The organism is Ensifer sp. CCNWLY38, assembly GCF_037120565.1.
GTDB classification, from domain to species: domain Bacteria; phylum Pseudomonadota; class Alphaproteobacteria; order Rhizobiales; family Rhizobiaceae; genus Ensifer; species Ensifer adhaerens_H.
Genome location: NZ_JBBBBO010000007.1, coordinates 165,605 through 279,696, shown reverse-complemented (window position 1 = coordinate 279,696; position 114,092 = coordinate 165,605). Strand labels below are relative to the sequence as shown.

Below are 114,092 nucleotides of genomic sequence, written 5' to 3'. Positions count from 1 at the left end.
ACCGAGAACCCGAAGAACATCACCTTCGCCGAGCTTGATGCCGCCCAGCTGCCGCGCTCGCTGCAGGATGTCGATGCGGCCGTCATCAACACCAACTACGCGATGGAAGCCGGCCTGCATCCGAAGAAGGACGCGATCGCGATCGAAGGCGAGAAGTCGCCCTATGCCAACGTCATTGCCGTGCGCAAGGCCGACAAGGATGCGCCGTGGGTGAAGACGCTGGTCGAATCCTACCATGATGAAAAGGTGAAGACCTTCATCAACGACACCTTCAAGGGCGCGCTGATCCCGAGCTGGTAAGCTTCTCTGTCTGATCGAAACAGCAACCGCGCGCTGCAATCCCGGCGCGCGGTTTTTCTTTGACCGCAAGTTTCGCCCGGTTATCCTCCTGACGCTTTGAGGAGGGCGCGACATGAGTGTGATGAAAGGCGGCTGCCTCTGCGGCGCAATCCGCTACGAGGCGAAGGGGCAACCCCTCTATTCCGGCTTCTGCCATTGCCGCGACTGCCAGCGCACCACCGGAACCGGCCATTGCTGCTACATGATCTTCGATCGCGCGAACGTGGTGATGTCAGGCACTTGCCGCGGCTACGAGACACGCGCCGAAAACGGCAATGCCTCGATCCGTAATTTCTGCGAAACCTGCGGCAGCCAGGTCTTCGGCTCCGGACCGCCGGACGATTGGCGCTGGTCGATCTACGCCGGCACGCTCGACGATCCCTCAGTGTTCCAGCCGACCGATGCGATCTTCACCCGCAGCCGCCATGAATGGGACCGCAGCGCGTTGGCGCTGGATGAATGCGAGGCGTTGCCGGGGTAGCTGCTGCGACAGCGGATTTGCCCCTCTCCTGGGGTTAAACCCGAGGACTAACCCTCTCCCCGCAGGCGGGGCGAGGGGACGTGCCCAAAGCAGCCGGCGTTGCCGAACGGGGCTGCAGTCGACCGAATATCTGGGGTGCTTATTATTGAGCCGAGCGGGTGCCACTTGTCTCCTTCGCCCCGCTTGCGGGGAGAAGGTGCCGGCAGGCGGATGAGGGGGCCCCACCGCGCGAATGAGGGGCCTCCTTCACTGCGCCGAGGGGGTGCGAACCCGAAGTCTCAGCTACCGAGGTGGCGCTCGCCGCGCTTCTTCGCAAGCTCAATCTGCTTCTGGCGCTGGCGGTAGCGTTCCCGGTCCTCGTCGGTGCGGACCTCGTGGCAATGAATGCAGGAAACGCCGTCCTCGTGGTGCGGCGAGAGGAGATCGGCCTTGGTCAGCGGCTGGCGGCAGGCGTGGCAGAGCGTGTGCTCGCCTTCTTCAAGGCCATGGGTGACGGAGACGCGATCGTCGAAGACGAAGCAGGCGCCCTCCCACAAGCTTTCTTCCTGCGGCACTTCTTCAAGGTATTTCAGGATGCCGCCCTTGAGGTGGTAGACCTCGTCGAAACCCTGCTCCTTCATGAAGGCGGTCGCCTTCTCGCAGCGGATGCCGCCGGTGCAGTACATGGCGATCTTCGGTTTGTTGTGCAGGCCGGTGTGGTTGCGCACCCAATCCGGAAATTCGCGGAAGGTCTTGGTCTGCGGATCGACCGCGCCCTTGAAGATGCCGATTGCCGTCTCGTAGTCGTTTCGCGTGTCGATGACGATCGTCTCGGGATCGGAGATCAGCGCGTTCCAGTCTTTCGGATCGACGTAGGTACCAACGATCTTGTTGGGGTCGATGTTCTCGACACCCATCGTGACGATTTCCTTTTTCAGCCGCACCTTCATGCGCAGAAATGGCATCGAGGACGCCCGGCTTTCCTTGTGCTCCAACGCTCCAAGCTCCGGCTGCGCGCGCAGGAAGGAAAGCACGGCGGCGATGCCGGCATCGGTGCCGGCGATCGTGCCGTTGATGCCCTCATGGGCGATGAGCAGCGTGCCCTTGACGCCGTTCTCGTCGCAGACGGCCTGCAGCGGTTCGCGGAATTCGGCGAAGCGCGGGAAGCTTGCGAAATGATAGAGCGCGGCTACCAGAAACTGGCCGTGGGTCTCACCATGGGTCTCAGGGCGCGGGGTGGTGGAAATGTCGGTCATGGCCGGTGCAAATACAGCTTTCGCGCCGCAAGCGCAATCGCGGCAGGCGAGAGGGGCACTCTGTCGCTGCAGGTCACGATGAAATGAGTTGAATGAACCGGCGGGAAACCGCAGACGCGATCGCATCGCGTCTTGGTTCCGCATCATGTTCAAGAAACAATTGGATGCTAATATTCACCTAAAAAGGGTGGAGGCGCGATTTCGGAATTGCGCGAGCGCCGCAGCTGTTTGCGAGATCAATGCGTGAGAGATCGGGACCGCCAGCTGGGAGGAGACGCAGATCACTTGGGGCCCTATGAGCCATGCAAACCTAAGGTGCGTAACAATGAAGACTCCTGCGCGAGGGTGCACGCAGGCAAATCCCCCGATCCTATCCGAATGCAGCTGGCATGGACCTGAGCGCCGTCCTTAGCACGCTCTATGCGTGGTTAGCCGAAGACTTTCGCTTGGTCCGTCTGCTTTTCTCGGTCGTCGGAGTGGGACTTGCGTTGGATATCGCATGGAAGCTGCGGCGTGACGCGCTGCTTCGGCGTCGTGGAACATCGACCAAGGGACGGATCGTCCAAGTGTCGAGCGGGGAGGACTACGACACCGCCATCATTCGGTTCACAGACGGGGCGGGACGCACACACGAATTCGACTCCGAGCTTCCTCATTCAGGCGAGCCCGTCGGGACAAGCGTCGACGTACGCTATGACCCTCAGACCCCAGGGCGTGCCCATCTCGCCGGCAGACCCCTAAGGCGCATGTTGCTGTACGTGGTGTCTCTGATCGTCGCCGCGGGTTTTGTCTTCCTGGCGGTGGTGCTCGACGCCTGAATACAGCGGGGAGCCAGCTAGCGCGCGGCGTCGAGCCAGAGCAGACGGATCGTCCGGCTCTCTTCGGCGGGCTGCTCCTGGAAGACCGTAGCTGCCAGTGTCAACGCGTCGTCTCGCAAGGTTTCCTGCCGGGCAATGACGGCGGCGATGAGATGGGCCTGGTCCTGGCTGTTGCCGGCCAGCGCCGGATCTTCGTTGATCAACTGGACCATGACGGAGAGATCGTTGAGGTGGCCGAGCGTGTCGACCAGCATCTTGGCCTCGTTGCGCTTGGCCTGGATGGCAGACGGCCAGGTGTCGCGCATAAGTCCCAGATGCATGCGATAGTCCTGCGCCCGCTTGCGCAACTCGTGGAAGGCGTCGGCTTCGGTGCTCGAGCCGCAGGCTTCCTTGGCGTGGGCGGCGCGCTTGAGCGTCTGCTGCCAGCCTTTCGTCAGCCGGGCGGCGGTTCTGCGGCGACGATCGTCAAAAGAGACATGGGCCAGTGCCTGCCGGGCGTGTTCACAAGTGACGATGGTTGCGGCAACGCGGTCCTCGATGTCGGTCTCGCAGGCAGCGATGCGGTCGCGACGTTTCTCCAGCCGCTTGCAAATGTGGGTGAGAGCCTTCTCCTGTTCGACGCTGGCAGCCGATGCCCTCAGGTATTGAGCGTTTTCCACCAGCGCTGCCGCATCGCGGACGGTTGAGAGATTGCGGGCCATGTCGCGAATGCGCGCGTTTTCGTGCTTCTGGAATTGCGGCGCGTCGGCGGCGACGAGCCGATAGAGCGAACGCAGGCGCTTGAAGTTCTTGCGGGCCTCATGGATGGCCTCGTGGAGGCCATCAGGGCGGTCTTCGAGGGTCATGACCGCCTGCGTGAGTTGTTCGGCGGCAATGGCGCGGAAATCGTTGGTGAACGGCCGTCCGGGCCGGAAGGCGTAGGTCATGATTGGGGTTCCATCAGCCCCTCTGTGGCAAGTGCCTGGTTGGAGTAGCGGCGGTCGCCGGTGACTTCGCGGCCGATCCAATTGGGCAGTGCCGGCACATCGGTCTCGCGCTTCATCTCCACTTCGGCGACGACCAGGCCCCTGAGCGCGCCTTCGTAGACATCCACTTCCCAGACGAAGCCCTTGTGCGGCACGCGATATCGTCGTTTCTCGATGACGATGCCGACCGCCTGCGTCAGCATCTCGCGGGCGTCGTCGAGTGGCAGATCGTATTCATACTCGTTTCTGACGAGCGCCGACTTACCGATTTTTATGGTGAGGCGCGCCCACTTGCTGCCGTGGATGCGCACGCGCAGCGAGCGGTCGTCCATGGTGACGACATAGGCTTGCCTGAGGTCGATGCCCTTGTCCGCATGCTCTCGCCACGCGTCGGACGCGACCAGAAACTTGCGTTCTATTTCCTTCGCCATGGATAATCCGCCATTTCGATAGGCTCGCCGTCATCAAACTATCGCTTTCGTGCGAAGGCTCAAGTCATCTCTTTGTTGTAGGTAATATTTTATCTTCAGCTTACATGAGAATGCCGCACACTTGCGCCCTTGGGTCTCGACAACCGGTGGCCGGCGGAGTATGCGGAGGGCATATTCAATCGTTTTAAAAAGGACGATCGGCATGAGCGCGAAAACCGACAGGCTTCTTTCCATCCTCAAATTGCAGCCGGTCGTTCCGGTCCTGGTGATCGACGACGTCGCGACCGCCGTGCCGCTGGCGCGCGCTCTGGTTGCCGGCGGGTTGAGGGCGATCGAGATCACGCTGCGCACGCCGGCAGCGCTCGAAGCGATCAGCGCGGTTGCAAACGAAGTGGAAGGCGCGGTTGCCGGCGCCGGCACGATCCTCAATGCCGCGCAATTCGAAGCGGCTGTCGAAGCCGGCTCGAAGTTCATCGTCAGCCCCGGCACGACGCAGGAACTGATCGATGTCGCGAACGACCACGAAGTGCCGCTGCTGCCGGGTGCCGCGACGGCGAGCGAAGTCATGGGCCTGCGCGAGGAAGGCTACGACGTCATGAAGTTCTTCCCGGCGGAACAGGCCGGTGGTGCCGCCTATCTCAAGTCGCTGTCTTCGCCGCTGGCCGGCACGATGTTCTGCCCGACCGGCGGGATCTCGCTTTCCAACGCGCGCGACTATCTGACGCTGCCGAACGTCGTCTGCGTCGGCGGCTCCTGGGTCGCACCGAAGGATCTGGTCGCCAAGGGCGATTGGGCCGGCATCACCAAGCTTGCGGCCGAAGCCTTCGCCCTCAAGGGCTGAGCGGGAAGCACTGTTTCTACATTTGAAGGCCGGGCGTAAGCCCGGCTTTTTTCGTCGGTCACCCCGCTCCTTGTTGGCCACACGCCTCTGGCGCGAATTTGTATTTCCCCTGCAACGTTCCTATGTCTCAATCCATTCGACGGCGCGAGCGCGGGCGGCGCGCCGTTTCGTTTGATCTCAACCGCCCGGAACCGACAATCCAACCGACAAGGAGCGAAACCCGATGTTCGACGCGAAGAAATTGCTGGATCAGTTTCTGGGATCGCAGGTGCCCGGTGCCGGCGGCACGGTGCGTGATCGCGCGACCCAGGCAACGCAGCTTGCCAAGGACAATCCGCTGGCGACGGGCGCCATCGCCGCGGTCCTGCTCGGCACCAAGTCTGGTCGCCAGCTGGCCGGCAATGCCGCCGTGCTCGGCGGCCTCGCGGCCATCGCGGGTCTCGGTTACCAGGCCTACAAGAACTATCAGGCCGGCAACACGCCGGGAGGCGCAACCGTTGCCAAGGGGGAACCGGAACTCCTGCCGCCGCCGGCCGATTCCGGCTTCGCGTCTGCGGAGGCCGTCAGTCACGACTTCGCGCTGACGCTGGTGCGGGCGATGATCGCAGCCTCGCGCGCTGACGGGCACATCGACGAGGCCGAGCGTCAGCACATCATGGACAAACTGTCGGTCTCCGGCCTTTCAGCCGATGCCGCCGCCTTCCTCGAAAGCGAGCTTGCCAACCCTGTCGATATCGACGCGATCGTCGGCGCAGCAAGGACGGAAGAAGAGCGCGTCGAGGTCTATACCGCATCGCGCCTGACGATCGAGCCGGAGACGCGTGCGGAGCGTGGCTATCTCGACCTGCTGGCCGGCCGCCTCGGTCTTCCGGATGCGCTGGTCGATCACATCGAAGCGACCGTTTCGGCCGCCAAGGTGCCGGCGAGGGCCTAGCATTCTGGGCTGACCCGCATGGGTGCATCACCAGTTTGAACAGGGTTCATAACCGGTTTGAACAGGGTTCATCACCAGTTTGAATTTGTATCGGTCGCCACTCTGTCCTATTGCGAAGGGCAAGGGGTAACGGAGGAGCGGCCGATGCGTGATCTGAAGAACTGGAAAGGATGCCCGGCACCGAAGGGCGTCGCGCTCGAAGGGCGCTTTGTCAAGCTCGAGCCCTATGAGCGCGACCGGCATCTGCAGGACCTCTGGGACGGTCTCGGCGGCATGGCGATCAATCCGCTGCTCAAGTATTTCACGCAGCCGGATTTCAGGGACATCGAGGGTTTCGACGCCTGGCTGACGGCGGCGCAGGAGAAATCCGGCTGGGTCACCGAGGTCTTCCGTGACAAGGCGACGGGTATCGTCGTCGGCATGGCCAATTACATGCGCGCCGATCCCGCCAACGGCGTCGTCGAAGTCGGCTCTGTCGCCCATGGTGCCGCCATGGCGCGCTCACCGCTCTCGACCGAAGTCCATTATCTGATGGCGAAACACGTCTTCGAGGATCTCGGCTATCGCCGCTACGAATGGAAATGCCACAGCGAAAACATGGCAAGCCGCAACACGGCGGCGCGCCTCGGCTTTACGTTCGAGGGCATCTTCCGCCAGCACATGATCTCCAAGGGCGAAAACCGCGACACGGCATGGTTCTCGATGATCGACAGCGAATGGCCGCTGCTCAATGCCGCATTCGAAACCTGGCTCGCAGCTGATAACTTCGACGAGGATGGTCGCCAGAAGCGGCGGCTTGAAGATATACGTGCGGACTTGGAGCGGAAGGCGTCCAAGTAAGCGCCTGACGCTCGGTCGCACCAGACAACAGCAGGGAAGTCATGCAGAACAAGGAAAAGTCACCGGCGATCGCCGCTGCGATCATTCTCGTCGTTGCCGGCCTCGGCTTCTTCGTGCTGCCGTCGATCATGCTGAAGCTTGGCGACATCTCGCCCTGGCTTGCCACCGCCTTCGGCGTGATCTTCGTGCTGGCCTTCTTCCTGGTGTTCTGGCTCCGAGCCCGCTACCAGCGCAAGCGCGGGCTGTGAGTTAGCCTCAAGAAGTCGCGAGAGCGGGAGTTGCCTCAGATTTGCTCGCGCCCGGTTCGCTCAAACGCGCTTTTTTTGGTTGGCACACGTGTGAAACCGGCTTGTTCGGGCGTTGACTCCGGGCAATCTTCGAGCAAGTAGCCGAACGAATACCATGCGTCATAGTCATTCCGCGCTCCGGAGGGCCGCGTCCAGTCGTCATCGACGACCCAGAACGAGTAGCCACCGTTAACGTCGCTTGCTCCAATTCCATGTTTCTCGGAAAGCCAGAACTGGAAGGCGGCGGATTCCCCGGACCATATGTACTTAATGGCCCAACCGTCCTTTCTGAGCTTCGCGGCTATTTCCTCGAACTCAAGCGTATCGAAATGCCTCTGTGGTGCCCGTCGGGTAGGTGATTCACCCCTGCAGCGCAGCGCCCAACAAAACGAGCCCCAGGATCAGAACCAGTGCCGCCCCGGCGATCTCGATGCCGTTGGAGATGCGGGCTGCTGACGTGGTGCTCGACGCGTAGCGCAGCGCAACGCCCTTGGCCGTGACGGCCATGGTCGCGAGGATCGAGACGGTGATCGCGGTGCCGATCGACATGGCGAAGACCGAGAGCACGCCGCCGAGATAGAGCCCGTTCAGGAGCGCGAAGGACAGCACGATGAGCGCGCCGGAGCAGGGACGCAGGCCGACGGCGATAACGGCCGACCAGGCTTCCCGCAGCGCGAAACGATCGCCCTTCAGCATCGACGGATCGGGGGCGTGCGCATGCCCGCAGCTCGCGCAGACTTCGCCAGGGCCATGGCTGTGCCCATGGTGCCCGCCGTGTTCGTGATGATGGTGATCGTGATGATCATGATCGTGCGCGAGATGGATATGCCCGCCGCCGGCGACTGAGGCCACGGCGACCGGACGCAGCATCGACCGCAGTTTGCGCAGAAGCAGCCATCCGCCGAAAGCGGCAATCAGCGCGTAGCTGGCGATTTCCAGCCACCGCGTTGCCGTGGTCATGTTGATCGACGAACCGCGCAGCAGCAGATAGACGGCGCCGATCAAAAGGATCGCGACGACGCCTTGCAGGATCGAGGAGAGAAAGGAGAGCAACACGCCGCGCTTCAGCTCGGTCTCGTTGGCGATCATGTAGGAGGAGATCACCGCCTTGCCGTGGCCGGGGCCGGCGGCATGAAGGACACCATAGGTGAAGGAGAGCCCGACCAGCGACCAGAGCTGCCAGGGGTTTTCCCGCATGCCCTTCAGCGCGTTGGTCATCAGCCGGTAGAAGCCTTGCTGCTCCACGTTCACCCAGGCGAAGAAACCGCCGAGGAAACCGGTCGTCTTGAATGCAGGCTCGGCCGTGCCGATGCCGAGCGGCGACTGGGCCGCTGCAAGCGTTGCGGAGAGCGCCGTGACGATGAGCGCTGCCGTGACCAGACGTCCGATCCTGCGGGTGTTCAGCATGTGATCTCTATCCTGGTTGCAAAGAGCTTCGACATGTCCGTGCCGGTCGGATCACTCCAGAAGGCATCGGTCAACGTGTCCTTGTTCTCGGCGAGAACCTCGTCGGGATCAGGGCGGACGACCTTGTGCTCGCAGGCGTTGATCTTGTCGCCGACGACGGTCAGGTCGTTGTCGGTCGCGAAATCCATCGCCGTATACATGGTCGGATCGTAGACGCCGAAGGAAAGCTTGCCCTTGAGCGGCATCGGCTCGGCCGGCTTGACGGCAAACATCATCAGCAACTGCCCGTCCTTGTAGTCGACGGTGATGCTGTCCGGCTTGTTGACCTTGATGGTTTTGCCGTTGTCGAGGATCGTCGTGTAGTAATTGTACTCAGACAGCGACTCCAGCACGGTCTGGCCGACTTCCGCCAGTTCGTCCGGATCGAGCATCGCATTCGAGTTCTTGTCGAAATCGAGCACCACGCTCGACGAAAACAGCTCGTCGAAACGCCAGACGTTTCGCAGTTCGCTGACTTCGGCCTTGTCGTCGGAGACCACCTCGAGGCGCGCTTCCGCGAAGATGTGCGGATGGGCAAGGGCCAGCGACGGCGCAAGCAGGGTGGCAAGGCCGGCCATGATGAGGCATTTGGTTCTCATGAAACGGCAATCCTTTCGGCGGGGCGATCTCCCGCGATTCGTTTCCGGGAATGTACCGGAAATGGGACGGAATTGGGACTTGGCCGATCACATGCGCCGGCGGCAGCTTCGGTGGTGCACAGGCGGTCAGCGTGGCTTGCGGAACCAGGCATGCAGGAAATCGACCAGCGTCCTGACCTTGGCCGGCAGATAGCGGCGATGCGGATAGATCGCATAGATGCCGCGGTCGCGCGGCAGGAAATCGTCAAACAGCGTCACGAGTTCGCCGGTCGCGATCTTCGGCCGGGCGATGAAATCGGGAATGACCGCGACGCCCATGCCGGAGACGGCGGCCCTCAGAGCGGCAAGCGGGCTGTTGACCTCGATCGGGCCGCTGACCGGAACGGTGAAGGCCGAACCGTCGGGCTCGACGAAGCGCCAGTTGGAATAGGAGCGGCCATTGGTGTCGAGAATGCAGGGGAGCTTGGAAAGATCGGCCGGGTGTCCGATCGGGCCGGATTTCACAAGGAACTCCGGCGCGGCGCAGATCAGCACCTGGAAATCGTCGAGCTTGCGGGCAATGAGCGTCGAATCTTCCAGTCGCGTTATGCGGATGGCAGCGTCGAAGCCTTCCTCGACGAGATCGACGAAGCGGTCGTCCGAGACGATCTCCAGCGAGAGCTCAGGATGCTGCTTGCCGAAGTCGATGAGCGACTGGCCGATCTCGGCATCGACGAAAGTGCGCGGCGCCGTGATGCGCAGCCGTCCCTTCAGGTCGGAGTTGCTGGCGCGCACGAGATCGGCGAGGTTGTCGATCTCCTTCAGGATTTCCGAGGCGGTGCGGTAATAGGTATGGCCGGCTTCGGTCAGCGAGAATTGCCGGGTGGTGCGGTTGAGCAGCAGCGCACCGAGCTCGTCCTCGAGTTCGCGCACATATTTCGAAAGTAGCGCCTTCGACTTGCCGACGCGCCTGGCGGCGGCCGAGAACCCCTCGGCGTCCACGACGTCGATGAAGGCGCGGATGCGGGTGAGTGTGTCCATGGCGATCTTTCTTTCGTGCTCTCAATCGCGTTGCGCCGATTCGATGCGAACGCCTCTTTTCGCGCCGATGATGCCGACGGCAGGTTGTCCGTCGCTTGCGCCTGTCGCGCCGGTTTCGGCGGATGCCGGCGCATTCTGAAAATAATCACGCCTTTTCAATAACTTACACCAGTGACCGATCCGGCGCAGATCGTTCAATGTTTGTGAACACCGCCAGTTTTGCCCGCCTGGAAAAAAATTCAACTGCCAGTGCGAAAAAACTCTTGATTGCGACAGGCTTTTTTCTTACCTACGCCCTTGCCCAAAGTCGCACGTGCCTGTGGGTGTCCGCCGACCCTCGATTAGGTGAGGGTATCGGTAAGGTACCTGGAACTAACCCCTCCAGTCGCTATTCCGGCCAACCGGGAAATGCGAGGACATCTTGAAGCAACGACGGTGCGGGCCTTTCTGGTGTCTGCCGGCTTTCCAACAGCCGGGGTTACTGAAGAGGCACACCTTCATTGCCGGAAGTGCGGTTGGGTTATCCCCTCCAATCCATGGCAGACAAAGCCGAATTGAAGCCTAGGCGGGCTTTGATTCACCGTTCGCGCATCGAGCGCATGCATGGTTCCGGGGTCTCCACCGGCTGGTTCCAGCGCATGTGCGCGTATGCCCTTTGTCCTCCGCGCAAGCGGAGCATTTTGGATCAGGGGAATATGGCCATGACCACGGCACGCATCATCGACTTCATCAACACCCGACGACCCGAAGGTCCTTGCCTCGTTGTCGACCTCGACGTCGTGCGCGACAATTTCAAGGCCTTCCGTCACGCGCTGCCCGACAGCTCGATCTATTACGCCGTCAAGGCCAACCCGGCGCCGGAAATCCTGCGCCTTCTCGCCGGTCTCGGTTCCTCGTTCGATTGCGCGTCCGTCGCTGAAATCGAAATGGCGCTCGATGCCGGTGCGACCCCGAGCCGCATTTCCTATGGCAACACCATCAAGAAGGAGCGCGACATTGCCCGCGCCCACGCGCTTGGGGTCAATCTGTTCGCGGTCGACAGCCACGAGGAAGTCGAGAAGATCGCCCGTGCGGCGCCCGGCGCCCGCGTGTTCTGCCGCGTGCTGACCAATGGCGAAGGCGCCGAATGGCCGCTGTCGCGCAAGTTCGGTTGCGTCCCGCAGATGGCCGTCGACGTGCTTGTCTATGCCCATCAGCACGGCCTCGTCTCCTACGGCGTCTCGTTCCATGTCGGTTCGCAGATGACGAAGCTCGATGCCTGGGATGCGGCTCTCTCGGATGCCAAGCGCGTCTTCGTGCAGCTTGCCAAGCGCGGCATCGAGCTGAAGATGGTCAACATGGGTGGTGGCTTCCCGACGAAGTACCTGAAGGACGTCCCGACGGCGGAAGCCTACGGCCAGGCGATCTTCGGTGCCCTGAAGAAGCACTTCGGCAACAACATCCCGGAGACCATCATCGAGCCCGGTCGCGGCATGGTCGGCAATGCCGGCGTGATCAAGGCGGAAGTCGTTCTGGTGTCGAAGAAGTCGGACAACGACGCCCATCGCTGGGTGTTCCTCGACATCGGCAAGTTCGGCGGTCTCGCCGAAACCATGGACGAGGCGATCCGCTACCCGATCCGCACGGCGCGCGATGCCGACGAAATGGAGCCTTGCGTTCTCGCCGGCCCGACCTGCGATTCGGCCGACGTGCTCTATGAGAAGAACATGTACCCGCTGCCGATCACGCTTTCGATCGGTGACGAAGTTCTGATCGAAGGCACCGGTGCCTACACGACGACCTACTCGGCCGTCGCTTTCAACGGCTTCGAGCCGCTGAAGGCCTACGTGATCTGATCCGGCCTGCTCCCGTCTTCGGGCGGGAGCGCCATTTCACAATTTTCGTTCGGTCCGCCTGAAGCGGTTTTGATGACGGGAGGCCCCGATGGCCGCTGTTGTTGACGCCCTGCGCGCATTCTTTGCGCCCACTACATTTGTAATCGATGCCGAAAATCCGGGCGACGTCGTCGCGCGCGAGAACCTGCTCGACCGTGCCATGGGGCCGGAGCGGCGCCGCAAGTCGTCGGAAAAGCTGCGCAGTGGCCGGCTGCCGGCCGAGGGCCTTGCCTTCGTCGCGCGTGATATCGACGGTCATGTGATCGGCACCGTACGTCTCTGGAACGTCGAAGCCGGTGTCAACCGCGAAGGCCATGCCCTGCCGGCATTGCTGCTCGGTCCGCTCGCGGTCGATCCTGATCATGAGGGCAAGGGCATCGGCGCCATGCTGATGCGGGCGGCGATCGAAGAGGCCAAGAACCGCGGCCATGGCGCGATCCTGCTCGTGGGCGACGCCGCCTATTACGAGCGCTTCGGCTTCTTCGCGAGCCGCACCCAGCACCTCGTCATGCCCGGCCCGTTTGAGCGCAACCGGTTCCTGGCGCTCGAGCTTCGGGACAACTGGCTTGAAGGTGCTGCCGGCCTGATCGTCGCCAGCGGCCGTAAGCTGACGATGCCGCCGGTCCGCCGCGCGGCTTGATACCCCTTTCCGCCTCCAACCCTGCGGAGGCGGATTTTTCGCTGCTCCCTCGCTGGTCCGATGCGACCGGTGAGGGGGCAGGTGCCCCATGGGCCGGGCGCGCTCTCCCGATGATTTCCTGATCTCCCTTGACAACGCGGCGTCGCTGACCTGTCCTTGCGGACAAGGCCTCGTTGCAAGTGCATGGAAATCTCCCGCATGGATCCGTTCATTCTCGGGGCAGCGACCCTGCTGCCCTTTCTGCTGACATCCTTCATCATCGAATTGACGCCCGGGCCGAACATGGCCTACCTCGCCATGGTTGCGGCCTCGGAGGGGCGTCGGCCCGGCATGGCGACCGTTGCCGGCGTGGCGCTCGGCCTGGCACTCGTGGGCTTCGCCGCCTCCTTCGGGGTTGCCGAGTTCGTCGGTCAGTCGGAAATGCTCTACGGCGCACTTCGCTGGGCTGGGGTCGGCTTCCTGCTCTATCTTGCCTTCGACGCCTGGAACGGCGACGGCGAGGAGGCCGGTCCGAGCGGCAAGCCCGCATCCTTCTATTTTCGACGCGGCCTGATCACCAATCTGCTCAATCCGAAAGCGGCCCTGTTCTTCGTCACCGTCCTGCCGACCTTCGTTGACGACGCGCGGCCGCTGTTGCCGCAGAACCTGACGCTTGCTGCGACCTATGTAGGCGTCGCGACTGCGGTGCATGCCGCGATCGTGCTTCTGGCAGGCGCTTTGGAGCCGGTCCTCAACTCACCGTCACGCGAACGCCTGGTGCGACGCGTGCTCGCACTGATGCTTGCGGCCGTGGCGATCTGGTTCGGCTGGTCGACGCGACGCTAGGCGCCCGGCAAAAGGACCGACTAGGCGGCGTCTTTCTTCGTGCGAGCGTCGTAGCAGACGAAGGCAAGTTTGTTGCCGTCCGGGTCGCGCACATAGGCTGCGTAGAAGCCTTCTCCGTATTGCGGGCGAAAGCCTGGCTTTCCCTCTTCGCTGCCGCCGCGCTCCATTGCGGTTTCGAACAGGCGGTCGATGAGGTTGGCGCTTTCCACCAGGAAGGCCGTCATGGCGCCGTTGCCGACCGAGGCGGGACGCGTGTCGAAGGGGTAGCAGGCGAAGAAGCGCGGCGCCTTGTCGTCGTCCTTTCGGCCCCATGAGGAAACCTGCTCGTCGCAATAGCAGCGTTCCTGGCCGATCAGCGTCATCAGCGGATCATAGAAACGCTCTGCGCGTTTCAGGTCCGTCGTCCCGACCATGGTGTAGCCGATCATGTCTGTCTCCTCGCCTTGCCCGTCTCGGCGGCAAGTCGTCTCACACCGGCTGCAGGCACGCAACAGTGGCAATCGGGATTAGAAAGAGCCGCCGATACGCGTAACGATAGTGTTCGCGCTGTGTTGCCGTGGATCGCATGTGCCTCAAGACGAGAAGCGGATGGTGTCCTCGGCGCCGCCCGCTTTTTTTGCGCGCGCTATTGCCTCTTGAGAAAGGCGCGGCCGCGTTCGGACAGGCGATAGCCGACGGTTAGGCTTTCGGTGAGGCCGAGTTCCTTCAGTTTGCGGATGCGCGTTTTGAGTTTCAGTTTTTCCATGCCGATGGCGGCGCTCAATTCCGTGGCGGTGGTTCCGTCGCGCGCAGCGATCAGCGTGAGCGCCGGTATCGTCCAGGCCATGCCCGCGCTGCGGTCGAAGTCATCGAGCTTGCGGCCGATCTCTGCCCGTTCTTCGCTGCCGAAGTCGGACATTTCCCGCAGCGTGATGCGCGGATCGTCGCCGGCTCGGTGGAAGGCGATGCGGTAGCAGCGGCCGTCGCGGCGAGCGGCAAGCTCTTTCAAGAGAGCGCCGAGGTCGGCAAAGCCAGCCTTGCGCGCGTCGCCGTCGGTGATTGCGAATTCCTCGATCTCGTCGACGGCATCGATGGCGAGAACACCGACTGCGGTGCGCAGCGTACCACCGGCCCTGACGGTCGGCTTCGTCCAGCGTCGGAAGGCCAAGGTCACCTCGCCGCCGGCGATGGCTGCGAGCACGTGCTGACGAAACAGCATTTCAGGCGGTGGCGCGGCGATAGAGGGCGAGCGAGCCGGCGAGCGCCAGGAGCGCGCCGCCACAGAGCCGATCGAGCCAGACGGCGCCCGAGTGCTTGAGGAAGGCCGCGGCCTGTGCACCGAGCAGCGCGTAACCGAACATCACGGCAAGATCGACCGAGGCGAAGACGAGCGCCAGGATGGCATATTGTGGTGCTTGCGGCGCGGCGGCGTCGATGAACTGCGGCAGGAAGGCGGTGAAGAACAGGTAGCCCTTGGGGTTGGTGACGGCGACGAGGAAGCTCTTGAGGAAGATGGCGACAGCGGAAACGGGATGACCGGAGCCGCTTGCCTCGGTTGCGACCTGGATCGTCCCTTTCGACCGCAACAGCATGATGCCGAGAAAGGCGAGGTAGGCGGCGCCCAGCCATTTGACGACGGTAAACCAGAATTCGGAGGCGGCGAGCAGGGCGCCGAGACCGAGTGCGACGGCGCCGATCAGCACGAAATCGGAGAGTACGGCGCCGAGCATGCCGGCGATTGCGCGCTTCACGCCGTAACGCGAGCCGTTGGTGAGCGCGAGCAGAACTGTCGGGCCTGGTGTCGCGATGCCGATGAAGGCAACCAGCGCGAATGCGAGTATCGTCATGTCGGTCATGATATCCTCCCTCGTCGTCTCCCATACTGCATGTCTCCTTAAATCGCCCTCGATTTAAGGACAAAGACATGCAGCAACTCAAAGTGCTACAGCGACCTTTGCGCGTCTGATAAGACGCGCGGCGCTGTAGTCGTCCCACAGCTCTTGCGCCTGTGCAATCATCTTTCGTGCGGGCGTGAAGGCCGCATTTCCAGGCGAGGTTTGACAGTCGAGACGGCATCCCCTATGGAAACGGCAGGGTGAAGGTCCCTGCCGTCCGCGAGCGTCATGCTTTGGTGAAGTCCTTCTTCGAGACACGGTCAGCCGAAACGGCATGCGAACCGGTGGTAATGCGGGCTCCCATCTCCAAGGAATGCATGCCGCTGCAGGAGACCCTCTCATGACGCGCGGAACAACCACGCTTCCCTCACTCGATGCCCTAAAAGATCAGGCCAGGCGCTTGCGTACCCGCCTTGCTGCCGAAGGCGAAACCATCGGCCATTCCCGTTCGCTCGAATTGATCGCCGCGCAATACTGCTATCGCGACTGGAACACGCTGCACGCCGCCGCCGGCAACCGGCCGCCCTTCAATCCCTGGATGCTGGGCTCGCGGGTGAAGGGGCGCTATCTCGGCCAGGCTTTCGAAGGCGAGATCCTGTCGGTGCAGGCGCTGACGGCGCAGCCGGGGCGCTATCGCCTGACGATGAAATTCGACGAACCGGTCGACGTCGTGACCTTCGAGAGCTTCTCGGCCTTCCGTCAACGGGTCACTGCGACGGTGGATGAGACGGGTCGGACGATCGAAAAAACCTCGAACGGGCTTCCGCAACTCGAACTCGATTGGTGAGACTGCGCCCGTCGCGCTTTGCCATGCGGATGAGCCCGCTTCCGGTCCGTGCAACGGCTTCCGATCAACGTCCCCGACGCGCGTGCTTTCCGGGGACGTTTCGTTCCAGGGCCAATGGCAGGTGCGGCGTTAAGCGATCGGTCCCGTAGGCCCCTGCGGAAGATCGCTCGATTTGCAAGTTAATTGCGAATGAGTTGCATTTGCATTATTGATGTAGCTGCAAATGATTTGCAAAAGCATCTGCGCGTTGCTGACCTATGCCGATCGCAGCGTGGCGGGCGGGTTATCCAATCGAGAGAGGGGCCGAAAATGGACAAGCCGACGAGACCAGACCTGCTCCGAAGGCGGAGCCTTCTGATGGGCGGGCTGGCGGCGGCGGGCGGGACCGCGATCTGCACGAGCGCCGCCTCGGGGCAGCAGCAGGCGAGCCATGCCGGTCATGCTGCGCCGGCGGGGGCGGGCGCACAGGACCCGATGCCCGCCATGGGGCATGGCGCGATGATGACAGTCGGCGATGTCGACAGCGCCGCCAACGGCTTCGATCCGACCGACATGCTGACCGACTGGGATACGGGAACGGTGTCGACGCTGCCGGACGGGCGGACGCTGCGCACCTTCGAGGTGAGGGCGGAGGATCGCGAGATCGAGATCGCGCCCGGCATCAAGTTTCCCGCCTGGACCTATAACGGCCGTGTTCCGGGGCCGGCATTGAGGGCGAAGGAGGGTGAGCGGCTGAGAATCGTCTTTCGCAACTATGCCTCGCATCCGCACTCGATCCATTTCCACGGCATCCATGCCGCGCGCATGGATGGCGTGCCGGGTGCCGGCATGGTCGATCCGGGCGACGAGTTCATTTACGAGTTCGACGCCAAGCCGTTTGGCTGCCACCTCTATCATTGCCATGCGATGCCGCTGCGCCGGCATATTCACAAGGGCATGTATGGTGCCTTCGTCATCGACCCCGATCCCGAGCGCCGGCCGGAACACGTGGACGTCGCCCGCTCCAGACTGCTCGGCACGCCGGAGAATGCCGGCTGGCAGGAACTGGTGATGGTGATGAACGCCTTCGACACCAATTTCGATGCGGAAAACGAGTTCTACGCGGTCAACACCGTCGCTCACGCCTACATGAAGCGGCCGATCCGGATCGTGAAGGGCAAACCGGTGCGCATCTACTTGGTCAACGTCATCGAGTTCGACCCGATCAACTCGTTTCACCTGCACGCCAATTTCTTCGACTATTACGATCAGGGCACGACGTTGACGCCAACATTGAAAACCGTCGATCTCATCACCCAGTGCCAGGCACAGCGCGGCATTCTCGAATTCACCTTCGCCGAGCATGAGCCTGGGCTTTACATGTTCCACCCGCATCAGACCGAGTTTACCGAACTCGGCTGGGTCGGCATGTTCGATGTGGTGGAGGCGCTGGCATGAACGAGACCCTGCCGAGAGCTGCTATCCGCGCGGCAAAGACCAACCTGGTGTGGCTGGCGCTGCCTCTCATCGCCTTTGCCATTGCTATTGCCTGGATTCTATCGACCGATCCGTTGTCAGGATTCCGCAACGGTGCGCCGCCTGTCGAAAACGTGACCTTCGAAAGGACCGTGCTCGACGATAACGGCCTTCGTCTCCTTGTTCGCGCCGGTGGATCGGAACCGATGACAGTGGCTCAGGTTCAGGTGGACGACGCCTATTGGCAATTCACCCAGGATCCGCCGGGGCCGATCGCGCGGGGCAGGGCAGCGTGGCTGAACCTGCCATTCCCATGGATGTTGGGCGAGGCGCATGCCGTGAAGGTGGTGACCAACACGGGGGCCACGTTTGCGCATGACATTGCCGTCGCCGTGCCGACACCGCAGGCAACGACAGGCCAACTGCGACTGCAGGCGCTGGTCGGCCTTATCGTCGGTATCGTGCCGGTGGCCGTCGGCCTGATGTTCTACCCGGTGCTGCGTGGCGTCGGCCGCGACGGCATGGCCTTCCTGCTGTCGTTGACGATCGGCCTGCTCGGCTTCCTGCTTGTCGATGCGAGTGCAGAAGCGCTCGAACTTGCCGGCGAGGCGGCCGCGATCTTCCAGGGACCCGTCATGGTGGTGTTGGCGGCCTTGAGCAGTTTCCTCCTGTTGATGGCGATCGGGCGGCGAAGCGGTGCGCCGGCCGGGCTTGCGCTTTCCACTTACATCGCGCTCGGCATCGGCCTGCACAATCTTGGCGAGGGGCTGGCGATTGGTGCCGCCTTTGCTGCGGGGTCGGCTGGGCTCGGTACCTTCCTGGTGCTGGGCTTTGCGCTCCACAACGTCACCGAAGGCATCGGCATTGCCGCTCCGATCCTGAAAAAGAGGCCATCCGCCTGGGTGTTCGTCGGGCTGACGCTGCTTGCCGGCGGACCGGCTGTCATCGGCATGTGGCTCGGAAGCCTTGCGACCTCGGCACAGTGGTCGGCGCTGGCGCTGGCGGTTGGGGCCGGGGCGATCCTGCAGGTGATCATCGAAGTCGGCGCCTACCTGATGCGGCAAAGCGAGCGCGGGTGCGACGTGTTCCTGACGCCGCCTGTTCTGGCCGGTCTCGCGACCGGCGCCGCCTTCATGTATCTGACCGCCGCGCTGGTGAAGATCTGAAGCGGGAGCGGGTCTGACGCGGGCGCAGATGGATCAGACGATCGTCTGGTCCATCTCTGCCGCCGGCACCTCGTCGACGCGGTGAATGCGCACGACGGTCGCCGGCACGCCCGCGACCGTCGTGCGCGGCGGCACGGGTTTCAGGACGACGCTGCCGGCCGCGACCTTGCTGTAGGCTCCGACCTCGATATTGCCGAGGATCTTGGCGCCGGCGCCGATCATGACGCCTTGGCGAATTTTTGGATGCCGATCGCCGGTTTCCTTGCCGGTGCCACCGAGCGTGACGTTCTGAAGGATCGAAACCTGGTCTTCGATCACGGAGGTCTCGCCGATGACGATGCCGGATCCATGGTCGAGCATCACCGCCTTGCCGATGCAGGCGGCCGGGTGGATATCGGGACCGAAGACAAGCGAGGCGAGGTTCGAGAGCCAGTTGGCGATGTCCTCGCGGCCATCGATCCACAGCCGATGGGCGGCACGATAGGTCTGCAGAGCCTGGAAGCCCTTGAGATTGAGGAGGACATGCAGCAGTCCCGGGCAGGCGGGGTCACGTTCCATCACCGCCTGGAGGTCCGCCTCGGTGGCGCGCAGAGCTTCTGCATCGGCGTCGAAGACGTCCGAAAGCAGCTGCGCCAGCGATCGTTCGTCGACGCGGGCGACGGAAAGATGGGAAGCGAGAACACCTGCGAGCACCGCCGCATCCGACCGCGCCTCGGTGATCAGGCGCAGGGTCTGCTCCATCACTGGTTCGCGCATGGCGAGCGCCCGGGCTTCCGCACGGATGCGGTTCCAGACTTCGCCGTCCGCCAGAGGCACAACGGCCGAGCCAGCATAGAGTGGAGCTTCTGCGCCTGCGGTCATTGTTCGCCCGTTATCCCGCGATGTCGACGACGCCGCAATCACCCTCGGCCGAGCCGAAGGCCAGCTGTTTGCCGTCCTTGTTCCAGGCCATGGCGGTGACGGCGCCCTTGCCGGGGCGGCGCAGCAGCACTTCCTTGCTGTCGGCAAAACGTGCAGCGAGGATCATGCCGTCCTGATAGCCGATGGCGACGATGTCTTCGGCCGGATGGCAGCAGACGGAGGTCACCATGATGTCGGCGCGCGTGCCGAGTTCGAGTGGCGCCTTGCCCATTGGCCCGTCCTTGCCCTGGAAAGGCCAGACGATGGCGGCCGGCGCGCCCGATGAGGCGAGCCACTTGCCCTTGGCCGACCAGGAGACCGACTTCACCTTGGCGGGATAGCCGGTCATGCGCATGTGGCGGGCTTCAGCGCCGGGCTTGGCGTCGAGTTTCCAGCCGTGCAGCGCGTTTTCCTGCATTGTCGTGACGAGGAAGCGGCCGTCAGGCGAGAAGGTGACGCCGGTGTGGGCACCCTTCCATTCGAGATCGATCGGCTGGCCGGACGTGCCCACCCAATGCAGCGACACGCCGTTGTAGCGGGCCGCGGCAACACGAAGGCCTTTCGGCGCAAAGGCGAGGCCCTCGACGGTGCGTTCCTCGGTAAATTCCTTCGTCGTACCGTCGGCGAGGCGCACATGGGTGGTCTTGCCATAGGCATAACCAACCGACCCTTGAGGTCCGGCGGCGACCTGAGCGATCCACTTACGCGGCGCTTCGGCGACCAGCGATGTTGTGCCATCAGCGGCCGTGCGCATGATCTTGCCGTCTTCGCCGCCGGTCAAAAGCGTGTTGTTCGCTTCGTCCACGACGAGCGACAGCAGGCCCTCGTGGACCTCCGTCGTCTTGTGGCCGAGGTCGAGGCGATGGATCGCACCAGTGGCTTCGGCGAAGAAGGGGATGCCTTTAAGAAAGGCCACGCCGACGACGTGACCTTCGAGATCGAGGGGAGCGACAGTCGGCATCAGTTCGGCTGCGCCTCGCAGGCCTTGAAGGTGCGCTCGAGCTTTTCACGATCGAGATCACGGCCGATGAAGACGAGGCGGCTCTCGCGCTTCTCGCCATCCTTCCAGGCGCGCTGGTGATCGCCTTCGATGATCATGTGTACGCCCTGGACGACGTAACGCTCGGCATCGCCGGCAAAGGCGATGATGCCTTTGAGGCGCAGGATGTTCGGACCATCCGTCTGGGTGATCTTCTGGATCCAGGGGAAGAAGCGGTCCGGGTTCATTTCGCCGCCGCGCAGCGAGATCGACTGCACCGTCACGTCATGGATCGGCGAGGGCGCGTGATCGTGGTGATGATGGTGGTCGTGATCGTGGTCATGATCGTGGTGATCATGATCATGATCATGATGGTGATGGTCGTGATCGCAGTCCGGGCCGCAGACGTGATCGTGGTCATGATCGTCCTGGTCGAGGAAGTGCGGATCGTTTTCCAGCGCCCTTTCCAGGTTGAAGGCGCCCTGGTCGAGGACCTTGGCGAGATCGATGTCGGAGCGCTGGGTGCGGTAGATGCGGGCCGACGGATTGATGACGCGCACGGTCGCTTCGATGCGCTCCAGTTCCTCAGGGGTGACGAGGTCGGTCTTGTTGAGCAGCACGACATCGGCAAAGGCGATCTGGTCTTCGGCCTCGCGGCTGTCCTTCAGCCGCAGCGGCAGATGCTTGGCGTCGACGAGCGCGACGACGGCATCGAGCTCGGTCTTGGCGCGCACGTCATCGTCCATGAAGAAGGTCTGGGCGACCGGCACCGGATCGGCAAGGCCGGTGGTCTCGACGATGATCGCGTCGAAACGGCCGGGACGGCGCATGAGGCCCTCGACGACGCGGATCAGGTCGCCGCGCACGGTGCAGCAGACGCAGCCGTTGTTCATCTCGTAGATTTCCTCGTCGGATTCCACGATCAGGTCGTTGTCGATGCCGATCTCGCCGAACTCGTTGACGATGACCGCGTATTTGCGGCCATGGTTCTCGCTGAGGATGCGGTTCAACAGCGTCGTCTTGCCGGCGCCGAGATAGCCGGTGAGCACGGTGACGGGGATCGGCTTCTGCGGGGATGTTTCGGTCATGGGAACCTCTGGGATTTCCGGATGCGGCGGGCAGGCATCCAAGTTGGGTTTCATATAGGAGATGCGGCGGCGATGCGCAAATGGCGCGGGCGATTTTGCCCGACTGCGGCGATGATCGCCGCCGCATCCGATAACCCTCCTTTCATCAAAATCGGAGAGAGTGCGCGGCACATCGAAGGGGTGTGCAGGTGAAGACGATTTCCATCAACGGCCGGTTTCTGACCCAGCCGCTTACCGGCGTGCAGCGCTTTGCCCGTGAGATGACCCGGGCGCTGGATGCGCGCATCGCCTCCGGGCAGGTGCCGCATGCGCTGAAGGACGCGCGTTGGCGGTTGCTGGCGCCGGGCAAGGCTGTCGACGATCTAGGCCTCAAGGCGATTTCGGTCGAGCGCTTCGGCTCGGGGCCGGGCCATGTCTGGGAGCAGGGTGCGCTCTATTGGCGCGCACGCCGCGACACGCTGATCGGCTTCGGCGGCAGCGGCCCGGTGCTGCACGGCGACCAGGTGGTGGTGATCCACGACGTCACCCTGTTTCGCCATCCGGCCTCGTTCGGGCGCGGCTACCGGCTGTTTCATGGGGCGCTCGGTTTCATCCTCGCAAGGCGGGCAAAGATCGGCACCGTCTCGAACTTCTCGCGCCAGGAGCTTGCCGATGTCTTCCGCGTGCCGGCGGTCGGCATCGACGTGATCTACAACGCGACGGATCACTTCGCGCGACTTCAGCCGGACGAGGGCGTCATCCAGCGGCTCGGGCTTGCCGATACGCCCTTCTTCCTGCTGGTCGGCACGCTGAAGCCCAACAAGAATGTCGAGTTTGCAGTGCGCGCCTTCGAGGCACTCGGTGCCGGCGACCACAAGCTCGTCGTCGTGGGTGGTACCGACCCGACCGTGTTCCGCGATATCGCGCCCACATCGAAGGGCAACCTGATCTTTCCGGGCCGGCTGAGCGACGCGGAGATCGCCGGGCTGCAGCGCCGCGCAGTCGCCTTTGTCTTCCCGAGCCTCTACGAAGGCTTCGGCATTCCGCCACTGGAAGCGATGACGCAGGGGTGCCCGGTGCTCGCCGCCGATATTCCGCCGGTGCGCGAGGCCTGTAGTGATGCGGTCCGCTACTTCGATCCCTTGAAGACGGAGGCCCTGGTCGATGCGATGCGGACCATCGCCGCCGACGAGACCCTGCGCCGGGAGCTGGCGCGTTCCGGCTTCGACAACGCCAGGCGTTTTTCCTGGGACGGAAGTGCTGTCGTAATGCTCAACATGCTCGCGGCGCAACAGGCCTGAAACCGGCCTTACTTCTCGTCAGAGGTCGAGGACGCGCCTGGGGTCCAGGCGACCCCGGACGAAATCGCCAAAGGCGATCAGATTGCCTTTCAGCCGACCGCGGCGGTCGACGAGCCCTTGCGGCTTGAGGCTGCCGAGAATGTTGGCAGCGATGTTGCCGCCCATCAGGCGCAGCGCCCATTTCAGGCCGACCGTGCCCTTGTTGCGCAGGTAGAGCGGGTTGGCGATCTGCGAATAGCCAAATCGCAGGCCCGAGGTGCGTCCGCGCTTGTTGCCGAGATGAACACCGCGCAGCGCCGGTGATTTCATGATCCGGCCCCGTGGCGCCAGACGCCGGCAGAAATCGACATCTTCCTGCCAGCCATAGAGCGGCAGCCGCTCGTCGAACCGGGTGCATTCGGCGGCAATGGCGGAAACGCGAAAGACCATGTTGCAGCCATAGGCATTGAAGGCGGGTTCAGCGACCTCATCGGGGCGAGCACCGGCATCGGCGGCGAGGATCGCTTGAGCATCGGCGATCGAGATGCCCGGACCGTGAATGCCGTCAGCCAGAACCAGGCCGGTCGCGACGACGATGTCTGCCGAGCGTGTGAACAGCCGTTCGGTCTCGGCAAGGAAATCGTGGCGCGGCAGGAAGTCGTCATCGAAGAAGACGATGAGGTCGGCTGTTGCCGCGTGGTCGAGGATCGCGTTGCGCTGCGCGCTGGAGCCCTTGTTGCCCTCAACGATGCGGATGTCCAGGGGAAGCTCGCCGGCCTTTGCTTCGTCGATATCCTCGGCCGTACTCGGGCAGATCAAGATCGCATCGGGCTTTCGCGCCTGCTGCGTCAGATGCAGCAGGGTTTCAGAGAGCACCGCGCGGCGGCCCGCGGTCGCAATGCCGACGACGATGTTCATGACGCGCTCTCCGCTGTTTCGGCGCGATCTAACCGGAAATTGGTGCAGTTTTTCTTAGCGCTTACGCAGTGCTCGCTTTCGCGGCCTGCATCATCAATCGCAGCTGGTTGAGCGCAAGCAGGCAGAGAAAACCGCCGACGAGGATGCCGGCGCCGATCGTGACGTAGCTGGTTTCACCGGACAAGGCGAAGGCGAGGGCGGCGGCGCAAAGGCCCGCGGCGGCCAACAGCACCGGCGGCCAGGAAAATTCGAAGGCGAGCGAGGACATCAGGCGCAGGCCGACCAGGGAGGCGAGGATCGCGCCGATGGCGCTGCCCCAGGCAAGGGCCGCATCGTCTGCTCCGACCGCTGCCAGAGCGGCCAACGCTCCAAGGCTCAGAAGCACGCAGTCGGCAACAGCGAGCAGCAGGATCAGCGAAAGACGCTGCTTGAGATGCAACGGCGTCGGCAACATGATCTGCGTCAGCGTGCGCACGAGCGAGAGGATGATGATGGCGGGCGCGGTTGCGAGGAAACCTTGCTGCAGGTCCGGGCTGATGACGAGCCAGGCCGCCGGCAGAAGGACTGCGAAGATGCCCGCTGCCATCATCAACGCGAAGCTCGTCAGCAGCGCGTAGTATTGGCCGAGTTGGCGGGGAAGAGCGGCGCGATCGCCGGTCCGGTCATGTGCGGCAACGATCTCCGGATATTGGATCGCCTGAAGGGCCGAAACGATGAGCACGAACGGGCGTTGCAGCAGATCGAGCGCAAGCAGGGCGCCGGCGGCGCCCGTCGCGCCGAGCGACGAAGTGAAGATCGCCTTCAGTGCCAGGGGCGCGAACATGGCGGCAGTGGCGGCCCCGGCCGACACGCTGCCATAGAGGAGATGTTTGCGGATACGGGCACTGTCGAGCGCGGCGGCTGGGCGCGTGTCGGCGCGGCGGGAAAGAACGAATGCAAGCAGGCCATAGGCAATGTAACCGGCGAGCAGGCCCGTGACGGTCGACAAGAAGCTTGGCGAGATGAGCGCGCCGAGGAGCGTGCCCACGGCGAGAATGGTGGCGCGGGAGCCTTGCAGCACTGAGAAGGCGCGAAAATCCTGGCGAAAACGCAGCATGGTCAGGTGCAGATCGCTGCCACCTTGCGCGATCGAGACCAGGCCGCCGACAAGCGCCACGACCGGCGGCACGCTAAAGAGCAGGGACACACCCGCCGCGATCAGGCACAGCATGGCGCAAGCGAGGGCTTCGGTCAGGATCGCCCGTGACTCCGCCGCTTCACTCTCCGCATCCGCCCCCGGGTAGAAACGCATGCAGGCGAAACGCACCCATTCGAAGGCGGCGATCGCTGCAAACTGGCAGATGGAAATGAACAGCGAGTAGCTGGCATAGTCGGCCGGCGCCAGCCAGTGGGCGACGACGATCAGCAGGCCGAAGGCGATGACGGCCTGGTAGAAATAGGCGCCGAGCGCAATGATCTTCGCCATGGTTTCTCTGCCCTACGCCGCGCATTTGGGCATCTGATAGCGCAAAAGCACAAAGAAAGTGTTTGCCGGCGCGGCCTCAAGCCAGTTCGTCGGGGTCGAAATCCCTGACATCTTCAAGGAGTTCGACAAACCCTCGGACGGCATGGGCGATCAAAATCTCACCCCGTGCCGCCGTGGCAACCGAGGCATCGCCGGCGACACCTTCGCCATTCAGGTCGTGCATCTTCCAGCCGAAGGCGTGGGGACCGTAAGCGCGCAGATGCTTGAAGCGTTCAGAAAATTCGCCTTGGCGGGAGGTGAAATTATCGGCCTTGGCCATGTCGACCCTGTCCGGATGGAGCGCCAGCATCACCGATGTCTCGATGTCGCCGCCGTGGATGTCCAACGCTTTATCCTCCGGCTTGATCCAGCCGTCCGGTTGGCCGAAGCGGGTCCAACTCGTCGCGACGGCCAGTATGTTGAAGCGTACGCGCGCTTCGGTCGCGACGATCGTCATCAACGGCGAGTTGCCGCCATGGGCGTTCAGCATCACGAACTTGCGGATGCCTTGGTTGTGAAGATCACCGGCAATGCCGAGCCAGCGCTCGACCGCCTCGCCATAGGCAAGGGTTTGGCTGCCGGCGACATCCATGTGCTCGACGGAATAGCCGACCGGCTCGACCGGCAGAAAGGTCACCGGCAGGTCGGCGGGCAGGGCCGCGATCGTGCGGGAGACGATACCCTCGGCAATCAGCGTGTCGGTTTCGAAGGGCAGATGGGGGCCGTGCTGTTCATGGGCGCCGAGCGGCAGAACGGCGATCCAATCACGGCGGGTCTCGGCCGGAAAGTCGGTCCGATTGTCCTGCCATCGCGGCTCGGGCATCGACATTTCTCTTCGATCCTCCACGTCAATTGTCGTAAAATTGTTATTTGAGTCATACAGTTCGTAATCGCAAGCTGTATTGTTATAAGTGTTCGACTCGGGGATTCGGCAGGAGGTCCAATGGGCAAGAAGAACAAGGCCGAAAAGAAAGGCAAGAACGGCAAGAAGAAGGACGAGTTCCTGACTGAGCCGCACGATCTTGCCGCTATCCTTGTCCAGGCAGCGCGTTCCATGCGCACCGTACTCTCCCGCAATCTGCTTGAAAGTGGTCTTTACGCCGGACAGGACGGCGTAATGCTGGCGCTGGCCGAAGCCGACGGCATGACCGCGGGCGGGCTTGCCGCCAGGCTTGGGGTCAAGGCTCCGACCATGACCCGCACGATCGGGCGGATGGAAGCGCAGGGCTTCCTCGAGCGCCGTCCGGACGAGGACGACGCGCGGCTCACCAAGGTTTATCTCACCGAGCCAGGCCGCAACCGGCTGCAGATCATCGCCGAGGCGGGGCAGCATTCGGAAAAGCTCGCGACACGCGGCCTGACCGACAAGCAGGTGCGCACGCTGATGAAACTGCTGCGTGCCGTCGACAGCAATCTCCAGGCCGCCCGGGCCGCCGAATGAGCCTTGTTCGCCGCATATTGCCGTGGCGATTTAAACAGTTTAAAAGGGATTTAAATTTATGGCACAGGTACGTCCGTTGGGATGTACGAAAAGTGCCGTGAGGCATGCTGCAAAAACCTCACTCGGATTGGATTGTGGGGCTGGCGCGGCCGGGGGCGGAACAGGGCTACAGGGGGCATCGTGGCGCAAAAGGTCAAGCTTTCGACGATCGCGGAAACACTCGGTCTTTCGACGGCAACGGTATCCCTGGCTCTGCGCGACAGTCCTTTGGTGGCGACCGTCACCCGCGACAAGATCAAGGAGCAGGCGCGCGCTCTCGGCTATATCTACAACCGCCGCGCCGCCAGTCTCAGAACATCCCGCTCCGGCATCATCGGCGTCGTCGTGCACGACATCATGAACCCGTTCTACGGGGAAATCCTGAAGGCGATCGAAGCGGAGCTCGACCGCGACAAGCAGACCTTCATTCTCTCCAACCACTACGATTCGGTCGAAAAGCAGCGCGATTTCATCGAGACGCTGCTGCAGCTCGGCGGTGATGGCGTGATCATGTCGCCGGCGATCGGTACGCCGCTGGAGGACATCCAGCTCGCCGAGGACAACGGTATGCCGGCGATCCTGATCGCCCGTTCGATCGAGGGCGTGGACGTGCCGATCTTCCGCGGTGACGACGCCTACGGCATCTCGCTTGCCACCAACCATCTGATCGGCCTTGGCCATCGCTGCATCGCCATGGTCGGCGGCACCGACCAGACGTCGACCGGGCGCGACCGCTATCAGGGCTATGTCAACGCGTTGCGCAAGGCCAATATCGAGGTCGATCCGGAGCTGCGCATCCCCGGTCCCCGCACGAAGCAGGGCGGCTTCGAGGCGGCGGTGCATCTGCTCTCCCTGCCGCAGAAGCCGACGGCAGTCGTCTGCTGGAACGACCTGGTGGCGATCGGCATGATGAACGGCATCGCCCGGGCCGGCCTGGTGCCCGGCGTCGATATCTCTGTCACCGGCTACGACGACCTCGAAGAGGCGTCGATCGCGACGCCGGCGCTGACCACCGTCTGGAATGGCCAGGCCGATGTCGGCCGCAGTGCGGCCCGCGCGCTGCTCGACAAGCTTTCCGGCAGCCATGAGCCCGACGGCATCCATCTGATCAAGCCGGAAATGCGCATCCGGCAATCGACCGGTCCCTTGCGCGTCATCGCCTGAGACCTCCCTCCCGACAGGAGCTGCCCATGTCTGTGAACCGCACGCGCGTTCTCGTGCCCGGAAAGATCAACCAACGGGTCATCGATCGGTTGGCAGAGCAGTTCGAAGTTGTCAGGATCGAGAGTGCCGATCCGGCATTGGTGACGCCTGATATGCAGGATGTGAAAGCGGTTGCCGTCGCCGGCCGGTTGCCCGGTGCCCTGATGCAGGCCCTGCCGCAGCTCGAGATCATCGCCAATTTCGGCGTCGGCTACGACGGCGTCGAGGTCGCACATGCCGCCGCCAAGGGCATTGCCGTCAGCAATACACCGGACGTCCTGACCGAAGAGGTGGCCGACACGGCGGTCGGTCTTCTGTTGAATACACTCCGGCAATTGCCTCAGGCAGAACAATGGCTGCGCCAGGGACGCTGGAGCCGTGACGGCGCGTTCCCGCTGTCGCCCTTATCGCTGCGCGGCCGAAGCGTCGGTCTTTACGGCCTCGGCCGCATCGGTCTTGCGATCGCCAGGCGGCTGGAAGCCTTCGGGGTGTCGATCGCCTATCACACCCGCAGTCCGCGCGAGGGCCTGCCCTATGCCTATCATCCGACGCTCGTCGGCCTCGCGGCGGCGGTCGATACGCTCATTGTCATCGTCCCCGGCACCGAGGCGACGCGGCATACGGTGAATGCGGAGGTTCTCGTGGCGCTTGGCAGCAACGGCGTGCTGATCAATGTCGGCCGCGGCTCGACTGTCGACGAGCCGGCGCTGATCGCGGCGCTTCAGAAGGGCGTGATCGCCGGCGCCGGGCTCGATGTTTTCGAGAACGAGCCGCAGGTGCCGGATGCGTTGCTTGCCTTGCCGAACGTATCGCTCCTGCCGCATGTGGCCTCGGCCTCGGTGGTCACACGCAACGCCATGGCCGATCTCGTCGTCGACAATATCGCAGCCTGGTTTGCGACCGGAAGGGCCTTGACGCCGGTGCCGGAAACGCCGTTCAGCCGACGCGCGATTTGACATCCAGCGTCGTTGCCTCGGGCGGCGATGCGGAAGCCGTGAAGTCAGGCGGCCATGCGGCCGGCGGCATAGGTCCTGACAGCATCGCCGAAAGCCCTGAACAGACTGGCCGAGGGGGTGTCGGTGCGCACCCAGTATTCCGGATGCCATTGTACGCCGACGGCAAAGGCCTTCGCGCCGATCACCGAAACCGCTTCGATCGTGCCGTCGTCGGCGACCGCTTCGACAGCCAGACGCGGAGCAGCGGCGCCGATCGCCTGTCGGTGTAACGAGTTGACGCGAATGCGGCCGGCGCCAAGCACGGGCGCGAGGCAGCTCCCTTCCTTGACGATGACGTCCTGGCGGATGCCATAGGCAACGTCGAGTTCCTTCACGTCGGGCTTGCGGTGATCCCAAATCCCCGGCTCGTCCTGGATTTCGCTCGCCAGCGTGCCACCGAGTGCGACGTTCAGTTCCTGAATGCCGCGACAGATGGCGAGCAGCGGCACGCCGCGCTCCAGCGCCCGGCGGATGAGCGGCAGGCTGGTCGCGTCGCGGCCTGGATCGAAGGGACCATCCGTGTCCTTGGCTTCCCGGCCATAGAGCGATGGATGAACGTTCGAACGGGCTCCGCTTGCAAGCACGCCGTCGACGCGGTCGAGGATTTCGTCGATGTCGTTGCCGGTTTCGAGCGCTGGGATGAGGAAGGGCATAACGCCGGCGCCTTCGACGGCGGCGCGCACATATTGATGGGCAACGACATGCCAGACATTGCCGTCGAATTCGCGGAAATCGCAGGGGATGGCAACGACAGGTTTCGACATCATCAGGCTCCGTACTACGCTTACGAAAAGCCTTGCCTTCAGATGCGGATGAAAGTCAACTGAGAACGTAGTGAGCGTGATCGCCGCGCTGATCCAAGGCGGATCGGCAGTGAACACGATCTAAGAACGGCAAGAAATCGCAGGTAATTCTTTAAGTTCGAGTAACCATCCTGCACGCAAATTTGGGATCGTCCGCCAACATCGCAGAATTGTCGAAGTTGCAGCCCGGCCCTTTTGTGTCGCGGATACCTATGTTTGGTTGCAGAAACCGAGTACAGTTCAGTGCGGTTCGCACTATTGAGTTGAACTCTTGGGTCTTGCCGGCACGGCCCTGTGGTTATTCTGGGATTCGGTACTTTTTTCGGGGCGTTAGACGAAATCATTCGTTAAGTCATCACCCCTAACAATCCGGTAAACCGGAGCTTGGTTCATGATGCGACTTGGACAGAGCGCTCTTCCGACTGACGTGTATCTGTCATCCGTAAGTTCGCTCTACGAACATCGCAAAACACTGGTGATCGGCATGCTGTCGCATGTCGTGACGTTCCTGCTTGTCTATTTCAAGACGAATGATCCGCTCTATCTCGCCTGTTCGGGCGTGATCTTCCTGCTCTGGGCGCTGCGCAACGTCGATATGGCGCGGTTCGACCGGCAGGATTTCTCCAATGCCGACCGGGCGATGGTCCGCAAATGGGAGAACCGCTACATCGTCGGCGGTGTCAGCGTCACGCTCACCTGCGGCATCGCCTGCGGTTATGCCATTGCCGTCAGTCAGGATTCCTTTTCCGAGCTTGCCACCATATCGGTGACGCTGGCCTCAATGATCTCGCTCGTTGGGCGCAACTACGGCTCGGAGCGGGCCGTGCTTCTCCTGTCCTCGTCCGCATGCCTGCCGATCGTGATCGGCCTGATCACGCTGCAGGACGTGTTCATGCTGGCGCTTGCCTTCCTCATCCTGCCGTTCATCCTTTCCACCTGGATGATGGCCAACAATGTGCGCGCCTTTCTCTATGAGAATGTTTTGGCGGCGCGCGAGATCGCGACGATTGCCGGCCAGTTCGACGCGGCGCTCAACAATATGACGCATGGCTTGTTCATGCTGGATGGCGACGGCCGCGTGGTGGTGGCCAATGAGCGTGCCAGCGAGTTGCTGGCGCTTGGCGACAGGACCGAACTGAAGGATTGGCTGCTCGATGACGTGATCCGGCGCGGCGCGCGGCGCATGCGGCTCGATGCCGAAAAGACCAAGGCGATCTCGCGTCAACTCGATCTTCTGCTCAAGGGCAAGCGCCCGCAGGTTTTGATCCCGGTCAGCGAGGAACTGCACCTCGAGTTTTCCGCCAGCCGCCGCGACAATGGCGATATCGTGCTGATCTTCGAGGACGTGACCGCGCGCGTGCAAGCCGACAAGCAGATTCTGCACATGGTGCGCTTCGACAAGCTGACGGAACTGCCGAGCCGCGACTACTTCGGAGAGCTGGTTGTGGCCGCCGCAAGCGGTGACGAGAACGAGGACCGGCTCGTCGGCCTAATGGTCCTCGACGTCACCGAGTTCAAGCATGTCAACGACATGCGCGGTCACATCGTCGGCGACAAGCTGCTGCAGGCGATCGCCGGCCGGTTGAAGGCGCTCGCCGGCGATGATGCGATCGCGGCGCGGCTGATGGGCGACGAGTTTGTCGTGTTCTTTCCGAACAGGGCAGAGGTGGCCGATCTGGAAGAGCGGATGCGTGGGCTGCACACGGAACTGCGCGGCACCTATGTTGCCAGCGGCTTCACCTTCAACATGACCATGAGCGCGGGCTTCGTCATCGCGTCGAACGTGGATCTGAAACTCGAAGACCTGCAGATCAAGGCGGATCTCGCGCTTTCGGAAACCAAGCTGCGCAACCGCGGCGGCTGCACTGCGTTCGAAGTCGAGATGGACGCCCGCTATGTCGACCGCCAGAAGCTCAAGGCGGATTTGCGCGAGGCGATCAATGCGCGCAGTCTGACGCTCTCCTACCAGCCGATGTTCGCGCCGAGCGGCGGCCGGGTCGAATGCTGCGAAGCGTTGGCTCGCTGGACGCATCCGGAGCGCGGGCCGGTGCCGCCGAACGTGTTCATTCAGCTCGCCGAGGAACTGGGGCTGGTCACGGAGATCACACGTTTCGTGCTCGACCAGGCATGCCGGGATTGCATGGACTGGCCGAGCGATGTGTCCGTCTCCGTCAACCTCTCGGTGCTCGATCTACGCAGTAGCGAAATCGTCACGATGGTCACGGATGCGCTTCAGGCAACCGGCCTCGATGCTTCGCGGCTGCATCTGGAAGTGACCGAAAGCTGCCTGATGGACGAACCGCTCAAGGTGCAGGCGATCCTGCGCGAGCTGCGGGGCCTCGGCATCACCATTGCCATCGACGATTTCGGCACCGGTTACTCCAGCCTCAGCTATCTCGATGCCCTGCCGGTCGACATCATCAAGATCGATCGGTCCTTCGTGCGCAACATCCGTGAGGATTCGCGCCGCTTCAAGCTCCTGCGCGGGACGGCAAATCTTGCCCGCGCCCTCGGCCTGCGCATCGTCGTCGAAGGCGTCGAGACGACGGATCAGCTGCAGCTCATCACCGAGCATAATTGTGCCGATTTGATACAGGGGTTCGTCTTCGCCGCCCCCATGCCCGCTTCTGCTATTGCAACGCTTTGCAAGAATGGTGTGCCAAAACGAGGCACAAAACCCAGCAGCAAGCGCATCGCCTGACGCTGCGATCCCAAATTCCGTTCCGTATTGACGCTGCGCATTCGGCAGCAAGCCCTTGATTAGTTGCGGCAAATGCATCCCGATTTGGTGCGCATCGCTCTAAATCAACCGAATAAATTTACGAATTTTTAGGGTTAACAAAAAGTTAACGGTGAACTGTTCCGTTTTGCGGTTGCCGCCCCATTTTCCGTCAATAGGTTAACGATTTGTTAACCATGAGGTCTGGAATATGGGTGAGACGGTTCACCAGGCGGAGCCTGGGCGTTTTTCTGAAAAGCTGATGCAATTGCTCGATCGTGTCGAATATCGGCGGGTCGAAACCGGCGAGGACATGGAGGACATCGCGCGGCTGCGTTACAAGTCCTACAAGTCCGTCAATCTGATGGAATTGACGGGTTCCACGCTCATCGACGATCTCGACTTCGACAGCCACGCCTATGTCTTCGGCATCTATCTTGATGAGAGCCTCGTCAGCACCGTGCGCGTACATCACGTCACGCCGGAGCACCGCGCCAGTACATCGGGCCTGATTTTCGGCTCCGAGATCGACGCATTCCTCGATGCCGGCATGGTGCTCGTCGATCCGGGCCGATTGGCGGTCGACCCTGACGTCATCGGCGACGAGATGCGGGCGCTTCCCTACCTGACGCTCCGCCCGGTCGCCATGGCCTGCGAGTACTTTTCCGCCGACCGTTGCCTGACGGCCTGCCGGCCGCGCCATACCGCCTTCTACAAGCGTATTTTCGCCTCCGAGACCGTGGTCGCCAAGCGCGAGAACCTGGGGGTCTACAATGCCGACGGCGCCCTGCTCGTGGCGCAGGTGAAGGGGCAGCGGCCCTCGATCCTCGACCGCTACCCAATTTTCGATTCGGAGCCTTTCGAACGCCGCATGATGTTTGTTGATCGCAGCGAGGTGCCGTTCGCGCCGCTGACGATCCTGCCGACCGCGCGCATGGCGCAAACCGGTTATGGACGCTCCTATCGAACCTCCGTCTTCCGCTAGCAGCCTTCGATGTCGACTTCAGATGGTGAGGCGCGCCCGTGCGCGCCACCCTTGCTGCCGGCCGCGACATATCGCCCCATCAGGTACTGCTAAAGGACGGGTTTTCGTTGCACCCGGCCTAAGCATTGTGTAAGGGCAGCTATAAGGGTTTTCGCGACTTTTCGCGGGAGCCATGCTTCGATTAGGAGCGGCGGCGATCAAAGGTCGCGTCGTGGCATTCAGGGAGAATATGAACGATGGCTGAGCATCATTCTGGACCGGTCGATGTGGGCGCTTCGATGGATTATCCGGAGCACGAGAAGACCTATCTCATGTTCCTGAGCGCATCGAAGTACGGCACGCTGTTTTGCGTGGCGCTGCTGATTGCTATGGCAGCCGCATTCTTCACGACGATGGGCTTCTTCTCCTCGCTCGTGCTCTTCGTTCTGCTCAACGTCGCAGGTTTCTTCTTCCTGCGCTAATCAGCGTCATCGGACCGATTGTCGAGGGGCTTGACGTTTCCTCGGCAACCGGGCGCGAGCCCGGACGAAGGTGCATGCCGTCGACTGGAGGCGTCGACGCTGCGTGCTAGAACGTAAAGATCTCCACGCCCCGGGGCATTCACTGCAACGGGACGTGTTTCCTCACTGCGTGAGGGGGAGTGGAATGCAGACCCGCGATGCCGAGCACGACTCGGCGTCGATCGGCGCCGGACCGCGCGCGGTTCGAACACCTGGGGTGTCTGTTTCCAGAATATATGTGCCTGGCACCCCAGTGCTTGGCATATGGGGGCGTGCAGGCTCAATTGGCCGCACGCTTTGCAGTCGGAGAGAATGCCCGCATTCCGGCCTTGGCTCGATTGCGGCCAAGGAGGGGGATTTGTGAGCGAGATTGTCTTTGTCGCCAAGGAAACGGACCCGAACGAGGGTCGCGTTGCCGCATCACCGGACACAGTGAAGAAACTGAAAAGCCTCGGCTTCGACGTCGTCATCGAGGCGGGCGCCGGGTTTTTGTCGCGCGTACCGGACACTGAATTCGAGAAGGTCGGGGCCCGGATCGGGACGATCGCCGACGCCAAGACGGCGGATGTCGTGCTGAAAGTGCGCCGGCCGACGACTGCCGAAATCGGCGGCTACAAGTCGGGCGCTATCGTCATTGCCATCATGGATCCCTATGGCAACGAGGCGGCAATCGCCGAGATGGCCAAGGCCGGGCTTACCGCCTTTGCGATGGAGCTGATGCCGCGCATCACCCGTGCGCAGTCGATGGACGTGCTGTCGAGCCAGGCGAACCTCGCCGGTTATCAGGCCGTGATCGACGCAGCCTGCGAATATGACCGGGCGCTGCCGATGATGATGACGGCGGCCGGCACGGTTCCTGCCGCCAAGGTCTTCGTCATGGGCGCGGGCGTTGCCGGCCTGCAGGCAATCGCGACGGCCCGCCGTCTCGGTGCAGTGGTCTCGGCGACGGACGTGCGTCCGGCAGCCAAGGAACAGGTCGCCTCGCTCGGCGCCAAGTTCATTGCTGTCGAGGACGAGGAATTCAAGGCGGCTGAAACGGCTGGCGGCTACGCCAAGGAAATGTCCAAGGAGTATCAGGCCAAGCAGGCCGCACTCGTTGCCGAGCATATCGCCAAGCAGGACATCGTCATCACCACTGCACTCATCCCCGGCCGTCCGGCGCCGCGGCTCGTTACCCGGGACATGCTGAAAAGCATGAAACCCGGTTCGATCGCGGTTGATCTTGCGGTCGAACGCGGCGGCAATGTCGAGGGTGCTGAGGCCGGCAAGGTCACGCAAGTCGAGGGCGTCAAGGTCATTGGCCATCTCAACGTGCCGGGCCGCATCGCGGCTTCCGCGTCCGGTCTCTACGCCAAGAACCTCGTCACCTTCCTGGAAACGATGGTGCCCAAGGAAACCAAGGCGCTCGCGCTCAACATGGAGGACGAGCTCGTCAAGGCGACGGCGCTCACCCATGGCGGTGAGGTCGTGCATCCGAACTTCGGCGCCAGCAAGGGGGACAAGTGATGGCGAATGAACTTCTCGACAAGGCGCTCGCCGATCTCGACCGGGCGATGGAAGCGGTCCGCACGGCGGCTGAATATGTGCCGGACGCGGCCGGCGCTGTCGCCCATGGCGCCACCGGCGGTGCGATCGATCCCTTCGTCTTTCGCCTGGCGATCTTCGTGCTGGCGATCTTCGTCGGCTACTACGTGGTCTGGTCGGTGACGCCGGCACTGCACACGCCGCTGATGGCGGTCACCAACGCGATCTCCTCGGTCATCGTCGTCGGTGCGCTGCTCGCCGTCGGCATCTCGGCCTCGGGGCTTGCTACGGGCTTCGGCTTCGTGGCGCTGGTGCTTGCCTCCGTGAACATCTTCGGCGGCTTCCTCGTCACCCAGCGCATGCTCGCCATGTACAAGAAAAAAGACAAGTGAGGCCGGCCCGATGAACGCTAACTTCGCAGCCTTCCTCTATCTCGTCTCGGGCGTGCTCTTCATCACGGCGCTCCGAGGCCTGTCGCATCCGGCCACTAGCCGCAAGGGCAATACCTACGGCATGGTCGGCATGGGCATCGCCATCGTCACGACGCTGCTGCTCGCCAAGCCGAGCTTCGGCGGCCTGATGCTGATCGTGCTTGGCCTTGCCATCGGCGGCGGCGTCGGCGCGGTGATTGCGCGCCGGATCGCCATGACCTCGATGCCGCAGCTCGTCGCGGCCTTCCACTCGCTGGTCGGTCTTGCCGCCGTCATGGTGGCGGCTGCCGCCATGTACGCGCCGGAAAGCTTCGGCATCGGCACGCTCGGCGACATCCACGCCCAGGCGCTGGTCGAAATGTCGCTCGGTGTTGCCATCGGCGCGATCACCTTTACCGGTTCGGTCATCGCCTTCCTCAAGCTCGACGGTCGCATGTCGGGCAAGCCGATCCTTTTGACCGGCCGTCACTTCGTCAATGCCGGCCTGGCGATAGCGCTCGTCGTCCTGGTGATCATGCTGGTCTTTACGCAGAGCACCACCGTGTTCTGGCTGATCGTCGCACTGTCGCTGGCGCTCGGCGTCTTGATCATCATTCCGATCGGCGGCGCCGACATGCCGGTGGTCGTGTCGATGCTCAACTCCTATTCGGGTTGGGCCGCGGCCGGCATCGGCTTCACGCTCGGCAACCTGGCGCTGATCATCACCGGTGCGCTGGTCGGTTCATCCGGTGCGATCCTGTCCTACATCATGTGCAAGGGCATGAACCGGTCGTTCATCTCGGTCATCCTCGGCGGCTTTGGCGGCGAGGCGGCGGCAGCAGTCGCCGACGACGGCGTCCAGCGCACCGTCAAGCAGGGCGCGGCCGACGATGCGGCGTTCCTGATGTCGAATGCCTCCAAGGTGATCATCGTGCCGGGCTACGGCATGGCCGTTGCCCAGGCACAGCATGCGCTGCGCGAACTCGGCGACCAGCTGAAGGCTGCAGGCGTCGACGTGAAATACGCGATCCACCCCGTTGCCGGCCGTATGCCTGGTCATATGAACGTGCTGCTCGCGGAAGCGAACGTGCCCTACGACGAGGTGTTCGAGCTTGAAGACATCAACTCGGAGTTCGCCCAGGCGGATGTCGCCTATGTCATCGGCGCCAACGACGTCACCAACCCGGCCGCGCGCGACGACCCGTCGTCGCCGATCTACGGCATGCCGATCCTCGATGTCGACAAGGCCAAGACCTGCCTGTTCGTCAAGCGCTCGCTCGGCTCCGGCTATGCTGGCATCGACAACACGCTGTTCTACAAGGACGGCACGATGATGCTGCTCGGCGACGCCAAGAAGGTGACGGAAGATATCGTCAAGGCGCTGCACGCTTAACGCTGCTCGCATCGATCGACGAAGAGACGCCCGCCTTTCGGCGGGCGTTTTGCGTTGGAAGGCATTGGGGCATGCGACGCTTTCCGCAACAAGGCATCGTGCGTCTTCGAGGCCGATCTAGCCGGCTGGTGCCAGCGTCAGTTCGTCGATGCCGACCGCGACGTTCAGTCCTTCCTGGACCTGAACGTTGACCGGCTGCAGCATGAAGGCCTTGTTGGTACCGCCGCCGATCACCTTGGCGCCGCCGCCGACCGCGAGGCTCGCATCGGCGCCGACGCCGTAATATTCGCCGGCAAGCGCGAATTTGCTGACCGGCGTTCCGGTCTTGGCAAAGACGTCCCAGACCATCGTGCTTTTGCCTGTCTTGCCGATGTCGATTCCGATCTTGCGGATCGTGCCGGCATAGACGGCTTTCGGTCCGCCATTGGTGGGCGTGAACGTGCACATCAGGTTCTTCGTCGAGGTCACGATCATGCCGATGCCGCCTTCCGAACCGCAGACGAGGCGGCCGAGTGCGACATAGTTCTGCGCAGCGGCCGGACCGGTGGCAAGCGCGGCCAGTGCCAGCGCGGTGACGAGGGTTCGTTTGATCATGGCTTGGTCTCCGTTCTTACTGCGCCGCGCGTCCCTTGGGGCGCATGGGTCGCGGTAGTACTTCGAATAACTGCATGTCTTGCCCTTGGATCGGAGCCGATCCGAGGACACAGGCAGTGACGCCTCTGGCAAACGGATGATGGCCGGGAAGGTTCCGCTTTGGCGGAAAGGGCAGGATGGCAACCGGCACAAACGAAAACGCCCGCGAAGTGTCGCGGGCGTTTCGAGGAACATGATAGGGGAAGGACTTACGAAGCCTTGACGCGGGCAAGGCCGGCGCGCGCCGGCTCGTATTTCGGGTCGAGCTGCAAGGCGTGCGAATAGGACTTCGAGGCCTTGGCCTTGTCGCCCTTGCGCTCGTAGATCAGCGCCTGGTTGGCCCAGGATTCGGCGACCTTGCCATTGAGGTTGATCGCAGTGTTGAAGTCGGAGAAGGCGTTGTCATCGTCGCCCTGGGCGACATAGGAAATGCCGCGGCCGTTATAGGGCTCGGGCGAGCTCGGCGACAGCGAGATCGCGGTCGAGAAGTCTTCGATCGCCTGACCGTGCTGGTTGCGCGCCTGGTAGATCAGGCCGCGATTGTGATAGGCGCGGGGATCGGTCGTGTCGAGCTGGATCGCCTTGTTGAAATCGTTGAAGGCGGAATCGAGCTGGCCGGCCTGCCGATAGAGGTTGCCGCGGCCGATATAGGCGACGTCGTAGTTGGCGTTGAGCTGCAGCGCCATGTTGTAGTCGGCAAGTGCGGCCTGGGTGTTGCCCATGTTGCGGTGAACCAGCGCCCGGTTGGCATAGGCCTGATAGAAGCGCGGGTTCAGCTGGATCGCCTGGTCGAAATCGGCAATGGCCCGGCGGTACTCACCGGCGCGGCCATAGGCCGAGCCGCGGACATTGTAGCCTTCCGGGTCGCTCGGGTTCGAGGCGATGACGCTCGAGAGCGAGGCGATGTTTTCCTGCGAGCCCTGTTCGCGCTCGACCTTGTTGGTCATCGAGTCCGGGCCGTCGGTCGTGCAGCCTGCGAGAAGAAGGGCCGAACCAAGGAGCAGCATGGCGGCAAGCGTCGGCTTGCGCTGGTGGCGGCGAGACGCCTCATGGACAGTAAAACCGGAGACGTCCGCAGTCATGGCAGCAAGTGTCAAAGGTTGATCCCTCAAATCGACAAGGTCTCGAAAGCTATCGGCTTCCGTTCCTACAGCGCCGCGTGTCTTCATGACGCGCCAAGATCGCTGTAACACGTTGAGTTTCTGCATAATTCTGCCCTTAAATCGAACCCGATTTAAGGAACTATGCAGTAGAGCCGCTGAAACTCCCCGCGGGCTCCGCAGCCGGGCTTCATCGTGCCTCGGCAAGCCGTCCGGTCATACGATCCGGCCGGCCATCCGTCACCGGCAGCGTCGTTCACGCTAGCCTGTCGGCGGAAAAGATGTCCATACCAAAAAAAGGCGGTGGCGATATTTCGCCCCCGCCACGACTTACATCGGAAAGCGTCGAAAAAACGACAAATCAGCGGGCCAGGAGGCCTTCGCGCTGTGCACGCTTGCGTGCCAGCTTGCGGACGCGGCGAACGGCTTCAGCCTTTTCGCGGGCGCGCTTCTGGGACGGCTTTTCGTAGAAATCACGCATCTTCATTTCGCGGAAAATGCCTTCGCGCTGCATCTTCTTCTTGAGAGCGCGGAGCGCCTGATCAACATTGTTGTCGCGGACAAGTACCTGCACGTGAATCCCGTTCCTTGGTTCGAGTTGTTTGCAGCTCCGTCAGGTGCCGGAGGCAAAAGAATGTCATTCGCTAAGCTGGAAGCTTTACGATTAGAGGAGCGGATACCAGATCATCAGGCGAAAGTCCAGCGACGACATGAGGAAGCGCTGAAAAATCCTGGGATGCGGGGGCGGCACCTTTTCCCGCCCCGGAAGTAACCGATCGGCGACCATGTCGCAACTGCGCGCAAGTCCACGCAATTGCGTCGCAAAAGAAACGTTGCGCAGGCGTCGGATTTGCGATTTCTAACGCCAATGAGAACGGGGTTCATGGAGTGAGGCCGATGCGCAAATATTCAGTTTTCGCCGTGGCGCGCGAGGCGTTGCGCGGCCACAAGGGGTGGGCCCCGCAATGGGCGTCGCCGGAGCCGCGCAAGGAGTATGACGTCATCATCATCGGCGGCGGTGGCCATGGCCTCGGTGCGGCCTATTACCTCGCCAAGGAACACGGCATCACCAATGTCGCGGTGCTGGAAAAGGGTTGGATCGGCGGCGGCAATACCGGCCGCAACACCACGATCATCCGGTCCAACTATCTCTATGAAGAGAGCATGGACATCTACGAGCATTCGCTGAAGCTCTGGGAAAACCTGTCGCAGGATCTGAACTACAACGTCATGTATTCGCCGCGCGGCGTCATGATGCTGTCGCACAACATCCACGACCAGCAGTCGTTCAAGCGCCATATCAATGCCAATCGCCTCTACGGCATCGACAATGAATGGCTGACGCCGGAACAGGCCAAGGCCTATTGTCCGCCGCTCGATATCGCCAAGACCGCGCGCTATCCGATCAATGGCGCAGCCCTTCAGCGCCGTGGCGGCACCGCCCGGCACGACGCGGTTGCCTGGGGCTATGCCCGTGGCGCCTCCGACCGTGGCGTGCACATCATCCAGAACTGCGAAGTCACCGGCATCCGTCGTGACGAGAGCGGCCGGGTGACCGGCGTCGACACCAATCGCGGCTTCATCGGCGCCAAGAAGATCGGCGTTTCCGCCGCCGGCCATTCCTCGGTGCTGATGCAGATGGCCGACGTGCGTGTGCCGCTGCAGAGCCAGCCGCTGCAGGCGCTGGTCTCCGAGCCGCTGAAGCCGATCTTCCCCTGCGTCGTCATGTCGAACTCGGTGCATGCCTATATCTCGCAGTCCGACAAGGGCGAGTTCGTCATCGGCGCCGGCACCGACCAGTACAATTCCTACTCGCAGACCGGCGGTCTGCAGATCATCACACACACGCTGGATGCGATCTGCGAACTCTTCCCGATGTTCCGCCGCGTCAAGATGATGCGGCAGTGGGGCGGCATCGTCGACGTCACCCAGGACCGCTCCCCGATCCAGGGCGTGACCCCAGTTCCGGGCCTGTTCCTGAATGCCGGCTGGGGGACGGGCGGCTTCAAGGCGACGCCGGGCTCGGCCAATCTCTTCGCCCATCTGATCGCCAAGGGCGAGCCGCACCGTCTCGCCGCCGGGCTGACGCTGGAGCGGTTCCGCACCGGGCGGCTCATCGACGAGGCGGCTGCCGCCGCCGTTGCGCACTGAGGATTTCGAGATGCTTCTGATCTACTGCCCCTATTGCGAGGAAGAGCGCTCCGAGCTCGAATTCCGCGGTGCCGGCGACGCCCATATCGCCCGCCCGACCAACATCGCGGACATCACCGACGAGGAATTCGAGGAGTATTTCTTCCTGCGTCAGAACCCGAAGGGTCTGATCTTCGAGCGTTGGCGCCATATTCATGGCTGCGGCCGTTTCTTCAACGCCGCCCGCGACACGGTCAGCGACCGCTTCTACACCACCTACAAGGCTGGCGAGCCGAAGCCTGACATATCAGCCATTCTTCAGAGCGAGCAGGACAAGGGAGCCGCGAAATGATGGGTGCCAATCGCATTCCAGGCGTCGGCCGCCTGACACCGGCCCGCACCGCGCGCTTCACCTTCGACGGCCGCACGCTGACGGCGCTCGAGGGCGACACCGTCGCCTCGGCACTGCTTGCCAACGGTATCCATCTCGTCGGCCGTTCGTTCAAGTACCACCGCCCGCGCGGCATTCTCTCGGCTGGCGCCGAGGAGCCGAACGCGCTCATCGACGTGTCGCGTGATGCCGCCCGCCGCCAGCCGAACGTGCGCGCCACGGTGCAGGAAGTCTTCGACGGCATGAAGGTGGAATCGCAGAACCGCTGGCCGTCGCTCGCCTTCGACGTCGGCGGTTTCAACGACCTCCTGTCGCCGTTCTTCGCCGCCGGCTTCTACTACAAGACCTTCATGTGGCCAAAGGCCGCCTGGCACGCGATCTATGAACCCTTCATCCGCCGTGCTGCCGGCCTCGGCGTTGCACCGACGGAAGCTGATCCGGACCACTATGCCAGCCGCTACGCCCATTGCGACGTGCTCGTCATCGGTGCGGGTGTTGCCGGCCTCTCGGCTGCACTTGCCGCCGCCAAGGCCGGCGCCAAGGTGATCATCTGCGATGAACAGCCGGAAGTCGGTGGTGCGCTTCGTTATGAAAACGGCACGACGATCGATGGCAAGGACGGCTGGGACTGGGCGCAGGAGACAGCCAAGGCGCTTGCCGCCATGGACAATATCACGCTGCTCACCCGCACCACCGGTTTCGGCTACTACAATCACAACTTCGTCGGCCTCGTCGAACGGGTGACCGATCACCTCGCGGCGCTCGACAAGTCGCTGCCGCGCGAGCGGCTGTGGCAGGTGCGCGCCAAGAAGGTGATTCTCGCCAACGGCCAGATCGAGCGCCACATGGTGTTTGCCAACAACGACCGTCCGGGCATCATGCTCGCTTCGGCCGGCCGCACCTATCTCAACCACTTCGGCGTCGCCGTCGGCTCGAAGGTTGGCGTCTACACTGCGCATGACTCGGCCTATGAGGCCGCCTTCGACCTGAAGCGCGCCGGCGTTACCGTGGCGGCCATCGTCGATTGCCGCGAAAACCCGGGCGAGGCGGTGCTTGCCGAAGCGCGCAAGCTCGGTATCGAAGTGTTGACCGGACATTCGGTGATCAAGGCCGGCGGCAAGCTGCGTGTGAACTCGATCAGCGTCGCCCGCAATGGCGGCGGTTCGGCGCGCAAGATCGCCGTCGACGCCCTGCTGGTCTCGGCCGGCTGGACGCCGTCGGTGCATCTGTTCTCGCAGTCGCGCGGCAAGGTGAAGTTCGATGCGGCAACGCAGCGCTTCCTGCCCGGCACCTATCTGCAGGATTGCCTGTCGATCGGCGCCTGCAACGGCACCGACGACCTGCAGGCGACGATCGACGAAGCGCTCGCCGCAGGCGAACTGACCGCGCGGGCCGCCGGTGCCGAAGGCGGAGCACAGGTGGCTCTGTCGGGTGAAAACCGCTTCGGCTGGACCGGCGGCATGATCGGCGCTGCCGAAGGCGCCGGGCCGGACACGACGGTCAAGGCCTTCATCGACTTCCAGCACGACGTCTGCGCCAAGGACATCCGCCTGGCGGTGCGCGAAGGCATGCACTCGATCGAGCACATCAAGCGCTTCACCACCAACGGCATGGCGTCCGACCAGGGCAAGCTGTCCAACATGCATGGTCTGGCCATCGCCGCAGAGGCGCTCGGCAAGGATATCCCTCAGGTGGGCCTCACCACCTTCCGCCAGCCCTATACGCCGGTGACCTTTGGCGCGATCGTCAACCATTCGCGTGGGCCCCTGTTCGATCCGGCGCGCAAGACGCCCATCCATGCCTGGGAGGAGGCGCATGGCGCCGAATTCGAGGACGTCGGCAACTGGAAGCGCGCCTGGTTCTATCCGCGCGCCGGCGAAGACATGCACGAGGCCGTTGCGCGCGAGTGCAAGACGGTCCGTGACGTCGCTGGTGTCTTCGATGCCTCGACGCTCGGCAAGATCGAGGTCGTCGGCCCGGATGCGGCCCAGTTCCTCAATCTCATGTACACCAATGCCTGGGACAACCTGAAGCCGGGCCGCTGCCGCTACGGCATCATGCTGCGCGACGACGGTTTCGTCTATGACGACGGTGTGGTCGGCAGGCTTGCCGAGGACCGCTTCCACGTGACCACGACGACCGGCGGTGCGCCGCGCGTCATGAACCACATGGAAGACTATCTGCAGACCGAGTTCCCGCATCTGAAGGTGTGGCTGACCTCGACGACGGAACAGTGGGCCGTCATCGCTGTCCAGGGGCCGAAGGCGCGTGAGATCATCGCACCGCTGGTCGAAGGCATCGATCTTTCTAACGAGGCCTTCCCGCATATGAGCGTTGCCGAAGGCAAGATCTGCGGCGTCCCGACTCGGCTCTTCCGCATGTCGTTCACGGGCGAGCTCGGCTTCGAAGTCAACGTACCGGCCGATTACGGCCAGGCGGTCTGGGAAGCGATCTGGGCGCGGGCCGAGCCGATGGGCGCCTGCGCCTACGGCACCGAAACCATGCACGTGCTGCGCGCCGAAAAAGGCTACATTATCGTCGGCCAGGATACCGACGGTACGCTGACGCCCGACGATGCCGGCCTCTCCTGGGCGGTGTCGAAGAAGAAGCCCGACTTCGTCGGCATCCGCGGCCTGAAGCGCCCGGACCTCGTCAAGGACGGCCGCAAACAGCTCGTCGGCCTGCTCACCAAGGATCCGAAGGTGGTGCTGGAGGAGGGCGCGCAGATCGTCGCCGATCCGAACCAGCCAAAGCCGATGACCATGCTTGGCCACGTGACGTCGTCCTACTGGTCGGAAAACTGCGGCCGCTCGATTGCGCTGGCCATGGTTGCCGGCGGCCGCGAGCGCCTCGGCCAGACACTCTACGTGCCGATGGCCGATCGCACCATTGCCGTCGAAGTGAGCGACATGGTGTTCTTTGACAAGGAAGGGGGTCGCCTCCATGGTTGATCAGGCAATTGCAAGCCGCAAAGCGGCGCTCACCTCGCGCGGCGGCTCGGCCGAGGCGATCCTGACGCCGGCACCGGCAGCGACGCGCATCTCGTTGCGCGCCGACACCGACGCACTGCCGGCGCTCTCCGCAGCGCTCGGCGTCACCCTGCCGACGCGGCCGAAGACCTCGGCCTCGTCAGGTCAGCGCCATGCGCTTTGGATCGGTCCGGACGAGTGGCTGGTGTTCGATGAAGGCGAGGCCGACCTGATGGCGGCGGCTGCCTCGAGCGGCACGCTGCACTCGGCGGTCGACATTTCGCACCGCAATGTCGCCGTCATCGTCAGCGGCGCGGGTGCTGGCGTGGCGATCAACAGCGGCTGCCCGCAGGACCTGTCGCTGCCGATCTTCCCGGTCGGCGCCTGCTCGCGCACGATCTTCGGCAAGGCGGAGATCATCCTCTTCCGCACGGGCGAGGACCAGTTCCGGGTCGAGTGCTGGCGGTCGTTCTCGCCCTTCGTTTTCGGGCTGCTGTCCGAAGGTGCTGCCGACGCCGGCCATTGAATGAAAAAGCCGGGACGTGCCCGCAAGAGCTTCCCGGCTTTCTCAGACCGTCTGAAAATTGTCCGCTCTGATTGTGCTGGCAGGACGCCCGGGCCATGCCGCCTCAAGCGTCGGCGGGGCGATCCTTGGGATCGAACTGGATGATCGTCTGCCACGTCGCCGTCAGCGCCGGCTTGCGTTCGCCTTCGATTTCGACGCTGACGTCATAGGTGATCATCAGCATGCTGGCGCCGCGGAAGCGGGCATCGGCCATCACGAAGTGGCCGCGCACCTTGGCGCCGCTCTTCACCGGAGCGATGAAGCGCACTTTTTCGAAGCCGTAATTGATGCCCATGGTCTGCTCGCGGATCTTCGGCAGGCAATTGTAGTTCATTGCCGAGAGCAGCGAGAGCGACAGGAACCCGTGCGCAATCGTGCCGCCAAAGGGCGTTTCTGCGGCGGCGCGCACCGGATCGACGTGGATATACTGGTAGTCGCTGGTCGCTTCGGCGAACTTGTTGATCGTTTCCTGAGTGACCGTGATCCAGTCGGAAACGCCGACCTCTTTGCCGACCAGTACCTTGATCTCAGAAAGTGAAATGTCCTCAAGCATGTGAACGCCCCGAAACAAGCCCCCCGAACGATCTATAGGCCGGCCCGGTGCAACCTGCAAGCGGTGGAAAAGCTTTAGAAAACTTCGACAAGGAAGGTAACCGAGCGCGGCGCGACATGGTCTGAAACGGCAGGTCCTGTCAGCACGGTCTGCCACTTTCCGTCGATGCTGTCAGGAAGCCTGACGGGGTGGGGCGCGTGGCTGCGGTTGATGACGACGGCAAGGCGCGTCGCCCGCTTCTGCGCGCGGTCATGGGTGGCGAGCACCATCATCAGATTGTCCGTCGCCGGATGCTCCCAGTCGCCTGTCGTCATCGGTTGCCCGTCGAGGCGCCGCCATTCGACATCGCCATTCCCGGTCAGGAATGCCGTTTGGTCAAACACGTCGAAGCGTCGGCGTATCGCCGACAACGCCGCTGTGTGGGCGACGATCTCGTCGTCCATCGCTGTCCAGTCGAGCCAGGTGATGGCGTTGTCCTGGCAATAGGCGTTGTTGTTCCCATTCTGGCTCCGGCCGCCTTCGTCACCCGCGGTCAGCATGATCGTCCCGCGGGAGGAAAACAGCATGCCGATGAGCGCCATCACGTCATGGCGGCGGGCCGTCAGGATTTCCGGATCGGTTGTCGGTCCTTCCGCACCATTGTTCCAGGAATGGTTCTCGTTGTGGCCGTCGCGGTTCTCTTCGCCGTTCGCCTCGTTGTGCTTGCCGGCGTAGGAAACGAGGTCGGCAAGCGTGAAGCCGTCATGGGCGGCGATGAAGTTGACCGTGCGCGTCCCGCTCTCGCCCCAGCGGGCAAAGCTGCCCGACGAGCCGGCGAGCGCCGTCGCCAGCGCGCCGATCGCATGGCGGTCGCCCCGCCAGTAGATGCGCATGTCGTCGCGGGCGCGGTCGTTCCATTCGAGAAAGGGGGAGGGGAAGTTGCCGAGCTGGTAGCCGCCCGGGCCGATGTCCCAGGGTTCGGCGATCAGCACGCGGTCGGCAAGCAGCGGATCGGCCGAGATCGCCTGGAAGAGCCGCGCATCGCGATGAAAGCCGCCCATGTCGCGGCCGAGGATCGAAGCGAGGTCGAAGCGGAAGCCGTCAACGCCGGCGGCATGCACGAAATGGCGCAGGCTGTCGAGGATCAGCGCCTCGACCACCGGATTGTCGCAGGCAATCGTGTTGCCGCAGCCGGTGTCGTTGATGAGCTCGCCCGGGCGATCGGTGACATGACGATAATAGGTCAGGTTGTCGAGGCCGCGCATCGACAGCGTGGTGCCGAAGCGGTCGCTTTCGCCGGAGTGGTTGAAGACGAGATCGAGAATGACGCCGATGCCGGCCTTGCGCAGCGCCTCGACCGTCTTGCGCAGTTCCTTGATACCACCCGGCACCAGCCGCGGATCGAGCGCCATCGGCGCGATCGGATTGTAGCCCCAACCGTTCCTGAGGCCGAGGGGCGGCAGGTGGCGTTCGTCGATCCAGGCGACGATCGGCATCAGTTCGACGGCCGAGACGCCCAAGCGGTTGAGATGCTCGATGATGATGGGCTCGGCCAGTGCTGCGACGGTGCCGCGCTTGGCCTGCGGGATATCCGGATGGAGGATGGTGAAAGGCTTGACGGCGACCTCGTAGATCAGGCCGCCAGCGCGGAAGAGCGGTGCCTTCGGCTTGACGGTCTTCGCCTCGGTGACAATGGCTTTTGGCACCAGATCAGCTGTGTCCTCGCCAAAAATCATCAGGCGCGGATCATGCCGGAACGGCCGGTCGAGTTCGACGGCGTAGGGATCGACCAAGAGCTTGGAGGGGTCGAACCAGAGCCCGTGGTCGGGGGAATAGACGCCATCGGCGCGAAAGCCGTAGCGCGTTCCCTTCGGGGCATCCGTGATCGTGAGACTATGCAGGTCGCCGTGCCGCAGCATCGGCAGCTGCCGCAATTGCCTGGAGCCGGTCTTGTCGAAAAGGCAGAGGTCGATACGGGCGGCGTTGCGCGACCAGACCGAAAACACGGTGCCCTCGGGCGTGACGGTGGCACCGAGGGGTGGATTTCCGATCGTCGGCATGAAGTCGGCCCTCTTGTTCCAGATGTGCCCGAACACCCCCTCTGCCTTTCCGGGCAGAGGGGGGGCGGTTGACAGAAAAAGGGCCGCATGAAGCGGCCCTTGTGCAGTATCTCAGGTGATGACGCTCGGCTCGGTGCGGCCGGTGCGGGTCTTGATGCCGGCGATCTCGTCGGCAACGGCGATGAGATCGGCAAGCGCTGTCTGCGTTTCGATGTCGTGGCGCGCCGCATCCGGCTCGAAGCGCTCGATGTAGACGCGCAAAGTCGCGCCCGAGGTGCCGGTGCCCGACAGGCGGAAGACGACGCGGGAGCCGCCCTCGAACAGGATGCGGATGCCCTGGTTCTTGCTGACGGAATGATCGACCGGGTCGTTGTAGGCGAAGTCGTCTGATGTCGCGACCTTGAGTGCGCCGAAGGACTTGCCGGGCAGGCTGGCAAGCTGGTCGCGCAGGTTGGCGATCAGGCCGTTGGCGGCATCGCTATCCACTTCTTCGTAGTCATGGCGCGAATAGTAGTTGCGGCCGTAGGTCGCCCAGTGGTTCTGCACGATATCGAGCGCGCTTTCCTTGCGCGCGGCGAGAATGTTGAGCCAGAGCAGGACGGCCCAGAGGCCGTCCTTTTCGCGCACATGGTTGGAGCCGGTGCCGGCGCTTTCCTCGCCGCAGATCGTCGCCATGCCCTCGTCGAGCAGGTTGCCGAAGAACTTCCAGCCGGTCGGCGTCTCGTAGATGCCGATGCCGAGCTTCTCGGCGACGCGGTCGGCCGCACCACTCGTCGGCATCGAACGGGCAATGCCGGCGAGGCCCTTGGCGTAGCCGGGTGCCAGATGCGCGTTGGCGGCAAGCATCGCAAGACTATCGGATGGAGTGATGAAGATGCCGCGACCAATAACGAGGTTGCGGTCGCCGTCGCCGTCGGAGGCGGCGCCGAAATCCGGTGCGTCGGGCGCCATCATCGTCTCGTAGAGCGCGCGGGCGTGCACCAGGTTCGGGTCCGGGTGGTGGCCGCCGAAGTCCGGCAGCGGAATGAAGTTCATCACCGAGCCCTTCGGCGCCCCCAAACGCTTCTCGATGATCTCCTTGGCATAGGGACCGGTCACCGCGCTCATGGCGTCGAAGACGACGCGGAAGCCGCCGCCGATCAGCTTGCGGATGGCTGCGAAGTCGAAGAGGCTTTCCATCAGCTCGGCGTAGTCGGCCACCGGATCGATGACGGTCACCGTCATGCCGTCGATCTCCTGGGTGCCTTCGGCATCGAGGTTGATGTCTGCGACATCCGAAATCTTGTAGCTGTCGATCACCTTGCTGCGGGCATAGATCGCGTCGGTGACCTTTTCCGGTGCCGGACCGCCATTGCCGATATTGTACTTGATGCCGAAATCTTCGGTCGGGCCGCCGGGGTTGTGGCTGGCCGAGAGCACAATACCGCCAAATGCCTTGTACTTGCGGATGACGTTGGAGGCAGCCGGCGTCGACAGAATGCCGCCACGGCCGACGAGCACGCGGCCGAAACCGTTCGCCGCCGCCATCTTGATGGCGATCTGGATGACTTCGCGGTTGTAGTAGCGGCCGTCGCCGCCGATCACCAGGGTTTCGCCCTGAAAGCCTTCGAGCGAATCGAAGATCGACTGGATGAAGTTCTCGGCGTAGTTCTTCTGCTGGAAGACCGGGACCTTCTTGCGCAGCCCCGACGTGCCAGGTTTCTGGTCGCCATAGGGGGTTGTGGTAACCGTTCTTATCATGCTGACTTAACCTTTCCCGAGAAGACCGGAATATAGAGAGACGTAACGATCGGCACTTGTGGCCCAGGAAACGTCCGATTTCATGCCCTGGGTCTGAATTTTCGTCCAGACCTTGGGTTCGCTGTATGCACGCAGCACGCGCCGGATCGCAAGACGCAGCCCGTCGGCGTTCACGGGCGTGAACTGGAAGCCGGTGGCGACCTTGGCCGCAAGCCCGGCCTCGTTCGCGTCGATGATGGTATCGGCAAGCCCGCCGGTCCGGGCGACGACCGGCACGCAGCCGTAGCGCAGGCCATAGAGCTGCGTCAGCCCGCAGGGCTCAAACCGCGACGGGATGAGGATCGCGTCGGACCCCGCCTGCATCAGGTGCGACAGCGGCTCGTTGTAGCCGGTGACCATGCCGATATGGCCACGGTGGCGGGAGGCGGCCGCCAGCAGCGCGCCTTCGAGCGCCGCATCGCCGGAGCCGAGCACGACGAGCTTGCCACCCATAGCGACGATTTCGTCCGCGACTTCCGCCACGAGGTCCATGCCTTTCTGCCAGGTCAGCCGGCTGACGACGCAGAAGATCGGACCGTTGCCCTTTTCGAGGCCGAAGCGTTCTTCGAGCGCCCGCCGGTTGCCGGCGCGCTGCTTCAAGGTCGTGGCGCTGAAATGCTGGGCGATGTGCGGGTCGGTCTGCGGATCCCAGATATCGGCGTCGATGCCGTTGACGATGCCCGAGAGATCGGCGACGCGGCTCTTCAACAGGCCTTCGAGGCCCATGCCGAATTCCGGCGTCAGGATCTCCTGTGCATAGGACGGGCTGACCGTGGTGACGGCGTCTGCGGTCTGCAGGCCGCCCTTCAGGAAGCCGACATCGCCGTAGTATTCGACGAACTGCATCGAGAAGGCTTCCGGGGGAAGCGCAAGCTCGGGGAAGACCGAGGCGCCGAACTGGCCCTGAAAGGCGATGTTGTGGATCGTCATGACCGTCGGGGTCGCGGCAGCAGAGCCGAAATGCATGTAGACCGGCGTCAACGCCGTCTGCCAGTCATGAGCGTGGACGATGTCGGGCTTCCAGCCGGAAACGACATCGCCGCCGGCGATCTCGGCCGCCGCAAGCGAGAGTGCTGCGAAGCGGCGGAAGTTGTCGACATAGTCGCGGCCGGTCGCATCGACGTAAGGGCCGCCGTCGCGCGCGTAGAGTGCGGCCTGGTCGAGGACCAAAAGGTCGAGCCCGTCGACCTCGGCGGCCAGAATTGTCGCCGGATTGCCGAACAGGTTGGCGAAACTGCCGACCTTCTTTTTCTTCTTCAGCTTCTGCAGCACGGCAGGATAGCCGGGCACCAGGGTGCGGGTCTTGACGCCGTGCGGCACAAGCGCTGCCGGGAGCGCGCCGACGACGTCGGCGAGCCCCCCGGTCTTGATCAGCGGATAGACTTCGGACGCAACGGACAGGACGTTCATGGAGTGCCTACATTCCCAGCTTGTCGATCATCGTTTGCGTGATCAGGCAGACGCCGTTCTCCGAACGTCGGAAACGCTTGGCATCGAGCTCCGGATCGTCACCGACAACGAGCCCCTCCGGGATCACGACACGGCTGTCGATGACCACGTTGCTCAAGAGCGCATGGCGACCGATCTTCACATCGGGAAGAACTACGGCATTCTCCAGACGGGAATATGAATTTACTCTGACGCCTGTGAATAACAGGCTGCGGTTGAGCGCAGCACCGGAGATGATGCAGTCGCCGGATATGAGCGACGACGTTGCCGAGCCGCGGCGGTTTTCGTCGTCGTGCACGAATTTTGCCGGCGGCTTGATCTCGGCAAAGGTCCAGATCGGCCAGGTGCTGTCGTAGATGTCGAGCTCGGGCGTCACATGGGTCAGGTCGATGTTGGCTTGCCAATAGGCATCGATCGTGCCGACGTCGCGCCAATAGGCCTCGCGCTCGAAATCGGAGCGCACGCAGGACTGCGCAAACCGGTGGGCGACGGCTTTGCCGTTGTCGACGATGTAGGGAATGATGTCCTTGCCGAAGTCGCGGCTCGATTTCGGATCGGCGGCGTCGCGGCGCAGAAGATCCATCAGGAACTTCGTGTGGAAAACATAGATGCCCATCGAGGCAAGCGCCATGTCCGGATTGCCGGGAATACCCGGTGGGTCGGCCGGTTTCTCGACGAAGGCGATGATGCGATCCTTGTCGTCGACATGCATGACGCCGAAGCCGGTCGCCTCCATGCGCGGCACTTCGAGGCAGCCGATGGTGACGTCGGCGCCGGAATCGACGTGCTGCTGCAGCATCAATTCGTAGTCCATCTTGTAAATATGGTCGCCGGCAAGGATCACCATGTACTCGACGCCGTGGTCCTCGATGATGTCGATGTTCTGATAGACGGCGTCGGCGGTGCCCTCATACCACTGCGTCTCGGAAACGCGCTGGCTGGCCGGCAGGATGTCGAAGCTTTCGTTTCGCTCGGGGCGGAAGAAGTTCCAGCCGCGCTGCAGGTGTCGGATCAGGGAATGCGCCTTGTATTGGGTGGCGACGCCGATGCGGCGGATACCGGAGTTCAGCGCATTCGATAGCGCGAAGTCGATGATACGAGCCTTGCCGCCGAAATAAACTGCCGGCTTCGCCCGCCGGTCGGTCAGTTCCTTCAGGCGACTGCCGCGACCGCCAGCGAGAACATAGGCCATGGCATCACGTGCCAGAGGTTGCGTACGCTTTTCCACCATTTGTCCTCCCCAATCATTGACTTCCGGGGTCGTCACGGCGGCTCTTGGCGACGCCTTGCGGCCCTCGAATTTTACAATCTCGTTCCGCCTGCCGATTTCGGCTGGCGGACCGGATGAAGTTTACTCCTGCTCCAGCATCAGTGTCGCCAGAGGCGGCAGCGTGATGTTGGCCATGATTGCTCCCGTGGTGCTCTTCCCGGCATAGACGGCGCCGCCGTTGCCCTTGCCGCTCCCTCCGTAGATTTCCGCGTCAGAGTTGAGGATCTCCTTCCAACGACCTTCAACCGGCAGCGGGATGGCGTAGCTCTCCCGGTACACGGGGGTGAAATTGGTGATGACGGCGACGAGCTTTTCACCCGGCGCCTTGCGCAGCCAGGCAAAGACCGAATTGTCGCGGTCGTCGGCAAGCAGCCACTCGAAGCCGTCGCCTTCGCAATCGCGGGCATGAAGGGCGGGCTTGGCGCGGTAGGTGCCGTTGAGGTCACGCACGAGGCGCCGCATGCCCTCGTGCAGGTGATATTCGAGCAGGTTCCAGTCGAGCGCGCGCTCCTCGGACCATTCGCGCCATTGCGCGAATTCCTGTCCCATGAACAGGAGCTTCTTGCCGGGATAGCCCCACATGAAGGCGTAATAGGCCCTGAGATTGGCAAACTTCTGCCAGTCGTCGCCGGCCATCTTGGCGATCAGCGATCCCTTGCCGTGCACGACTTCGTCATGGGACAGCGGCAAGACAAAGTTTTCGCTGAAGGCGTAGAGCAGGCCGAAGGTCAGGTCGTTGTGGTGGAACTTGCGGTGCACCGGCTCGCGCGACAGATATTGCAGCGTGTCGTGCATGAAGCCCATGTTCCACTTGAAGCCGAAGCCGAGACCCCCGGCATGGACCGGATGCGACACATTCGGCCAGGAGGTCGATTCCTCGGCGATCGTCAGGATGCCCTTATGGGATCCGTAGATTTCCGTGTTCAGCGTCTGCAGGAAGCGAACCGCCTCGAGGTTCTCGTTGCCGCCATACTCGTTCGGCACCCACTCGCCGTGCTTGCGCGAGTAGTCGAGGTAGAGCATCGAGGCGACCGCATCGACGCGCAAGCCGTCGACATGGAACTTCTCGGCCCAATAGAGCGCGTTGTTGACGAGGAATGACAGCACTTCCTGCCGACCGAAATTGTAGATTGCCGTGTTCCAGTCCGGGTGAAAGCCCTGGCGCGGATCTTCGTGTTCGTAAAGTGCCGTGCCGTCGAACCAGCGCAAACCGTGCTCGTCGGTCGGGAAATGCGCCGGCACCCAGTCGAGGATGACGCCGATGCCGACCTTGTGGCAGCCGTTGACGAAACGCGCAAAGCCTTCCGGCTCGCCAAAGCGGGCGGTGGGCGCATAGAGCCCTGTCGTCTGGTAGCCCCAGGACGGATCGAAGGGAAACTCCGAGATCGGCAGGAACTCGATATGGGTGAAGCCCATGTCGACGCAATAGGGGATCAGCCGGTCGGCAAGCTCGTCCCAGGAGAGCATTTCGCCATTGTCGCGGCGCTGCCAGGAGCCGGCATGGACCTCGTAGATCGAGATCGGCTGGCGCCGGGCATCGATCGACGCCCAATGCTTTCGATGCGCCTCGTCGTCCCAGGTCTGCGCGATCTCCGGCGTCGTCATTGAGGCGGTATTCGGCCGCAGTTCGGAGCGCCGGGCAAAGGGATCGGCCTTCAGCGGCAGCAGCGTGCCGTTGCGATCGAGGATCTCGTATTTATAGGCAAGGCCGCCCTCGACGCCGGGAATGAAGATTTCCCAGATGCCGGTGTCGGTGCGCAGCCGCATGACGTGGCGCCGGCCGTCCCAGTCGTTGAACTGGCCGACGACGGAAACACGCTTGGCATTGGGCGCCCAGACGGCAAAGTGATAACCCTCGGCACCGTCGTGGTGGATCGGGTGCGCGCCCATCTTGTCAAACAGCCGGAGGTGCGAACCTTCGCGGATGTAGTAGTCGTCCATCGGGCCGAGCACCGGACCGAAGCTATAGGGATCGACGACGATCCATTCGCCGCCCTCATTGCGGGCGCGGTAGCGCACCGGCTGGGGTTTCTTCAGCGACACGGACCCTTCGAAGAAGCCGGCGTCGTCACGCCGCTCGAGCGTGCCGAGTTCCTTTCCGGCAAGTGTTTCCACCACGACGGTTTCGGCATCGGGAATGAAACAGCGGGCAAGGACGGCCTTGCCGGCGGGGTGCACGCCGAGGACCGCGAAGGGGTCTTCGTGCGTGCCCGAAAGAATGGCCGCGATATCCGGCGGTGACAGCAGACCTGAAGCTGCGGGTTCCGGGTCCTTGCCGGCCGAAGGCGTCATCCAGCTCTCCAGATTTCCCCGGCATATTGCCGGATGGTGCGATCGGATGAGAACCAGCCCATCCGTGCGGTGTTGCGGATGGCCTGCGCATACCAGTCGGACGGTGTCGTCCAGAGCTGGTCGATCTCGCGTTGGGCCTTGGCATAGGCCTCGAAATCGGCGGCGACCATGAACCAGTCGTGATTGTAAAGACCGTCGATAAGACCGGAGAAGCGGTTGCGGTCATCCGGCGAGAACACGCCGGAGGCGATCGCCTGGAGCGCCTGCGACAGTTCGCGCGAGCCTTCGATGATGGCGCGCGGATTGTGGCCCTCGGCTCTTGCCCTGGTCACCTCTTCGGCGGTCATGCCGAAGATCTTGATGTTTTCCTCGCCGATCCAGTCGCGCATCTCGACATTGGCGCCGTCAAGCGTGCCGATCGTCAGAGCGCCGTTCAGTGCGAACTTCATGTTGCCGGTGCCAGAGGCTTCCATGCCGGCGGTCGAAATCTGCTCGGAGAGGTCGGCGGCCGGAACCATGATCTCGGCGAGCGAGACGTTGTAATTCGGAACGAAGACGATCTTGAGCAGGCCACGCACGGCCGGGTCGTTGTTGACGACCCGGGCGACGTCGTTGGCAAGTTTGATGATCAGCTTGGCATTGTGATAGCTCGGCGCCGCCTTGCCGGCAAAGAGCTTGACGCGCGGCACCCAGTCGAGCTCCGGATGCGAGCGGATCTGGTCGTAGAGCGCAACCGCCTCGATGATGTTGAGAAGCTGGCGCTTGTATTCGTGGATGCGCTTGATCTGAATGTCGAACATCGCCGACGGATCGAGCCTGATGCCGAGCCGGCTCTGCACGAGCTGGGCGAGGCGGACCTTGTTGGCGCGCTTGACGGCGGCGAAATGCTCCTGGAAATCCGCCTTGCCCGAGAAGGCGTCGAGTGCCTGCAGCGCCTCGGTATTGTCCATGAACTCGTCGCCGATCGCGTCGCGGATCAGGCCGAAAAGACCAGGATTGCACTGCATCAGCCAGCGGCGCGGGGTGATGCCGTTGGTCTTGTTGTTGATGCGATCGGGATAGAGTTTGTGCAGGTCGGCAAAGACCGTTTCCTTCATCAGCTCCGTATGCAGTGCCGAAACGCCATTGATCGAATGCGAACCGACGAAGGCAAGGTTGCCCATGCGCACGCGACGTTCGCCACTCTCGTCGATCAGCGAGATGTTGCGGATATCGTCGTCCGTTGCGCCCTTCTGCCGGCGCGCCTCGATCAGGATCTTGGCATTGATCGCATAGACGATCTGCATATGGCGCGGCAGCAGCCGCTCGATGAGCGGCACCGGCCAGCTTTCCAGCGCCTCCGGCAGAAGCGTGTGGTTGGTGTAGGAGATCGTGCGGCGGGTGATGTCCCAGGCCTGCTCGAAATCGAGGCCGTGCAGATCCGTCAGGAGGCGCACCAGTTCGGCAACGGAGATGGCCGGGTGGGTGTCGTTCAACTGAATGGCGACGGCGTCCGGCAGCGAGGTGAAGTCCGGATATTGCTGAAGATGCCGGCGCAGGATGTCCTGCAGCGAGGCGGAGGAGAAGAAATATTCCTGGCGCAGCCGCAGTTCCTGGCCGGCCGGCGTCGCGTCGGCGGGATAGAGAACGCGGGTCAGGCTTTCCGCCTTGTTGCTCTCGCGCAGCGCGCCGATGTGGTCGCCGGCGTTGAAGGCGGCAAGCAGGATCGGGTCGATCGGCTGTGCCGTCCAGAGGCGGAGCGTGTTGACGCGTTTTGCCCGCCAGCCGACGGCGGGCGTGTCGAAGGCGGTGGCGATAACGCGCTCGGCCGGCTTCCAGACGAAACGCTGGATTTCCTCGTCGACATTGGCTGTCTCGACGACCCCGCCGAAGCCGATTTCGTAGGAGCTTTCGCGCCGTTCGAACTCCCAGGGATTGCCGTGGGCGAGCCAGGTTTCCGGCAGCTCCACCTGCCAGCCGTCGGCCATCTGCTGGCGGAAAAGGCCGTGCATGTAGCGGATGCCGTAGCCATAGGCTGGCACGTCGACGGTCGCCATCGACTCCATGAAACAGGCGGCGAGACGGCCGAGACCGCCGTTGCCGAGGGCCGCATCCGGCTCGAGCTGGGCGACGACGTCGATATCGACGCCGAGCGAGGCGAGCGCATCGCGCATCTCGTCCATCAGGCCGATATTGGTCATGGCGTCGCGCATCAGGCGGCCGATGAGGAACTCGAGCGAGAGGTAGTAGACGCGCTTTGCACCGGTCGCGTAGGTCTTGCGGGTGGAATCCATCCACTTGTCGGTGATGCGGTCGCGCGCGACCAGAATCGCCGCCGTCAGCCAGTCGTGCGGCTTGGCAACCTTCGGATCCTTGCCGATGCGATACTTCAGGCGTTCGAGGATTTCGACGGCGAGCTGGCCGGGTTCGGACGACCTCAGGGCGGGCTGCGGCACGTCGTTGGTGGAGAGCCTGTTCATCATGAAACTGTCTTTACCCTTTTGCGTTGGGAGGTCGCAGGTCGGACCCGACCGGGGATGAAGGCAATTTATGCATCGATCCGAAGCGCTTGCAACAGATGTTTTTAAATGGATTAGAACTGTCTCAAACGGTGGGAAGCCGTTGGTGGAGCAGGTCGGCGATACCGAAAGCAAATGCCGCCCGGCGGGACCGGGCGGCAAGGAGGGCACAGGTTTGGTGTTTTATTTCGTCAGGCGCGTAGCCATGGCCGAGGCTTTTTCGCCGATCGCCTTGAAGGCTGCGATCAGATCGGCGGCTTCTTCCGCCTGGAAGTAATTCGCTTCGGTCGTCGCGCAGGCCTTGAGCAACGCCTTGCCGCGATCGGGCGCCATGAAGGCGACGGTATAGACCTGAACTTTGTTCTTTCGTGCGGTGTCGCACCACGTCAGGGTTGTCGTGTCGTCGCTCGTGTTGTTGTTGTCGCCGTCGGTCATGAAGACGATGTACTTTGTGGGAACCTGGCCGTTCTTAGCCTTGTGGGCGTCATCCTCGGTCGTCGCGGCAACGCGGTTGTAGGCTGTCTTGAACGCGTTGCCCGATGCAGTGCCACCTGTTGCGACAAGGGCGTTCACATAAGTCGAGGTGCCGGTTGTACCCCATGCGAGGTTCCCTGCCGTGTCCTGGGCGGAATTGTAGGAGACGGCCGCCGTGCGGACATAAAGAGTGTTCGGGTCGGCGGTGTTCAACTGCTTGAGCAAATCGCCGACTGCGGTTTTCAGCGCGTCGATCTTCGTCACGTAGCAGGGGCTGCTTGCCTTCAGGTTCGGATACCTGCTCCAGTTCGATTCCGTGTAGTTCGGGCACGACGTCTTGGTCGTGTCCTTCGTATTGGTCTTCCAGGCCATGGAGCCGGAGCGGTCGAGCACCAGATACATCGAGAGCGCATTCTTGCTCTCTGTCGCGCTTTCGGCGGTGGCACGGGTTTCGATGTCGATTGACGTCTTCCCGAGCAAGCGTGTCATCGCGTTAAACTGGAACGTCTGCTTGTTCAGGACCTTGACGTTGTAGGCCTTGCCGGTAGGGCCATTGCTGCTTTCAATGATCTCGATGACCGGCTGGCTGGCCGCTGACGCCTCCGCCGAAGCGGTTTTGGCCAGCGATCCCGTGCCGCCTGGATCATTCCCGCCGGGAACGTCGACGCTGGTGCCACCCGACTGGTTGTTGAGGAAGGCCGCGGCTATTTCCTTTGCCTTCGCAATCGTTGGTGGATCCTTCGAAACCAGAGAAGAGGCCGCCGCAAGCGCTGCTGCATCCGCTGCATCCTGCATTTGGTTCTTGGCCGTCATCATGCCGGCCATATCTATGGCGACGCCGCCGGCTGCCAACATCAATGGCGCTGCGAGTGCGGCCATAATGCCGAAATTGCCACCCCGGTCCTTGAGCATCGCTACGAAGGACCGGCCTACAGTGTATCGTCTTCCCATCTTTGCACACCCCAAAGGAACACGTTGCAAGCTTGCGGGCATCAATAGCGTCGATGGCTTACGATTTCGTTCCGGCGATCGCTGCAATTTTAACGGAATGCAGGAAAACCAGTGCTTACAGCGGGTTCCGCGGCATATGCCGTGTATGAAAACGAGAATTGGGGTGTGTCAATTCGGGTCAGGGCACGGGAATGACGTCGACGGCCTGTTTTGTCGTCTGGCTGCCATAGCTTTTCAGGACCCCGATGACGGGCGCAACGTCGCCATAGTCGCGCCCGTGACCGACGACGATATGGTCGGTTCCTGCCGGAATATTGTTGGTCGGGTCGAGTTCGAGCCAGCCGCCCGTGGTGCCGCACCAGATCCGCACCCAGGCGTGCATGGCGTCGGCACCCTCGAGGCGTTCCTTGCCGGGCGGAGGGATTGTCCGCAGGAAGCCGCTGACATAGCCGGCGGGGATCCCGAGGCTTCGCAGCGCCACGATCATCACATGGGCGAAATCCTGGCAGACGCCGCGCTTCAGCTTGAACGCCTCGCCCGGTGTCGTGTTCACCGTCGTGGCCTCGCCGTCATAGGTGAAATCGTGGTGGATGCGATCGCACAATGCTGCGGCAATCTGTCGGACCGTCATGGTGTCCGTGATGGTTCCCTGCGCGTAGGCGGCAATTTCAGGCACTTCCGGCAGGAGCGGGCTTGGTCCCGTGAAGTGATGCGGTGCGTCGGCGTCAACGGACCAGCAGGCGGAGAGCTCGGCCGGCAGACCGGCGAGGTCAGGCGAAAAGTCCGCGGTCAAGGGCTGCGGCTCGACTTGTACCCGCGCTTGCATGCGGATCGTCAGGTCGTCGTGAGAGGACCGAAACAGGATCGAGGTGAAAGGGTTGGCGAAGAAGTCGATGCTTTCGGCGCGCTCGGCCGGCATTGGCTGGCAGCTCAGCGAACCGACGATGAGCCGTTGGCGACCGGGGAGCGTCGCCGGCATCACGCGCACGAGATGGCGGCCGCCGGAAACCGGTACTTCATAGTCGTAGGTGATCTTCAGGCTGATATCGTAGAGCATGTCCGTCCCTTCGCCCGCTAGCCGAGATAGGTTCGCGCAAGCAGATCGGAGAGGCTTTCGAGATCCCGCTCCAGGCGATTGTAGACACCGAGGTTCATCGCTTCCGGCGTCATCACCGCGAGGCCCGAATGCAGACGCATCGCCTCGCGGTAGAAGGGTGACATCTGCCCATTGACGAAGGCGTTCGGCAGCAGTTCCACCTCGGTCTTGATCTCGTTCAACTGGTATTGCACGGAGCGCGGGTTGAGCGGGTCGAGTGCCAAAAGGTCGGTCACGGTCAAGGCGGCGGTGCTGACATTGTAGCGCCGGCGATGGGTCATGACGCTGTCGCCGATCTCGAGCAGCATGTCGTAGGCACCGTCGGGCGCATCCGGGCCCGACATATGGCCGAGCAGCCGCGTCATGTGAAGGCCGCGCTCCAGGTATCGGCCGATCGACAGAAAGCGCCACCCGGTGAAACGGTACATGTTTTCATGCACGAGACCGGCAAAGCCGGCGAGCTTGCGGAGCAGCACCGTCATCGCGCGCGTCGCATCGTCGCCGGCCTGCACCGTCGCGTGGAACTTGCGCGCGGTCTGCGACAGGTCGTTGAGCGCCAACCATCCGTCCGGGGAGAATCGGTCGCGGATGTTGCCGGCGCTGAAAAGGGCGCTCGCGATATTGGCGAGCAGACTGTCGGGCACTGGCTGGCGCGTGTCGATGTCCAGCGCGCCTAGATAATCGCTGACGTCCCTCAGGAGCGGCAGGTCCGGATCGGCGGTTTCGGCGAAGCGGCCATGCCACGCGCGCAGGATGCGCAGCGCCCCTTCCGAACGCTCGATGTAGCGGCCGAGCCAGAAGAGATTGTCGGCGGCCCGGCTCGGCAGGCTCCCCGGCATGTTGCGGGTGAAGCTTTCTTCGGCCGGAAGCAGCGTCGTGCGTTCCACCGGCCGGTCGCTGACGATCCAGACGTCGGCGGCAGTGCCGCCTGCCTGCATGGCGATTGCCGCGACATCGTCGCCGGAGCCGATGCGGGCGAAACCGCCGGGCATGATCTGCCAGCCGTCACGGGTGCGTGCTGCAAAAACGCGCAGGCTCATGGGCCGTGGCGTCAGCCGGCCGCGAACCCAGGCGGGAGTGGTCGAGAGCGTGACGACCTCCTGGCCGACGAGATTGCCGCCCTCGGCGCCGAGCCAATCGGCGATCGAGGCGCGGGCTTGCTCGTCGAGCGTGGCGCCGAGCACCGACTGGCCGTTGTCATCGAAAAAGGGGCGCGTCGCATAGGCCGGGCCGATGACCATGCGATCGAGGTTGGCAGCGACCTGTTCGCGCTCGGCCGGCTGTCCACACCACCAGGTGGCGATCGAGGGGAGCTTCTGCTCCTCGCCGAGCAAATGGTGGCAGATCGCCGGCAGAAAGGCGAGGAAGGCGCGTGTCTCGACGATGCCGGTGCCGAGCGCGTTGACGATCGAGACGGAGCCGGCGCGAAGCGCCTCGACGATGCCGGGTGTGCCGATATGCGAGGACTGGTTGAGCTCGAGGGGATCTGCAAAGGCGGCATCAAGGCGCCGCCAGAGCACGCCCACCGGCTTGAGGCCGGCGACGGTTCGCACCATCACCCGGCCGCCCAGGACCGTCAGGTCTTCACCTTCAAGCAGCATGAAGCCCAGGTAGCGGGCGATATAGGCGTGTTCGAAATAGGTCTCGTTGGCGATGCCGGGCGAAAGCACGGCGATGCGGTCATCCGGATGCAGCTTGCGGCTCTGAAGCGCGTCTCGGAATTCACCGAAGAAGCCCGCCAGTCGGTGGACATGGGATTCCGCGTAGAGATTGGAAAAGGCGCGCGTGGTCGCGACCCGGTTCTCCAATGCGAAGCCGGCGCCGGAGGGCGCTTCGGTGCGGTCCGAAAGCACCCACCAATTGCCGTCGGGGCCGCGGCCGATCTCGAAGGATACGAAATGCAGGAAATGACCATCGGCCGGCTTCACGCCGACGAGCGGCCGTAGGAACTCCGGGTTTGAGGCGACCAGTGCCGGCGGCAGGAGGCCCTCGCGCACCAGCCGGTTCTCGCCGTAGACATCGGCGACCACCTTCTCCAGCAGTTCGGCACGCTGCACGAGCCCTTGTGAAACCGTTGCCCATTCCTTCTCGTCTATCAGGACGGGGATATGCGACAGCGGCCAGTTCCGGTCGGAAGCCTCCTTGGCACCGTAGACACGGTAGAAGACGCCAGCGTCGCGCAGGTAGCGGTCGGCGCGGGCGAAGCGGTTGGCAAGTTCCGTTTCGTCGAGCCGCCCCAGGGTCGCGAGTAGCCGCTGCCAGACGGGGCGGACATTGCCCTCCCGGTCGAGCATCTCGTCGGCGATATCAGGAAGGGCGCGGTAACCGAAGACCGGATCGTCCTCTGTGCCCCGATGGCTCTCGGCGGCTGTTTGCTTTTTCGCCATTTACGCTCCTGGCGGACGCCTGAGATCAAGCGTCATCGGGAATTCCATCGACGGGCTTTCCGGGCGTAGCGGATATCCACCTGGCGTATGACCCCAGGGCTCGAACCGCGACAGGCGCCGCGCCTCCGCCTCGTTGCCGTTGACCGGAAACGTGTCGTAGCTGCGCCCACCCGGGTGGGCGACGTGGTAGATGCATCCGCCAATCGCCCGATTCGACCATGTATCATAGATATCGAATGTAAGGGGAGTGTTGACCGGCAGGACCGGGTGCAGGCCCGAGGCCGGCTGCCAGGCCTTGTAGCGGACGCCGGCAACGGCTGAGCCGTTGGTGCCGGTGCGCGTCAACGGCACGGGCCGACCGTTGCAGGCGAGCGTGTAGCGCTCGGGATTGGCAGTATCGAGCTTCACCTGCAGGCGCTCGACCGAGCTGTCGACATAGCGCACGGTTCCGCCGATCGCGCCCTGTTCACCCATCACGTGCCAGGGTTCGAGCGCCTGACGGATTTCGAGCCTGGCGTCCTGGTATTCGACCTCGCCGCAGAAGGGGAAACGGAACTCCAGCTGGGCCTCGAACCATTCGGGCTTCAAGTCGAAGCCGTGGGCGCGAAGATCGGCGAGCACTTCGAGAAAATCCTGCCAGACATGGTGCGGCAGCATGAAGCGATCATGCAGCGTCGTCCCCCAGCGCACGAAGCGGCCATCGACCGGGTGCTTCCAGAAGCGAGCGATGAGGGCGCGCACCAGCAGTTGCTGGGCAAGCGACATGCGGGCGTTCGGCGGCATCTCGAAGCCGCGGAACTCGACGAGGCCGAGACGCCCGGTCGGACCATCCGGCGAGAACAGCTTGTCGATGCAGATCTCGGCACGGTGGGTGTTGCCGGTGACATCGACGAGCAGATTGCGGAACAGCCGGTCGATCAGCCAAGGCAGGGGTGGCGGGGTCGCCGAACCCGGCATCGGCACCTGAGCGAGCGCGATTTCAAGCTCATAGAGCTGATCGTGCCGGGCCTCGTCGATGCGCGGCGCCTGTGATGTCGGGCCGATGAAGAGGCCGGAGAACAGATAGGAAAGCGACGGGTGGCGCTGCCAGTGCAGGACGACGCTCTTCAGGAGGTCCGGGCGTCGCAGGAACGGACTGTCGTTGGGATTGGCACCGCCGACGACCACGTGGTTGCCGCCGCCGGTACCGGTGTGACGTCCGTCGATCATGAACTTGTCGGCGCCAAGCCGGCTCTGCCGCGCCTCTTCGTAGACCGCCGTGGTGATGTCGACGCAATCCTGCCAGTTGGCTGCCGGATGGATATTGACCTCGATCACGCCCGGGTCCGGCGCAACGCGGATGACATTGATGCGCTCGTCCTGCGGCGGCGCATAGCCCTCGATGTGTACGGGCAGCCCGATCGCGGCTGCAGCGCGTTCTGCGGAGGCGATCAGCTCGAGATATTCCTCGATGCTGGCCATCGGCGGCATGAAGACGCAGAGCCTGCCGTCGCGCGGCTCGACGCTGATGGCGGTGCGCACCAGCCCGGCGATTTCGTCGCGTGGCTGTGCCTGCGGGGTTTCCGGTACTTCCGCGGCTTGAAAGCGGGAATGCTGCGGGCGGGCGGTGCTCTCGGCGAAGTCAGGCAGATCGTTCCGGGGAACGGTCGGATCGACCGGATGGATATAGGGATAGGCGGAGGGCGCGACATAGGGCAAGGCGCCGAGCGGCAGGCGATAACCGACGGGGCTGTCGCCGGGAACGAGGAAGATGCGGCCGCGGCGCGTCTGCCATTTCTCGCTCATCCACCGCACGCCAGTGGCACGCGCATTCCAGGCCTGCACAGGCAGCACGTAGCCGGTCGGTGCCGTCAGGCCGCGTTCGAAGACGCGGGCCATGCGGCTGCGCTCTTCGGGGTCCTTCAGCTTGGAATTGGAGGGATCGACGTTCTCGGGGAGGTTTGCCTCCTTCAGCAGCCAGTCGGCGGGGTCTTCGAAGGCCGGTACGACCATCTCGGTCGGCACGCTCAATTCGCCTGCCATCAGATGCAACAGACGTTCGGCGTCTTTCGCGGTGACGTCGTGGCGGCCTGCCTCCTCGGCGATGAGGTCGGGGCGGCGCCAGATCGGCACGCCGTCCTTGCGCCAGTAGAGCGAGAAGGTCCAGCGCGGCAGGCTTTCGCCGGGATACCACTTGCCCTGGCCGTAATGCAGGAAACCGCCGGGGGCGAAGCGCTCGCGCAGCCGGCGGATCAGCGCATCCGCCTTCTCGCGCTTGGTCGGGCCGACCGCGTCAGTGTTCCACTCCTCGGACTCGAAGTCGTCGATGGAGACGAAGGTCGGCTCGCCGCCCATCGTCAGCCGTATGTCGTTTTCCTGGAGCACGCGATCGACCTGCTCTCCGAGCGCATTCAGAGCTTCCCAGCTTTCGTCGGAGAAGGGCTTGGTGATGCGCGGATGTTCGGCGACACGTGTCACCTTCATGTCGAAGGCGAAATCGGTTCGGGTGTCGGGATCTCCGAAGAAGCCGCCGGAGATCGGCGCGGCGTTGCGATAATGGGGCGTTGCGGCAAGCGGAATGTGGCTTTCGCCGGTCAAGAGGCCCGAGGTGGGGTCGAGCCCGACCCAGCCGGCGCCAGGCAGATAGACCTCGGCCCAGGCATGCAGGTCGGTAAAGTCGTGGTCGGTGCCCGAGGGGCCGTCGAGCGCCTTGAGATCGGGCGTGAGCTGGATGAGATAGCCGGAGACGAAACGGGCGGCGAAGCCGAGATTGCGCAGGATCTGGACCAGCAGCCAGCTCGAATCGCGACAGGAACCGCGCGCCGACGTCAATGTGTCCTCCGGCGTCTGCACACCCGGCTCCATGCGGATGACGTAGCCGATTTCGCTTTGCAGACGCGCATTGAGCCCGACGACCATGTCGATGGTGCGTTGCCGCGAACGGTCGACTGTCGCGAGGAAAGCACCAAGCGCCGGGCCGACCGGTTCCGGTGTCATGTAAATCTTGAGGTCTTCACCGAGGTCTTCAGGATAGGGGAAGGGCCAGTGCTCGGCCTCTTCTTCGACGAAAAAGTCGAAGGGGTTGTAGACGGTCATGTCGGCGACGAGATCGACCTCGATCTTCAACTCGCTGACCGGATCGGGAAAGACGAAGCGGGCAAGGTAGTTGCCGTAGGGATCCTGCTGCAGGTTGACGAAATGATTGGCGGGCGAAACCTTCAGCGAGTGGCTGATGACCTTCGTCTTGGAATGGGCCGCAGGCTTCAGGCGGATGATCTGCGGCGACAGCCTTATGGGACGGTCATAGGTGTAGTGGGTCAGATGGTAGATGCTGGCCTTGATCGACATACCGGATTTGATCCCCTTCGTGGCGGGTCTGACGCCCCCATCTCCGGGAAGTTTGTGCAATGCAAAGTAAGAAAGCAAGCGCGAAAGTGGCTGAGGAAAATCAAGGCGCTGCAGCGCTTTCGCACGCCCGTTCAGGCGCGCGAAAGACTGGCTCCATTGCCGTTAGACGATCGGCGGGTTGATCCGCGCAAACCCTTCCTGGCGGTAATAGGGGAAGTACGGATAGGCCGGCGTCGTCCTGCTCGCTTCATCGAGCCGGGCGATCTGTTCCGGCGACAGCGACCAGCCGACGGCACCAAGGTTCTGGCGGAGCTGCTCTTCGTTGCGGGCACCGATGATGACGCTCGACACGGTCGGGCGCCGCAAGAGCCAGTTGATGGCGATCTGCGGAACCGTCTTGCCGGTCTCCTCGGTCAACTGGTCGAGCACGTCGACGACGTCGTAGAGTTTTTCGTCGTCAACCGGTGGGCCGAAGGCAGCGGTGTCGTGCAGGCGGCTGCCTTCCGGCCAGGGCTGGCCGCGGCGGATCTTGCCGGTGAGGCGGCCCCAGCCGAGCGGGCTCCAGACGAGCGCGCCGACGCCCTGGTCAGCCGCAAGCGGCATCAATTCCCACTCGTAGTCGCGGCCGACCAGCGAATAATAGACCTGGTGGGCGACGTGGCGCACGAGGCCGTGCTTCTCAGAGGCCGCCAACGACTTCATAAGCTGCCAGCCGGCAAAGTTGGAGGCGCCGACGTAACGCAGCTTGCCGGCGGTAACGAGGTTGTCGAGAGTCGATAGCACCTCTTCGACCGGCGTGCCGGCGTCGAAGGCGTGCAGTTGCAGAAGGTCGATGTAGTCGGTGCCGAGCCGCTTGAGGGCGTCGTCGACGCCTTTGATCAGGCGCGCTCGCGACGTGCCGGCATCATTCGGCCCGTCGCCCATCGGCAGCGCGATCTTGGTCGAAATCAGCACGGCATCGCGCCGTCCCTTGATCGCGGCGCCGAGCACGCTCTCGGAGGCGCCGTCCGAGTAGACGTCGGCCGTGTCGAAGAGGTTGACGCCGGCTTCGAGCGAAATGTCGATCAGTCGTCGCGCTTCGGCTGGGTCGCTGTTGCCCCAGGCGCTGAAAAGCGGCCCCTTGCCGCCGAAGGTTCCAGCGCCGAAGCTCAAGGCCGGCACCTTCAGTCCCGATGATCCAAGCCGTCTGTATTCCATGTCTTCAATCTCCTCGTTGGCTTTGTTCGCGCGAGAAACCGGCGGTCGATGCTCGCTTCAAGGAGAAGGTGGTGTTGGGGTCATTTGCGATGTAGACCTCATGAAGGAACATCATTTGTGAGTTGAAGTCACATGTCGCGCTTGACGATCAATCGTTCTGGGGAGATGGCGGTTTTTGCCAAGGTGGTGGAGCTTGGCGGCTTCTCGGCTGCGGCAAAAGTTTGCTGCATGACGCCCTCGGCCGTCAGCAAGCTCGTCCAGCGACTGGAGGAAAGGCTTGGCGTCCGGCTCGTCAACCGGTCGACGCGGCGGCTGCAACTGACGGCGGAAGGCTGCGTCTTCTATGAACGGGTCGTGCGCATCCTCGCCGACATCGACGAGGCGGAGCGCTCGGCGGGCGCCGGCGAAACGCCGGAGGGCCGGGTGCGCCTCAATGTCAGCGCGTCCTATGCGACGCATGCGTTGATGCCGGTGCTGCCGGAATTCCTGTCGGCGTTTCCGTCGGTCTCCCTCGATATCCTGCAGACCGATGCCGTGGTCGACCTGATGGCGGAGCGGGTCGATGTCGCCGTGCGCGCCGGTCCGCTGACGACATCGAGCCTGATCGCACGCAAGCTCGGCACCACATCGATGACGATCGTCGGTGCTCCATCCTATCTCGATCGTTTTGGCGTGCCTCAGACCATCGAGGATATCGAGGTGCACAACCGGCTGAGCCATAGCTACGCCCGGGCGTCCGATGGTTGGCCTTTGCTGTCGAATGAAGAGCAGATCGTTCTGCCGCCGACAGAAAGGGTAAGGGTCAGCGATGGCGAGGGCTTGCGCCAGCTTGCGCTTGCGGGTGTGGGCCTTGCCCGGCTTCCGACCTTCACGGTCAGGGAAGATATCCAGGCCGGCCGGCTGCTGCCGCTCGTCGAGCATCTCAATCCCGGTGATATCGAGACTTTCCATGCCGTGTTTCTCGGCCAAGGCGGAGCCTTGCCGTCGCGCGTGCGGGTCGTGCTCGACTTTCTGGCTACGCGCGCGCGGATTTCGTCTTCGTGAAGTGGGAAAGGGTCGCCTCTGCCGGGTGGCCGCAGACGCGGTTGCGGCCTTCGGATTTGGCGCGATAGAGCTCCGTGTCGGCGCACTCGATCAGGTGCTTCCAGCCGCCGTTTGCGGTCCGGCCCTCCGCCACGCCGAAGCTGGCGGTGACGTTCAGTTGCTGTCCATCCGCAACGACGATCGGCTCGCGCGCAAGATTGGCCCGGATCCGCTCCGCCAGCGCAAGGGCCGACTCGATGTTGTCGCCGGGCGTGATGACCGCGAACTCCTCACCGCCGAAACGCGCGACGAGATCGGAGTTGCGCACGGAGTTGCGGATGATGCGGGCGGTTTCCTTGATCACGATGTCGCCGACCAGATGGCCGTGGGTATCGTTGATCTGCTTGAAATGGTCGATGTCCATCAGGATCAGACAGGCGTCCTGGCTGTTATCGGCCGTGTCTTCCGCGCCGCCGATGAGCTCCAATGCCCGGCGGTTGAGCAGGCCGGTCAGCTCGTCGGTTTCGGCCTGATGTTCAAGGTGCTGCATCAGCAACGCGCGTTCGTCGAGGCGTTTGCGCAGCACATCGATCGCGTCGAACAGACGTCCCATCTCGCCTTCACCGCCCTTGCCCTGAAGACGGGCGATCGGCCGGTCGTTGGCGAGCTCGATGATGCTGTGGCGTGCGATGAGCAGCGGTTCGAAGACCAGCGAGCGGGCGCGGCGCATCAAGACCAGCAAGACCAGGAACAGGGCGAAGGTCGCGAGGCTGGCGACCGCCAGCTTGAATGAGGCCCTCGTCTTGTTTGCCGAAAGCCGCTCGACGGTCGCATCCATAAAGGCGCGGCGAAGATCCTCGAGCGGCTTCATCTTCGGGACGAAGCGGTCGGTCAGTTGCTCGGCGGTCATCGGATAGGCGCCCGATTGTCGGCCGATGGCGACGATGCTGTCGATGATCGCAAATCCTTCGCCGAAGAATTCGCGGTCGATCCTGGCGAGATCTGCGATATTGGCCGGTTTCAGGCCGGGAAGGGCGCCGGGCTTGCCGACGATCGACCAGATTTCCTGCAGCCTGCCGCGTGTGCGCTCGCTATCGGCGATGTTCTTTGTTTCGAGCGGCCGGCCGACAGCAACCGGGGCCATGACCTGCGAGCCGAGGCGACCGCCGTCCTCGCGCAGATTGGCGAGCATCTGTGCCGCAAGTGCGATACCGGCAAGGTTCGGGTCAGTGTTGGTCAAGCGTTGGATGTTCCAGTCGACCGCCGGGCGAAGCGCGTCGATGACGCCGAACATTGCCTCGATCGTCGCCTGGATCTCCGTCAGGTCCCGTTGTTCGGGCGGAAGCGCGGCAATGCGATCGATCTCGGCGCGGGCCAGCATCAGGCGGCGGCGGACCTCGACGAGAATGGGGGAGAGGGCGCCGGCAGGTTCGGTGCGGCTGGCACTGTCGATGTCTTCGGTGAGCTTGGAGAGCGCCTCGTCGCTGCGGGCACGAAACTCGGCAAGCCGGGCCTGGACCGGCGAGCCGGGTGCCACGCCGATGCCGAGCACGCCATTGGAGGGACCACGTTCGGCCGAGAGGTAGTTTGCAGCGTCGAGCACTCGGCAAAAGGCCATGACCTCGGTCAGGTTGCGGCGGGCGATGACGAAATCGCTGTAGGAGGCGGCGATGATCTCGGTGGCGAGCACACCGGTGCAGGCAACGACGATGGCGAGCAGCCATTGGAGCTTGCGACGCAGCGCCTTCGCCGTGCGCGCTTCTGCAACGCCCGTTTCCGGGGGCGTATAGCTGCCGCCTTTGTTCTTCATTTACGCGAAGTTGCTCCACTCATGTCGCCGCTCATCGCTTGGGCTGTCGCGACAATTCTTGTCGTGTGACAAGAAACCCATCCGAAATCAGTGTGCTCGTTGCCCCTGTTATCGTATAAGGTGTTAAATAACCTTGAAATACCCTGAAATACTAGGGGCCGCGCCGCAACCGAGGGATGCGCGTGGTGCAGGGCAGCGGCTTGCATTCCGTCACCGCACTATCGGATCGAAAGAGGCCCGCCTCCTGATGGGAGGCGGGCCCTGATGTGCGTGCTTGTCGGTTGACGCGACCGTTCAGCGCTTCGGCGCGACCAGTGCGAACAGGGCACCTTGCGGGTCGAGCGCCTGGACGATCCAGGCTCCGCCGGGCACCTCCATCGGCTCGAGCACCACCTTGCCGCCATCGGCCTTGATACGCTCGATCGACGCGTCGAGCGCGGGCACGTTGATGTAGTAGAGCCAGTAGGGTGCGGGCACTTCCTTCGGCTTGGTCATCATGCCGCCGATCGGGGCGGCGCCATGGGCAAAGATCTGGTAGGTGCCCATCTCGCCCATATCCATGCCCTGGTCCTTCGTCCAGCCGAAGAGCTCGGCGTAGAAGGGGAAGGCGGTGTCGAGGTCGCCGGACGCGAGTTCGTGCCAGCCGACGAGACCGGGCGCCATCGGATCGGTGACCGGCGGCGGATCGCCCGTTCCCTTGAAGATCGCGAACACGGCGCCGTGCGGATCGGTGACGACGGCAAAGCGCCCGATGCCCGGAATATCGTCCGGCGCCCGATGAACCTTGCCACCCTTGGCAGCGATCTTGGCGGCGGTCGCATCGACATCGTCGACACCGACATAACCGAGCCAGGCCGGGGGTACCTTCATTTCGAGCGCGCCTTCCGGCATCGTCATCAGTCCGGCAACCGGCAGCTCGCCGATATTGAACAGCGTGTAGCTCATACCGGGCATGCCGGCATCGCGGGCATCCCAGCCGACGACGTCCTTATAGAAGGTCTCCGCCGCGGCCATGTCCGTCGTCATCAGTTCATACCAAACAAATTTGCCGTGATCTGCCATTGCCTTCCTCCAGTTTGCTTGGCGCGGCGCATTTCGTGCCGCATGGTTGCATGTTCGAATGGACCGTCGTCGGAGCGGGTTGAAGCGGGACGCGGCCGGAAACCGAGCATCGCCGCCGATCCCGCGGTCAATCCCGGCGCAGGTATTCCGCCGTCATCATGTCTTTCCAGCTTCCGTCCTGCGCCTGCACCTGCGCCGTCAGCAAACGCCGGGAGTGATCGATGAGCGTTATGACGTCCCGGTACCGCGCGATTCTGCCGGGGTTTTCGAAATCCGGTCCATCGCAGTAGAGAGACAGGGATCTGCCTTCCGCATCCAGTTCGCCGTCATAGACCCACATATGGGTCAGCATGGAGCCAACCCAGGTGCCGATGTAGCGTTTCGTCTCGGGATTGTAGCCGAGCGTCATGAGCGTTTCGCCGAAGCTGCCGCCCGGCATCGTTCCCTGACCTTCGCAGACGATCCAAAGGCCTTGAAGCGAGCGAACGTGTTCGGTCCAGGGGCCGCTCCCGTCGGCCTCGCCGTCGGATCCGGTCGTGCGAACGTGCCAGTCGCCCAGCATTTGTTCGAGCCAGCGGTGCGGTTCTTCCGGTTCTGCTTTCACGGGATTTCCTTCTTGGTCCGGGCGCAGATCATCGACCCGGCACGCGAGCGTTCTGGAAACGATTTCGCAGGCGAAAGGTTCCGCCCGCGAAGGACGAGGAGGGTCAGCCTGCCTTGCGCCCGCGCTCCTTTTCGTACTCGTCGTGGCGGCGGACGAAGCTCATGGTGTGGTCTTCGTTGCGGCCCTTCGGCGCCCGGTCGAGCAGCATCAACGTGCCGACCAGTTCCTCAAGACCGCGGGCATAGGACGAGTAGGTGTGATAGATCGCGCCGTCCTCGCCTTTCTGGAAGGCGCTCAGTCCCGGCAGTTCCTCATGCGCGTCGGCGCTTTCGATCTCGGTGAAATTGTAGGCGACCTTGCCGCTTGCCAGTTCGTTAGGAGAAAAGGCGACGTGGTAATCATGGTTGAACCCGTTGCCCTCCGCAGAGACCCATGGGAAGTGCCAATCCATGCGCTTCCTGTAGGCTTCGATCTTCGCCAGCGGCGCATTCGATGCGGCGATCAGCGTCACGTCGTGGTGGTTGAGGTGTGGCAGCATGCCGGCGAAGTGGTCGACCAGGAAGGAGCAGCCGGGGCAGCCGGCCTCCCAGGTGGGGCCGAACATGAAATGGTAGACAATGAGCTGACTGCGACCGTCGAACAGTTCGGACAGCGACTTGCGCCCGGTCAACGTGTCGAAAACGTAGGTCTTTTCCATCTTCACCCAGGGCAGAGCCAGCCGGGCGGCATTGACCTTGTCGCGTGCGTGGGTGTGTTCCTTTTCCAGCGCGAGCAGAGTTTTGCGCGCTTCCAACCACTCCTGAGGCGATACGACTGCGTGGTCCTGTCTCATGCCCGTTCCTCCTTCCAACGTTGCACTTGACTAATTACGTTGATATCAACATTAATCAGCCATGTCAAAGATGCCTTTAATTCCGTTCGAAACCACCTTGCATGTGAAGGATACCTGCCTCTGCCTGCATGTGCAGCGTGCCGCGCGTGCCATAGCCCGCCGGTTCGATGAGGCGCTGCGGTCCCTCGATATCACCAACGGGCAGTTCTCCCTGCTGATGTCGCTCAATCGTCCGGCGCCTCCGAACATGGGATCGGTTGCGTCGCTGCTCGCCATGGACCGGACGACGCTGACTGCGGCGCTGAAGCCCTTGGAACGGCGCGGCCTGATCGAGAGCTTTCCCGACCCGGAGGACCGAAGGTCGCGGCGGCTGCGGCTGACGCAGGAGGGCGCAGCGCTGCTGGCGCGTGCCATACCCATCTGGAAGGCATTGCATGAGGCGCTCGATCCGGTGCTTGGCGAAGGTGGACCGGACCGCCTGCGCGCGGATCTCCTGACACTGGCTTGAACGGCGGTTGATTAAGGCGCGGGATCTTCCGGTGAGGATCGTTCCTTGAGGACTTCGATGATCTCCGCCATCAAGGCCGAGGCCTGCCGCAGGCGTCTTTCACCCAATTCGGCACCGAGCCTGTCGGCCCAGGCCGCCTGACGCTCTTTGATTTCGTGCAGCGCCGTTTCGCCGGCCGCCGTCAGGACCATGAGTTTTGCCCTTTGGTGGGTCGGGTTGTCTCTGTAAGCGATCAGGCCTTCCGCTTCCAACAGGTCGGCGATGCGCTGCACGCCCTGGCGCGCGAGGCCGAGGGCGCGTGCCGCATCGGCGACCGACATGGGGGCGTGGTTTGCTGCTGCCAGGACCTGCCAGCGGGCGCTCGTCTGTCCGGAAGGTTTAGCGAGTGCGTCGCCGGCCTGCGTCAGCGGACCGGCAAGCCGCAACGCGGTTATCGCAAATTCCGCAAAGGCGTCGCCGGCGTGCGTGCGTTCAGGGTCTTTCATGTTGACAGTGCCACCCGTTGTGCGGAAGTTTTTGCATGACATCATGTTGTCATAATGGATTGGTTTCAGCAAGCCCTTTCAGCAGGGAGAAGAAAGCATGGCGAAGAGGACTTACAAGGGCAGCTCCAGTTGCGGCAAGGTGCGATACGAGGCGGCTTTCGATCTCGCTCTCAGTTGACAGCATGTTGTCAATGTGGCAAATGAACTGCATCGGCTTCATCTGACAGCGTATTGTCAAATGGATGGGCGGCAAAGCGGGGTCCGCCTGGGCCCGGAAAGCAGGAGTGACGGCTATGAAACTGACCTATAAGGGAAGCTGCCATTGCGGAAATATCCGCTATGAGGCCGATGTCGACCTCGATGCCGGCACAGGCAAATGCAATTGCTCGATCTGCTGGAAGCGGCGCTACTGGGGGGCAATCGTAAAGCCCGACGGTTTTCGCCTGCAGTGTGACGAAGCCAACATTGCCGACTACCAATTCGGCAGCAACAGCGTGCATCACCGTTTCTGCAAGACCTGCGGCGTCGCGGCCTTCGGCCACGGCTACATCGAGGAGATCGGCGGCGCCTATTATTCGGTCAACGTCGCCTGCCTCGACGATCTCGATCCGGCGGTGCTCGCCGAGGCGCCGGTGCAATATATGGACGGACGCAACAACAACTGGTTCCATGCGCCGGCCGAAACGCGCCATCTCTGACGTCTGGAAATGGCGGCTGGTCACATCCGACGAAACTCGAGATTGTATGTGACCTCTTCGCCAGTCCGGGGGTCGATGGCCGGTGCGCCGTAGATCACCAGCCTGTCGCCTTCCACGTAGAACGGGCGGATCAGATCGGACATGCCCCAGGCCGGGTTCCAGCTCGCATCCAGCTGGTGGATGACCCGGCCATCCTCAAGCCTATAGGATCCGGCATAGGCGAGCATCGAATCGAAGAGCGCCGCCTTTTCGTCGTTCGTCGGTACGGCGCCCTTCAATGCGGGGCGATCGCGCCTCACCACGACGGCGCTGACGCGCCCGTCGGGATAGTAGGAGAGGTAGCCGATAGGATCGGCGCCCATGGCATCGCTGGTTTCGCCGGTGGCGACAACCTTGCGTTTCCAGGAGAGCATCTTCCAGGTGCCGACCAGTTCGGATGCGTTCGCCATGACCCACCTGTTTTAATCTTAGGGTAGCCTAAAATAACAGATGCACGCGGCCGGGCAAAGAAGGCAGCGGTGCGGAACGGGCCAGAGCCTGACATCCGGCCAAAGAAAAAAGGCCCCCGAACTTCGGGAGCCTTCGGACTGCTTCTGTTTTTTCGTCTCAGCGGTCGCCGAGGTCGCGCACTGCTCCGCGGTCGGCCGAGGTGGCGAAGGCGGCATAGGCCTTGAGCGCCGTCGTCACCTTGCGCTTGCGCTGTTCGGCCGGTTTCCAGCCCTTGGCGTCCTGTTCGGCGCGCCGGCTCGCAAGCTCCGCCTCGTCGACACGCAGGCTGATCGTGCGGTTCGGGATGTCGATATCGATCATGTCGCCTTCGCGCACGAGACCGATCGTGCCGCCATTGGCCGCTTCCGGAGAAACGTGGCCGATCGAGAGGCCGGAGGTGCCGCCGGAGAAGCGGCCGTCGGTGATCAGCGCGCAAGCTTTGCCGAGGCCCTTCGACTTCAGGTAGCTCGTCGGATAGAGCATTTCCTGCATGCCCGGGCCACCCTTCGGGCCTTCGTAGCGGATGACGACGACGTCGCCGGCCTTGATCTCGTTGCCGAGGATCGCCTTGACCGATGCATCCTGGCTTTCGAACACGCGGGCCGGACCGGAGAACTTCAGGATGCTCTCGTCGACGCCGGCGGTCTTCACGATGCAGCCGTCGATGGCGATGTTGCCCTTAAGCACAGCGAGGCCACCATCCTTGGAGAAGGGATGCTCGACCGAGCGGATGACGCCCTTTTCGCGGTCGGTGTCGAGCTCGTCCCAGCGCGCCTCCTGGCTGAAGGCAACTTGCGTCGGGATGCCGCCCGGCGCCGCGCGGAAGAAGTTGCGCACCGTTTCGCTCGACGTGCGGGTGATGTCCCAGCGGTCGATGGCGTCACTAATCGTGGCACTGTGGACCGTCGGGCAATTGCGGTTGATGAGGCCGCCTTTGTCGAGTTCGCCGAGGATCGACATGATACCGCCGGCGCGGTGCACGTCTTCCATGTGGACGTCGCTCTTGGCCGGCGCCACCTTCGACAGGCAGGGCACCTTGCGTGACAACCGGTCGATGTCGTCCATGGTGAAATCGATCTCGCCTTCGTAAGCCGCGGCGAGAATATGCAACACGGTGTTGGTCGAGCCGCCCATGGCGATGTCGAGCGCCATGGCGTTTTCGAATGCCTGCTTGGAGGCGACGTTGCGCGGCAGGACGCTCTCGTCCTCCTGCTCGTAATAGCGGCGGGCGATGTCGACGATCAGGTGGCCGGCTTCGACGAACAGGCGCTTGCGATCGGCGTGGGTCGCGAGCGTCGAGCCGTTGCCGGGCAGCGACAGGCCGAGGGCCTCGGTCAGACAGTTCATCGAATTGGCGGTGAACATGCCGGAGCAGGAACCGCAGGTCGGGCAGGCGGAGCGCTCGATGACCTTGACGTCCTCGTCGGAAACATTGTCGTCGGCGGCGGCGACCATGGCGTCGACCAGATCGAGCGCATGGGTCTTGCCGTGCAGCACGACCTTGCCGGCTTCCATCGGGCCGCCGGAGACGAAGACGGCGGGGATGTTGAGGCGCAGCGCCGCCATCAGCATGCCGGGCGTGATCTTGTCGCAGTTCGAGATGCAGACCATGGCGTCGGCGCAGTGGGCATTGACCATGTACTCGACCGAGTCGGCGATGATTTCGCGCGACGGCAGCGAATAGAGCATGCCGTCGTGACCCATGGCGATACCGTCGTCGACGGCGATGGTGTTGAATTCCTTGGCGACGCCGCCGGCCGCCTCGATCTCGCGGGCGACGAGCTGGCCGAGATCCTTGAGATGCACGTGGCCCGGCACGAACTGGGTGAACGAGTTCACCACTGCAATAATCGGCTTGCCAAAATCGCTGTCCTTCATGCCCGTCGCGCGCCAGAGGCCGCGGGCGCCGGCCATGTTACGGCCGTGGGTGGTGGTACGTGAGCGATAGGCAGGCATGGGCATGTTCCTTCACGGACAGGGCATTGCGCGAAATATGGCGATCCTTATCGCCACAGAAGGGGCTACCTAGCGCAAAATTGCGTGCACGTCATCTTTTGCGTCAGATTATTTCGACGCCACGCGCCTGCGTTTCACGGGGTTTCAGTCCCTTCGATTGTCAATCTAGCCGCGCATGAATGCCTTGGACAGCATCAATCGGGAGGCTTTACGGAAATCTTATGCCGGGCGCGCGAAGTCGGAATCGAATCCGGACGCCTGACGGAGCTAGGTTCTCCTCATCGAATACGGATGAGTTCCATGTCTCTTCACGATTTCAGCCTGCGTCATCATGTCCGGAGGCTCCTGCCCGATACAGGTTTGCGCCAGCGGCCAGCTACTGTCGAGGCGAATGCAGATCCCCTGGATGTGCTGCTGCTACGGCTGAGCGCAGTTCGCCGCCTGCGTGAGCATCATGTCTGGGAGGCTGTCCGCGTGATCCGGGAACTGCCTGGTCTCGCCGCGGACGAGTGGCCGTCGCCTCGGTTCCGCGATTTGATGGCGGCCGATGCCCTGGTCGATGCGGTCATCCACCTGACGTCCACGACTGAGGCAAAGCTCTGCCTCAGGACGCTCAGCCACGAACTCGGGCTTTGGACCTGTGCGCTGCGCTATCAGCCGCCAGGCGCGGGCCGGCTCACGTTCAAGGCGCGGCATGCCGATCTGGCCGCCGCGATCCTCGGCGCCTTCCTGCGCTCCTGCCGCGGCTATCAGCTTGCCATCGCGGCTACCGACCGCGGCCAGTTTCCCACCTGAAGGATATTTCCATGAACATGCACTCGCTGCGCCTCGACGGGGCGATCACGGCGCTCGTCACACCGTTTCGCGACGGCAAGGTCGATGTCGTCGGTCTGATGTCGCTGGCCGAATGGCAGATTCGCCACGGCATCTCCGGCATCGTCGCTTGCGGTACCACCGGCGAGGCGCCGACGCTGTCGCGTGCTGAGCGGACAATGGTGATCGAGCGCTGCGTCGAGGTCGCCGAGCGGAAGATCCCCATTATCGCCGGAACCGGCACCAACAGTACCGAGACGACGATCGAGCTGACGGCGGAAGCCAAGGCGGTCGGCGCCGATGCGGCGCTCATTGTTGCGCCCTATTACAGCAAGCCGTCGCAGGAGGGGCTCTATCGGCACTTCGAGGCGGTCACCAGGGCTGTCGATTTGCCGGTCATCCTCTACAACGTGCCTGGCCGCACCGGCGTCGATCTGGCACCGCGAACGCTCGAGCGGCTGGCGGAGCTTCCCGGCATCGTCGGCATCAAGGATGCGACCGGCGACATCGGCCGGCTTCTTTCGATGTCGGTTGCGCTGAAGAACCGCCTTCGTCCGTTTTCCGGCCATGACCAGACGGCGCTGCCGTTCAATCTTTGCGGCGGACACGGCACCATATCGGTGGCGTCCAATGTCGTTCCGCGGCTGGTGGTGGCGATGCATCAGGCAATCACGACCGGCAACGCAGGGGCGGCGCTTGCCATCCATGAACGGATAAGGCCGTTGCTGGTGGCGCTGGAGCGCGAGACCAATCCGGGACCGATCAAATACGCGCTGCACCTGGCGCGCGCCCTCAGCCCCGAACTGCGCTTGCCATTGACGCCGGTTGCGCCGGAAACGGCGGCCGAGATTCGTGCGGCACTCGAGCCGCTCACCGAACTTCCGTCCTCCACCCATATCGGCCGTGGCGCCCGCATCGCGCTCGCGAGCTGAGTTCCCTCAACAATTCCCGTCCTGCCAGCATCCCCTCATTCGTTGAGCTCGGCGCGCGGGACGTAATGTCAAAAAGGAGACAGATCATGTCACGCTTACCGCATCTTGCCGCTCAAGCCGAGCAGCGCCGACGCGCCCAGGGCAACGAAAACATCGAGAACCGCCACGATTACGACAGCGCGGTTCGCGACGCCTTTCTCGGCATCGGCGTCCGCCTCGGTATCGTTCTCGGCCTTGCCTATGGCATTCAGGCCGCCATTCCGTGGATTGCCGGTTAAACCTTCTTTCCGATCAACGAGGTCATTCCATCATGGGCAGTACGCAGCAGATTCGCCGTGGTTTTCGCGCGCATGCACGTTCGTCGTTGGCCGCGATAGGCACGGCTGGTGGGTCGTTTCCGACCGCAAGGGCGTCGTTGGCGGCCTCTTCACCAACGAGACGGCGGCGATCCACTTCGCCGTCGAGGCCAGCGACCGGCATCCGGAGGAGGTGTGCCGCGCGCCGGAAGGTGCCGCCATCGATCTCGATACGTTTTCCCGTCCACCAACGACGCGCCGCGCCCACTCCTAACAGCGCTTGAGGCCGGCATTGCCGACGAACCATTGCCGGACTGATTGATCGGGAGGCCCTGGAGGAGGCCGCATTCGCGGTCTCCCATCGCAATTTTTGCTGTTGCTTGCAAAGCAGGTGACGCGGGTCCATTCTTTCGAAGCCATCATGTCCCGGCTGGCTCCGCGTTCGCCGTGCCAACCTGGGTTCGTTCGAAGGTTCGTCGTCGATGAACTGCCACGAGTGCGGTTGCGAGATCCAAGGCGGGTTTGCGTTTTGCCCGAATTGCGGTGCCAAGCAGCATAGCCCGTGTCCCGGTTGCGGCGCACTCTGCCCGCCACACTTTTCGTTTTGTCCCACCTGCGGCACCCGGCTTGGAAGCCCGGCAGCAATAAAGCCGACGGTTTCGCCACCTGCGACGGCACAGACGCCTCGGGCGCAACCTTCTGGCAGAGAGGAGGCGGGCGCCGACCGCCGCACAGCCACCATTCTCTTCGCCGATCTCTGCGGCTTTACTGGTCTCAGCGAGCAGGTGGATCCGGAGGTCCTCAGGGCTTTCCAGAACGAACTCTTCGAAGAACTGACCGAGGCGGTCGAGGCTTACGGTGGCTTCGTCGACAAATTCATCGGCGACGCGTTGCTTGCCCTTTTCGGCGCGCCGGTGGCACACGAGGACGACTCCGAGAGAGCGCTTCGTGCCGCGCTCGACATGGCCGGTCGGGCTCGGCGGGTCGGCGAACGCTGGCAGCGGCGGATCGGCGAGCCGCTGAACCTCCATATCGGGCTCAACACCGGAACTGTCGTGGCGGGGCGTTTGGGCGCTGGCGACGGCAAGGCCTATTCGGTGACCGGCGACGCGGTCAACACGGCGCAGCGGCTGCAATCGCTGGCAGGGCCTGGGGAGATCCTCGTCGGGCCGGTGACCTATCGGTTGACCTGCCACGCGTTTGCCTACGAGGCGCTTGGCGCGATGACGCTGCGCGGGAAAGCGGAAAGCGTCGAGGTCTACAGGCTGACGCAGTCTCTGGAGGCACCGCGCACGGCACGTGGTCTCGAAGCGCTGGGGCTCGGTGCGCCGCTGATCGGACGTGAGGCGGAGATGAAGCGCCTCATTGATTGCCTCGAGCTTGCCTGCGGCGGGACGGCGCAACTGGTGCGTCTGACGGGAGAGGCAGGGCTCGGAAAATCGCGGCTGATCAAAGAGTTCCTCGAACGGGTGGCCGCGGATCCGCGCTTTTCGAACGTCGTCGTTCGCCGCGCCGGCAGTTCGTCGCTCGGAGAACCGTCCTATGGCGTTCTCGCGGCGGTACTGCGCGGTGCCTACGGGATTTCGGTGAGCGACAGCCTGCAGCGGACGACAGAGCTACTCGCCGCAGGACTGGCCGAGATCGGCTTTGCGCAAGACAAGCTCGAACAACTCGTGCCGCTGTTCCTGCGGATCCTGGGCATGGATTCCCAGGATGAGCTGTTGCGCCATGTGGAGCCGGAACAGATGCGCCGGCAGCTTTTCGCGGCGGTGAGGGCGATTTTTGAACGACGGCTATCGCGAACGCCCTTACTGCTCGTGATCGAGGACTTGCACTGGGCCGACGCTGCCTCGCTCGAGGCCATATCCTTCGTCCTCGAGCGGACGGAAGGCGGCCCGTTGATGCTGCTGACCACCCAGCGGCCCGACGCCGATGCCGATCGGCTGAAGCCCGGCCATACAAACTTGACAGCGTTGCGCCTCGCACCGCTTTCGGAAGCCGACAGGCGTCGGCTGCTTGCGGCATTCTTCGGTAGGGATGGGCTGCCTCAGGCGCTCGCCGAGCGCATCTTGGCACGGGCAGGGGGAAATCCCCTGTTCATCGAGGAAATCGTTCGCGGCCTGATCGACGTATCCGCCGTGCAGCAGGTCGGCTCGATCTGGCGGGTGGTGGAGCGCGAAGCGGCCGCCGACATTCCAGTGACCATCGAGGCGATACTGCTCGGCCGCGTCGACCGGCTGCCGCCGGACGCCCGACGAACGCTGCACCACGCTGCGATGATCGGGCCGCGCTTCGATGCGGATCTGCTGCAAGCGGTTTCGGGGCGGACGCCGGTGGATACGGTTCTTGATCTGCTCTGCGACGCGGAGATCATCGAAGAAACCAGGGACGGCGGGTTACTGGGCACGCAGACCTATCGGTTTACCCAGACGCTATTGCAGGAGGTGGTCTACAACAATCTGCTGCTCAGCCGGCGCACGGACGGGCACGCATTGATCGGTAAGGTGCTGGAGCGCCGGTTCGGCGAGGATACCGACCGGCTCGAGGAAATGGCGCTGCTCGGCCACCATTTCGGCCTCTCCGAACAGAAGGCCAAGGGCGCACATTACCTGGTCGCGGCCGGAGACCGGGCGCGGGCACTCTATGCCAATGATGATGCCATCCGGCTTTATGAACAGGCCATGGCGGCACTGGCGGCCACCGGCGATCAGGGGCCCGAATGGCTTGCCGTACGCGAACGCGTCGCCGATCTCCTGGGTCCGACCGGCCAGCGGGAGGCGGCGGTTCAGCACTACGGCGCACTATTGGAGATTTACTGCGCTACGGACGACCGGATTGCATCGGCACGGATCCGGCGCAAACTCGGTCATCATCTCTGGGAAACCGGACGGCGTGACGAGGCGTTGGCTTCCTTCGCGGCAGCCGCCGAGTTGCTCGAAGGCGTAAGCGCGCCGATTGAAGGTGCGCATCTTTCACAGGAATGCGGCCACCTCGCCTTCCGCATGGGAGACTATGCAGGCGCCCTCAAGGCGGCGGACGACGCCCTGGATCGCATTGCGGCATATACGCCGGAGACCCCAGAGACTGAGCGGGAGGCGATGCGGGTCACGGCCGAAGCGCTGAACACCAAGGGCGTGACGCTTGCCCGCCTTGGCCGCAGCGCCGAAGCGATCGGTATCGTCGAGCGAAGCGTCGCGGTGGCGGAAGGCGCGAACCTGTTGAATGCCGCCTGCCGCGGCTATACCAATCTGGCGGTGTTCTACGCGGTCACCGATCCGAAACGTGCGATTGAGGTTTGCCGCTGCGGTTTCGACATGGCAAGGCGCATCGGCGACCTCGGTTTTCAGGCGCGCCTGCTCGCCAACCTTGCCGTCGCCTATTGCACCTTCACCGATCGCTGTGCGCCTGACGGCGTGCCGGCAGCCGAGCGCGCGGTTGCGATCGACCGGGAACTCGACCAGCGCGACCATCTGCCGGTATCGCTGCTGGTGCTCGGCCAGATCCATCAGTGTCATGCTCGGCCGGATGTCGCCCGCGCCCTCTATCAGGAGGCGCTCGATCTTTGCGGCGAAACGCAAGAGGCGCAGCTCCTGTTTCCGTGTTATGATGGCTTGGCGACGCTCTGCCTGGACGCCGGCGATCTCGATGCAGCGGAAAGGTACTTCGCCTTGGCGCGAGACATATGTGCGCAACATGGTCTCGATCCCGAGGCGTTGATGATTTTGCCATTTCTCGACTGACATTTCCGATCGTCGCCTAGGGCGCGGTGTCCGCCGTTTGATTGCTGCGCACAGCTTGCCGGAGAAAAAGCGCCTGCCTTGCCACAAGGCGTACCAGGAGCGTGCCGGCCGAATGAGGAGACGAAACATGGTTGAGCCGCTGAGTGGACGGCCGTTGCAGCCGGGTGACCGGGCGCCGAACGTGGTGCTCGACGCAATCACGCAGGAAGGTCAGATCGCCATTGATGATTTTCGCGGCCGCAAACCGGTCCTGGTCGGCCTGTTCCGCGGCCTGCATTGTCCGTTCTGCAGACGGCAGATCGCCGCCATGGCGCAACTCGACGGCGCCTTGCGGGAGAGGGGCATCGAGAGCCTGACGGTGGTCAATACGCCGATCGATCGAGCGCGCCTCTATTTCCGGTATCATCCTGTGCCGAATTTGCTGGCCGCCGCCGATCCGGAACGGGTCTCGCATCGGGCGTTCGGGCTGCCCAACCTCGAATTCACCGAGGACGAGGACGCCTGGCCGTACAAGATCGCCCAAAAGACGATCATGGCGATGAAGGTGAATATGCCGGGCGAATTGCCGGAACCGATGGATCCGATCGCAGCTATGGCCTATCTCGACAAGGCGGAAGACTACCAGATCACCGAGGCTGACGAACGGATGATGGCGACCGGGGCCGGGCAACTCGTCGGCGAGTTCCTGCTCGATCGTGATGGCGTTGTGCGCTGGAGTTTCACGGAAGTACCGGACGGCGGCCAGAACATGTTCGGAGCCCCGCGTCGCGACGAATTGATGTCCGTCGCCTCCGCCATGGTGCATTAAGGCTTCGACCTTTTATGGTCGGCCATCGACGGCGGTTGATGTCGGCGGCAGTCCTGGAACAAGGCCCCGTCGGTCCGGCGACCGACGGGGTTTTTCGTTGCGACGTTAAAGATGGCAAATGATTGCAAATCGGACTAGCCGAGCGACGCGATCGCCTCGTCGATCAGTGCGACGATCTCCTTTGGATGCGATGCAAGCGAAGCGTGGCTGGCATCGAGGGTGACGATCGTCTTCGCCTTGATCCGTTCAGCCATCCACTGCTCGGTTTCCGGCGGGATCATGTTGTCGTGGCGCGATACCTGATACCAGCTCGGCTTTTCCTTCCAGGCCGGCGGTCCGGCCTTGTCCTCGAAGCAACGCCCGGCGATGGGCTTCTGCGTCACCGCCATGACCAGCGCGTCGGTCTCGTTCAAATCCTGGCCAAAGCTCTGTCGGAAGGTGTCTTGCGCCAACCAGAGGAAGCCATCCTTGTCGGGCCGGATACTGGCAGCACCGGAGGGTGGGTCGCGCCGCGCAAAGATGCTGCCGAGGCTGTCGCCCTCGTCCGGCGCGAAGGCCGCGACATAGACGAGGCCGACGACATTGGCTGCATGGCCGGCGCCGCTGATCACCGCGCCGCCATAGGAGTGGCCGACAAGCAGGGTCGGGCCATCAAGCGATTCCGCCAGTTTGCGCGTGCGCTCGACGTCGTCGGCAAGCGAGGTCAGTGGGTTCTGCACTGCGGCGACCCTGTAGCCCTTGGCGTGGAGTGGCGGAATGACGTGACGCCAATGGGAGGCGTCGCCCCAGGCGCCGTGTACGAGAACGATGTTCTTGACTGCCGGCATGGTCCGTTCCTTTCGCTTGAATGGAGAGGTGCTCGGTTCGGCATCACATTCGCCCCTGGTGAGGTGTGCGAGGAATGTCGCCCTTCGTCTGTTTGGTGGCTTGCTTTGCCTTGCGCTTGGCGCTTGGCAAAGCGTTGAGATCGAAGACGGAAATTAGGGCGAGAAGGCGTGCCTTCCATGACGCAAACCATAAATTTTCGTGACGGAAGACCAACCCTGCGCTTCCCCGGAGGCCGGGTGGTCGCGATAGCAGGCGATGGCGACAAGATGAGGAGAAGACGGGGTCCCAGAGCGGCGGTATTGGGGCTACGGGGCATCGCTCTGGGACCGGTTGCGCCCAGGAGGCGGGCTGTGCTTCCGGGCGCTTCGGCATCAAGTCATCGTGAAGCCGATTCGACAATGCGCCCCGGACCTTTGCCGGCCCCTGTCGGACCAAAGTCCCAGCGCCAGCTGTGGGCAACTTGGCGCGCAGCGTTTCGATAAAGGCCGCTGCGAGCGTGCCGTTCGTCTGCTGCAGCTAGGAAGAAATGGGGGAAACGAAAAAGGCCTCTCGATTTCTCGAAAGGCCTTTTGAATTCGAATGGTGGGCGTGACAAGGATCGAACTTGTGACCCCTACGATGTCAACGTAGTGCTCTCCCGCTGAGCTACACGCCCATCCGATGTCGGCGCATAGACCACAAAACCCGTTGTCGCGTCAATAGGGTTTTCGAAGGTTTTTTGACAGAAATTTGGATGGCATGTTTTTTCCCATCCGGGGGTCGGTCGCGGTGGCGTGGCGAGGGCCCGGATTTGCGGGATTCCTGCTAAGGCCTTGAAACGAAAAGACCGCCGGAGATCCCTTGTGGATCGCGGCGGTCGATCGGAAATCGTCTTGGCTTGTCGCCACAGTGTGCCGCAAGCGGCAGCGACTGTGGAAAACCGTCGTCGCTCAGGCGGCGGCCAGCATCTTGTTGACCTCGTCGACGAGGTCGCGGAGGTGGAAGGGCTTCGAAAGCACCTTGGCATCCTTCGGCGCCTTGGAGTCGGGATTGAGCGCAACGGCGGCAAAGCCGGTGATGAACATGACCTTGAGGTCCGGATCGAGTTCGGTCGCGCGGCGCGCCAGCTCGATGCCGTCCATCTCCGGCATGACGATGTCGGTGAGGAGAAGCGAGAAGGGCTCCTCGCGAAGCCGGTCATAGGCGCTGGCGCCGTTGTCGTAGGACATGACCTTGTAGCCGGCCTTTTCGAGCGCCTTCACCAGGAACCGGCGCATATCGTTGTCGTCTTCGGCAAGAAGGATTTTCGCAGTCATGAATTCGGCCGTGCTTCTCTTTATTTTATTCAGTTTATTGCGCGTAGATTGCGGCGTTCTATCCAAACCCCAACGCGGTAAATATCTCGTGAACGCGGGACGTCAATTCCCCGGGAGCTGTGATTGGTCACTATGGACACAGAGCGGACCAACTGGCAACATGATGACAATTGTAAGAACCGCATATGGTAAAAAAGGGTTCAGATGGGGGAAATTGCGGAGAGGGAACTGTTCGAGGTCCTGGAACCTCCGATCCAGCGCATTCCCTTTGTGTTCAATTCACCGCATAGCGGCCGGTCCTATCCCCAGCGCTTTCTCGATCAGTCGCGGCTCGACGCCGTTTCGATTCGCCGGTCGGAAGACCACTATGTCGATGAGCTGTTCCAGAACGCGACTTTTCTCGGAGCGCCGATGCTGCTGGCGCATTTCCCGCGCGCCTTCCTCGACGTCAACCGTGAGCCCTATGAGCTTGACCCGCGCATGTTCGACGGCTCGCTTCCGCCGCACGCCAACATCAGCTCGATGCGCGTCGCCGGCGGCCTCGGCACGATACCGCGGCTGGTCGCCGAGAACATGGAGATCTATCGCGGACGTTTCCCGGTGGAAGACGCGCTCACGCGGATCGAGACGATCTACAAGCCCTACCATGCCACCCTGCGCAAGCTGATCGCGCGCACCCACGTGCAGTTCGGTCTGTCGGTGCTGATCGATTGCCATTCGATGCCCGGGAACGTGCATCTGCCCGGCAGCGCCCAGCGTCCCGACTTCATCATCGGCGACCGCTACGGCACCAGTGCCGCGGGTGAATTGTCGCGCGCCGCGGTCGATCTGTTGCAGCAACTCGGCTATAGCGTCGTGCGCAACAAGCCCTATGCCGGCGGGTTCATCACCGAGCATTACGGCCGCCCGACACGCGGGCTGCACGCGCTGCAGATCGAGATCAACCGGGCGCTCTATGTCGACGAGACGACGCTGGTGCGCAAGCCCGGCTTCGGCGCGCTAGTCGCAGATCTCACGACCTTCGTCGCGTCGCTTGCCCGCCATGTCGAAGACTACGGCGCCTACCTCCCGCTCGCAGCGGAGTGACCTTCGGATTTTCTGTCGGGGAGCTTCAAAAAAAACCGCGCCAACGGCGCGGTCAAGTCTAGGGAGGAAACACCCAAGGAGGGTATTTACAGTCACAGGTGACTGTACCCAAACCTTAATATTGCACTGCACAAATGTCAAGTTGAGGCAGTGAAGACTTTTGCAGTGCATCAAAAGTTTTTCAGTCGAAAGCGGTATCTGAACCGATTGAAACGCTAGAAATATGAAAACACAGGCGATTTGGTCGCTGCTGCCATCGCATCAGCGCGTTTGCCTTTCGGTAAATTTCGTCTATGCAAGACGAACCTTCCTTCGTCCATGCTTCCCTGAGAGAGAGCCATGCTGCCCGACCGCGCCTTCTTCGATCGCCTTGCCGAAGCTGCCAAGGCAGAGACCCTGCCGCGATTCCGGATCGGCACCAGCGTGGTCAACAAGATCGAAGGCGGCTTCGATCCGGTAACGGAGGCGGACCAGTCGGCGGAAGCGGCGATCCGTGCGCTGATCGAGAAGCATTTTCCGGAGCACGGCATCCTTGGCGAAGAGCATGGCAATGTCGGGCTCGACCGCGAATATGTCTGGGTCATCGACCCAATCGACGGCACACGCGCCTTCATTTCCGGCCTGCCGGTCTGGGGCACGCTGATCGGCCTCTATCGCAATGGCGAAGCGGTCATGGGCCTGATGGATCAGCCGTTCACCGGTGAGCGCTATTTCGCCGATGGTGAGAAGACGACCTACCGGGGTCCCGGTGGCGAAAAGGTGCTTTCGACCCGTGCCTGCAATTCGCTTTCGGATGCGGTGCTGTTCACCACATCGCCGCACCTCTACACGGGTGACTTCAAGACCAAGTACGAGGCGGTGCAGAACAAGGTGCGGCTCTTCCGCTACGGCTGCGATTGCTACGCCTTCGCGCTGCTCGCCGCCGGTCATATCGACCTGGTGATCGAATGCGGACTGAAACCCTACGACGTCGGCGGTCTGATCCCCCTGATCGAGCAGGCCGGCGGTATCGTCACCAATTGGCAGGGCGGACCGGCGGAAATGGGTGGCGAGGTCATCGCTGCGGGCAGCGCCGAACTGCATGCTCAGGCGCTGGAAATCCTCAAAGGCTGAGGGCGCCACGCTCCGGCGCTGATATCGAAGCGAGATGCAAAATCAAATTATTGCCGAGTGTGCCCGCCTGTATCAGGCGGCGCTGTTTTCGCGTTCGTCACCCTCTTCGGGGATGACGAAGGCAAGGATCGCGGCCATCGCCTGGGCGCGATAGCGGTCTGCTTCGTGAAGCAGTTCGTGGCGGGCGCCATCGATCGGGATCATCTGAGCGGCGCGGAAGTTGCGCGCCAACCACTCGACGGCGAGATGCGGCACCAGACGGTCAGCGGTTGGCGCCAGGATGATCGTCGGCAGGGTGATGCGCGTCAGATGCTCGCGGCGGATGACGCGGCGCATGGCGCGGAAGGCCTCGCTCAGCCAGCGCGCGGTGGGCGGGCCAAGCCTCAGTTCCGGATGCGTGTCGGTCAGTGCGATGTTGCGCAGGTAGCGGCGCCGGTCCGCCGTCAGCACGTTGCTTTCGAACGGGCGGTTGCCCTTGTCGGGATGGGCCGGCAGGGTGCCGAGGCCGATGCAGCGCATGAGGGTCGCAATCGCCGCAATGCTGGGCTCGCCGAGCGCCTGTCCGCCAAGGCCGACGAAGGGTGCCAGCACCACCAGTCGGTCGATCCGGCTTGCTAGCATCGGTGCCAGCGACAGGGCAACGAGCGCACCCATGGAATGGGCGACGATCGAGAAGGGCAGGCGCGTATCGGGCAACACGATCTGTTCGAGGAAGGTGCTGAGGTCGCGTTCATAGTCGGAGAAGTGGTCGACGTAGCCGCGTCCCGGGTGTGGCAGCAGCCGCTCGGAGCCCGCCTGGCCGCGCCAGTCGAAGGTCGCGACCCAAAGACCTGCTGCCGTGAGATCAGCGATCGTCTCGAAGTATTTCTCGATCGATTCGTTGCGGCCCTGCAGCAGGACGACCGTGCCGCGCGCAACAGGCTGCTTCGTCCTGAAGATCGCGTAGCGAATCTTGCGACCGCCGACGCCATCGAAGAACCCAGCGACATAGTTTTCCGGGATCGGATTGTCCGGTGTCGAGTGGAGGATCGAGGTCATGACGTGGTGACGGCCAAGAAGAGCGTGTTGATCGGTATCATCAAGGGATAGGCGGCAGGGTCTCCGTCGTCAAAGAAAAAAGCCGGAAACGGTGGGTGAAATCCGGACGATCACCGTTTCCGGCTGCTGAAGAGGAAGGGACGTATCACTTCAGCCTGGGAGTTGCCGCCCAGAGTTTTCTTCTAGCCCACCGGGGCTGAACGGAAGCCGAAGCGGCCGTTCATGTCGGGTTCACGGGAAAATCGTGAGCGCTCGCGTCTTGAAGTCGCGAATTTGCCTCCCCAAATCAGGGTCACGGGCGCCGAAGACGGGTCCGTTCACCGGTCTTGCCGCTGCCAGAATGGGGTGGCCGACCAGACATCGCAAACCGTTGCTCCAAGGAGGACACAATGCGTCACTTTGATTTCTCTCCCCTTTACCGTTCCACCGTTGGCTTTGATCGCCTGTTCACGATGCTCGACAGCCTCGGCCAGCCGGGTGAAGCCCAGACCTATCCGCCCTACAACATCGAACGCACCGGCGAAAACGCCTACCGCATCACCATGGCCGTTGCCGGCTTTGACGAGAGCGAGCTGTCGATCGAGGCCCGTGAGCACACGCTGACGGTCAAGGGCGAAAAAGCCGAGGAAAAGGGCGACGAAAGCCAGTTTCTCCATCGCGGCATTGCCAAGCGTGCCTTCGAGCGCCGCTTCCAGCTCGCCGATCACGTGGAGATCAAGTCCGCTTCGCTGAAGAACGGCTTGCTGCACATCGACCTCACCCGCGAGATTCCGGAAGCAGCCAAGCCCCGCCGGATCGAGATTTCGTCCGTTGCCTCGCAGCCGAAGCAGATCGAGGCCCAGACCCTCTAACCGCGAAGACAATCTCCCAAGACAGGCGGCGTCCCCCAGGGGCGCCGCTTTTTTATTGGGAAATCACGCAGTTCCGAACGGAAACCGCGTCAGACTTCTTCTGGATTCTTTAAGAGCTGGCCGGTGCCGGTACGGCAGACGTCTGCTTCTTGGCGGCATAGCGCTGTGCGATGACGGCGCAGGCCATCAGCTGGATTTGGTGGAACAGCATTACCGGCAGAACGATCGCGCCGATGTTCTGGCCGGCGAAGATGGCGCTCGCCATCGGAACGCCGCTCGCAAGGCTCTTCTTCGAGCCGCAGAAGGTGATGGCGATCTCATCCGCCTTGTCGAAGCCGAGCAGGCGGCTGCCGAACATGGTGACGGCAAGCACGAGCGCCAGCATGACGATTTCGATGACGACGAGAACGCCGAGATCTGCCAGCGAATAGGTCTGCCAAAGGCCCGATGTCACCGCCTGGCTGAAGGCGAGATAGACGACCATCAGGATCGAGCCACGATCGACGGGCGCCAAGAGGCCCTTGCGCGCCCGGATCCAGTTGCCGATCAAGGGCTGCAGCAGCTGGCCGATAACGAAGGGGGCGAGCAGCTGCAGCAGGATCTGCTTCACCGCGTCGAGCGTGACGCTGCCGTGGCCGCCGGCGGTAAACAGCAGCCCGACCAACAGCGGTGTCAGAAACATGCCGAAAATGTTGGACGCAGACGCCGAGCAGATCGCGGCCGGCACATTGCCGCCGGCCATCGAGGTGAAGGCGATCGACGACTGCACCGTCGAGGGCAGCACGCAGAGGAAGAGGATGCCGGTGTAGAGCGACTGCGGAAGGATCGAGTTCGGGACGAATCCGATCGCAAGACCAATCAGCGGGAAGAGCACGAAGGTGGAAGCGAGGATCGTCAGGTGCAGCCGCCAGTGCAGGATGCCGGCGATCACCACGTCGCGCGACAGGCGCGCGCCGTGCAGGAAGAAGACCATGCCGACCGCCACCTTGGTCGCTAATCCGAACCAGGCGGTTGCCTCACCATGGATCGGCAGGACGGATGCCAAGAGCACCGTCGCCAGAAGCAGGATGGTGAAGGTATCGGGAAGGTAGCGGCGCATATCCGGTCACTTGCTGATTATCAAACGTCTTGCCGGGATCACTCATTATGAAGCAGGATGCAAGGAATAACAGTTATCGCGATTTGGGATGAGCTATGCTGGATCTCGTGCAGTTGCGCAGCTTCGTCGCGCTCGAACAGATGGGCAGTTTCACGCTCGCGGCGGAGAAACTGTCGCTTGGGCAATCGACCGTCAGCCAGCATATTCAAAGGCTTGAGGCCTCGCTCGGGCGAACCCTGGTCGCCCGCGATACCCACCGCGTTTCGCTGACGGCGGATGGGCTGGCACTGCTTGCCCATGCCCGTTCGATGCTGGCGATCGACGGCGAGGTGCGGGCGCTTTTTGCCGAAAGCAGCCTGCGCGGCCGCCTGCGCCTCGGTGTTTCCGAGGATTTCGTCATGAGCCGGCTGCCGGCGGTTCTCGAAGATTTCGTGCGTGCCCATCCGTCGGTCGATCTCGAACTGACCGTGGCGCTCAGCGGCGTGCTTTACCAGATGCAGGACAACGGCGAGATCGACCTCGTGCTCGCCAAGCGCAGGCTTGGCGACCTCCGGGGAGAGCTCGTCTATCGCGAGCCGCTCGTCTGGCTCGCCCGCGACCCAGAGAGGATCAAGCGCGACAAGGTACTGCCGCTGATCGCCTTTCCGCCGCCGAGCATTACCCGCAGCGTCGCGCTCGAAGTGCTCGACCGGCATCGCCTGCCGTGGCGCATCGTCTGCACCTGCGGCAGCCTCAGCGGGCTGACGGCGGCCGCACGCGCCGGAATGGGCGTGCTCGTGCAGCCGCGCAGCATGGTGCCGCAGGGGCTCAAGGAGATGCCCGCCGGCGCTTTGCCGCCGCTCGAAGACGTGGAATTCGTGCTGGTGCCGAGCAAGGGCGTGGACCGCAAGCTGAGTGCAGCACTTTCGGCCGAAATCCTCTCCAATGTCAGGACACTGCAGGGGCAGGCTTGATGCGGGGGATCACCCCGCTCAGGTGGCGAGATGTTCGTCCGGACGGAAAAGCGTTGGCCGTTCAGCAGGCGGCAACGAACCGGTCGACATCGTCGGCCTTCGTCGCGAAGCTGGTCACGAGGCGGTAGAGACCTTCATTCGGCGTAAGATTTCCGTCGAGATCGTGCGGCACGGGCCAGTCGTAGAAGACAGCGCCATCCTGCCTGAGCTTCGCGGCCACGTCTTTCCTGATGATGGGGAAAACCTCGTTGGCGTCCGCCTGCCAGGCGAGACGGCTCGTCTTCGAGGCGGCAATGCCCTCGGCGAGGCGTGCGGCCATCGCGTTGGCATGGCGGGCGAGGTTCAGCCAGAGATTGCCGGCGAAGTAGGCGTCGAACTGTGCGGAGACGAAGCGCGACTTGGAGAAGAGCTGCGCCGAGCGCTTGCGCAGGAAATGCATTTCGTGCGCTTTCGAGAGATCGAAGAGCACCAGCGCTTCGGCGCACCAGCAGCCGTTCTTGGTGCCACCGAATGACACGAGATCGACACCGCGCTTCCAGGTCATCTCAGCGGGCGTTGCGCCAAGGCCGACGAGCGCATTGGCGAAGCGGGCACCGTCCATATGCAGCGGCAACTTGTGCGCCTTGGCAACGGCTGCGATCGCCTCGATCTCCGCGAGCGAATAGACCGTGCCGCTTTCCGTTGCCTGGGTCAGCGAGACCGCCGTCGGCTGGCCGCCGTGGACGTTGTCGAGCGGAAAGCGCCGGATCTCGGCTTCGAGGTGTGCGGCGTCCATCTTGCCGCGGGGGCCGTCGACTGGCTTCAGCCGGGCGCCGTGCGAGAAGAATTCCGGCGCGCCGCATTCATCGGCGATGACATGCGCTTCGCGATGACAGAAGGCGATGCCGCCTGCGCGGTTGGCCGTCGCAAGTGCCAGCGAATTGGCAGCCGTTCCGGTGCCGACGAAGAAGACAGAGACATCCCTTTCGAAGATTTCCGCGAACTTCTTCTCCACCTTCCGGTCGAGGTCGCTGGTGCCATAGGCCGATGCGTAGCCGCCTGCATGCGCCATCAGGCTTTCGGCAATCGCGGGATGGGCGCCAGCCCAGTTGTCAGACGAAAAAATCATCACTTTCCACCCTGTATTACAGTCTTTTCGACGGATTTGGCCGACCTTAGCCGAGTTCTCGGCCGGATCAATCACGGTCAGGAGCCGAAAGGCCAACCTGAGACCAGTTTGAAACCAAAAGGAAGAAAACGCCGGCGATCCGTAATTTAATTATAAAAGCCGGAAACTTCCGGCAATGTTCGGCAAAATCTTCTCTATTATTTGCTGATATGCCTCTTGCGGAGGGGGGTGGTTTCTGGCATAGAGCACATGAAATAGGACAGGTTTGCTGTCCTATTTCGGTCTAGGGACCGGAACAATCGCCGCGAGTGCCTAAAAAAATGGCACCCGGCGTGCGAAGCGGGGGGATTTGCCGGATTTCATCCGGTTGTTATCGCCTGCCGTCAGGATGGTCGCAGACATCAGTGCCTGATGATGCCGTGCTTATTTGCGACCTGATCAGGATCATGAGACGATAGTGCCCCGGCTTTTTGGCGTGCCTTGCGCGCAACGAAGAGCCATGCGCGGGCGGTGGCATGCCCGGCGGTGCCGGGTTTAACAGGAGGGAAAACGATGACGGATCATTCGCCATCACAGCAATCTGGGCTCAACCTCGCACACAGCGTTGCGACGGCTGAAAAAACGCCCGCATTCCCGACTGGCCTGCCGCGAAAACAGGGTCTCTACGATCCGCGCAACGAACATGACGCCTGCGGCGTCGGCTTCGTCGCGCATATGAAGGGTCAGAAGTCGCACCAGATCGTGCGCGACGGCCTCTTCATGCTCGAAAACCTGACGCACCGTGGTGCCGTCGGCGCCGATCCGCTGATGGGTGACGGCGCGGGCATTCTCGTACAGATTCCCGACCGTTTCTTCCGCGAGGAGATGGCCAAGCAGGGCATCACTTTGCCGAAGGCCGGCGAATATGCCGTCGGTCACATCTTCATGCCGCAGGACGATGCGCTGGTTGAACACTTCAAGCAGGTGATCAAGGACGTCGTCGCCGAAGAGGGCCAGGTGCTCATCGGCTACCGCGACGTGCCGGTCGACAATTCCTCGCTGTCGAAGGCGCCCGAGATTGCCGCGACCGAGCCGCGCCATGTCCAGATCTTCATCGGTGCCGGCCGCGATGCCGCCACGAACCCCGAATTCGAGCGCCGTCTCTTTACGCTGCGCAAGGTGATCTCCAACCGGATCTATGACGAATACAAGGGCGAGGAGAGCAACTTCTATCCCGTGTCGCTGTCGTCCTCGACGATTGTCTACAAGGGCATGTTCCTCGCCTACCAGGTTGGCGCCTACTATAAGGACTTGGCCGATCCGCGGTTCGAAAGCGCCGTTGCGCTCGTGCACCAGCGCTTCTCGACCAACACCTTCCCGTCTTGGAAGCTCGCACACCCCTACCGCATGGTCGCGCATAACGGCGAAATCAACACGCTGCGCGGCAATGTCAACTGGATGGCGGCGCGTCAGGCGTCTGTCTCCTCGCCGCTCTTCGGCGAGGATATCTCCAAGCTCTGGCCGATCTCCTATGAGGGCCAGTCGGACACCGCCTGTTTCGACAACGCACTCGAATTCCTGGTGCAGGGCGGCTACTCGCTGTCGCATGCGGTCATGATGCTGATCCCGGAAGCCTGGGCCGGCAACCAGCTGATGTCGCCCGAACGCAAGGCGTTCTACGAATACCATGCAGCCTTGATGGAGCCGTGGGACGGCCCGGCTGCCGTTGCCTTTACCGACGGTCGCCAGATCGGTGCTACGCTCGACCGCAACGGCCTGCGTCCGGCCCGCTACATCGTCACGTCTGACGATCGCGTCATCCTTGCTTCGGAAGCCGGCGTGCTTCCGGTCGACGAGGACAAGATCGTCAAGAAGTGGCGTCTGCAGCCGGGCAAGATGCTCTTGATCGACATGGAACAGGGCCGCATCATCTCTGACGAGGAGGTGAAGTCCTCGCTCGCCCAGAAGCACCCCTATAGCAAGTGGCTCGAAGACACCCAGCTGATCCTCGAAGAGCTGAAGCCGGTCGAGCCGCGTGCATTGCGCCGTGACGTGTCGCTGATCGACCGCCAGCAGGCCTTCGGCTACACGCTCGAAGACACCAAGATCCTGATGTCGCCGATGGCGACCACCGGCCAGGAAGCGATCGGCTCGATGGGCACCGACACGCCGATTTCGGCGATGTCGGACAAGCGCAAGCTGCTTTACACCTATTTCAAGCAGAACTTTGCGCAGGTCACGAACCCGCCGATCGACCCGATCCGCGAAGAGTTGGTGATGAGCCTCGTCTCCTTCATCGGACCGCGTCCGAACATCCTCGACCACGAGGGCATGGCGCATGCCAAGCGTCTCGAAGTGCGCCAGCCGATCCTGACCAATGGCGATCTCGAAAAGATCCGCTCGATCGGTCACACCGAGGACCGCTTCGACACCAAGACGCTCGACTTCACCTATGACATTTCGCGCGGTGCCGAAGGCATGCCCGAAATGCTCGACCGTCTCTGCGAGCGCGCGGAAGCGGCGGTGAAGGGCGGCTACAACATCATCGTCCTCTCTGACCGTCAGGTCGGCCCGGACCGCGTGGCGATCCCGGCGCTGCTCGCGACCGCCGCCGTGCACCACCACCTGATCCGCAAGGGCCTGCGCACGTCGGTCGGCATCGTGCTCGAGTCCGGCGAACCGCGCGAAGTGCACCACTTCTGCCTGCTCGCCGGCTACGGCGCCGAGGCGATCAACCCCTATCTCGCCTTCGATACGCTGATCGACATGCACAAGCGCGGCGAGTTCCCGAAGGAGGTCGATGCGAGCGAGGTCGTCTATCGCTACATCAAGGCCGTCGGCAAGGGCATCCTCAAGGTCATGTCCAAGATGGGCATCTCGACCTACCAGTCCTATTGCGGCGCGCAGATCTTCGACGCCGTTGGCCTGTCGTCGAAGCTCGTCAACCAGTTCTTCTTCGGCACGGCGACGACGATCGAAGGCATCGGCCTCGAAGAGATCGCGGCCGAGACCGTCGCCCGTCACAAGGCGGCCTTCGGTGCCGACCCGGTTCTCGCCAACACGCTCGACATCGGCGGTGAATATGCCTACCGCATGCGCGGCGAAAGCCACGCCTGGACCCCGGATGCGATTGCCTCGCTGCAGCATGCCGTGCGCGGCAACGCGCAGGACCGCTACCGCGAATTCTCCGAGATGGTGAACAATTCGGCGCTGCGCATGAACACGATCCGCGGCCTGTTCACGGTGAAAAGTGCCGAGGCTGTCGGCCGCAAGCCGATCTCGGTCGATGAAGTCGAGTCGGCTGCCGACATCGTCAAGCGCTTCTCAACCGGTGCCATGTCCTTCGGCTCGATCAGCCGCGAGGCGCATACGACGCTCGCAATCGCCATGAACCGGATCGGCGGCAAGTCGAACACCGGCGAGGGCGGTGAGGAGAGCGACCGCTACCTGCCGCTGCCCGATGGTTCGATGAACCCCGAGCGTTCGGCGATCAAGCAGATCGCATCCGGCCGCTTTGGCGTGACCACCGAGTACCTGGTCAATGCCGACATGCTGCAGATCAAGGTGGCGCAGGGCGCCAAGCCCGGCGAAGGCGGCCAGCTGCCCGGCCACAAGGTCGATGCGACGGTCGCCAAGACCCGGCACTCCACACCCGGCGTCGGCCTGATCTCGCCGCCGCCGCACCACGACATCTATTCGATCGAAGATCTGGCGCAGCTGATCTACGACCTGAAGAACGTCAATCCGGAAGCGGACGTCTCGGTCAAGCTCGTTTCGGAAGTCGGCGTCGGCACGGTTGCCGCCGGCGTCGCCAAGGCGCGTGCCGACCACATCACCGTCGCCGGCTTCGACGGCGGCACCGGCGCTTCGCCGCTGACCTCGCTGAAGCACGCCGGCAGCCCCTGGGAAATCGGCCTTGCCGAAACCCAGCAGACGCTGGTGCTGAACGGCCTGCGTTCGCGCGTGGCGCTGCAGGTCGACGGCGGTCTGAAGACCGGCCGCGACGTCATCATCGGTGCACTGCTCGGTGCCGACGAGTTCGGCTTCGCCACCGCTCCGCTGATCGCCGCTGGCTGCATCATGATGCGCAAGTGCCACCTCAACACCTGTCCCGTCGGCGTCGCGACGCAGGACCCGGTGCTGCGCAAGCGCTTCAAGGGCACGGCCGAGCACGTCATCAACTACTTCTTCTTCGTCGCCGAGGAAGTGCGTGAGATCCTGGCTTCGCTCGGTGTGCGCAAGCTTGACGAGATCATCGGTGCCTCCGAGCTGCTCGAAAAGGACGGTGCGCTTGCCCACTGGAAGGCGAACGGCCTCGACTTCTCGAAGATCTTCCACAAGGTGGAAGCCAAGAAGGAAGAGACCTACTGGACCACACGCCAGAAGCACCCGATCGACGACATTCTCGACCGCAAGCTGATCGAGGAAGCCAAGGTCGCGCTCGAAACCAAGGCGCCGGTCAAGATCGAAGCTGCGATCAAGAACGTCGACCGCTCGGCCGGTGCGATGCTCGCCGGTGCACTTGCCAAGCGCTGGGGCCATAAGGGCCTAAAGGACGACACCATCCACGTGACCCTCAGGGGCACGGCCGGCCAGTCCTTCGCCGCGTTCCTGGCACGCGGCATCACCTTCGACCTCGTGGGTGACGGCAACGACTATGTCGGCAAGGGCCTCTCGGGCGGACGCATCATCGTCCGGCCGCCGGAAAATGCGACGATCGTTCCACACGAATCGATCATCGTCGGCAACACCGTGCTCTACGGCGCGATTTCGGGCGAGTGCTACTTCAACGGCGTCGCCGGCGAACGCTTCGCCGTGCGCAATTCCGGTGCGGTCGCGGTCGTCGAGGGCGTGGGTGACCATGGCTGCGAATACATGACCGGCGGCGTCGTCGTCGTGCTCGGCGGCACGGGTCGCAACTTCGCGGCCGGCATGTCGGGCGGCGTTGCCTATGTGCTGGACGAGGAAGGCGATTTCGCCCGTCGTTGCAACATGGCGATGGTCGAGTTGCAGCCGGTTCCGGAAGAGGACGACATGCTCGAGAAGCTGCATCATCACGGCGGCGACATCATGCACAAGGGCATGGTTGACGTCTCCGGCGACATGACGCGCCACGACGAGGAGCGGCTCTACCAGCTGATATCCAACCACCTTCACCACACGGGTTCGCCCCGGGCGAAGGAGATTCTCGAGCACTGGACGGAATACCGGCCGAAATTCCGCAAGGTCATGCCGGTCGAATACCGCCGTGCGCTCGAGGATATGGAACGCATGAAAATGGCAGAGGCGGCCGAATAGGAGGCCCCGGTGACCAAGGCTCCCGGTTCATCACAGATCGGTTCGGGGGCCTCTCACGCGCGCTTGGGAAAAGCGCCTGTTCAGACGCAAAGCTTTCAGGATAATACGATGGGCAAGGTAACTGGATTTCTCGAGATCGACCGGCAAGTGGCAAAGTACCAGCCGGCATCCGACCGCATTCGCCATTTCCGTGAATTCACCATTCCGATGTCAGAACCGGAAGTGCAGAAGCAGGCCGCTCGCTGCATGGACTGTGGCATCCCCTATTGCCATGGACCGACCGGCTGCCCGGTGCACAACCAGATCCCGGACTGGAACGACCTCGTCTACAACGGCAACTGGGACGAGGCGATCCGCAACCTGCATTCGACCAACAACTTCCCGGAATTCACCGGTCGTGTCTGCCCGGCGCCGTGCGAGGAAGCCTGCACGCTGAACCTCGAAGACACGCCGGTGGCGATCAAGACGATCGAACAGGCGATCGCCGACAAGGCCTATGAGATGGGCTACATCGTGCCGCAACCGGCCGTCACCAAGACCGGCAAGAAGGTCGCGGTCATCGGCTCTGGCCCGGCCGGCATGGCGGCAGGCCAGCAGCTTGCCCGCGCCGGCCACGAGGTTCACGTCTACGAGCGCGAGACCAAGCCCGGTGGCCTGCTGCGCTACGGCATCCCGGACTTCAAGATGGAAAAGAACTTCATCGACCGCCGCGTCGAACAGATGAAGGGCGAAGGCGTCACCTTCCACTGCGGCATCAATGTCGGCGTTGACGTGCCGATGCAGCGCCTGCTCGACGACCACGATGCCGTGCTTTACTGCGGCGGCTCGGAGACGCCGCGTGATGCGGGCATCCCCGGTGTCGAATTCGCTGGCGTGCATGATGCGATGCCCTATCTCGTGCAGCAGAACCGCCGCGTCGGCCGCGAGAACATCGACAGCGTCGGCTGGCCGTCGCAGCCGATCCTTGCCGGCGGCAAGCACATCGTCGTCGTTGGCGGTGGCGATACCGCGTCGGACTGCGTCGGCACTGCCTTCCGCCAGGGCGCGGTCAAGGTGACCCAGCTCGACATCCGACCGCAGCCGCCGGAAAAGGAAGACAAGCTCGCCGTCTGGCCGTTCTGGGCGACGAAGATGCGCACCTCGTCCAGCCAGGCCGAAGGGGCTATCCGCGAGTTCCAGGTGGCAACGCTCGAATTCATCGGCGACGAGGATGGCAATTTGACCGGCGTGAAGTGCTGCCAGGTGGACGATCGCCGCAAGCCGGTCGCCGGCACCGAGTTCATCATCAAGGCCGATCTTGCCTTCATCGCCATCGGCTTCCGCGGTCCGTTTACCAGCAGCGTGCTGAAGGATCTCGGCGACAAGCTGACGCTCAACACCGACCGCCGCGGCTCGACCAACGTGGTTGCCAACGAGCGCGACTACAAGACCTCGGTCGAGAAGCTCTGGACCGCCGGCGACGTGCGTCGCGGCCAGTCGCTCGTCGTCTGGGCGATCCGCGAAGGCCGCCAGGCGGCGCGTGCGATCGACGAGGCGCTGATGGGCTCGACGACCCTGCCGCGATAAGCGTTCACTCCCAAGCATGAAAAAAGCCCCGCAGCGATGCGGGGCTTTTTTATTGGCTATTGCCAGTGCGACAGCTTCAAACCGCGGCCATGTTTCTAGTTGCGGATCACCGGATTGCTGATGACAGTGCTTGGCTTCGACAGGCGGAAGTCGTCGACGCGGCCGGTCGGTGCGTCGGCGATATCGCCCTTGTCAACCAAAAGGTCGCGCGGGCTCTTGCCATTGCCCTTGTCCGGTGCGGCGTTGCCAAGCAGGGAGCCGGCGCCATCCAGGGCCGGATCGGTCAAGCCGATCGGCTGGGTCTTGACGATATCCTCGTTGCCAAGCGGTGCCGTCACCACCAGGTCCTTGAGTTCGCCCGCCCCGGGCACGTTCTTGTCGGTCGCGGCGGCATCGCCGAGCAACCGGCGAATGTCCTTCTCGACGTAGAAAGCCAGCTTACGCTTGCCGGCCTTGGTGAGGTTGATGCCATCGGCGCCGCGCAGACGAACCTGCTGGCCGTTGATGTCGGAGCCGGTCAGGACGAATTTGCCGCCCTCGTCGACGAAGCCATCCCAGATGTCGACGAACTGGCCGCCGACCTTCTCGATCTCCTCGCGATAAATGCCGTTGAAGGTCACCATGTCGGCGGTCATTGCGGCGGACTGGAACGGCGGCATGCCGACCCAGAGAACCGGCAGCTTCTCCTTGCGGGCAAGGGCCGCCAGCGCGTTGACGCGCTTGCGATACTCCTCGGTCCAGAGATCGCTGCGGAACTTCTCCTTGACGTCGCCCATCTGCATCTGCTGCCGATCGTTGGCGCCGAGGCTGATGATGATCACGGATGGCTTTAATTCGCCGACGTAGCCGGGAAGCGTACCCGGCCAGTTGAAGTAATCTTCGCGCACCAGGCCGGACGAGCCGTTCGCCCGTGTCTCGACGGCGATGCCGGGCGTCATCTCGAAGGCGGTCTTCAGGCCGTCGCCGAGACTGCCGGCCATGAAGTCGCCGACGACCAGAACCTTCTTGGCGTCGGGCGCTTTCTCAACCACCACCGGCGCGACTGCCGGCGTATCGGCGATCTTCGGCTTCTGCTTCTGTTGCCCCTGGCCCTTCTGGCGCTGTTGCTGTTGGCGTTGGCGTTTTGGGCGCGGCTGCTCAGGGAAATAGGAGCGATCCTCGTAGACCGGCCGTTCGCGCGCCAAGCCACCGAAAAGCACCTGGAACAGAGTGCGCCGCTGGACGCGCTCCTGTGCTTCGGCAAAACCGGCGTAGAGGCCAACGACAAGCATCGCCAGAGCGGCCATGCAGACCGTCGCGATTGCGAACGGCTTTCGTCCGTGTGGTTTGCGGCGCTTGCTTGTCATCTGTTTTTTGCCCGTCCATTGCGTGTTCGGGCGGCCATGGACCGCTGTCACGTTGCAGCGCGCCGCACGGGTGCAGCGCGCTTCCCTTAGTTTATCTCACGGATGCCGCGATCGTGAAACCTTGATCCTGCTAGTTGCGCAAGGCCCGCAGCAGCATCTGGGTCGGTTGTCCATCCGGCGGCAGGCCGTTCTTCGACTGGAACGCCTGGATCGCGGCCTTCGAGCCGGAACCAAAATTGCCGTCGACTTCGCCGCTGTAGTAGCCGAGCTCCTTCAGGCGGTTCTGCAGTTCGAACTTTTCACTGATGTCGAGCGATCCGTCCGGACGCGGCCAGCGCTGCTGCATGCCCTGATAGCCGGCGATCTGATCGGCAAGAAGGCCGACGCCGAGAGCGTAGCTGTCGGAGGCGTTGTAGCGCTTGATGACGAAGAAGTTCTTGGTCATCAGGAAGCCCGGCCCCTCGCCACCGCTCGGCAGCTTGAGCTCGGCGCGTGTGCCGCCGTTGCGGAAGCCCTTGCCGTTCGGCCTCATGAAGCCGAGCGAGGCCCATTCGGCGAGCGTCTTCGTCTGGCCGGAATATTTCGCGGCATTTGCCGGCGGCGCGACTTCGTAGCCCCAGGTTTCGCCCGGCTGCCAGCCGTTCTTCTTCAAAAGGTTGGCGGCGGTCGCGAGCGCATCGGGCACCGAGTTCCAGATGTCGCGGTGACCGTTGCCGTCGGCGTCAACCGCATACAGCAGGTAGCTCGTCGGGATGAACTGGGTGTGGCCCATGGCGCCCGCCCAGGAGCCGGTCAGCTCGCGCGGCGTGATGTCTCCGCTCTGAAGGATTTTCAGCGCTGCGATCAGCTGCTTCTTGGCGAAATTTGCTCGCTTCGGATCGGCATAGGCAAGGGTGGCCAGCGCCCGCGGCACGTAGTGCAGCCGGTCGTCCTTCTCCAGAACGGCCCCGTAGTTGGATTCCATCGACCAGATCGCCAGCAGGATCGTCTTGTCGACGCCATAGCGCTTTTCCAGCGCATTGAGCGTGCGGGCGTGCTTGGCGGCCATCTCCTGGCCGACGCGCTTGGTGTAGGGGTTCACGCGGGAATCGATGTATTCCCAGATCTTGTGCTTGAACTCCGGCTGGTAGTTGGCCTTTTCGATCACCGTCTCGTCAGGCGACTTCACGCCGGCGAAGGCTTGGCGATAGGTCGCCTTGGTGATGCCGGCCTTGGCGGCCGTCGTGTAGAATTCGTTGATCCAGTTCTGGAATCCGGCATCGGCGCGCGCGGGCGAGGTGCCGAGTGTTGCGGCGGATAGGACGAGGGCGGCTGCGATATGACGGAAAAACGTCCTGCGGTTTCTGATCATCAGCTGTCGGTTCCGTTTCTCTGCGGGGGCTTCGGCCGTCATGGCCCGAATCACTCCGCAAGGTGGCAGTCTGGGGCCAGCCTCGACGGTGGGGGCAGTCGTCGGCGGCTCCTGTTTCGGATCCGGCCGCGATTGTTGCATTGCCGGATTGCAACGAATCTACAGAAACGTGGTCAACAAACCCTTTACCATGAAATTGTGGTGGCGTCTTCCGCTGTAGAAAATGTCAAGCCATGGTCGTGGAGTTCGCATATGCATTTGTTCCGTCGGTTCATGCTGCGTTCAGCTGACGGCATAGAGATTGCGGCTCCATTACGGAGCGCTGTATGGTTTCAGGCGGATTGTCGTCCGGGACCATCCGGCAAGACTTATGAGTGAGTTCCTATCAAGGAGGTATCGATGACCGACAAGCGTAAAGTCCGCAAAGCCGTGTTCCCAGTCGCAGGGCTGGGCACACGTTTCCTGCCGGCTACCAAGGCCGTGCCGAAGGAAATGCTGACGGTGGTGGACAAGCCGGTCATTCAATATGTGGTCGATGAGGCGCTGGAAGCCGGCATCGAGCATCTGATCTTCGTCACCGGCCGCAGCAAGGCGGTGATCGAGGATTATTTCGACATTCAGGTCGAGCTCGATCAGACGCTGCGCGAGCGCAACAAGAAGGCCGAGATCGCCCTGCTCGACAGCATTCTGCCGAAGGCCGGCACGACCAGCTTTACCCGCCAGCAGGCGCCGCTCGGCCTCGGCCACGCGGTCTGGTGCGCCCGTGACCTCGTCGGCAACGAGCCGTTTGCGCTGCTCTTGCCGGACATGATCATGAAGGGCGAAAAGGGCTGCCTCAAGGGCATGGTCGAGCTCTATGAGCAGAGCGGCGGCAACGTCATCGCCGTCGAGGAATGCGCACCGGACCAGGCCCACAAGTACGGTATCGTCGGCGTCGGCGACAAGGTGGGCGATGGTTTCAAGATCACCAAGATGGTCGAGAAGCCGGCACCGGGCACAGCCCCGTCCAACTTCTTCATCAACGGCCGCTACATCCTGCAGCCGGAGATCTTCCCGATCCTCGAAAAGCAGGAACGCGGCGCCGGCAACGAAATCCAGCTGACCGATGGCATGCTCAAGCTTTCCGACAGCCAGCAGTTCGCCGCCTATCACTTCCGTGGCGACACCTATGACTGTGGCGCCAAGGACGGCTTCATCCTGGCAAACGTTGCCTTTGCTCTGGAACGCGGCGACATCCGCCCGAGCGTCGAGGGTCCGCTGAAGAACCTGCTCAGCAGCCTGAAGTAATTTCGGTTCCACCGAAACGAGAAGGCCGCGTTCCCCCGGGGGAATGCGGCCTTTTTCATTGGCTGTTGGCAATGAGTGTTGTTACCGCTCTACAGCGCCGCGCGTCTTATCAGACGCGCAAAGGTCGCTGTAGCACTTTGAATGGCTGCATGTTTTTGTCCTTTAACCGGCTACGATTAAAGGAAACATGCAGTATCTTTGCCGGCGGCTGACCTTTGGCTCAACGCCGCAGGACGAGGCCGACGCCGACACGGGTGATGTCGGTCGGATCGCCGACGTCGGGCGTGGTGCGCTCGTAGCTGACGTCGCCGGTCAATGCGAGGTAACGGTTCATATCCCAGGTGAGGCCTGCGCCCGTGCGCCAGGTCGTCTCGTCGGAGGAGCGGGAGTCCGACGGATATTTGCGGATGATCAGAGTGTTGGACAATCGTGCGACCAGATCGGAGCGCATCTGGTGGGTGATTATGTTGGTCAAGGTATAGTCGATCGATCCGGAAACGCCCGCCGTCGTCGACGGGTTGAGATCCGTCAAAACCGCGAAGAGCACATCGGTGCCGCGCTGCGGCGACCAGTTGAGGCGGCCGTCGACGGACAGGCCGCTGACGTCTTCGAGCCTGTCATCGTCGAAGCGATAGGTCTCGTAGCCGAGGCCGAGCTCACCATAGAATTTCTCGCCGAGATCGACCTCGATACCGCCGCGTCCGGCATAGGTCTGGTAGGAACGCTCGAAGCCGGACGTGTCCTCGCGCAGGTCGTAAAGCGACGTGCCGACGGAGGCTTCGATGAACGGGATCAGCGCCGGTGACAACTCGTAGCCGATACGGCCGATCAAGACACCGGTATTGCGGTTGCGGTCCTTCTCGGACAGTGTCGTGCCGTTTTCGAGTTCGACATCGCCATAGGTTTGGCGGTCGAAATCGATTCCGACCGAACCGCGGATCAGACCGAAATCGCGCTCGATGGCGGCGCCGAGGCGGTAGGTGTTGACCGCCGACTGGGTCTTGGCGTCCGAGATCGCGTTCGGGTCGTCAGCGTCTTCTCGGTAGAAACTGTATCCGGCCCGGAGTCGTGCAACCGTTTCGTCCCAGAGATCAAGCCGCAGCTCCGCGTCGACATCGGCGCGTGGCTCTTCCTCGCCTTCGCCCGAGATGTTGTTTTGTAGAATGCCTTCGCCGGTGACGGTCAACTGGTGACGCGACCAGTCGGAGGTCAGGGTGCCGCGGATGCCGGTTTCGAGATAGCCGCGGTTCGTCTTGGTGTCACCGTCGTTGCGCCATTCATGGTTGATGGTCTCGCTGACGCTGGGGCGCAGCGTGAAGGTCCCGATGCGAACGCCCGGCGTGGTACGATACCCCTCCGTATCGGTTCGAAGCCTCAGGCCATCGATCGTCGGCTCCCGCTGGTTGAGGCGGAGGAAATCCTCGTTCTGCGCCGGCGGAAGATCGTCGCCGCTGACGGCGCCGGTGATTTGCGGGTCGGCGATTGCGGGCGTGGTAGACGGGACGGCTGCCGGGGTGGTGCCGACGCCATAGGTCGTCGGGGCCGTGGCCGTTTGCGCGCGCAATGACGATGGTGCGAACAGGGCAGCGCCGGCCAATAGCAACGCCAGCGAGGTCGAACGCCGCGCGTCTCCTTTGGTCGAGCGAGATGAGCCTGGCACCATATGCCGTTTGTCCACGAAGCCTGATTGCAATCCTTTCGCAATCGTAAAGCGACGTGGTTAAGCAATCGTTTCCAAATGGGAAAAACGTCGTGGCATCAGCCGCTTGCCGATCAGGCGCTTTCGACAGTCAGGTTTCGGCCATGGCTGGAAACGACGCGGACTCGGGTGCCAGCCGGCAGGTCCGGTCCCTCGATGGTCCAGAACGTATCGTCGAGCCGGATGCGGCCGCGGCCCTCGGCGATCGGTTTCTCCAGCACCGCGGTGCGACCGACAAGACTTTCCGCTCTCTGGTTCAGCAAGGGTTCGTCGGTGGTCTCGGCCGAGGACAGAACGAAGCGGCGGCCGAGCAGGACAGCGACCACCGAGAGGACGGCGAAGAGGACGAACTGCACCTGCCACATCCAGAAGCCGGTCTCCCAGAGCATAAGGGAGAGAATTCCGACAATGAGAGCGGCGATGCCGATCCAGATCAGGAACACGCCGGGTGCCACCAGTTCGGCTGCGAGAAGCACGAAGCCGAGAACCCACCAGCTCCAGGGCCCGAGTTCTTGGATGACGCGTTCGATCATCGCCTATTTTCCTTGCGAGGGATCGGCGGGGAAGGCGGGCGTGGTGCGCGGCGTCGATTGGCGCGGACGTGTCGCCGGAGCGGCCGCACCATCTCCAAAGACTTCCTTGGCAATCGCGCCGATACCGCCGAGCGAGCCGATCAGGGCCGACGCTTCCATCGGCATCAGCACGATCTTCTGGTTGTTGGCGGTGCCGATCGAGGCGAGCGCCTCGGTGTACTTCTGCGCGACGAAGTAGTTGATCGCCTGGATATCGCCGGCGGCAATCGCGGCAGAGACCATCTGCGTCGCCTTGGCTTCGGCCTCGGCCAGACGCTCGCGGGCCTCCGCGTCACGGAAGGCCGCTTCGCGCTGGCCCTCGGCCTGGAGGATCGCCGACTGCTTGGCGCCCTCGGCGCGCAGGATCTGCGCGTTTCTCGACCCTTCCGCTTCCAGCACCTGGGCGCGCTTTTCGCGTTCGGCCTTCATCTGTCTCGCCATGGCGTCGACCAGATCTTTCGGCGGTGCGATATCCTTGATCTCGACGCGGGTAATCTTGATGCCCCAGGGGTTGGCGGCCTCGTCGACGACATGCAGCAATCGGTCGTTGATCGTGTCACGGTTGGAGAGCAGCTCGTCGAGATCCATCGAGCCCATGACCGAGCGGATATTGGTCATCGTCAGGTTGAGGATGGCGTTTTCCAGATTGGCGACCTGATAGGCCGCCTGGGCCGCGTTCAGCACCTGATAGAAGGCAACCGCGTCGGCCGAGACGCTGGCATTGTCCTTGGTGATGACTTCCTGAGTCGGAACATCGAGCACCTGCTCCATCACGTTCATCTTGGCGCCGATCCGGTCGACGAAGGGAAAGATGACGTTCAGACCAGGCTCCATCGTTTTTGTGTAACGACCGAAGCGTTCGACTGTGTAGCGATAGCCCTGCGGCACCGTCTTGATCCCCATGAAGAGGACAAACACGATGAAAACAACGAATACGACGACGACGATATCCAACCCGCCCAAGAGAAGCCCCCTAAATTTGCAGTCCCGACCCGAGACAGCACTCTAGCGCAATAGTTGTCGGTCCGGAATCGGTTTCCGCGGATTGCGCATAGATTCAAAATGTTAGGGATGCGCACTCGCCGGTGACCGTGTGCGTGCTCCATTCATCCAGAAATTGTGATCGGGGCGCCGTTTTCAAGCGCCGCGGCAAGGAATGGGAGCTAGAGCCAGCCGGCGAGTTCGCGGCGCACGACGTGTTCGAGGACCGCCATGCCTTCGGCGCTGTCGTTGAGACAGGGAATGTGGGTGAACTTGTCGCCGCCATTGTGGTGGAAGCTCTCGGCCGCCTGCTCGGCGATCTCCTCCAGCGTTTCCAGACAGTCGGACACGAAACCGGGATTGATGACGGCAATACGCTTGACGCCTTCCTGTGCGAGTTTCTCGACCGTCTTGTCAGTGTAGGGCTGCAGCCATTCCTCGGGCCCGAAGCGCGACTGGAAGGTGACCTGCAGCTTCTCCTTGGACCAGCCGAGCTTTTCGCGCAGCAGCCGCGCGGTCTTCTGGCATTGGCAATAATAGGGGTCGCCCTTGTCGAAATAGCTCTTCGGAATCCCGTGGAAGGAAGTCAGAACCACTTCCGGTTCCCAGTCGAGCGTCGCCAGATGGCGCTCGATCGAGGTCGCGAGCGCGTCGATATAGACCGGATCGTCGTGGTAGGGCGGAACCGTGCGCAGCGCCGGCTGCCAGCGCATCTTCAAAAGCGCTTCGAAGGCCTTGTCGTTGACGGTGGCGGTCGTGGCTGCCGCATATTGCGGATAGAGCGGGAAGACGAGGATGCGTTCGCAACCGGCCTTCTGCAGCGCTTCTATGCGCGAGGCGATCGAGGGCTGGCCGTAGCGCATGCCCCAGTCGACGATCACATCAGGGCGATCGGCGAACGTTTTGGCCATCAGTTGCGCCTGGTTGCGGGTGTAGGTCCTGAGGTAGCTTTCGTTCAGCTCCTTGTTCCAGATGGTCTCATAGGCCTTGCCCACCTTGCCGGGACGGGTGTTGAGCACGATGCCGAACAGGATCGGATACCAGAACAGCCGCGACCATTCGATCACCCGGCGGTCCGTCAGGAACTCCTTCAGGTAGCGGCGCATCGAGGTATAGTCGGTGCCGTCGGGCGTGCCGAGATTGACCAGCAGAATGCCGACCTTTCCGGATCTGACGGAAGGGTGGTCGGCAGGGGCGGTCACGTCAAGCTGTTCGGTCATCTCGGTCCTCGTCGGTCCCGTTCAATCGGGACACTGCTTTCGGTTTCAAATCCTTCTAAAAAGAAAAGCCGGCGCGGGGAAGCCCGCGCCGGCTCTGAAGGTAGAGGCAAATTGTCTTACTTTGCCGGAATTTCCAGTTCCGTACCGACATGCAGCGCGCGCGGCGCCGGCTTGCCGTTGGCTTCGGAGATCTTCTTCCACAGCGAGCCTTCGCCGTAGAACGACTTGGCGAGGTCCCAGAGCGTGTCGCCCTTGGCGATCACGTGCTTCTGCGGGCCGCTTGTTGCGGGCGCTGATGCATCGCCGGAGGTCGCGGCCGGCTGGGTTGCCGTGGTGTCGGTGCCCGTCGCCGGCTTCGTTTCCGTCGCCGGTTCCGCCGGTGCAGCACCTGCAGCCGCAGCGACCTCGGTGATGCGGCCATCGGTATAGGGCTTGAACGGCTGGTGGGCGGCGAGATAGTCGGCGAGCACGGTTTCGAGGCCCGGACCGTAGTCGTAGGCGTTTTCACCCTTCTCCTTGAAGATGTCGTAGCCGTCGCCGCCATTGCGCATGTAGTTGTTGGTGACCAGCGAATAGGTCTTGGCCGGATCGAGGGCGACGTAGCCTTCGCCTTCCTTTACCTCGACCGAGACGACACGGCTGCCGACCGGCTTCGACTTGTCGAAGGAGAACTTCATGCCGGCCACCTGCGGGAAGCGACCGCCGCCTTCCTCAAGCTTGCTGAGGCCGTTTTCCAGCGCTTCACGGATGCCGTCGCCCTTGATCTGGAAGGTCGCGACGGTGTTCTGGAACGGCAGAACGGTGATCGCTTCGCCCATCGAAACGTCGCCGGCGTCGATCGAGGCGCGCAGGCCGCCGCCGTTGGTGATGGCGATGGTGACGCCCTGGCCCTTGACGCGGTCGAGCATGGCGTCGGTGAGCAGGCTGCCCATTTCGCATTCCCTGGTGCGGCAATTCTCACGCGAGCCGTCGATCGGCGCTTCGGTCTTGGCGATGATCTTCGAGCGCAATTCCTCGATCGGTTTGCCGAGTTCGGCGACGCGAGCCAGCACGGCCTCATCCGGCTTGACGGACGCGTCGACCAGGATCGGATCGCCCTTGGCGGCTTTCACGACGCCCTTGTCGTCGAAGGTGACGACGAGATCGCCGAGATACTTGGTGTAGGATGCTGCCTGGACGACCGGAACCTTGTAGCCGCCAGGGTTGTCGACCATCGTCGGGTAAGGACCCTCGGCTTTCGCGTCGGTGTTGGACAAGAGGCTGTGCGAGTGGCCGCCGACGACGATATCGACATCGGGGATCTTGGCGATTGCCGCGAGATCGCGGGGATAGCCGACATGGGTCAGCGCGATGATCTTGTCGACGCCCTGCTTTTTCAGTTCTTCGACGGCAGCGGTGGTGGTGGCAACGTCGTCGCCGATCAGGATGTCCGGGCCGGGCGAGGAGAGTTCCGGCGTGTCGTTGGCGACGGCGCCGACGATGCCGACCTTCTGGCCTCCGACGTCGAGCACGATCGACGGCTTGATGCGGTCGCCGATCTTCGACTTGTGGCTCGGCAGTACGTTGGCGGTGACGACAGGGAAGGTAATCTTGTCGAGGAAGCCGGCCAGGCCGTCCTCGCTCTCGTCGAATTCGTGGTTGCCCACGGTCATCGCATCGAACTTCATCAGGTTGAGGAACTCGGCTTCGGCCAGGCCCTTATAGGTGGTGAAGAACAGCGAGCCCTGGAAGTTGTCGCCGGCATTGAGCAGCAGCACGTTCTTGCCGGAGAGTTCCTGGCGTTTCGTGTCGATCAGGGCTTTCAGGCGAGCGACGCCGCCGAAGCACTCGTTCTTGCCTTCCTCTTCCGCCGAGCAGGTCGAGTCGAACTTGTTGATCGACTCGATGCGGGAATGGAGGTCGTTGATGTGCAGGATGTTCAGCTCATAATCGGCGAAGGCTGCGCCCGAGGAGAGGGCAAGAATGGACGCGGTCATCAGGCCGGTCCGCATGTGTCTGATCATGATGTTCTCCTGTTTGCCGGTTGTCAGCCGACCGTTTCCGGAACCGTCAAGACGGAACCGTTCCCCACGGTCGGAGGTGGCTTTGCCGGGCCGGATGTTTTCATCACTTGAAGGTGACTTCAAGCGCTAAAACCAAGCTCGCTTTGTCAATTTGCAACGAGGTTAAGCTGCGATCCTGCAACAAAAAAAGCCCCCGATCGGGGGCTTCGATACGTGCGTATGCGCTGTTTTAGCCGCGCCGCGCCAGCGAGAACTGCGCGCCGGCATCGGTGGTGCAATTGAGCTGGTTCTGCGTGACGAGAGCGCAAGCGACCTTGGACTGGGTGTTGCGCACCAGCGAGGTCATGTTGATCTCGACGAGCGTCGGGCTCGTCTTGATGTAATTGCCCGAAGCAAGCAGCTGGTTGGTGTCGGTCGTGCGGGTCGAGAAGGTGCCGCCTGCAAAAGTCGAGACGATGCCGTTCGGGTCCACCCAGGAGCCTTCGACGCCGGTCGCCTGGCGCGACGGCCCGCCCTCATCGATGATCCGGGGCGACGACTGGCAGGATGCCAAGGCCGCGGCGGTTGCGATAAGGGTCAGAACTGCGAATGGCTTCATAGGCGATTTCCCCCGCATTGGGCCGAGCGGACTGTTTCATTCCGGCATGACCATGCCGCGATCATGAGTTGAAAGCAAGAGCAGCAGGAGGCTGCCGGCGCCTTTTCCCGCACAGATGAAAAGGCCCGGGACACGGTCGTGCCCCGGGCCGGATGACGTTTTACGTCAAAAGCTTAGCGAACGAGGATGTTTTTGAACTGCCAGGGATCCTTGGTGTCGATGTCTTCCGGGAACAGGCCCGGACGACCGTCGAGCGGGGTCCAGTCGGTGTAGTGGCCTTCAACCGGACCGAGATAGGGAAGCTGTACTTCCAGGCAGCGCTTGTAGTCCATCTCGTCGGCTTCGACGATGCCGGCCTTCGGGTTTTCGATCGCCCAGACCATGCCGGCGAGAACCGCAGAGGTTACCTGCATGCCGGTGGCGTTCTGGTAGGGAGCGATGCGGCGGGTCTCTTCCAGAGACAGGCGCGAGCCGAACCAATAGGCATTCTTGTCGTGGCCGTAGAGCAGGACGCCCAGTTCGTCGAGGCCCTCAACGAGTTCCTTCTCGTCGAGAACGTGATGGACCGGCTGGGCGTTGCCGCCGTTGCCGAACATCTCGTGCAGCGACAGGACCGCGTCGTTGGCCGGATGGTAGGCGTAGTGGCAGGTCGGACGGTACGTCACTTCGCCGTCCTTGTCGCGAACGGTGAAGAAGTCCGAGATCGAGATCGCCTCGTTGTGGGTGACGAGGAAGCCGTACTGCGGGCCAGGCGTCGGGCACCAGGTGCGTACGCGGGTGTTGGCGCCCGGCTGCTCCAGGTAGATCGCAGCCTTGCAGCCCTTCTTGTGCTTCTTGGCGTTCTTCGGCATCCAGTTTTCATGGGTGCCCCAGCCGAGTTCGGCGGGCTGCAGACCTTCGGAGATGAAGCCCTCGACCGACCAGGTGTTCCAGAACACGTCGAGCGGCTTCGGCTTCTTCGTCAGCTGCGTGTCGCGCTCGGCAATGTGCACGCCCTTGACGCCGACCTTCTTCATCAGCTTCGCCCAGCCTTCGCGGTCGTCCTGATGCGGCTCTTCAAACTTCACGCCGAGGTCGTTGGCGAGGTTCAAGAGGCCCTGCTTGACGAACCAGGAGACCATGCCGGGGTTGGCGCCGCAGGTGGAAACGGCCGTGGTGCCGCCCGGGCTCTTTTCCTTTTCCTTGCGAACGGTTTCGCGCAGCGCATAGTTGGTGCGCTCGGAATTGTCCATTTCGGCGTCGAAATAGAAACCGAGCCACGGCTCAACGACCGTGTCGATGTAGAGAACGTCGAGCTTGCGGCACATCTTGATCAGGTCGAGCGAGCCGGTATCGACCGACAGGTTGACGCAGAAGCCCTGGCCTTCGCCTTCGGTGAGCAGCGGCTTCAGCAGTTCCTTGTAGTTGTCCTTCGTCACATGAGCGCGAACGTGACGTACGCCATGCCGTTCGAAAATCTCGTTGTCGGCGGCGTCCTCACGGGGTTCGACCACGATCAACCGGTTCTTGTCGTATTTGAAGTGGCGCTCGATCAGCGGCAGGGTGCCGCGACCGATCGAACCGAAACCGATCATGACGATCGGACCGGTGATCTCGCCGTAAACCGGGTAGGTGGTATCTGCCATTTTTGTCTTACTCCTGAGGAAACTTTCCTGTGACGGTGGGTGACTAAGCATGAGGAAGCGGCTGGTGCCGCTGTTCCAGCTTGACGGGTGTGCCGCAGCGGCTTCGGTGCCGAATGCGGCACGCGGGCGCTGTAGAGCATAGATCGCTGTCACAATAAAGAGCCGGCGGGTCAACCGCTATCTGAGATAGTGCTTAACCGGCGATCGAAAGCAGGGCCGCGACTGCCTCACGCTTCCGCTAGAAGGCACTTCTTTTCTGAGAGATAGTGCTGTAGCTGTTCGTCAGGCTCGATCCAGCGATCGGGATCGAGCTGGGCAAGGCCGATGGTGAAGGGCTTGGAGGAACCGTCGTAGGGCGTATGCTTCATGCACTTCGGCCGGTCCAAGACGGTGATTTAACCATATCCCCATCGTTTCACACGCGTAAACGCTTGTCACAAGCACTTCGTGCTATAGCTTCGTCTGAAGCATCCGCTTCGCGCCATGATTGATATTGTCCGACCCGGAGGCCTGACAGACCGTGACCGGTAGTCATCTCAAGGCTCTTGCGGCCTTACAGAGCAAAACACCCGTACTGATCGCGCTCTACGATCAGCACGATCGATTGCGGTTTGCCAACACGGCATTTCGCGCGGCCTATCACGTCGGCCCAGACGAGAGCCCGACCTGGGCGGAGATCATGCGCCGCAACTACGCGGCCAGTCAGGGGACCGTCCTGAAAACCGACGACGTCAACGCCTGGATCGCCTCGACGGCTCACCGGCGCGGCAAAGTGCCTTTTCGTGCCATGGAAACCGACTTGCATGACGGCCGCTGGCTGTGGATGACGGAGACGGTCGATTCCGACGGCTATATGCTTTGCATTGCCGTCGATGTCACCACCATCCATGCGGGCGAGCGCGAGCTCCGGCAGGACCGCGATTTCGCGCTTCGGGCGGCCCAGGTCGACGAGCTGACCAGTGTGCCCAACCGTCGCTACACGATGGGACGGTTGACTGAATTCATCGCCAACTGTGCCGAAAATCCGCATATGTGGGGTTGCGTCGCGATCATCGACATCGACTATTTCAAGGCGATCAACGACCGCCACGGGCACCAGCGCGGCGATGAGGTTCTGCTCGACTTCGCGCGTCAAATGCAGGAATTCGTGCGCCGCTCGGATTGCTTCGGCCGGATCGGCGGTGAGGAATTCATGCTCATCCTGCCTGATACCACCATCAGCGAAGGCAATCGCATTCTCGACCGTCTGCTCGAAAGGGTTAGAAGCTCCCGGCCGCTCGAGAATATTCCGGAGTTCTTCTACACCTGTTCGGTCGGGCTCGCGGAATATCGCGATGGCGATTCCGTCAGTGATCTCTATGCGCGCGCCGACCAAGCGCTCTACCTCGCCAAGCGCGATGGGCGGGATCGCGTCAGACGCTACACGCTTCCCGGCTCAGACCAGGAGTCTCACCCGGATCATACCGCGTAGCGAATTGCCGACATAGAGCGTTCCGCTTGTGAGATCCGCCGGCGAAAGGCGCGCTACGCGCGCGCGTCGTTGGCAGATGAGTTCGGTACGAAGCACACCGGCGAGCAGGCCGCAGGCGATCGGCGGTGTCTTCAGGACACCGCTGCCGTCGTCGAGGAAAACCGAGGTGATCGTGCCTTCGCAGACCTCACCCTTCTCGTTGAGCAGAAGAACCTCGTCAGCCTCGCTCGCCGCATATTCGCTGCGGGCCGTTTCATAGGCCGCCCGGCGGCTGGTCTTGTAGCGCAGCAGCGGATCGCGCGAGTTGAGCCGCGTGGCGGCGAGCCGCACCCGCCAGATCGTATCGTCCGACAACGGTACGAACGGTGCGGTCTTTACCTCGATGCGTCCGTCGGGGAAAAGCTCGAGCCGCACGCGGAGTACGGCCCGGTCGTCGCCGCTCTCCACCGCTGCCAGTAGGGCCGCTTCCGCGCCTTCCGCTCCTGGAATGCCGAGACGTCGCGCCGATCGCTTCAGCCGCGCCAGATGCAGGCGCGATCGGACGAAGCCGTTTTCGGGCTCGTAGCGCAGCGTTTCGATCAGCGAAAAGCCCGTCATCGCGCGATCTCGTCGTCGCCCAGTGCGACCCTGTCGTCGCCGAGTGCGATCTTGTCGTCGCCAATGGCGAAGCGGGCCTTCAGCAGGCATTCGTCATATTCGGATTGGGCGTTGCTGTCGAAGACGATGCCGCCGCCGACATTGAAGATAGCCTCGCCGTCGGGGAAAAGCGAAATCGTGCGGATGGCGACGCTGAAGCGCATGATCCCGCTCGGGGCGATGAAGCCGATGGCGCCGCAATAGGCGTCGCGCGGACCGTCTTCGAGATCGTGCAGGATTTCCATGGCCCGCATCTTCGGTGCGCCGGTGATCGAACCGCAGGGGAACAGGGCGGCGAAGATGTCCTCAAGCCCGATCTCGGGCAGGAGTTTTGCCCGGACATGGCTCACCATCTGGTGCACGGTCGGGTAGGTCTCGATCTCGAAGAGCTTGGGGACGCTGAGCGTGCCGACTTC

98 protein-coding genes, 1 tRNA gene and 1 pseudogene (2 of these 100 running past the window's edge) are annotated in these 114,092 nt (G+C 62.9%); 43 read left to right on the top strand and 57 right to left on the bottom strand.

The window, feature by feature from the left end; all coding sequences use genetic code 11:
* Together V7S54_RS17340 and V7S54_RS17335 are read left to right on the top strand one after the other, a co-directional pair.
* A protein-coding gene (locus V7S54_RS17340) for a MetQ/NlpA family ABC transporter substrate-binding protein (RefSeq protein ID WP_065375422.1) crosses the window boundary here: on the top strand, positions 1–300 show its final stretch. The gene continues 477 nt to the left of window position 1, outside the view; the window shows 300 of its 777 coding nt (coding positions 478–777); its start codon lies off the left edge, out of view; its stop codon occupies positions 298–300.
* Positions 301–412: 112 nt separating this feature from the next.
* Entirely contained in the window at positions 413–820 is a 408-nt protein-coding gene (locus V7S54_RS17335; protein WP_065375421.1) for a GFA family protein, read from the top strand.
* Positions 821–1,098: 278 nt separating this feature from the next.
* Here the strand turns inward: V7S54_RS17335 and trhO are convergent, their stop codons facing one another.
* The gene (gene trhO / locus V7S54_RS17330) at positions 1,099–2,055 is read right to left on the bottom strand and encodes an oxygen-dependent tRNA uridine(34) hydroxylase TrhO (RefSeq protein ID WP_065375420.1); all 957 of its coding nucleotides are present in this window, start codon (positions 2,053–2,055) and stop codon (positions 1,099–1,101) included.
* Between the two features lie 389 nt (positions 2,056–2,444).
* Here trhO and V7S54_RS17325 point away from each other — a divergent pair, with 389 nt between their 5' ends.
* On the top strand, positions 2,445–2,873 hold the full coding sequence (locus tag V7S54_RS17325; RefSeq protein ID WP_065375419.1) for a DUF3592 domain-containing protein: 429 nt from the start codon (positions 2,445–2,447) through the stop codon (positions 2,871–2,873).
* Between the two features lie 17 nt (positions 2,874–2,890).
* On the opposite strand, the gene V7S54_RS17320 is transcribed toward V7S54_RS17325, so the two are convergent.
* Both V7S54_RS17320 and V7S54_RS17315 read right to left on the bottom strand, forming a co-directional pair.
* Positions 2,891–3,799, bottom strand: coding sequence for a CHAD domain-containing protein (locus V7S54_RS17320; RefSeq protein WP_065375418.1), 909 nt, complete (start codon positions 3,797–3,799; stop codon positions 2,891–2,893).
* A complete protein-coding gene (locus tag V7S54_RS17315) occupies positions 3,796–4,269 on the bottom strand; it encodes a CYTH domain-containing protein (protein WP_065375417.1) in 474 nt (157 codons plus the stop codon). Before V7S54_RS17315 ends, V7S54_RS17320 begins: the two co-directional genes overlap by 4 nt.
* Before the next feature lie 202 nt (positions 4,270–4,471).
* Between V7S54_RS17315 and V7S54_RS17310 the strand changes: the two genes are divergently transcribed.
* From V7S54_RS17310 to V7S54_RS17295, 4 genes are all read left to right on the top strand, one after another.
* Positions 4,472–5,110 (top strand): 2-dehydro-3-deoxy-phosphogluconate aldolase, encoded by a 639-nt coding sequence (locus V7S54_RS17310; RefSeq protein ID WP_058326863.1) that lies wholly within the window; start codon positions 4,472–4,474, stop codon positions 5,108–5,110.
* 223 nt (positions 5,111–5,333) lie between these two features.
* Entirely contained in the window at positions 5,334–6,044 is a 711-nt protein-coding gene (locus V7S54_RS17305; protein WP_065375416.1) for a tellurite resistance TerB family protein, read from the top strand.
* 144 nt (positions 6,045–6,188) lie between these two features.
* On the top strand, positions 6,189–6,884 hold the full coding sequence (locus V7S54_RS17300) for a GNAT family N-acetyltransferase (protein WP_065375415.1): 696 nt from the start codon (positions 6,189–6,191) through the stop codon (positions 6,882–6,884).
* Between the two features lie 41 nt (positions 6,885–6,925).
* On the top strand, positions 6,926–7,132 hold the full coding sequence (locus tag V7S54_RS17295; protein WP_065375414.1) for a hypothetical protein: 207 nt from the start codon (positions 6,926–6,928) through the stop codon (positions 7,130–7,132).
* 399 nt (positions 7,133–7,531) lie between these two features.
* Here V7S54_RS17295 and V7S54_RS17290 read toward each other — a convergent pair whose 3' ends face one another.
* The 4 genes from V7S54_RS17290 to V7S54_RS17275 form a co-directional block, all read right to left on the bottom strand.
* Positions 7,532–8,578, bottom strand: a complete 1,047-nt coding sequence (locus V7S54_RS17290; protein WP_065375413.1) for a nickel/cobalt transporter — start codon at positions 8,576–8,578, stop codon at positions 7,532–7,534.
* On the bottom strand, positions 8,572–9,216 hold the full coding sequence (locus tag V7S54_RS17285) for a DUF1007 family protein (RefSeq protein ID WP_065375412.1): 645 nt from the start codon (positions 9,214–9,216) through the stop codon (positions 8,572–8,574). The genes V7S54_RS17290 and V7S54_RS17285 overlap by 7 nt, the downstream gene beginning before the upstream one ends.
* A gap of 126 nt (positions 9,217–9,342) precedes the next feature.
* A complete protein-coding gene (locus V7S54_RS17280) occupies positions 9,343–10,236 on the bottom strand; it encodes a LysR family transcriptional regulator (protein ID WP_065375411.1) in 894 nt (297 codons plus the stop codon).
* Between the two features lie 21 nt (positions 10,237–10,257).
* Positions 10,258–10,434 (bottom strand): hypothetical protein, encoded by a 177-nt coding sequence (locus tag V7S54_RS17275; protein WP_176707581.1) that lies wholly within the window; start codon positions 10,432–10,434, stop codon positions 10,258–10,260.
* Positions 10,435–10,931: 497 nt separating this feature from the next.
* Between V7S54_RS17275 and odc2 the strand changes: the two genes are divergently transcribed.
* The 3 genes from odc2 to V7S54_RS17260 all read left to right on the top strand — a co-directional run bounded on the left by odc2 (position 10,932) and on the right by V7S54_RS17260 (position 13,575).
* Positions 10,932–12,071: an ornithine/lysine decarboxylase gene (gene odc2 / locus V7S54_RS17270; protein ID WP_234793116.1), complete on the top strand. Its 1,140-nt coding sequence runs from the start codon at positions 10,932–10,934 to the stop codon at positions 12,069–12,071.
* An 88-nt stretch (positions 12,072–12,159) separates the two neighbouring features.
* On the top strand, positions 12,160–12,750 hold the full coding sequence (locus V7S54_RS17265) for a GNAT family N-acetyltransferase (RefSeq protein WP_065375410.1): 591 nt from the start codon (positions 12,160–12,162) through the stop codon (positions 12,748–12,750).
* A 198-nt stretch (positions 12,751–12,948) separates the two neighbouring features.
* Complete coding sequence (locus tag V7S54_RS17260) at positions 12,949–13,575, top strand: LysE family translocator (RefSeq protein WP_065375409.1); 627 nt, start codon at positions 12,949–12,951, stop codon at positions 13,573–13,575.
* 20 nt (positions 13,576–13,595) lie between these two features.
* On the opposite strand, the gene V7S54_RS17255 is transcribed toward V7S54_RS17260, so the two are convergent.
* The 3 genes from V7S54_RS17255 to V7S54_RS17245 form a co-directional block, all read right to left on the bottom strand.
* Complete coding sequence (locus V7S54_RS17255; protein ID WP_065375408.1) at positions 13,596–14,003, bottom strand: VOC family protein; 408 nt, start codon at positions 14,001–14,003, stop codon at positions 13,596–13,598.
* A 197-nt stretch (positions 14,004–14,200) separates the two neighbouring features.
* Complete coding sequence (locus V7S54_RS17250; RefSeq protein ID WP_065375407.1) at positions 14,201–14,773, bottom strand: hypothetical protein; 573 nt, start codon at positions 14,771–14,773, stop codon at positions 14,201–14,203.
* A gap of 1 nt (position 14,774) precedes the next feature.
* The gene (locus V7S54_RS17245; RefSeq protein ID WP_065375406.1) at positions 14,775–15,410 is read right to left on the bottom strand and encodes a LysE family translocator; all 636 of its coding nucleotides are present in this window, start codon (positions 15,408–15,410) and stop codon (positions 14,775–14,777) included.
* A 379-nt stretch (positions 15,411–15,789) separates the two neighbouring features.
* Between V7S54_RS17245 and V7S54_RS17240 the strand changes: the two genes are divergently transcribed.
* The 3 genes from V7S54_RS17240 to V7S54_RS17230 all read left to right on the top strand — a co-directional run bounded on the left by V7S54_RS17240 (position 15,790) and on the right by V7S54_RS17230 (position 18,857).
* Positions 15,790–16,236: a glyoxalase superfamily protein gene (locus V7S54_RS17240; RefSeq protein ID WP_065375405.1), complete on the top strand. Its 447-nt coding sequence runs from the start codon at positions 15,790–15,792 to the stop codon at positions 16,234–16,236.
* A gap of 309 nt (positions 16,237–16,545) precedes the next feature.
* Complete coding sequence (locus V7S54_RS17235) at positions 16,546–17,673, top strand: multicopper oxidase domain-containing protein (protein ID WP_065375404.1); 1,128 nt, start codon at positions 16,546–16,548, stop codon at positions 17,671–17,673.
* A complete protein-coding gene (locus tag V7S54_RS17230; protein WP_065375403.1) occupies positions 17,670–18,857 on the top strand; it encodes a metal transporter in 1,188 nt (395 codons plus the stop codon). The genes V7S54_RS17235 and V7S54_RS17230 overlap by 4 nt, the downstream gene beginning before the upstream one ends.
* A 33-nt stretch (positions 18,858–18,890) precedes the next feature.
* Here the strand turns inward: V7S54_RS17230 and cysE are convergent, their stop codons facing one another.
* From cysE to V7S54_RS17215, 3 genes are read right to left on the bottom strand one after another with little or no spacing between them, the layout of a single operon-like run.
* Positions 18,891–19,718 carry a serine O-acetyltransferase gene (cysE, locus tag V7S54_RS17225; protein WP_065375402.1) on the bottom strand — a complete coding sequence of 276 codons (828 nt, stop codon included), beginning with the start codon at positions 19,716–19,718 and terminating at the stop codon, positions 18,891–18,893.
* 10 nt (positions 19,719–19,728) lie between these two features.
* Positions 19,729–20,718, bottom strand: coding sequence for a WD40 repeat domain-containing protein (locus V7S54_RS17220; protein ID WP_065375401.1), 990 nt, complete (start codon positions 20,716–20,718; stop codon positions 19,729–19,731).
* On the bottom strand, positions 20,718–21,824 hold the full coding sequence (locus tag V7S54_RS17215) for a CobW family GTP-binding protein (RefSeq protein ID WP_065375400.1): 1,107 nt from the start codon (positions 21,822–21,824) through the stop codon (positions 20,718–20,720). The genes V7S54_RS17220 and V7S54_RS17215 overlap by 1 nt, the downstream gene beginning before the upstream one ends.
* Positions 21,825–22,012: 188 nt before the next feature.
* Here V7S54_RS17215 and V7S54_RS17210 point away from each other — a divergent pair, with 188 nt between their 5' ends.
* Positions 22,013–23,104 carry a glycosyltransferase family 4 protein gene (locus tag V7S54_RS17210; protein ID WP_065375485.1) on the top strand — a complete coding sequence of 364 codons (1,092 nt, stop codon included), beginning with the start codon at positions 22,013–22,015 and terminating at the stop codon, positions 23,102–23,104.
* Between the two features lie 18 nt (positions 23,105–23,122).
* On the opposite strand, the gene V7S54_RS17205 is transcribed toward V7S54_RS17210, so the two are convergent.
* The 3 genes from V7S54_RS17205 to V7S54_RS17195 form a co-directional block, all read right to left on the bottom strand.
* Positions 23,123–24,001: a glycosyltransferase family 2 protein gene (locus tag V7S54_RS17205; protein WP_065375399.1), complete on the bottom strand. Its 879-nt coding sequence runs from the start codon at positions 23,999–24,001 to the stop codon at positions 23,123–23,125.
* A gap of 61 nt (positions 24,002–24,062) precedes the next feature.
* On the bottom strand, positions 24,063–25,466 hold the full coding sequence (locus V7S54_RS17200; RefSeq protein ID WP_065375398.1) for a hypothetical protein: 1,404 nt from the start codon (positions 25,464–25,466) through the stop codon (positions 24,063–24,065).
* Between the two features lie 76 nt (positions 25,467–25,542).
* Entirely contained in the window at positions 25,543–26,334 is a 792-nt protein-coding gene (locus tag V7S54_RS17195) for a creatininase family protein (RefSeq protein ID WP_065375397.1), read from the bottom strand.
* 114 nt (positions 26,335–26,448) lie between these two features.
* Between V7S54_RS17195 and V7S54_RS17190 the strand changes: the two genes are divergently transcribed.
* From V7S54_RS17190 to V7S54_RS17180, 3 genes are all read left to right on the top strand, one after another.
* The gene (locus V7S54_RS17190; protein WP_065375396.1) at positions 26,449–26,946 is read left to right on the top strand and encodes a MarR family winged helix-turn-helix transcriptional regulator; all 498 of its coding nucleotides are present in this window, start codon (positions 26,449–26,451) and stop codon (positions 26,944–26,946) included.
* A gap of 180 nt (positions 26,947–27,126) precedes the next feature.
* Positions 27,127–28,149: a LacI family DNA-binding transcriptional regulator gene (locus V7S54_RS17185; RefSeq protein WP_065375395.1), complete on the top strand. Its 1,023-nt coding sequence runs from the start codon at positions 27,127–27,129 to the stop codon at positions 28,147–28,149.
* Between the two features lie 32 nt (positions 28,150–28,181).
* A complete protein-coding gene (locus V7S54_RS17180; protein WP_065375484.1) occupies positions 28,182–29,144 on the top strand; it encodes a 2-hydroxyacid dehydrogenase in 963 nt (320 codons plus the stop codon).
* A 44-nt stretch (positions 29,145–29,188) separates the two neighbouring features.
* Here the strand turns inward: V7S54_RS17180 and V7S54_RS17175 are convergent, their stop codons facing one another.
* The gene (locus tag V7S54_RS17175; RefSeq protein ID WP_065375483.1) at positions 29,189–29,947 is read right to left on the bottom strand and encodes a gamma-glutamyl-gamma-aminobutyrate hydrolase family protein; all 759 of its coding nucleotides are present in this window, start codon (positions 29,945–29,947) and stop codon (positions 29,189–29,191) included.
* Positions 29,948–30,377: 430 nt separating this feature from the next.
* Between V7S54_RS17175 and V7S54_RS17170 the strand changes: the two genes are divergently transcribed.
* The 6 genes from V7S54_RS17170 to V7S54_RS17145 all read left to right on the top strand — a co-directional run bounded on the left by V7S54_RS17170 (position 30,378) and on the right by V7S54_RS17145 (position 37,517).
* Positions 30,378–32,687, top strand: a complete 2,310-nt coding sequence (locus tag V7S54_RS17170) for a putative bifunctional diguanylate cyclase/phosphodiesterase (protein ID WP_336408640.1) — start codon at positions 30,378–30,380, stop codon at positions 32,685–32,687.
* Positions 32,688–32,916: 229 nt separating this feature from the next.
* Positions 32,917–33,690 carry an N-acyl amino acid synthase FeeM domain-containing protein gene (locus V7S54_RS17165; protein ID WP_065375393.1) on the top strand — a complete coding sequence of 258 codons (774 nt, stop codon included), beginning with the start codon at positions 32,917–32,919 and terminating at the stop codon, positions 33,688–33,690.
* Between the two features lie 236 nt (positions 33,691–33,926).
* Entirely contained in the window at positions 33,927–34,151 is a 225-nt protein-coding gene (locus V7S54_RS17160) for an aa3-type cytochrome c oxidase subunit IV (protein WP_065375392.1), read from the top strand.
* Between the two features lie 399 nt (positions 34,152–34,550).
* Entirely contained in the window at positions 34,551–35,696 is a 1,146-nt protein-coding gene (locus V7S54_RS17155) for a Re/Si-specific NAD(P)(+) transhydrogenase subunit alpha (protein ID WP_065375391.1), read from the top strand.
* Positions 35,696–36,106 carry an NAD(P) transhydrogenase subunit alpha gene (locus V7S54_RS17150; RefSeq protein WP_065375390.1) on the top strand — a complete coding sequence of 137 codons (411 nt, stop codon included), beginning with the start codon at positions 35,696–35,698 and terminating at the stop codon, positions 36,104–36,106. Before V7S54_RS17155 ends, V7S54_RS17150 begins: the two co-directional genes overlap by 1 nt.
* 10 nt (positions 36,107–36,116) lie before the next feature.
* Positions 36,117–37,517 carry an NAD(P)(+) transhydrogenase (Re/Si-specific) subunit beta gene (locus tag V7S54_RS17145; RefSeq protein ID WP_065375389.1) on the top strand — a complete coding sequence of 467 codons (1,401 nt, stop codon included), beginning with the start codon at positions 36,117–36,119 and terminating at the stop codon, positions 37,515–37,517.
* A 117-nt stretch (positions 37,518–37,634) separates the two neighbouring features.
* Here the strand turns inward: V7S54_RS17145 and V7S54_RS17140 are convergent, their stop codons facing one another.
* The 3 genes from V7S54_RS17140 to rpsU all read right to left on the bottom strand — a co-directional run bounded on the left by V7S54_RS17140 (position 37,635) and on the right by rpsU (position 39,824).
* Positions 37,635–38,111, bottom strand: coding sequence for a DUF992 domain-containing protein (locus V7S54_RS17140; RefSeq protein WP_065375388.1), 477 nt, complete (start codon positions 38,109–38,111; stop codon positions 37,635–37,637).
* 248 nt (positions 38,112–38,359) lie between these two features.
* Positions 38,360–39,247: a tetratricopeptide repeat protein gene (locus tag V7S54_RS17135; protein ID WP_065375387.1), complete on the bottom strand. Its 888-nt coding sequence runs from the start codon at positions 39,245–39,247 to the stop codon at positions 38,360–38,362.
* Between the two features lie 364 nt (positions 39,248–39,611).
* A complete protein-coding gene (gene rpsU, locus V7S54_RS17130; protein WP_012709405.1) occupies positions 39,612–39,824 on the bottom strand; it encodes a 30S ribosomal protein S21 in 213 nt (70 codons plus the stop codon).
* A 323-nt stretch (positions 39,825–40,147) separates the two neighbouring features.
* Between rpsU and V7S54_RS17125 the strand changes: the two genes are divergently transcribed.
* From V7S54_RS17125 to soxG, 4 genes are read left to right on the top strand one after another with little or no spacing between them, the layout of a single operon-like run.
* Positions 40,148–41,401, top strand: a complete 1,254-nt coding sequence (locus tag V7S54_RS17125; RefSeq protein ID WP_065375386.1) for a sarcosine oxidase subunit beta family protein — start codon at positions 40,148–40,150, stop codon at positions 41,399–41,401.
* A 10-nt stretch (positions 41,402–41,411) separates the two neighbouring features.
* On the top strand, positions 41,412–41,732 hold the full coding sequence (locus tag V7S54_RS17120) for a sarcosine oxidase subunit delta (RefSeq protein ID WP_065375385.1): 321 nt from the start codon (positions 41,412–41,414) through the stop codon (positions 41,730–41,732).
* A complete protein-coding gene (locus V7S54_RS17115; protein ID WP_065375384.1) occupies positions 41,729–44,722 on the top strand; it encodes a sarcosine oxidase subunit alpha in 2,994 nt (997 codons plus the stop codon). The genes V7S54_RS17120 and V7S54_RS17115 overlap by 4 nt, the downstream gene beginning before the upstream one ends.
* Positions 44,715–45,266: a sarcosine oxidase subunit gamma family protein gene (soxG, locus tag V7S54_RS17110; RefSeq protein WP_065375383.1), complete on the top strand. Its 552-nt coding sequence runs from the start codon at positions 44,715–44,717 to the stop codon at positions 45,264–45,266. Before V7S54_RS17115 ends, soxG begins: the two co-directional genes overlap by 8 nt.
* 103 nt (positions 45,267–45,369) lie before the next feature.
* Here the strand turns inward: soxG and V7S54_RS17105 are convergent, their stop codons facing one another.
* The 12 genes from V7S54_RS17105 to V7S54_RS17050 all read right to left on the bottom strand — a co-directional run bounded on the left by V7S54_RS17105 (position 45,370) and on the right by V7S54_RS17050 (position 66,617).
* On the bottom strand, positions 45,370–45,858 hold the full coding sequence (locus V7S54_RS17105; RefSeq protein WP_065375382.1) for a MaoC family dehydratase: 489 nt from the start codon (positions 45,856–45,858) through the stop codon (positions 45,370–45,372).
* 74 nt (positions 45,859–45,932) lie between these two features.
* On the bottom strand, positions 45,933–47,897 hold the full coding sequence (glgX, locus tag V7S54_RS17100; RefSeq protein WP_065375482.1) for a glycogen debranching protein GlgX: 1,965 nt from the start codon (positions 47,895–47,897) through the stop codon (positions 45,933–45,935).
* A 111-nt stretch (positions 47,898–48,008) separates the two neighbouring features.
* Positions 48,009–49,637 carry an alpha-D-glucose phosphate-specific phosphoglucomutase gene (locus tag V7S54_RS17095; RefSeq protein ID WP_065375381.1) on the bottom strand — a complete coding sequence of 543 codons (1,629 nt, stop codon included), beginning with the start codon at positions 49,635–49,637 and terminating at the stop codon, positions 48,009–48,011.
* 6 nt (positions 49,638–49,643) lie between these two features.
* The gene (gene glgA, locus V7S54_RS17090; protein ID WP_065375380.1) at positions 49,644–51,086 is read right to left on the bottom strand and encodes a glycogen synthase GlgA; all 1,443 of its coding nucleotides are present in this window, start codon (positions 51,084–51,086) and stop codon (positions 49,644–49,646) included.
* A gap of 7 nt (positions 51,087–51,093) precedes the next feature.
* Positions 51,094–52,356 (bottom strand): glucose-1-phosphate adenylyltransferase, encoded by a 1,263-nt coding sequence (gene glgC, locus V7S54_RS17085; RefSeq protein WP_065375379.1) that lies wholly within the window; start codon positions 52,354–52,356, stop codon positions 51,094–51,096.
* 120 nt (positions 52,357–52,476) lie between these two features.
* A complete protein-coding gene (gene glgB / locus V7S54_RS17080; protein ID WP_065375378.1) occupies positions 52,477–54,687 on the bottom strand; it encodes a 1,4-alpha-glucan branching protein GlgB in 2,211 nt (736 codons plus the stop codon).
* Complete coding sequence (locus V7S54_RS17075) at positions 54,684–57,149, bottom strand: glycogen/starch/alpha-glucan phosphorylase (protein ID WP_141679463.1); 2,466 nt, start codon at positions 57,147–57,149, stop codon at positions 54,684–54,686. The genes glgB and V7S54_RS17075 overlap by 4 nt, the downstream gene beginning before the upstream one ends.
* A gap of 219 nt (positions 57,150–57,368) precedes the next feature.
* Positions 57,369–58,610 (bottom strand): vWA domain-containing protein, encoded by a 1,242-nt coding sequence (locus V7S54_RS17070; RefSeq protein ID WP_065375377.1) that lies wholly within the window; start codon positions 58,608–58,610, stop codon positions 57,369–57,371.
* 178 nt (positions 58,611–58,788) lie between these two features.
* Positions 58,789–59,667, bottom strand: coding sequence for a transglutaminase family protein (locus tag V7S54_RS17065; protein ID WP_065375376.1), 879 nt, complete (start codon positions 59,665–59,667; stop codon positions 58,789–58,791).
* A gap of 17 nt (positions 59,668–59,684) precedes the next feature.
* The gene (locus V7S54_RS17060; protein ID WP_065375375.1) at positions 59,685–62,093 is read right to left on the bottom strand and encodes a circularly permuted type 2 ATP-grasp protein; all 2,409 of its coding nucleotides are present in this window, start codon (positions 62,091–62,093) and stop codon (positions 59,685–59,687) included.
* Positions 62,094–65,420, bottom strand: a complete 3,327-nt coding sequence (locus V7S54_RS17055) for a transglutaminase family protein (RefSeq protein ID WP_065375374.1) — start codon at positions 65,418–65,420, stop codon at positions 62,094–62,096.
* A gap of 162 nt (positions 65,421–65,582) precedes the next feature.
* Positions 65,583–66,617, bottom strand: coding sequence for an aldo/keto reductase (locus V7S54_RS17050; RefSeq protein WP_065375373.1), 1,035 nt, complete (start codon positions 66,615–66,617; stop codon positions 65,583–65,585).
* A 132-nt stretch (positions 66,618–66,749) separates the two neighbouring features.
* On the opposite strand from V7S54_RS17050, the gene V7S54_RS17045 reads away from it, so the two are divergent.
* Positions 66,750–67,661, top strand: a complete 912-nt coding sequence (locus V7S54_RS17045; protein ID WP_065375372.1) for a LysR family transcriptional regulator — start codon at positions 66,750–66,752, stop codon at positions 67,659–67,661.
* On the opposite strand, the gene V7S54_RS17040 is transcribed toward V7S54_RS17045, so the two are convergent.
* The 4 genes from V7S54_RS17040 to V7S54_RS17025 all read right to left on the bottom strand — a co-directional run bounded on the left by V7S54_RS17040 (position 67,633) and on the right by V7S54_RS17025 (position 71,948).
* The gene (locus V7S54_RS17040) at positions 67,633–69,450 is read right to left on the bottom strand and encodes a GGDEF domain-containing protein (RefSeq protein WP_065375371.1); all 1,818 of its coding nucleotides are present in this window, start codon (positions 69,448–69,450) and stop codon (positions 67,633–67,635) included. The genes V7S54_RS17045 and V7S54_RS17040 overlap by 29 nt on opposite strands.
* Before the next feature lie 294 nt (positions 69,451–69,744).
* Positions 69,745–70,512 (bottom strand): VOC family protein, encoded by a 768-nt coding sequence (locus V7S54_RS17035; protein WP_336408641.1) that lies wholly within the window; start codon positions 70,510–70,512, stop codon positions 69,745–69,747.
* 127 nt (positions 70,513–70,639) lie between these two features.
* Entirely contained in the window at positions 70,640–71,116 is a 477-nt protein-coding gene (locus V7S54_RS17030; RefSeq protein ID WP_065375369.1) for a DUF1579 domain-containing protein, read from the bottom strand.
* Between the two features lie 103 nt (positions 71,117–71,219).
* Positions 71,220–71,948 carry a DUF899 domain-containing protein gene (locus tag V7S54_RS17025; RefSeq protein ID WP_065375368.1) on the bottom strand — a complete coding sequence of 243 codons (729 nt, stop codon included), beginning with the start codon at positions 71,946–71,948 and terminating at the stop codon, positions 71,220–71,222.
* 61 nt (positions 71,949–72,009) lie between these two features.
* On the opposite strand from V7S54_RS17025, the gene V7S54_RS17020 reads away from it, so the two are divergent.
* A complete protein-coding gene (locus V7S54_RS17020) occupies positions 72,010–72,456 on the top strand; it encodes a MarR family winged helix-turn-helix transcriptional regulator (RefSeq protein ID WP_057254610.1) in 447 nt (148 codons plus the stop codon).
* Between the two features lie 11 nt (positions 72,457–72,467).
* Here V7S54_RS17020 and V7S54_RS17015 read toward each other — a convergent pair whose 3' ends face one another.
* Complete coding sequence (locus V7S54_RS17015; RefSeq protein ID WP_057254611.1) at positions 72,468–72,941, bottom strand: MarR family winged helix-turn-helix transcriptional regulator; 474 nt, start codon at positions 72,939–72,941, stop codon at positions 72,468–72,470.
* A gap of 293 nt (positions 72,942–73,234) precedes the next feature.
* Between V7S54_RS17015 and V7S54_RS17010 the strand changes: the two genes are divergently transcribed.
* Positions 73,235–73,639 (top strand): GFA family protein, encoded by a 405-nt coding sequence (locus V7S54_RS17010; protein WP_065375367.1) that lies wholly within the window; start codon positions 73,235–73,237, stop codon positions 73,637–73,639.
* A gap of 20 nt (positions 73,640–73,659) precedes the next feature.
* Here the strand turns inward: V7S54_RS17010 and V7S54_RS17005 are convergent, their stop codons facing one another.
* Positions 73,660–74,088 carry a lipocalin-like domain-containing protein gene (locus tag V7S54_RS17005; protein WP_065375366.1) on the bottom strand — a complete coding sequence of 143 codons (429 nt, stop codon included), beginning with the start codon at positions 74,086–74,088 and terminating at the stop codon, positions 73,660–73,662.
* Between the two features lie 157 nt (positions 74,089–74,245).
* Positions 74,246–76,084, bottom strand: coding sequence for a dihydroxy-acid dehydratase (ilvD, locus tag V7S54_RS17000; RefSeq protein ID WP_065375365.1), 1,839 nt, complete (start codon positions 76,082–76,084; stop codon positions 74,246–74,248).
* A 300-nt stretch (positions 76,085–76,384) separates the two neighbouring features.
* Between ilvD and V7S54_RS16995 the strand changes: the two genes are divergently transcribed.
* The 5 genes from V7S54_RS16995 (at position 76,385) to V7S54_RS16975 (ending at position 82,673) form a co-directional block, all read left to right on the top strand.
* On the top strand, positions 76,385–76,879 hold the full coding sequence (locus V7S54_RS16995; protein WP_065375364.1) for a hypothetical protein: 495 nt from the start codon (positions 76,385–76,387) through the stop codon (positions 76,877–76,879).
* A gap of 11 nt (positions 76,880–76,890) precedes the next feature.
* Complete coding sequence (dapA, locus tag V7S54_RS16990) at positions 76,891–77,829, top strand: 4-hydroxy-tetrahydrodipicolinate synthase (protein WP_065375363.1); 939 nt, start codon at positions 76,891–76,893, stop codon at positions 77,827–77,829.
* An 86-nt stretch (positions 77,830–77,915) separates the two neighbouring features.
* On the top strand, positions 77,916–78,107 hold the full coding sequence (locus V7S54_RS16985; protein WP_336408642.1) for a hypothetical protein: 192 nt from the start codon (positions 77,916–77,918) through the stop codon (positions 78,105–78,107).
* A gap of 500 nt (positions 78,108–78,607) precedes the next feature.
* Positions 78,608–81,865 carry an adenylate/guanylate cyclase domain-containing protein gene (locus tag V7S54_RS16980; protein WP_065375360.1) on the top strand — a complete coding sequence of 1,086 codons (3,258 nt, stop codon included), beginning with the start codon at positions 78,608–78,610 and terminating at the stop codon, positions 81,863–81,865.
* Positions 81,866–81,992: 127 nt separating this feature from the next.
* Positions 81,993–82,673, top strand: a complete 681-nt coding sequence (locus V7S54_RS16975) for a peroxiredoxin-like family protein (protein WP_065375359.1) — start codon at positions 81,993–81,995, stop codon at positions 82,671–82,673.
* 134 nt (positions 82,674–82,807) lie between these two features.
* Here V7S54_RS16975 and V7S54_RS16970 read toward each other — a convergent pair whose 3' ends face one another.
* The 3 genes from V7S54_RS16970 to cpdR1 all read right to left on the bottom strand — a co-directional run bounded on the left by V7S54_RS16970 (position 82,808) and on the right by cpdR1 (position 84,796).
* Positions 82,808–83,500 carry an alpha/beta fold hydrolase gene (locus V7S54_RS16970; protein WP_065375358.1) on the bottom strand — a complete coding sequence of 231 codons (693 nt, stop codon included), beginning with the start codon at positions 83,498–83,500 and terminating at the stop codon, positions 82,808–82,810.
* A 581-nt stretch (positions 83,501–84,081) separates the two neighbouring features.
* Positions 84,082–84,156 (bottom strand) — tRNA-Val (locus V7S54_RS16965).
* A gap of 274 nt (positions 84,157–84,430) precedes the next feature.
* A complete protein-coding gene (gene cpdR1 / locus V7S54_RS16960) occupies positions 84,431–84,796 on the bottom strand; it encodes a response regulator CpdR1 (RefSeq protein ID WP_034786813.1) in 366 nt (121 codons plus the stop codon).
* Positions 84,797–85,000: 204 nt separating this feature from the next.
* On the opposite strand from cpdR1, the gene V7S54_RS16955 reads away from it, so the two are divergent.
* Together V7S54_RS16955 and hisN are read left to right on the top strand one after the other, a co-directional pair.
* A complete protein-coding gene (locus V7S54_RS16955) occupies positions 85,001–85,882 on the top strand; it encodes an N-formylglutamate amidohydrolase (protein WP_065375213.1) in 882 nt (293 codons plus the stop codon).
* 339 nt (positions 85,883–86,221) lie between these two features.
* Positions 86,222–86,995, top strand: coding sequence for a histidinol-phosphatase (gene hisN, locus V7S54_RS16950; RefSeq protein WP_057254623.1), 774 nt, complete (start codon positions 86,222–86,224; stop codon positions 86,993–86,995).
* A 72-nt stretch (positions 86,996–87,067) separates the two neighbouring features.
* Here hisN and V7S54_RS16945 read toward each other — a convergent pair whose 3' ends face one another.
* Complete coding sequence (locus tag V7S54_RS16945) at positions 87,068–88,033, bottom strand: alpha/beta fold hydrolase (RefSeq protein ID WP_065375214.1); 966 nt, start codon at positions 88,031–88,033, stop codon at positions 87,068–87,070.
* Positions 88,034–88,422: 389 nt separating this feature from the next.
* Between V7S54_RS16945 and V7S54_RS16940 the strand changes: the two genes are divergently transcribed.
* Positions 88,423–88,884 (top strand): Hsp20 family protein, encoded by a 462-nt coding sequence (locus V7S54_RS16940; RefSeq protein ID WP_057254625.1) that lies wholly within the window; start codon positions 88,423–88,425, stop codon positions 88,882–88,884.
* A gap of 109 nt (positions 88,885–88,993) precedes the next feature.
* On the opposite strand, the gene V7S54_RS16935 is transcribed toward V7S54_RS16940, so the two are convergent.
* Positions 88,994–89,983, bottom strand: coding sequence for a bile acid:sodium symporter family protein (locus V7S54_RS16935; RefSeq protein WP_065375215.1), 990 nt, complete (start codon positions 89,981–89,983; stop codon positions 88,994–88,996).
* Positions 89,984–90,078: 95 nt separating this feature from the next.
* Here V7S54_RS16935 and V7S54_RS16930 point away from each other — a divergent pair, with 95 nt between their 5' ends.
* Positions 90,079–90,936 (top strand): LysR substrate-binding domain-containing protein, encoded by an 858-nt coding sequence (locus V7S54_RS16930; RefSeq protein ID WP_065375216.1) that lies wholly within the window; start codon positions 90,079–90,081, stop codon positions 90,934–90,936.
* A 61-nt stretch (positions 90,937–90,997) separates the two neighbouring features.
* Here V7S54_RS16930 and V7S54_RS16925 read toward each other — a convergent pair whose 3' ends face one another.
* A complete protein-coding gene (locus tag V7S54_RS16925) occupies positions 90,998–92,044 on the bottom strand; it encodes a threonine aldolase family protein (protein WP_065375217.1) in 1,047 nt (348 codons plus the stop codon).
* Positions 92,045–92,596: 552 nt separating this feature from the next.
* Here V7S54_RS16925 and gltB point away from each other — a divergent pair.
* Entirely contained in the window at positions 92,597–97,321 is a 4,725-nt protein-coding gene (gene gltB, locus V7S54_RS16920; protein WP_065375218.1) for a glutamate synthase large subunit, read from the top strand.
* A gap of 108 nt (positions 97,322–97,429) precedes the next feature.
* Positions 97,430–98,887 carry a glutamate synthase subunit beta gene (locus V7S54_RS16915; protein ID WP_065375219.1) on the top strand — a complete coding sequence of 486 codons (1,458 nt, stop codon included), beginning with the start codon at positions 97,430–97,432 and terminating at the stop codon, positions 98,885–98,887.
* Between the two features lie 95 nt (positions 98,888–98,982).
* On the opposite strand, the gene V7S54_RS16910 is transcribed toward V7S54_RS16915, so the two are convergent.
* Both V7S54_RS16910 and V7S54_RS16905 read right to left on the bottom strand, forming a co-directional pair.
* A complete protein-coding gene (locus tag V7S54_RS16910) occupies positions 98,983–100,233 on the bottom strand; it encodes an SGNH/GDSL hydrolase family protein (RefSeq protein ID WP_065375220.1) in 1,251 nt (416 codons plus the stop codon).
* A 130-nt stretch (positions 100,234–100,363) separates the two neighbouring features.
* Positions 100,364–101,584: a lytic murein transglycosylase gene (locus V7S54_RS16905; protein ID WP_065375340.1), complete on the bottom strand. Its 1,221-nt coding sequence runs from the start codon at positions 101,582–101,584 to the stop codon at positions 100,364–100,366.
* Positions 101,585–101,983: 399 nt separating this feature from the next.
* On the opposite strand from V7S54_RS16905, the gene galU reads away from it, so the two are divergent.
* Positions 101,984–102,871, top strand: a complete 888-nt coding sequence (gene galU / locus V7S54_RS16900) for a UTP--glucose-1-phosphate uridylyltransferase GalU (protein ID WP_065375221.1) — start codon at positions 101,984–101,986, stop codon at positions 102,869–102,871.
* 220 nt (positions 102,872–103,091) lie between these two features.
* Here the strand turns inward: galU and V7S54_RS16895 are convergent, their stop codons facing one another.
* From V7S54_RS16895 to V7S54_RS16860, 8 genes and pseudogenes are all read right to left on the bottom strand, one after another.
* On the bottom strand, positions 103,092–104,534 hold the full coding sequence (locus tag V7S54_RS16895) for an outer membrane beta-barrel protein (RefSeq protein WP_065375222.1): 1,443 nt from the start codon (positions 104,532–104,534) through the stop codon (positions 103,092–103,094).
* Positions 104,535–104,644: 110 nt separating this feature from the next.
* Positions 104,645–105,103 (bottom strand): NfeD family protein, encoded by a 459-nt coding sequence (locus tag V7S54_RS16890; RefSeq protein ID WP_065375223.1) that lies wholly within the window; start codon positions 105,101–105,103, stop codon positions 104,645–104,647.
* A 3-nt stretch (positions 105,104–105,106) separates the two neighbouring features.
* Positions 105,107–106,105, bottom strand: a complete 999-nt coding sequence (locus V7S54_RS16885; RefSeq protein WP_065375224.1) for an SPFH domain-containing protein — start codon at positions 106,103–106,105, stop codon at positions 105,107–105,109.
* Between the two features lie 200 nt (positions 106,106–106,305).
* Positions 106,306–107,343 carry a ferrochelatase gene (gene hemH / locus V7S54_RS16880; protein ID WP_065375225.1) on the bottom strand — a complete coding sequence of 346 codons (1,038 nt, stop codon included), beginning with the start codon at positions 107,341–107,343 and terminating at the stop codon, positions 106,306–106,308.
* 116 nt (positions 107,344–107,459) lie between these two features.
* Entirely contained in the window at positions 107,460–109,346 is a 1,887-nt protein-coding gene (locus V7S54_RS16875) for a 5'-nucleotidase C-terminal domain-containing protein (RefSeq protein WP_065375226.1), read from the bottom strand.
* A gap of 229 nt (positions 109,347–109,575) precedes the next feature.
* A complete protein-coding gene (omp10, locus tag V7S54_RS16870) occupies positions 109,576–109,944 on the bottom strand; it encodes an outer membrane lipoprotein Omp10 (protein WP_058321013.1) in 369 nt (122 codons plus the stop codon).
* Between the two features lie 173 nt (positions 109,945–110,117).
* A complete protein-coding gene (locus V7S54_RS16865; RefSeq protein WP_065375227.1) occupies positions 110,118–111,569 on the bottom strand; it encodes a homospermidine synthase in 1,452 nt (483 codons plus the stop codon).
* Positions 111,570–111,805: 236 nt separating this feature from the next.
* Positions 111,806–111,937 (bottom strand): annotated as a pseudogene (locus V7S54_RS16860) (heme-dependent oxidative N-demethylase family protein); the annotation flags it as partial.
* 152 nt (positions 111,938–112,089) lie between these two features.
* Between V7S54_RS16860 and V7S54_RS16855 the strand changes: the two are divergent.
* Positions 112,090–113,040 carry a GGDEF domain-containing protein gene (locus V7S54_RS16855; RefSeq protein ID WP_065375228.1) on the top strand — a complete coding sequence of 317 codons (951 nt, stop codon included), beginning with the start codon at positions 112,090–112,092 and terminating at the stop codon, positions 113,038–113,040.
* Here the strand turns inward: V7S54_RS16855 and V7S54_RS16850 are convergent.
* Positions 113,005–113,637: an aminotransferase class IV family protein gene (locus tag V7S54_RS16850; RefSeq protein WP_065375229.1), complete on the bottom strand. Its 633-nt coding sequence runs from the start codon at positions 113,635–113,637 to the stop codon at positions 113,005–113,007. The two genes, V7S54_RS16855 and V7S54_RS16850, sit on opposite strands and share 36 nt — an antisense overlap.
* Positions 113,634–114,092, bottom strand: the end of a protein-coding gene (locus V7S54_RS16845; protein ID WP_065375230.1) for an aminodeoxychorismate synthase component I. 741 nt of this gene lie beyond the right edge of the window; the window shows 459 of its 1,200 coding nt (coding positions 742–1,200); its start codon lies off the right edge, out of view; it ends in the stop codon at positions 113,634–113,636. The genes V7S54_RS16850 and V7S54_RS16845 overlap by 4 nt, the downstream gene beginning before the upstream one ends.

What these genes read in the sequence shown, in the direction of transcription:
- cysE (WP_065375402.1), bottom strand. Translation starts at nt 19,718, where the DNA reads ATGACCGCAGGCGCAGAAGCTCCACTCTATGCTGGCTCGGCCGTTGTG.
- V7S54_RS16925 (WP_065375217.1), bottom strand. Translation starts at nt 92,044, where the DNA reads ATGATTTTTTCGTCTGACAACTGGGCTGGCGCCCATCCCGCGATTGCC.
- V7S54_RS16915 (WP_065375219.1), top strand. Translation starts at nt 97,430, where the DNA reads ATGGGCAAGGTAACTGGATTTCTCGAGATCGACCGGCAAGTGGCAAAG.
- glgC (WP_065375379.1), bottom strand. Translation starts at nt 52,356, where the DNA reads ATGGTGGAAAAGCGTACGCAACCTCTGGCACGTGATGCCATGGCCTAT.
- soxG (WP_065375383.1), top strand. Translation starts at nt 44,715, where the DNA reads ATGGTTGATCAGGCAATTGCAAGCCGCAAAGCGGCGCTCACCTCGCGC.
- V7S54_RS16850 (WP_065375229.1), bottom strand. Translation starts at nt 113,637, where the DNA reads ATGACGGGCTTTTCGCTGATCGAAACGCTGCGCTACGAGCCCGAAAAC.
- V7S54_RS16875 (WP_065375226.1), bottom strand. Translation starts at nt 109,346, where the DNA reads ATGATCAGACACATGCGGACCGGCCTGATGACCGCGTCCATTCTTGCC.
- V7S54_RS16895 (WP_065375222.1), bottom strand. Translation starts at nt 104,534, where the DNA reads ATGGTGCCAGGCTCATCTCGCTCGACCAAAGGAGACGCGCGGCGTTCG.
- V7S54_RS17250 (WP_065375407.1), bottom strand. Translation starts at nt 14,773, where the DNA reads ATGCTGTTTCGTCAGCACGTGCTCGCAGCCATCGCCGGCGGCGAGGTG.
- V7S54_RS17160 (WP_065375392.1), top strand. Translation starts at nt 33,927, where the DNA reads ATGGCTGAGCATCATTCTGGACCGGTCGATGTGGGCGCTTCGATGGAT.
- hemH (WP_065375225.1), bottom strand. Translation starts at nt 107,343, where the DNA reads ATGACCGAACAGCTTGACGTGACCGCCCCTGCCGACCACCCTTCCGTC.
- V7S54_RS17285 (WP_065375412.1), bottom strand. Translation starts at nt 9,216, where the DNA reads ATGAGAACCAAATGCCTCATCATGGCCGGCCTTGCCACCCTGCTTGCG.
- V7S54_RS16945 (WP_065375214.1), bottom strand. Translation starts at nt 88,033, where the DNA reads ATGACCTCGATCCTCCACTCGACACCGGACAATCCGATCCCGGAAAAC.
- glgA (WP_065375380.1), bottom strand. Translation starts at nt 51,086, where the DNA reads ATGAACGTCCTGTCCGTTGCGTCCGAAGTCTATCCGCTGATCAAGACC.
- V7S54_RS17065 (WP_065375376.1), bottom strand. Translation starts at nt 59,667, where the DNA reads ATGCTCTACGATATCAGCCTGAAGATCACCTACGACTATGAAGTACCG.
- V7S54_RS17150 (WP_065375390.1), top strand. Translation starts at nt 35,696, where the DNA reads ATGGCGAATGAACTTCTCGACAAGGCGCTCGCCGATCTCGACCGGGCG.
- V7S54_RS17070 (WP_065375377.1), bottom strand. Translation starts at nt 58,610, where the DNA reads ATGGGAAGACGATACACTGTAGGCCGGTCCTTCGTAGCGATGCTCAAG.
- V7S54_RS17295 (WP_065375414.1), top strand. Translation starts at nt 6,926, where the DNA reads ATGCAGAACAAGGAAAAGTCACCGGCGATCGCCGCTGCGATCATTCTC.
- V7S54_RS17305 (WP_065375416.1), top strand. Translation starts at nt 5,334, where the DNA reads ATGTTCGACGCGAAGAAATTGCTGGATCAGTTTCTGGGATCGCAGGTG.
- cpdR1 (WP_034786813.1), bottom strand. Translation starts at nt 84,796, where the DNA reads ATGACTGCGAAAATCCTTCTTGCCGAAGACGACAACGATATGCGCCGG.
- V7S54_RS16935 (WP_065375215.1), bottom strand. Translation starts at nt 89,983, where the DNA reads ATGCGCCGCTACCTTCCCGATACCTTCACCATCCTGCTTCTGGCGACG.
- V7S54_RS17050 (WP_065375373.1), bottom strand. Translation starts at nt 66,617, where the DNA reads ATGGAATACAGACGGCTTGGATCATCGGGACTGAAGGTGCCGGCCTTG.
- V7S54_RS17310 (WP_058326863.1), top strand. Translation starts at nt 4,472, where the DNA reads ATGAGCGCGAAAACCGACAGGCTTCTTTCCATCCTCAAATTGCAGCCG.
- V7S54_RS17055 (WP_065375374.1), bottom strand. Translation starts at nt 65,420, where the DNA reads ATGTCGATCAAGGCCAGCATCTACCATCTGACCCACTACACCTATGAC.
- V7S54_RS17125 (WP_065375386.1), top strand. Translation starts at nt 40,148, where the DNA reads ATGCGCAAATATTCAGTTTTCGCCGTGGCGCGCGAGGCGTTGCGCGGC.
- V7S54_RS16985 (WP_336408642.1), top strand. Translation starts at nt 77,916, where the DNA reads ATGTCACGCTTACCGCATCTTGCCGCTCAAGCCGAGCAGCGCCGACGC.
- V7S54_RS17260 (WP_065375409.1), top strand. Translation starts at nt 12,949, where the DNA reads ATGGATCCGTTCATTCTCGGGGCAGCGACCCTGCTGCCCTTTCTGCTG.
- V7S54_RS17255 (WP_065375408.1), bottom strand. Translation starts at nt 14,003, where the DNA reads ATGATCGGCTACACCATGGTCGGGACGACGGACCTGAAACGCGCAGAG.
- V7S54_RS16980 (WP_065375360.1), top strand. Translation starts at nt 78,608, where the DNA reads ATGAACTGCCACGAGTGCGGTTGCGAGATCCAAGGCGGGTTTGCGTTT.
- odc2 (WP_234793116.1), top strand. Translation starts at nt 10,932, where the DNA reads ATGGCCATGACCACGGCACGCATCATCGACTTCATCAACACCCGACGA.
- V7S54_RS17200 (WP_065375398.1), bottom strand. Translation starts at nt 25,466, where the DNA reads ATGGCGAAGATCATTGCGCTCGGCGCCTATTTCTACCAGGCCGTCATC.
- V7S54_RS17245 (WP_065375406.1), bottom strand. Translation starts at nt 15,410, where the DNA reads ATGACCGACATGACGATACTCGCATTCGCGCTGGTTGCCTTCATCGGC.
- V7S54_RS17240 (WP_065375405.1), top strand. Translation starts at nt 15,790, where the DNA reads ATGACGCGCGGAACAACCACGCTTCCCTCACTCGATGCCCTAAAAGAT.
- glgB (WP_065375378.1), bottom strand. Translation starts at nt 54,687, where the DNA reads ATGACGCCTTCGGCCGGCAAGGACCCGGAACCCGCAGCTTCAGGTCTG.
- V7S54_RS17120 (WP_065375385.1), top strand. Translation starts at nt 41,412, where the DNA reads ATGCTTCTGATCTACTGCCCCTATTGCGAGGAAGAGCGCTCCGAGCTC.
- V7S54_RS16905 (WP_065375340.1), bottom strand. Translation starts at nt 101,584, where the DNA reads ATGATCAGAAACCGCAGGACGTTTTTCCGTCATATCGCAGCCGCCCTC.
- galU (WP_065375221.1), top strand. Translation starts at nt 101,984, where the DNA reads ATGACCGACAAGCGTAAAGTCCGCAAAGCCGTGTTCCCAGTCGCAGGG.
- V7S54_RS17140 (WP_065375388.1), bottom strand. Translation starts at nt 38,111, where the DNA reads ATGATCAAACGAACCCTCGTCACCGCGCTGGCACTGGCCGCGCTTGCC.
- glgX (WP_065375482.1), bottom strand. Translation starts at nt 47,897, where the DNA reads ATGCCGACGATCGGAAATCCACCCCTCGGTGCCACCGTCACGCCCGAG.
- hisN (WP_057254623.1), top strand. Translation starts at nt 86,222, where the DNA reads ATGCTGCCCGACCGCGCCTTCTTCGATCGCCTTGCCGAAGCTGCCAAG.
- V7S54_RS17300 (WP_065375415.1), top strand. Translation starts at nt 6,189, where the DNA reads ATGCGTGATCTGAAGAACTGGAAAGGATGCCCGGCACCGAAGGGCGTC.
- dapA (WP_065375363.1), top strand. Translation starts at nt 76,891, where the DNA reads ATGAACATGCACTCGCTGCGCCTCGACGGGGCGATCACGGCGCTCGTC.
- V7S54_RS17315 (WP_065375417.1), bottom strand. Translation starts at nt 4,269, where the DNA reads ATGGCGAAGGAAATAGAACGCAAGTTTCTGGTCGCGTCCGACGCGTGG.
- V7S54_RS17105 (WP_065375382.1), bottom strand. Translation starts at nt 45,858, where the DNA reads ATGCTTGAGGACATTTCACTTTCTGAGATCAAGGTACTGGTCGGCAAA.
- V7S54_RS17215 (WP_065375400.1), bottom strand. Translation starts at nt 21,824, where the DNA reads ATGACCGAAACATCCCCGCAGAAGCCGATCCCCGTCACCGTGCTCACC.
- V7S54_RS17045 (WP_065375372.1), top strand. Translation starts at nt 66,750, where the DNA reads ATGTCGCGCTTGACGATCAATCGTTCTGGGGAGATGGCGGTTTTTGCC.
- V7S54_RS17095 (WP_065375381.1), bottom strand. Translation starts at nt 49,637, where the DNA reads ATGATAAGAACGGTTACCACAACCCCCTATGGCGACCAGAAACCTGGC.
- V7S54_RS17165 (WP_065375393.1), top strand. Translation starts at nt 32,917, where the DNA reads ATGGGTGAGACGGTTCACCAGGCGGAGCCTGGGCGTTTTTCTGAAAAG.
- V7S54_RS17280 (WP_065375411.1), bottom strand. Translation starts at nt 10,236, where the DNA reads ATGGACACACTCACCCGCATCCGCGCCTTCATCGACGTCGTGGACGCC.
- V7S54_RS17235 (WP_065375404.1), top strand. Translation starts at nt 16,546, where the DNA reads ATGGACAAGCCGACGAGACCAGACCTGCTCCGAAGGCGGAGCCTTCTG.
- V7S54_RS16955 (WP_065375213.1), top strand. Translation starts at nt 85,001, where the DNA reads ATGGGGGAAATTGCGGAGAGGGAACTGTTCGAGGTCCTGGAACCTCCG.
- V7S54_RS17075 (WP_141679463.1), bottom strand. Translation starts at nt 57,149, where the DNA reads ATGATGAACAGGCTCTCCACCAACGACGTGCCGCAGCCCGCCCTGAGG.
- V7S54_RS17230 (WP_065375403.1), top strand. Translation starts at nt 17,670, where the DNA reads ATGAACGAGACCCTGCCGAGAGCTGCTATCCGCGCGGCAAAGACCAAC.
- V7S54_RS17025 (WP_065375368.1), bottom strand. Translation starts at nt 71,948, where the DNA reads ATGAGACAGGACCACGCAGTCGTATCGCCTCAGGAGTGGTTGGAAGCG.
- V7S54_RS16910 (WP_065375220.1), bottom strand. Translation starts at nt 100,233, where the DNA reads ATGACAAGCAAGCGCCGCAAACCACACGGACGAAAGCCGTTCGCAATC.
- V7S54_RS17040 (WP_065375371.1), bottom strand. Translation starts at nt 69,450, where the DNA reads ATGAAGAACAAAGGCGGCAGCTATACGCCCCCGGAAACGGGCGTTGCA.
- V7S54_RS17060 (WP_065375375.1), bottom strand. Translation starts at nt 62,093, where the DNA reads ATGGCGAAAAAGCAAACAGCCGCCGAGAGCCATCGGGGCACAGAGGAC.
- V7S54_RS17020 (WP_057254610.1), top strand. Translation starts at nt 72,010, where the DNA reads ATGTCAAAGATGCCTTTAATTCCGTTCGAAACCACCTTGCATGTGAAG.
- V7S54_RS17015 (WP_057254611.1), bottom strand. Translation starts at nt 72,941, where the DNA reads ATGAAAGACCCTGAACGCACGCACGCCGGCGACGCCTTTGCGGAATTT.
- V7S54_RS17145 (WP_065375389.1), top strand. Translation starts at nt 36,117, where the DNA reads ATGAACGCTAACTTCGCAGCCTTCCTCTATCTCGTCTCGGGCGTGCTC.
- V7S54_RS17175 (WP_065375483.1), bottom strand. Translation starts at nt 29,947, where the DNA reads ATGTCGAAACCTGTCGTTGCCATCCCCTGCGATTTCCGCGAATTCGAC.
- V7S54_RS17035 (WP_336408641.1), bottom strand. Translation starts at nt 70,512, where the DNA reads ATGGCAGATCACGGCAAATTTGTTTGGTATGAACTGATGACGACGGAC.
- ilvD (WP_065375365.1), bottom strand. Translation starts at nt 76,084, where the DNA reads ATGCCTGCCTATCGCTCACGTACCACCACCCACGGCCGTAACATGGCC.
- V7S54_RS16940 (WP_057254625.1), top strand. Translation starts at nt 88,423, where the DNA reads ATGCGTCACTTTGATTTCTCTCCCCTTTACCGTTCCACCGTTGGCTTT.
- V7S54_RS17325 (WP_065375419.1), top strand. Translation starts at nt 2,445, where the DNA reads ATGGACCTGAGCGCCGTCCTTAGCACGCTCTATGCGTGGTTAGCCGAA.
- V7S54_RS17115 (WP_065375384.1), top strand. Translation starts at nt 41,729, where the DNA reads ATGATGGGTGCCAATCGCATTCCAGGCGTCGGCCGCCTGACACCGGCC.
- V7S54_RS17335 (WP_065375421.1), top strand. Translation starts at nt 413, where the DNA reads ATGAGTGTGATGAAAGGCGGCTGCCTCTGCGGCGCAATCCGCTACGAG.
- trhO (WP_065375420.1), bottom strand. Translation starts at nt 2,055, where the DNA reads ATGACCGACATTTCCACCACCCCGCGCCCTGAGACCCATGGTGAGACC.
- V7S54_RS17190 (WP_065375396.1), top strand. Translation starts at nt 26,449, where the DNA reads ATGGGCAAGAAGAACAAGGCCGAAAAGAAAGGCAAGAACGGCAAGAAG.
- V7S54_RS17290 (WP_065375413.1), bottom strand. Translation starts at nt 8,578, where the DNA reads ATGCTGAACACCCGCAGGATCGGACGTCTGGTCACGGCAGCGCTCATC.
- V7S54_RS17320 (WP_065375418.1), bottom strand. Translation starts at nt 3,799, where the DNA reads ATGACCTACGCCTTCCGGCCCGGACGGCCGTTCACCAACGATTTCCGC.
- gltB (WP_065375218.1), top strand. Translation starts at nt 92,597, where the DNA reads ATGACGGATCATTCGCCATCACAGCAATCTGGGCTCAACCTCGCACAC.
- V7S54_RS16995 (WP_065375364.1), top strand. Translation starts at nt 76,385, where the DNA reads ATGTCTCTTCACGATTTCAGCCTGCGTCATCATGTCCGGAGGCTCCTG.
- V7S54_RS17170 (WP_336408640.1), top strand. Translation starts at nt 30,378, where the DNA reads ATGATGCGACTTGGACAGAGCGCTCTTCCGACTGACGTGTATCTGTCA.
- V7S54_RS17010 (WP_065375367.1), top strand. Translation starts at nt 73,235, where the DNA reads ATGAAACTGACCTATAAGGGAAGCTGCCATTGCGGAAATATCCGCTAT.
- V7S54_RS16975 (WP_065375359.1), top strand. Translation starts at nt 81,993, where the DNA reads ATGGTTGAGCCGCTGAGTGGACGGCCGTTGCAGCCGGGTGACCGGGCG.
- V7S54_RS17005 (WP_065375366.1), bottom strand. Translation starts at nt 74,088, where the DNA reads ATGGCGAACGCATCCGAACTGGTCGGCACCTGGAAGATGCTCTCCTGG.
- V7S54_RS17265 (WP_065375410.1), top strand. Translation starts at nt 12,160, where the DNA reads ATGGCCGCTGTTGTTGACGCCCTGCGCGCATTCTTTGCGCCCACTACA.
- omp10 (WP_058321013.1), bottom strand. Translation starts at nt 109,944, where the DNA reads ATGAAGCCATTCGCAGTTCTGACCCTTATCGCAACCGCCGCGGCCTTG.
- V7S54_RS17195 (WP_065375397.1), bottom strand. Translation starts at nt 26,334, where the DNA reads ATGTCGATGCCCGAGCCGCGATGGCAGGACAATCGGACCGACTTTCCG.
- V7S54_RS16890 (WP_065375223.1), bottom strand. Translation starts at nt 105,103, where the DNA reads ATGATCGAACGCGTCATCCAAGAACTCGGGCCCTGGAGCTGGTGGGTT.
- V7S54_RS16930 (WP_065375216.1), top strand. Translation starts at nt 90,079, where the DNA reads ATGCTGGATCTCGTGCAGTTGCGCAGCTTCGTCGCGCTCGAACAGATG.
- V7S54_RS16865 (WP_065375227.1), bottom strand. Translation starts at nt 111,569, where the DNA reads ATGGCAGATACCACCTACCCGGTTTACGGCGAGATCACCGGTCCGATC.
- V7S54_RS17220 (WP_065375401.1), bottom strand. Translation starts at nt 20,718, where the DNA reads ATGCCGACTGTCGCTCCCCTCGATCTCGAAGGTCACGTCGTCGGCGTG.
- V7S54_RS16970 (WP_065375358.1), bottom strand. Translation starts at nt 83,500, where the DNA reads ATGCCGGCAGTCAAGAACATCGTTCTCGTACACGGCGCCTGGGGCGAC.
- V7S54_RS17205 (WP_065375399.1), bottom strand. Translation starts at nt 24,001, where the DNA reads ATGAACATCGTCGTCGGCATTGCGACCGCGGGCCGCCGCGCGGTGCTC.